The following is a 115,343-nucleotide window of genomic DNA, read 5'->3' on the forward strand; positions in this document are numbered from 1 at the left end:
GAGATCAACGTCCACCACGAGGCGGCCTAGTAGCCGACCTGGTTCTTGGTGAGACCATGTTCCTCCTGTGCGAGCTTGCTCGCTTCTGCGCGTGGTGTGGTCAGGTGTGTGTATTGACGTTGTCCAGCATCCGATTCGCCAATAAAGCGCCCAGCTCGATCAGTTGCTGAATGCCAAGGGCAACATGGCGTCGCGAGCCTTTCAGGTCGAAGGCAAGGTCGCTGACCATGGCATCGGCTGAGGCCAAAGTTTCGCTGAGGTTGGCCAGCAGGCTTTCGGTGTCGACACCGTCCACGACGGTGAACAGTTGACCTGAGGGTTTTTTCTTTTTGGATTGAGGTTTGGGGTCGAGATAGTGATCGATGGCGCGCTTGGCGGCTTCATCGAGTTCTTGGGGATCGTTTTCGGGGGGATTGGGTGTGGCTTTGAACATGATGTAGCTCCTTTTACGTAGTGGAACTGCCATCTCCCGTTTCCAGGCGAGAGGGTGGCAGCTATGCACGGGCTGGAAAACCGAGTTAAAAGGCAAACCCGGTAGACTCGAAAGTCTCCCGCGCACAGCCGCCATAACGCGGAACTGAACGCTCAAAGCGCCGCAGTATCTCACGGGACTCGCTGATATGCCTTTTACTCATCGGGTTTCCAGGCCCGGCCGCTGAATTTGCAGCGACGGGAAAAGACTAGCGACAGCCCTTCCCACCCGGCAACCGCCAGAGCTCGTCGGAAAAATCTGCTGCAGCCCGGAGGATTGTCCGACCATTCCCACAATCCTGGTCGGCTGTCAGGCCGCCATCGCGAGCAAGCTCGCTCCCACACAGGTTTTGGGTCGTTTATAAGATCCGTGTCCACCGCCGATCCCTGTGGGAGCCGAGCTTGCTCGCGATAGCGGTGGGTCTGCTTGCATCAATGCTGAATGTGCCGCCGTCTTCGCGAGCAGGCTCGCTCCCACAATGGGATAGGAGTACGACCGGAAGAGCTAGGTCGGCTATCAGGCCGCCTCGCGAGCAAGCTTTGCTCCCACAGGTCCTGCTCAAACAGATCTGAGGGGTGTACGACCGGAAGAGCCAGGTCGGCTACTAGGCCGCCTCGGCGTGGACGTTGATCTCGGGCGCCCCGTTAACCACGATGGCCGAACGCAGGCATTGTGGAGTGGGCATCCCGGCATGGATGCCGGGATAGCCGCGCTGGGCCATGGATGGCCCTTCGCGGCGGGCCCACGGAGCAATGCCGGAGTGAGGGCACACCGAGCCTAAGCGAGGTGCCAAGTGGTGGGGCAGAAGCGCTTTGGTTACTTTCGCGCTTTTCGAAAGTGACCCGCCGTCAGGGCGGAACCCTAAGCAGCCGTTACCGCAGAAATGGATATGTACTCAATCAAGCCTTCGCGAGCAGGCTCGCTCCCACAATAAACAGGATCGAACTCAGTACCCGTTGGAGCCATAGTCCGGGGTAAACGCAAACCCAACCACCCGCTCAACCCCCGTCTCCAACCGCCCATCCGGCAAAAGCCTCAACCACCGATACCCCGGCGCCTGCGAGCCCACCGCAAAATCCTCACTCCCCGGCTCAAACTGAATACAAGTCGAAGGCGAAGCCAACAAACGAACCCCCTCGCGCATCCGGTCAACCTCCTGATGCACATGCCCCCACAACACCGCCCGCACCTGGGGAAACCGATCCAGCACCGCAAACAACGCCTCAGGATTACGCAACCCGATCGGCTCCATCCACACACACCCAATCGACACAGGATGATGATGCAGACACACCAGATGATGCCGCTCCGGCGCCTCACTCAAGGCATTGGCCAACAGAATCAACTGTTCCTCGGCCAAAAACCCCGGCACCGAACCAGGCACGGCAGAATCGAGCATCGTCACGCGCCAGTTGCCAATGTCCACAACCGGATCGAGCAACCTGCTCTTGACCGCCGCCTCAAGCATCACCTGCGGCTCATCATGGTTACCCGGAATCCACCGCGCCGGCGCATCGATTCGCGCAGTCAATTGCCGAAACGCCGCGTAGGACTCCAGCGTGCCGTCCTGGGACAGATCCCCGGTGGCGAGCATCAGGTCAATGTCCGGCTGCTGCTTGAGCACCAGATCAATGACCGCTCGCAAACTGTCACGGGTATTCATGCCCAGCAACGAAGCATCGGCCTCGGCGAACAAATGGCTGTCGGACAGTTGGACCAATAACGCCGCATCGGCAGTGGTCAAGCTGGATACGCTCGGCAAATCGCTCTCTCCCAGGCGCAATCACGCCGTTGCATGAAGCCGCAATTATGCTGGGGGATGATCGAAAGGGGAAACCCGCGAACCGGAACCGGTTCACAACTACCGAACGACTTCGAACTCGTGGCCCAGCGCCAGGCAATGACTCAGCCACTCACCCAGGAACAGATTCAACTGGGCCTTTTCATCCGGCTGGTGCATTGACGCATTGGGATAAGGATAGATGCCGCGAAAGCGTCGCGCATGTTCGGCGCTGACGACTTCGGCCATGCGCGCATCGTGATAGACCTGAACTTCCAGCTGCGGCACCGGCAGCCAGGGCAGGCTGTGCTCCTGGCGCACTTGCAGCGTGGTGGTGTAGGGACAGGCCTGCAGCACTTCCAGGGCCAACACGCCCAGCATCTGGTCGCCGTGGGTCACGGCGATGCGCCGAGGCGCCGGGTCGTTGCGCATGTCTGGCAACAGGCGCATCAGGCGGGCGTAGTTGGCCTCGCAGGCGGCCTGCAACCCCACCAGATCGACGCGATAGCGATCGCGCAGCTTGTTCAGGACCATAGCCCCCTCACTTCCTCGCGATTCAAGGCCAGCCATTGCAGGGCGATGATGCTCGGTGCATTGCAGATTTGTCCGTCGCGCACAGCTTGCAGGGCATCTTCGAAAGACCAGACTTTGACGCGGATATCTTCCGCCTCTTCCGCCAGGCCATGGAGCCCGCCCGCCCCCTTGCTGTCGCAACGCCCCAGGTACAAATGAACGAATTCATCGCTGCCGCCCGGAGATGGAAAATACTTGGTCATCGGCCAAAGCGCAGCGAAGGCAAGCCCAGCTTCCTCCTGCGCTTCACGATGAGCAACTTCTTCCGGTTGCTCGTCCTTGTCGATCAGGCCGGCCACCAGTTCCACCAGCCAGGGATTGCCGGTCTTGCCCATGGCGCCGACGCGAAACTGCTCGATGAGCACCACTTCATCGCGCTGCGGGTCGTAAGGCAGCACGCACACCGCGTCATGGCGCACGAACAATTCACGGCTGATTTCACGGCTCATGCCACCGGCAAACAACTCATGGCGCAGATGCACACGGTCGAGCTTGTAGAAACCCTGGAAGCAGCTCTCGCGCTTGACGATTTCCACGGCGTTCGGTGTGGCGTTGGCGAAATCGGTCATGACAATCCTCGTGTGCAGTGGATCAATACGAGGTTCCAACCTCGGCTTCGCGCCATCCTAACGCGCCCGTACCCTTTGATGCAGCCCCTTTCCACTCATCGGGATGGACGGCAGAAGGTGAAAGAACTCTAATGAGCTTAGTGGCGAACTGATTGTCCTGCTGGCAGTCGAAGCGGGTAACTTTTCGCCTTTCCCTGTTCCATGAAGGACGCCCATGTCGCTTTTCAAAACTGCCTCCGTGGCCGCCATTGCCCTGACCCTGGGCGCTTGCCAAAGCCTGTTCCAACCCAATTATCGCGCACCGCTGGAAACCACCCGTGACGCGTCGGAACAGCTGCAACAAGGTTGCGCCAGTGCCGACTGCCCGTTGGTGAACATCGATACCCTGCACTTTCCCACCGAGCCAGCCCTGGACGGCATCGTTGAAAAACGCCTGCTGCAAATGACCCGCACCACCCCGGACGCCCCGGCGGCGCCGACGCTTGCCGCCTATCGCGAGCAGTTCCTGCGCAACGCCGCCCCCCGCAACAGCAGCTATTTGCAGGCCAAGGTACGTGAGCAACATGACGGCCTGGTGATCATCGAATTGTCCAGCTACCTGGACACCGGCGGCGCTCACGGCACGCCGGGTCGCGGCTTCATCAACTATTCGCGCCAGCAACACAAGGTGCTGACGCTGTCGGACATGCTGCTGCCGGGCCAGGAAGAAGCGTTCTGGAAAGCCGCCCAGGTCGCCCACAACAGTTGGCTGATCAGCACCAAGCTGGATCAGGAACCCGAGTTCCTGAAACAGTGGTCCTTCCAGAAAACCCCACACGTGGCGCTGACCTACGGCGGGGTGATCCTCAAGTACGAAGTGAGCACCATCGCGCCGTACGCCCTGGGCCACATCGAATTGAAGATCGCTTACCCACGCCTCAATGGCATCCTCAAGCCCGAGCTGTTCCCCGGCCGTAGCTGAAAGCCCGGCCCAGCAACAGTTGCAGCAACCCTGCCAGAATCAGCGAAGGCAGGGTTGCGCCGATGTCCGGATAGAAGTTGGCCAGCAGGTGATAAGTGCTCACCCCACCCAACCAGGCCAACAGGGCCGGCCAGCGCAACGCGGCTGACACCACTTGGCTGCTGCGTTTGCGCAGGATGAAGTGGTCCACCAGCACCACGCCGAACAGCGGCGCGAACACCGAGCCGATCAGCAACAGGAAGTTCTGGTACTGCGCCAACGGTGCGAAGCAGGCGATCAAGGTGCAGAGCACGCCAATCGCCAAGGCCAGGTGCTCGACCTTCAGCCCCGACAACATGCCACTGGAAACCGCCGCCGAGTGGATGTCGGCGAAGGCGTTTTCCGACTCGTCCAGCAGAATCAGCAGCAGCGGAATGCCCAGCCCGGCGCCCGCCAAGGCCAGTAGCAACGCGTTGACTTCGCCGCTCGGCGCGAACGCCAGGGTGTAGGCCACGCCCAGGCTCATCAGCCAGAAGTTACCGATGAAGAATCCCACGGCAGTCCCGCCGAAGACATTCTTGGCGCGCTTGCCGAAACGCGAGTAGTCAGCGATCAGCGGCAGCCAGGACAGCGGCATCGCAATGGCGATATCGAATCCCACCGCCAACGGCATCGAGCCGTCGCCCGCCTGGGCCCACAGCGCGACCAGATCAGCCTTGGCGAACAGGTTCCAGGTCAGCCAGATACACGCCGCCAGCAGCAGCCAGATACCCCACTTGCGCAGGACCTTGCGCACGAACGTCAACGGCCCGCTGACCGCGAGCAGGGTCGCCAGGGCACCGAAGAACAGTGTCCACAGCAGAGGGTTGGAGCCCAGGCTGCCTTCGCTGAAGGCTCGAGCACCGAGCAGGCTGGCGGCATCACGCATGACGATGATTTCGAACGAGCCCCAGCCGATCAGTTGCAGCAGGTTCAACACCGCCGGCACGCTCGCGCCCTTGCCGCCGAGGCTGAGCTTGAGGGCCGCCATGGCCGACAGGCCGGTGTCGCTGCCGATAACGCCGACGGCCGCCAGCAGCAGGACGCCCACCAGCGTGCCAAGGAAAATCGCCAGCAACGAGCCACTCAAGCCCAGGCCCGGCGCGAGCAAGGCACCGACCTGCAAGACCATCAGGCCGATGCCCAGGGAGAACCACAGGGAAAACAGATCGCGAGCGCCGAAGACGCGCTTGTCCAGGGGGACGGCGGTGTCTGGGGAGTAGGTGCTGGGTTGGATGTTCAAGGGTTGTTATCTCAGAGGGATATTTGTTGTTCTGATGATTGCTTTCGCGAGCAAGCCCGCTCCCACAGGGGGCCTGCTGCGTACACAAATCTTGTGAACAACAGAAACCCACTGTGGGAGCGAGCTTGCTCGCGATGGGGGCGGTGAAAACACCGCCACCCTCAGCTCAAATCAGACTTTCTTGTAAAGCTGACTACCTTCCTTCTTGAACCGCTCTGCCTGCTCCGCCAGGCCCTGGGCAACGTCCACGTCCACCGCCTCGATGCGTTGGTTGGCCGCGTACTCGCGCACTTCCTGGGTGATTTTCATCGAGCAGAATTTCGGCCCGCACATCGAGCAGAAATGCGCGACCTTGGCCGAGTCCTTCGGCAGGGTTTCGTCGTGGTACGAGCGGGCGGTGTCCGGGTCCAGACCGAGGTTGAACTGGTCCTCCCAACGGAACTCGAAACGCGCCTTGCTCAAGGCGTTGTCACGGATCTGCGCGCCCGGGTGGCCCTTGGCAAGGTCGGCAGCGTGGGCGGCGATCTTGTAGGTGATGATCCCGGTCTTCACGTCATCCTTGTTCGGCAAGCCGAGGTGTTCCTTCGGCGTGACGTAGCAGAGCATGGCGCAACCGAACCAGCCGATCATCGCCGCACCGATACCGGAGGTAATGTGGTCGTAACCCGGCGCGATGTCGGTGGTCAGTGGGCCGAGGGTGTAGAACGGCGCCTCGTCGCAGCACTCGAGCTGCTTGTCCATGTTCTCTTTGATCAGTTGCATCGGCACGTGGCCGGGGCCTTCGATCATGCATTGCACGTCGTGCTTCCAGGCGATCTTGGTCAGCTCGCCGAGGGTTTCCAGCTCACCGAACTGCGCTTCGTCGTTGGCGTCGGCAATCGAGCCCGGACGCAGGCCATCACCCAGCGAGAAGCTGACGTCGTAGGCCTTCATGATTTCGCAGATGTCTTCGAAATGGGTGTAGAGGAAGTTCTCTTTGTGGTGCGCCAGGCACCACTTGGCCATGATCGAACCGCCACGGCTGACGATACCGGTGACGCGCTTGGCGGTCATCGGCACATAGCGCAGCAACACGCCGGCGTGGATGGTGAAGTAGTCGACGCCCTGCTCGGCCTGTTCGATCAGCGTGTCACGGAACAGCTCCCAGGTCAGGTCTTCAGCCACGCCGCCGACTTTTTCCAGGGCCTGGTAGATCGGCACGGTGCCGATCGGCACTGGCGAGTTGCGGATGATCCACTCGCGGGTTTCATGGATGTGCTTGCCGGTGGACAGGTCCATGACCGTGTCCGAACCCCAGCGGATGCCCCAGGTCAGCTTCGCCACTTCTTCTTCGATGGACGAACCCAGCGCACTGTTGCCGATGTTGCCGTTGATCTTCACCAGGAAGTTACGACCGATGATCATCGGTTCCAGTTCGGTGTGGTTGATGTTGGCCGGGATGATCGCGCGACCACGGGCGATTTCGTCACGCACGAATTCCGGGGTGATGACTTTCGGCACGCTGGCGCCGAAGCTGTGGCCGGCGTGTTGCTGGTCCAGCAGGCCAGCGGCGCGGGCGACTTCCAGCTTCATGTTTTCGCGGATGGCGACGTATTCCATCTCGGCGGTGATGATGCCTTTGCGCGCGTAGTGCATCTGGCTGACGTTGGCACCCGGCTTGGCGCGACGCGGGTTGTTCACATGGGCAAAGCGCAGCTTGGTCAGCTCGGGATCAGCCAGGCGTTCCTGGCCGAAGTTGGAGCTCAGGCCGGCAAGACGCTCGGTGTCGCCACGGGCCTCGATCCACGGCGAGCGCACGTCGGCCAGGCCCTGGCGCACGTCGATAACCACGTTCGGATCGGTGTACGGGCCCGAGGTGTCGTACACCACCACCGGCGCGTTGATTTCGCCGCCGAAGTCGGTGGGGGTCACGTCGAGGCTGATTTCGCGCATGGGCACGCGGATATCCGGGCGGCTGCCCTGGACATAGATTTTTTGCGAGCGGGTAAAGGGCTGAACCGATTGCTCATCGACCTTGGCCGAATCACTGAGGTTGATCGCGTTTTTTGATTTTGTCGTCATCACGGGCTCTCCAGACACACATCCAGGCAGTGGATTTTTGTCGGAGCGAACCTGTAACGAATGGACGCGTCCCTGCACGAAAGTGCGGACGCTGTGCTTGCTGCTCGAGTGCGTTCAATGGTCGAACGACATCCCGGACGAAGCACAAGAGGACTCGCCGGGTGACGAGAAATCTTGTTCCCTACGCAGGCGCTAACCTGATCAGGTTCAACGGGATCCGAAATTATTCGATCTCAGCCTCATAGCAAGGCACCCCGACAAGAACCCGGCCAGTCTAGACACAACCACGAGAGAACGCCATCGTCAGGGCAAAAGGCGTGATGAATGGCGCATATACAGGATTGTTGCCGCGCGCAGGCGCAACTACACTCGCTACGCCGCGCGCCACTTATGCGCACTCATTTGCGAACTAGGGATAGCCTCATGCTGCGCAAACTTTCACTGGCCCTGGCCGTGTCTTGTGCGTCCAACGCAATGGCCTGGGCCGCCGAAGCGCCCTTGACCACCAAAACCGACCTGGTGAGCGTGTATCAGGAAGCGGTGGACAACAACGCCGACCTGGCCGCTGCCCGCGCCCAGTATGGCGCCCAGAAGGAAGTGGTGCCCCAGGCTCGCGCCGGGTTGTTGCCCAACCTTTCGGCCGGCGCCGATCTGAACAACACGCGTACCGAGCTTGACCAGCCGGCGATGACCGCCAACCGCAGTTCCACGGTTTACCAGGCGACGCTGTCCCAGCCGATTTTCCGCGCCGACCGCTGGTTCCAGCTCCAGGCGGCGAAGTCCGTCGACGAACAAGCGTCGCTGCAACTGTCGGCCACTGAACAGAACATGATCCTGCAAAGCGCCGAGAGCTACTTCAACGTGCTGCGCAGCCAGGACAACCTGGCCTCGACCAAGGCCGAGGAAGCCGCGTTCAAGCGCCAACTCGACCAGTCCAACGAACGCTTCGACGTAGGCCTGTCGGACAAGACCGACGTGCTGCAATCCCAGGCAAGCTACGACACAGCACGGGCCAACCGGATCCTCGCCCAGCGCCAGGTCGAAGACGCCTTCGAAGCCTTGATCACCCTGACCAACCGCCAGTACAACTCGCTTCAGGGCATCGTCCACACCTTGCCGATCCTGCCGCCGACGCCGAACGATGCCAAGGCCTGGGTCGACACGGCGGCCAAGCAGAACCTGAACCTGCTGGCCAGCAACTACGCCGTCGATGCCGCCGAGGACACCCTGCGCCAACGCAAGGCTGGCCATGCACCGACCCTCGACGCGATAGCCCAGTATAGAAAAGGCGACAACGACGGCCTCGGTTTCACCAACCCGAGCCCCACCGGCCAGCGTTATGGCGGCGATGCCGAGCAGCGCACCATCGGCCTGCAACTGAGCATCCCGATCTACAGCGGCGGGCTGACCAGCTCCCAGGTGCGCGAGTCCTACTCGCAGCTCACCCAGACCGAACAGCAACGCGAAGGCCTGCGCCGCCAGGTGGTGGAAAACACCCGTAACCTGCACCGCGCGGTAAACACCGACGTGGAGCAGGTCCAGGCCCGGCGCCAGTCGATCATCTCCAACCAGAGCGCGGTGGAAGCCACGGAAATCGGCTACCAGGTGGGCACCCGCAACATCGTCGATGTGCTCGACGCCCAGCGTCAGCTGTACACCTCGGTGCGCAACTACAACAACGCCCGCTACGACTACATCCTCGACAACCTGCGCCTCAAGCAGGCGGCCGGGACGTTGAGCCCGGCGGACCTGCAAGACCTGTCACGCTACCTCAAGCCCGACTACAACCCCGACCGCGACTTCCTGCCGCCGGACCTGGCCCAGGCAGCAGCGGAGCAATTGCGCTCGCGGCCGGCGCAGTAGTGCACCGATCGCACTAGCAACGAGTCATTTTTGTGGTGGGGCGGCTTACCTGTGGCGAGGGAGCTTGCTCCCGCTGGCCTGCGAAGCAGGCCCAAACCAGTCACCGCGTTCTGTCAGCCAGAACTGCAGTGCCGATTTTACGGCTGCTTCGCAGCCGAGCGGGAGCAAGCTCCCTCGCCACAAAAGCTCACCCCATCAACCGCCCCAACCCCTCCAGCAACCGCTGCAACGCGCCCTGATTGGTGCGCATCACCGCAAGCCCCGCTTCGGCCATGCGCTGGGCATCGCGGGGCAGTTCGAACAGACGCTGCACCGCCAGGGCCAGGCTTTCGGCATCGTCCACTTCCGCCAGCGCACCGGCAGCGCGCAGTTGCGCGGCGATTTCGAGGAAGTTGAACAGATGCGGCCCACTGAGGACCGGTTTCGCCAGCGCCGCCGGCTCGAGCAGATTGTGCCCACCGTTGGGCACCAGGCTGCCACCGACAAACGCACTGTCGGCCAACGCGTAGAGAAACAGCAGTTCACCCATGGTGTCACCGAGCAACACCGACGTCTGAGCGGTGACCGGTTGTGCGCTGGAGCGCCGGGCGGTGGCAAAGCCTTCGCTTTCGCACAACTGGCGTACTGAATCGAAACGCTCAGGATGACGCGGCACCAGAATCAGCAACGCATCGGGATAGCTGTCGAGCAACCGACGATGGGCGGCCAACACCACTTCATCCTCGCCCTCATGAGTACTGGCGGCGATCCACACCGGGCGCTCGGTAGCCTGCCACTGGCGACGCAAGGCACTGGCGTCTTCGAGCAGTTGCGGGTCGATGGTCAGGTCGAACTTGATCGAGCCGGTGACCTCGACGGTTTCCGCCCGGGCGCCCAACTGGCGAAAACGCTCGGCTTCGGCTTCGGTCTGCACGGCGAACAGGCTCATCTCGGCGAGCATCGGCCGAGTGAGCTTGGGAAAGCGTGCATAACCCCGTGCCGAACGCTCAGACAGCCGCGCGTTGGCCAGGGCCACGGGAATGCCGCGCTTGGCACACTGGTGAATGTGGTTGGGCCACAGCTCGGTTTCCATGATCACCGCCAGGGACGGGCGAACCCGGTCGAGAAAACGCTTGGCGGCGCAAGGCAAGTCGTAAGGCAAATAGCAATGCTGGATGCGCGGCTCGCTGGCGAACAACGCCCGGATCCGCTCCGAACCGGTGGGCGTCATGCACGTGACGGTGATCGGCAGCTGTGGATAACGTTGCAGCAAGGCGCGGATCATCGGCGCGGCGGCGATGCTCTCGCCCACCGACACCGCGTGGACCCAGATGCCCCCCGGCACCATGACCGGCAGCCCCCAGGAGAACCGCTCGCCAATGCGCCGGGCATAAGCCGGCGCCTTGCGGGCCCGCAACCACAGCCGAATCGCTACCAGTGGCAGCCCCAGGTAAAACAACGCGCTATAGAGAGTTCTGTTCATGGCGGCGGAGTTTATCGGTTTTTCAGCCAATCGCCTGCAACTGCACGGCAAAACGTTCCGCCAGCCAACGGGCGGCCGGGCCCAGGGGTTCGTCGCGGCGCCAGACCAGTTCCACCACCAGGGCTGGCGGGGTCCATTCGCTGCTGAGCTCGACCATGTCGCCCAGGTACGCCGGGTATTGCACCACATGCCGAGGCAACCAGGCCCAGCCCAGGCCACTCCTCAGCCATTCGGCCAGCACATAGAAACTGTCAGCCCGCCAGACTTGCGGGCTGGCCTGCTCACTGCCGGGATAGACACTGGACTGGGTCGCCATCAACAACTGGCGGTGCCGGGCCATTTCCCGGCAGGTCACATAACCATGGTTCGCCAGCGGGTGACCCCTGCCGCACACCGTGACCATCTCGACGCTGCCCAGCACCCGGCGCTCCAGCGCCTCGGGGATCTGGTCGTGATAGAACAGCAAGCCGAGGTCGGCGCGGCGCTCCACCAGTTTGCGCGCCACATCGCCTTGGGCGGCGCTGGCCAGTTGCACTTCGAGGGTGGGAAATTGCTCGGCCAGGGCCGCCAGGCTGTCGATGACCGGTTGATAAGGCATGGCTTCGTCCTGGGCCAGGCGCAGCGACGCTTCCTGTCCACGCATCAGGGCCAGGGCCCGGCCATTGAGGCGCTCGCACTGGCGCAGCACTTCCCTGGCTTCTTCGAGCAGGGCTTCGCCCGCGTCGGTGAGCCTGGGCTGCCGGCCGCTGCTGCGCTCGAACAGGCTCACCCCCAAGTCGTCCTCCAGCAAGGCAATCGCGCTGCTGATGGCCGATTGGGCCTTGCGCTGATCCCGGGCCACGGCCGAAAACGAACGTTTCTCGGCGACCCCGACAAACAGCCGCAATTGCTCCAGGTTCCACTGCACGTTCATGGCTCAACCTATCTCTGTTACAGATAGGTAATGACTTTACCGCATCTGAGCCATCTCTAGAATGGCCCCATCGAAAGACGCAACCGTCGAAGAGGAACTGTCTATGAACGCCTACTACTACCTGGCCATCGCCATCTGCGCCGAAGTCATCGCCACCGTTTCGATGAAAGCGATCAAGGGCCTGAGCACACCTCTGCCTTTGCTGCTGGTCGTCGTCGGCTACGCCACCGCGTTCTGGATGCTGACGTTGGTGGTGCGCACCGTACCGGTGGGCGTGGCCTATGCGGTCTGGGCCGGGCTAGGGATCGTCATGGTCAGCGTGGCGGCGCTGTTCATCTACGGGCAGAAACTGGACGTGCCGGCGATGCTGGGGATGGCGTTGATTGTTCTCGGGGTTGTCGTGATCCAACTCTTTTCCAAGACTGCAGGACACTGAAAACCCACTGATCATCCAAGCTGAAATACATTTTCATTGAGCTGGAATGCACTTGTGGCGAGGGAGCTTGCTCCCGCTTGGGTGCGAAGCGCCCACTAGAAACGGGACCGCTTCGCACTCCAGCGGGAGCAAGCTCCCTCGCCACAAAAGCTTTTCTCGCAAGCTGCCGACGTTGATCGCCAACAAATTCCCTCCGCATCGAGTCTGTATACTGCGCCCTCGTCTTGAACACTGAGGTCGCTCATGTCATCCGTTATTTCCACCGACATTCTGATTGTCGGCGCAGGCGTTGCCGGTCTCTGGCTGAATGCACGCCTGCGTCGCCAGGGTTTTTCGACCGTGCTGGTGGAAAGCGCCAGCCTCGGCGGCGGGCAGAGTGTCAAATCCCAGGGCATTATCCATGGCGGCGCCAAGTACGCCCTGCACGGTGCCCTGACCGGAGCCTCGGAAGCCATCGCCGACATGCCGCGCCGCTGGCGCGAAGCCCTGAAAGGTGAAGGTGAGCTGGACCTGTCCGGCGTGCGCATGCTGTCCGACGCCCATTACCTCTGGTCCCCCGGCACCCTGGCCGGCAACCTCACCAGTTTCTTTGCCAGCAAGGCCGTGCGCGGGCGGGTCGACCAGGTCAAGGGCGACCAGTTGCCGCTGGCCCTGCAAGACAAGCGCTTCAAGGGCAAGGTCTATCGCCTGGCCGAGCTGGTGGTGGACGTGCCGAGCGTGATCGCGCGCCTGGCGGAACTGGCCGGCGACAGCTTGCTGGCCGGGCAGCACATCGAACCGCTGCGCGAAGGTGGCGAGCTGATCGGACTCAAGGTCGATGGCCGCGAGATTCGTGCCCAGCGCATTGTCCTCAGCGCCGGGGGCGGCACCGCCGACCTGCTCAGCGCCTTGGGCCTGGACCAGCCAGCCATGCAGCGCCGGCCGCTGCACATGGTCCTGGTCAAGGGCCCCAGCCTCAAGCCGCTCTACGCCCATTGCCTGGGCGGCGGACCGAAGCCGCGCGTCACCGTGACCACTCATCCGGCGGCCGATGGCCAATGGGTCTGGTACGTGGGTGGCGATCTGGCCGAAGGCGATGGCGTGACCCGCGAGCCTGCCGCGCAGATCGCCGCCGCTCAGAAAGAACTCGGCCAATTGTTGCCTTGGGTCGACCTGAGCACCGCGCAATGGGCCACGCTGCGGGTTGACCGCGCCGAACCGTTGCAGTCGGGCCTGACCCGCCCGGATAACGCCTTCCTCGCCGAGCAGGATCGCCTGCTGGTGGGCTGGCCGACCAAACTGGCCCTGGCCCCGGACTTCGCCGATCGGGTGGTCAATGCCCTGCAACGCGATGGCATCCAGCCAAGTCACCCGGCCCCACTGCCAGACCTGCCGAAGCCGCCCATGGGCGTCCCTGCCTGGGAGCAACTGCTGCCATGAGCCAACCGACCCTGCATGACCTCTATCGCCCCCTGGGCCATGACGGCCCGCGGGTCTCCCCCCTGGGCCTGGGCACCGTCAAGCTCGGTCGCGACCAAGGCGTCAAATACCCCAACGGCTTTCGGATCCCCGATGACGACGAAGCGCGCATGTTGCTCAAACTGGCGCGCGACCTGGGTATCAACCTGATCGACACCGCGCCGGCCTATGGCCGCAGCGAAGAGCGCCTCGGCCCGCTGCTGCGCGGCCAACGCCAGGACTGGGTGATTGTCAGCAAGGTCGGCGAAGAGTTCAGCGACGGCCAGTCACGCCACGACTTCAGCGCCGCCCATACCCGATTTTCGGTGGAACGCAGCCTCAAGCGCCTGGAAACCGACTATATCGACCTGGTCCTGGTACATTCGGATGGCAATGACCTGGCGATCCTCAACGACAGCGAGGTCTACCCAACCCTGGCGGTGCTCAAGCGCGAGGGCAAGATCGGCGGCTTCGGTTTTTCCGGCAAGACCGTCGACGGTGGCCTGAAAGCCTTGGAGCAAGGCGATTGTGCGATGGTCACCTACAATCTGAACGAACGAAACGAAAAGGCGGTCATTGACTACGCCAGCGAGCACGGCAAAGCGATCCTGGTGAAGAAGGCCCTGGCCAGCGGCCACGTCTGCCTGAGCCCCGGGGTAGACCCGGTTCGCGCCAGCTTCGAACTGTTGTTTGAGCATCCTGGGGTCGCCAGTGCTATTGTCGGCACCATCAATCCGCTGCACCTCGCCCATAACGTCGCGACCGTCGCCAAGGTCCTGCGTAAAAACTGACGCCGCCCTACGCGGCCTTAAGGAAGGAGCCGACATGCCGCGTACGCTCATCAGAAAGAACCCGAGTAACTTCAAGACCCTGCCCCTGTTCGTCGAAGCGACCCCCGAAGGCCTGACTTACCAGAGTGTCGGGATGCCGCTAAATTTCGCCCAGACCTTGCAGCGCCGCCGGCCTGTAGCCGTGGCCGATGCCGAGCGCTTTTCCCTGGAGTTGGCGAACCTGGGCGTCTCGGTGCGCCTGACCCTGCATTGGCAGAACCGCGATTATTGGGTACTGGTGCGCCAACGTCGGCAGGATCGTGGCGATGTGGTGCTCAAGCTGATATCCGGCTACGTCCCGGCCCACGAACTGAATCTGCCTCTGCTCACCGCCATCAGCGAAATTGCCGAGGAATGCCTGCTGGAAACCCCAGAAGGCTGGCTTGGCGGGCGTTTCAACGACACCTGGCTGCCAGCCCCCTACGCCACAGCCCTGCATTACCGCGAAGCCTTGCCGTTCCGGCTGACGCCACTGTCGGGCTCGGCACGCCCGGTGCGCAGCGCCAACCTGCAACTGATCGAGCGACCACGGGCCTACGTGCACCTGCCGACGGCATCGCTGCAACTGATCTATGACTTGCGCCTGGATGTGCCCAAGGAAGCCAAGTCCCTGAGTTTGTTTCACGTCGATGAGCGCTTGGAAGGCGACCAGTTGGTGGCGCGCCTGGACCGCAAGCGACCCGACCTGTACCTGATGCCGCTGCAGGATGGGCAGCCCTTGCCCGAGCTGTACACATTGAAAAAGGATCAGTTGTACCCGGCCAGCACCCGGGGGCTGTACCTGGCGGAGAGTTTCGCCCGGCAGGACGGCTGGCTGGTGCGCGACGAGCGGATTCGTTGGAAAGACTGGCTGCGCCAGCAAGGGCTGACGCCGCCGGGCAAGGAGTCAGGCCTGACCCGACTCAAGGGCAAGGCCCGGCAATTGCTCAAGAAGATCGTCCCGCGCAAGGTGGCTCGTTAGGAACCACGCCACTCAGAACGCTTTTGTGGCGAGGGAGCTTGCTCCCGCTTGGGTGCGCAGCGCCCACTAGAACTGGGACCGCTTCGCGCTCCAGCGGGAGCAAGCTCCCTCGCCACAAAAAGCAAGCTGGCTGCAGTACACAGGCTCAGTTATTGCGGATCTTTTCCACAATCGCCGTCGTCGAGCTGTTTTCCACCAGCCCCAACACCTTCACGGTGCCGCCGTAGGCCGTGACGATGTCCGCGCCCACGACCTGATCGATCCCGTAGTCACCGCCCTTGACCAGCACATCCGGCTTGACCTGGCGCAGCAGGTTTTCCGGCGTGCCCTCGCTGAAGCTGATCACCCAGTCCACCGCGCCCAGGCCAGCCAGGACCGCCATGCGCCGATCGACACTGTTGATCGGGCGACCCGGGCCTTTGAGACGGCTTACGGACGCATCGTCGTTGACCGCGACGATCAGGCGATCGCCTTGGGCCCTGGCCTGCTCGAGGTAGGTCACGTGGCCGGCGTGCAGGATGTCGAAACAACCGTTGGTGAAAACGATTCTTTCGTTGTGGGCACGGGCATCGTCCACGGCCAGCAGCAGTTGTTCCAGGCCCAGCACTCCACGCTCGGAGCCTTCCTCGCGCTGGATGGCGCGGCGCAGCTCGGGAGCGCTGATGGCGGCCGTACCGAGCTTGCCGACGACAATGCCCGCCGCCAGGTTCGCCAGGGCGACCGCATGGGGCAATTCCTCGCCGGCAGCGATCGCCGCGGCCAGGGTGGAAATCACCGTGTCGCCGGCACCCGTCACGTCGAACACTTCACGGGCACGGGCCGGCAGGTGCAACGCCGGGTGATCGGGCCGCAGCAGGGTCATGCCATGCTCACCACGGGTCACCAGCAAGGCGCCGAGGTCGAGGTCTTGCATCAGCTGCGCGCCCTTGCTCACCAGTTCGTGCTCATCGACGCAACCGCCGACGATGGTTTCGAACTCGCTGAGGTTCGGCGTGATCAGGCTGGCGCCACGGTAGATGGAAAAATCCTTGCCCTTGGGGTCGGCCAGAACCGGAATGCCACGGGCACGGGCGGCCTGGATCAGCGCCTGGTGGTTTTTCAACGCGCCTTTGCCGTAGTCCGACAACACCAGGACCTTGATGCCTTCGAGCAGGCTGTCGACCTCGGCACCGAGGGCCAAGGGATCGGTGGCGAAAGGTTCTTCGAAGTCGATGCGCAGCAGTTGCTGATGACGGCTCATGACCCGCAGCTTGACGATGGTCGGCTGGTGCGCGATGCGCTGGAATATCGCCCGCACGCCCGCGCCCTTGAGGCTGTTGGTCAGGCTGTCGGCAGCCTCGTCGTCGCCGGTCACGCCCACCAGGGAGGCCGGCGCGCCGAGGGCGGCGATGTTCAGGGCAACGTTGGCGGCACCACCGGGGCGATCCTCGATGTGCTCGACCTTGACCACCGGTACCGGGGCCTCAGGGGAAATCCGTGAGGTACCGCCATGCCAGTAGCGGTCGAGCATGACATCGCCGACCACCAATACAGGGGCTTGATCGAATCGCGGCATGGACAACTTCATGGAGCATCCCACATACAAAATGAACAGGGCGGGGATATTAGCACAGGGTTGGCGAAGGCCTATCCATGGCTGCAACGCGATGCCAGGACATGCGCTCGATCAGATTTGCAGCAACGCCGATATCCGCACACAAGCCTGGGCCAGCCCCACCTCGCTGGTATTGATCTCGCAGTCCGGCGCAAGCGGCGCCTCGTAGGGACTGTCGAGACCAGTGAAGTTCTTGATCCGTCCGGCACGGGCTTCACGGTACAAGCCCTTGGGGTCACGCTGGGCACAGACATCGAAAGGGGTACTCACATAAACCTCCACGAAGGTGCCCTCGGGGAACAACTGTCGGGCCGCTTCCCGGTCAGCGCGAAACGGTGAGATGGCCGCAACGATCACAATCAGGCCGGCGTCGACCATCAAGCGCGCCACCTCGGCAATGCGACGGATATTTTCCTTGCGGGCCTCGGCATCCATGCCCAGCCCCCGGCACAACCCCTGGCGCAGGTTGTCGCCGTCAAGCAGGGCCGTGTGCAGGCCCATCTGGTTGAGCTGCACTTCCAGGGCATTGGCCAGCGTCGACTTGCCCGCCCCCGACAGCCCGGTCAGCCAGATGCAGCGTGGACGCTGGGCTTTGATGGCTGCCCGATCCTGGGGTGTGAGCGCCTGCGCACCAGGACGGATCTGCACCTGTTGCATCGATACCTTTGACGTTTCATTCATAACCAAGCATCTCGTAGTCACGTTGGTACACCCGCCGTACCAGCCGACGGGTCCGTACCGAGCAGATTTCCCTTACCGGCACCGCAGCGCGCTGCCGGGTGTGGTTCACATGGGGCAACGTCGCAACCAATCCCAGATGCTCGCACACCCGCTGATAGTCCCGGTCCAGGCATTCCTGATAACCGATGAAGTCCATCGCCAGATGGCCGAGGGAATCGGTGAGGAAATCTGTCTGGGCAGCGAAATGCAATTGCCGGGTGATGTTCTCCGGGTGCAGCCAGCGCGCGACGAAATCATCGAAATCGCGGTATTGGCCAACCAGTTTCTGAGCCGCATGATCGCGTGGCCCCAACGTGTTGCCCCGCAGGAAAGCATAGGCCGAATATGCACGTTCCAGCGGATCACGGACAAAGGCAAACTTGAAACTGGCGGCGTACTGCTGCGCGAACTGCTCTTCGTACCAATACAGCGGCAGGTGGCCCGGGGTGTAGCCATCGAAAAGCCCCACGCAAATACTGCTACCGGCGCATTTGGGAACATGGATGAACAGGCAGCCGCGCTGGGCGAAAGCTTCGGGAAAACGGCAATTGGCCGACATCGATTTGTTCACGACCTGCCGATCGACAACCGACAGGCGCCCCAACAGAAAGGAGCGCTGCGACTTGGGCAGTAGTTTCCACAGATAGCGTTGCAACATGCACGTCCCCGCGCGAGAGGGATGGCCCCCTCGATGACTGAAGTTGGTCCAGGAAAATCCTGTGGCCAGACCTTAGCAGTCACGGGTCGCAGATTTATTGTGGGTTGGTCAAGGCAGGTAAGGATTTCGATACAAACCCTGTGGGGCGGGGCCTGGTCGCGATGACAGCGGCACATTCAACATCAACGGCCCAGGCCCAGGCCCGCCGCTATCGTCGGAACGCCGCCCGGAGCAAGCTCGCTCCCACATTGGCAGGGAGGCGCACACAACGTCTGTGTCCGACGCCAGACCTGTGGGAGCGAGCTTGCTCGCGATGGCACCGGCACATTCAAGATCACCGGCCCAGGCACACCGCTATCACAACCTGGCGTCCGAACTCAGGCGATATTCTGGGCAGGGGTGTCCAGCCCCATGGCGTGAAGACGCGCGTAGTAGCCATTTTGCGCCAAGAGTTCGCCGTGGGTACCCCGCTCGACGATACGGCCCTGGTCCATCACCAGGATCATGTCGGCTTTTTCGATGGTCGACAGACGGTGGGCAATGACCAGGGTCGTACGACCTTTCATGACCTGGTCCAGCGCGGCCTGGATATGCCGTTCGGACTCGGTGTCCAGCGCCGAGGTAGCCTCGTCGAGGATCAGCAGCGGCGCATTCTTCAACAACGCCCTGGCAATGGCCAGGCGCTGACGCTGGCCGCCGGACAGCAGCACGCCGTTTTCGCCCACCTCGGTGTCCAGGCCATTGGGCAACTGCTCAATGAAGTCCATGGCATAGGCATCCCGCGCCGCCTTTTCAATGTCGGCCCGTGGCGCACCGGCCAGGTCGCCATAGGCGATATTATTGGCCACCGTGTCATTGAACAGCGTGACATGCTGGGTCACCTGGGCGACATGACGACGCAGGTTACGCAGTCGGTAGTCTTCGATTTCCACGTCGTCGAGCAGGATCTGGCCGACCTCATGGTGATAGAAGCGCGGGATAAGGCTCGCCAGGGTCGACTTGCCACTTCCCGAACGGCCCACCAGTGCAATCATCTGTCCGGGTGCCGCGGTGAAGCTGATGTCCTTGAGCACCTCGCGGTCAGCGCCGGGGTAGGTAAAGCTCAGGTTGCGTACGTCGAGACGACCGCTGACCCGCTCCTGCTCGACCGTCCCCCTGTCGACCTCCGGCTCGACATCCAGTTGCTCGAAGATGCTCTCGGCACCGGCCACACCTTTCTGGATGGTGGAGCTGACTTCCGAGAGTTGCCGAATCGGCTTGGGCAGCAGGCCGGCAGCGGTGATGTAGGCCACCAGGTCACCGGCCGTCGCGTCGCCGCGCAGGAAGAGCACCAGGAACATCAGGGCCGCCATGGCGGTGTAGATCACCAGTTGCAGCATCGGCGTATAGACCGCGCCGGTACGCGTCATGCGCAATTGCTTGTCGGTATTGCCCTGGCTGGCGTTGGTAAAGCGCTGCTCTTCATAGGCCTCGCCGCCGAAGCTGCGCACCACGCGGTAGCCCTGGATGGTCTCGGAAGCAACGTGGGTCACGTCACCCATGGCCACCTGGATCTTTTTGCTCTGTTTGCGGAATTTCTTGCTGGTGCTGCTGACCATTACCGCGATCAGCGGCAGGATCGCCAACATCACCAGGGTCAGCTTCCAGTTCATCCACACCAGGTAGGCGAAGAGGAAGACCACGGAGAGACCTTCGCGGATCACCACCTTGATGGCATCGGTGGCGGCACCGGTGACCATGGTCACGTTGAAGGTGATCCGGGAAATCAGGTGGCCGGAATTGTGGGTGTCGAAATAGCGATTGGGCAGCACCAGCAACTTCTTGAACAACTCGACCCGCAGGTCGTGCACCAGCCCCAGGGAAACCTTGGCCAGGTAATAGTTGCCCAGGAACGACCCCAGGCCCTGCCAGGCAGCGATCAGGATGATCAGCAGCGGCACCGCCATCAGCAGTTTCAAGTCCTTGAGGTACGGCACGGTGGGAAAGAGCACCGCATCGGGGTTGCTCAAGCCGTCGACGAAATATTTGAGAATCCCGGCCAGCATGGGCTGGGTCGAAGCAAATATCACGAAACCCACGATACTCAGCAGGAAAATGCCCGCGTAGGGTTTGACGTATCCCAGCAACCGAAAATAGATCTTCAGGCTGGAATCCTGTTCCGCTTTGGGCGGTGCGTCACTCATCGTCGGGCTCACTGGTTAGGAAGAACGCGGAATTTTATCACAGCCACCGGAATTGGCCCGCGCCCAGGTCAAAACGCCGGCCAGGCCAATCGGCAACCAGGTAATGAACCATTCGGCGCGGGGGGTTCCGGTCAGGCTAGCGGCGTCGAACTGCATCGCCAGGAACGAAAACACCCACATACCGAGCACGCCCCGGCCCAATAGGCTGTCCCGGGCACACCAGGCTTCGCGCAACACGGCGAACCAGACGATGCACCACAACAACAACCCCGGCAGCCCGAGCTGGATGGTGACGTGGCTGAACAGATTGTGGGCATGATCGAACGTGCGGCCGTGACTGGTAATCCGGTAGTCGGCCGCCACGCCAAGGCCGCCCCACGGGCGCTCGGCAATCATGTGCAGGCTCGACATGAAAATCTCGGGACGATAGGAAGCACCCCGCGCCATGACCAGCGGCTCGAGCAGCCAGAAGGTCAGCATCGCCAGCACCAGGGCCGTAGCGGCGATAATCCGGGCACGCTGGTCCCGACAGTAAATTGGCATAGCCAGTACGCTGAGCAGCAGAGCCAGTGCGGCGCCGCGACTCTGACTCCCCACCACGAAGACCGCCAACAGTCCCAACGCTAACGTCCAAAGCGCTTGTAACCCGATATGACGCGGTATCCAGTGCAGCATCCAGATCGCCGCCAATCCGATCACATAGCCACCGAGGATCGGATGGGACAACTCCCCCAACCCTCCCAGGCGTGCAGTCCAGCGACGGTTCTCGATCCCGTAAAAATGAACGATGGCCATCAAGGCCGTCAGCGCAAGCCCCAGGCCGCCCCATTGCATGATACGAATCACGCGTTCGGGTTTGCCATCGGCAAAGATCGGGAAAAACAACAGGAAGGCCAGGATGTAGAGCAATCGCTTGGCTTCGCGGGCAGGCTCTGCCACTTCGGCCCAGGCCAGTGATACCAAGGCCCAGGCCATCAACGCCAACAACGCCGTGTAAATCACGCGTTGGGCACGCCACAACTCCACAAGGCGATGACGGGCCGGCCAGGCGAAGATGATCACCGGCAGCCAGACAAATGCAACCAACCCCTGTTGATAAATCTTGTTGGTCGGTGCCAAGGCTATCGCCAGCAAGAACCATAACAAGCCAAAGGCCATCCAGCCCTGCGCCCAACGTGTTGCCTGCATCTAACGCTCCTAAACGGTATACCAGCCAAACCGGCATGGTGAAAACGAAAACTTTTGGGCATCATGGCCCGCCACGGCACCGGTTCTTTCAACAAGGTTTTCCTACGATGCAATCCTCACGGCTTCCCCAAGCCGCTTTGAATCAATTGATTGAAGGCGCCAGCATTCTGGAGGCCGACAGCTACGGCCCAAAAGTCTATCTGCTGCAGGATGGGAATATCCTCAAGCTGTTTCGCCGCAAGCGGCTTTTTTCTTCGGCCCTGTTAAGGCCATATTCAATACGCTTCATCAATAATGCGGCCCGCCTGCAGAAGCTCGGTGTACCGACCCTCGAAGTGCTGGCCTTCTACAAATTGCAAAAACCCGGCATGACCGCCGTACTGTATAGACCGCTTCCCGGAAAAACCCTGCGTCAATTATCGAATCAGGAAAATTTCAGCTGGCAGCATACCCTTCCTGCGCTGGTCGAGTTGATCCGCAGCCTGCACGCCAGCGGTATTTATTTCCGCTCACTGCACCTGGGCAACATCGTCGTCACACCTGAAAATAAACTTGGGTTGATCGATGTGGCCGACATGCGCTTCCTGCGCTCACCGTTGCCACGCTACCTGGCACGCCGAAACTTGCAGCATTTCGCTCGTTATATTGCCCGGGAGAACCTGAACGGGAGCTTTCCGATGCAGGCTTTGGAAAACGCCCTACTGGCGGCCTGAGATCAACTCCCGGGCAGTCTGGCTAAAGCTCGACCAGGCCTCGTCAGGCGCCAGCGCCCGGTACTGGGCCGCAGCGACCGTACCGACCGGAGCCTGTGCCGCCCGTTCGATCGCCTCGCTCCAGCCCTCTTCGTCGTTGAGTGGAGCGTACCAGCCAGTGTCGCCCAACTGCTCACGAAAGACCGCAAGCTCACTGGCCAGCACCGGGACGCCAGCCAGGACAGCCTCCTGGAGGATCAGCCCGAGGCCCTCGTCCAGGGACGGGATCAGCACCCAATCAAACGCCCTGTAGAACGTCGCGACATCTTCCAGATGCCCGGTCAGCAAGACCTTGTCGACCAGGTCAGGCTGGGCAATCCGCGCTTGCAGCGCCTCGCGCCGCGGCCCCTCGCCGACAATCACCAGGCGCCAGTCGGGATGATTGGCCGCCGCCCGGCCAAACGCCTCCAGCAGACTGGCGAACCCCTTGCTGTCCACCAACCGTCCTACGGCGCCAAAGACCCGCGCCTCGGTGCCAGGCAATCCCAAACGGGCACGTGCCTCTTCGCGAGGCAACAGTGCAGATTGGAAGGCCGCCGGATCGAACGCACTCCGCAGCGCCGTTACCTGGATGCCCAACTCGTCCTGGAGTGACATCGCCAGGGTCTGGGAGACCGCTGCCAGGGTCAGGCGTGAAGCAGGGAAGTCGCGCAATAGTTCACGACCCGCGGGATTGAGCCGGGTCGCCCCATGGAAAATCACCACCACACGAATTTGCGGCAGATCCTTGAGGACCGGCAACAAGGTGCGGGCCACGCCGACCCCATCAAGCAACACCACACGCGCATCGCTATCGAGAAGCGCCCGACGGAAACGGCTGTGCATCAAGGGCCTGAGCAGACGCCAGACATGTCGGCCCTTGAGCCGGGCGGAGGTCATATTCCACTCGAGCGCCGTCCCGACATCAACCCGACAGGCAGCCGCCGACCCCTGCAAGAGCCATGTCTTGACAGGCATCGCTGGCTCCATCCGCGAGAGAATCTGATTATGAACCTTGTGTACCGAAGCGAATGGCGAACCGCCCGCCCACATGACATTGATAACGCTCATCGAGCAGCAAACCTTTTATCGCGGACCAGGATCCGTGCTTGGCGGCATTCAATAGTTGATAAGCCAGCCAATGCAGACTCCGAGCAAGAAAACCAAGGACAACTTGACCTGCTCGCGGCGCTTGCGACGGGCCTTGCGCTGGCGCTCCACGGGCACTTCCACATGAACCCCGAATCCGGTGTGCAAAACAGCATCCCCTTCGAGCGTGACCGCCGTCAAGTTCAACTGGGCATAGCGAAGTGACAAGGCTTTTTCACCGCCAAAACCGGCAAAGGGGGCGCAAAGCCGATACTCCTTCAACCGTCGCAGGCCAGGATTGAGAGAAAAGCTTTGCCATTCGGGCTTGTCTGAAATCAATGGATAACACGGCACGCCGCCAATGACTTCACGCTCGCCCAAGCGAATGTAAGGACTGTGTACGCACAAATCGTAGACATAGTTGCGCAACCACACCTGAAGAACATCTGGTCGCTGCTCCAGGATCGTGCGCGAATCTTCCACGAAGTCTGGGCGATAGAACTCCCAGTCATCCTCGCAGTGAAAGACATAAGGTGTCTTGACGTGCCCGTACGCCAGATCGATCGAGGCCAGCTGTCCCAGCTTCGGCCGATTGACGAAGGCCGTCGTGCGGTCCTTCCAGTGAGCGGGAATGACGGCATGTACGCCTTCATCACCGGCATCTTCGGTAATGAAGACTTCACGAATCGGCGCGGTATTGAAACGGTCGAAACTCTCCAAAGTCCGCTTGAGCAGATCGAGCCGGCCACAACTGGTTACCACCAGGGTAATGTCACTATCGTCGGAAAACTGCACTGAAATACCATCTAGTCAAACGCCATCCATGTCTCGGATGACTGAACGGTTCCTGTCAAACGCCCAGCTTCAGGCGCAATGTCTCTAGCAGACTCAACGGCGCTCGAGGCCGCAGGGGTGGCTCCAGTGCTTCAACGATTTTCTGCCCGATGCGCGCGAAACTGAACTGTTCCAGCGCCAGCTCCTGGCCGTTATGCGCAACATTGCGCGCCAGCTCGGGGTCGGCGCGCAGCCGGGAAAGCTTTTCCTGGAGTTGCGGGATGTCACGATACAACACCACGTTGTGCATGTCCTGCAACCCCAATGCACGCGCCTCGTCGATGCCCTGATCAAACGCCAACAGCACACAGCCGCAGGCCATGGCTTCGAAATTCTTGATCATGAATTCGCCCATGCCCACGTCGGCACTGACGAAAAAACGGATACGGTTAAGAGTCTCGCAATATTCTTCGCCGGACTTGGTCCGGGTCACGACCAGCGGCTCAACGCGTCCCAGCTCATCCAACAGCGCCTTGCGACCGCTGTAGGCAACACTGTTGGTGCTGCCAACGAAGGCCAACTCGATGTCCCGCTCACGACCCTGATCCTGCAATAACGACTGATCGTAGCCCTTGGGCACGAAAACCGCATCGAACCCTTCGCCGCGCAGACGTTCGGTCACCATGAAGCCGGAACTGATCACCCGCACCCACGGCAGGCGACGGTAATGCGCGCTGAACTTGCCGGTGTATTTGCATGGAATGTAATTCTGGTAGGCATCGTGCTCGAGGATCACCAGGTTGGGGATCGTGCGGATGAAGCCGGCCTGGCGGACCTCCTGCTTGAAGCGCAGGAAAAATACTATCCGGTCATAACGCGAGACGTCCACATGGCGGCGGAAATATCCCCGCAGGTTGCGTTGTTCCTTGCTGTCGAGCCAGCGCAAGTCGCACTCGCAATGAGCGGCCACGCCTTCGTAGAGTCGGTCCAGGATGGCCCGCTGTTCTTTCTGCACCAGAAATAGAACTTTCATCGTCTTCCTTGCGGCACCGAACGACTAGATAAAATAACCGGAGGCCTGTTTGCGTCGTAGCGCAAACAAGTCCCGCCTTGGACCGTTACAGCCGCCAGAACAGTTCATGGCGACGCACAGCCTTGCGAAAAAATTCGTTCTCGCCATACAACGAGCCGGCACGCCCGGCCAGCAGGCGCTGAATGCCCCGGCGCAGGCGACGTTTGAACGGTGCGCGCGGTTGCAGATCATGCATCATGCCCAACGCCATGGCCTTGTCGCGCTGCCCGGGTAACGCCAGCGGCAGGCTGACAGGATGCATTGGCAGGACCGGCTCGAAACACGGCGGCAACGCAATGCCCGCGCCTGCATCCCCCATGGGCCAACGGTCATTGTCATGCAGGTGATTGGCGTAGCCCAACAGCGTGGTCGGCTGCCATTCCAGGCCTTCGAGGGCTTGCAGGACAGCATGATGGGCGCAGAGATGATCGGGGTGCGGATCCAGGGTCGGGTGCGGTAACACAATGACCTCGGGACGCGCCTTGAGCAGCAGTTCGCGCAGGTCTGCCAGCAGGTTGTTCCAGGTCGGCGCACCGTCGGCATCACCCGGCAGGGCGAACGGGTTCAACTGGCGGAACAGTCGGGTATCGCTCAGGTCAGCCTCGCGAGAGCCATGGGGCTGGCTCGGCGCGGCTTGCATGGCTGCCAGTTGCAGGCAGAAGTATCCCAACTGCACACAGTGCGCCTCAGGCACCCCGGCCCAACGCGGTACGGCGATGCTGTCCCAGGCGCGCAAACGGCCCTTGAGCCGCGCAGCCTCGACGCGGTCCAAGCCCATCTGTTGGTAATGTTCGGCTTCGATTTCACCGGCGGTCAGCGTCACGATCCAGGCTTCGTCAGCCTGGCTGTACAGGCCGTAGGCGGCCAGCTCAGCATCGTCGGCATGGGGAGCGATGACCATCACCCGCTGGCGCTGCACTTGCGGCGGCGTGAAGGACCATAGTGTCGGCTCGCCCAGTAAACGGCAATGGCGCCCGCGCAGGCGCAGCTCCCCCTGGGACAACGCCGGGCCCTGCTCGCTGAGGTTGAGATAGCGCAGGCCGTTGACCCCGCGTTCGAAAGTTTGCTGGTCTCTTTCACCGCCCAACAATTCGACGACCGGGTCGACGAAGCGTCCCAGCCAGGTGCTCTTGATCCGCAACGCGAGAATCAGTGTCGCGCCATCATCGAGAATCACGCCATCGTCGAGTCGCAGCCGCCCGGCATTGAGGTGCACCTTGGGTTGCTGGGTGAACGGCGGGAAGCTGTACTGGTAATCATCCTTGGGCGAATAGAACAGATGATCGGCGAACCACGCCTCATGGGCGATCCAACCCGGCACCGCCAGCACCAGGGGCAGCCACCAGGCCACTGCCACACCCAGCAAGACCAGCGCGACGAGGCCCAGCAGCAGCCCCACGCGCTTGTTGCGGCGGTGGCGCCTGAGCAACTGTTGCTTGCGACTCATCGGCAGGTTCATACGGTAAACACCGGCACGGGGTTGCACCAACGATCCTTGTATTCCCGGTCCGCCCGGCCGAACGAAAAACGCAACGGCTTGCCGGCGGCACGGGCATGTTCCCAGGCACTTTGGGTGTTGAGAAAGCTCAACACGCTGCCGGGGCTGAATTCGCGAGTCTGTGGGTCGACGCCACCGTTGATGTACTCGACGCTGATCCACTCGGGCGCTTCGACGCGATACACCAGTTGGATGGCAATCGGCGCATCGTTGAGGAAGATCACCGAACCGATCAGCCATTCGCGCAGCAGCTCGATCACCTCGCCCATGCGTTCGGCACCAGTGGCCGCAAAGCCCCAGCGACGCAGGAACAGGTCGCAGTAGATCGAGGCCAGCTCGGCGCTGGAAAACTCGCCGACCGGCCGTACCACCCCGCCCGCCTCTTCCAGCAAGCGCAACTCACGGCGCTGGTTGTAGCGAAACTTCTTGGACAGTTCTTCCGGCGTGCGGGCCATGGCCAGTTGTTCCTGCTGCAACTTCAAGCCACTGAAGCGCCCCTCGTTGAGGGCCGACAGGTAGCGTCCACGATGACGCAACGGTGCTTGTGCATCGGGCGCTGCCGGCAGAATCAGTTCGGCATTGCCCAGGTCGAACAGCCCCTTCTTGCCGCTGCGCTTGAGCACGTCTTTGGACAACGCCAGGTCGCGGCCCCAGGTCGGTATGGCCGCCTTGATCTCGCCACCCTGCTCGAACGCCAGATAACGCACGGCAATCCCGGCCAGGGCCGCCAGGCGCTCGACCACCAGGGGATGGGTCGCCACACTGCCGCCAAAACGCTGCCAGGCCTGGGCATAGATCGACGCGTCTACGGCTGTCCAGCCGCGCTCGCGCCAGCCTTGGAATCGGTTGAGCATCAGACCCTCGGCGCCAGTTCGGTGACTTGGGGCAAACGCCAGAATGCCTCGCGTACGGCGCGATCCGAGAAACGTTCGCGCAAGCGGTCGAGCATCAGCTCGGCGCATTGACGACGCTGCAGCTCGTCCATCGCCGCCAGGTGTTGCAGTCCTTGGGCCATGTGCTCGGCGTCGCCCAACGGAAACAGGATGCCAACGCCTTCGACCACTTCCTTGGCCCCCCCGCAAGCAGTGGCCAGCAACGGTACACCGGCGGCCATGGCTTCGAGTAGCACCATGCCAAACGGCTCATGGTCGGAACTCAGGGCAAACACATCAAACGCGCGAAAATAACGGCGCGCCTCGGGCACCTGGCCGAGCAACAGCACGCGATCGGCAATTCCCAGCTCCAGCGCCAACGCCCGAAGCTCCTGCTCCAGGCGGCCCTTGCCGAGAATCGCCAGTTGGCTATTGGCCGGCAGATACGCCAGCGCCGCAGCAAAACCGCGCAACAACGTGGCCTGATCCTTGTCCGGGTGCAGACGACCGACATTGCCGACAATCCAGGCGTGCGCATCCAGCCCCAGGGTCTGCCGTGCCTCCTCGCGGGAGACCAGGCTGGCCTGCGTGGCATCGAGGTCAATGCGGTTGTAAAGGGTCTGGATCCGCGTGGCCGGCCATTTCGGCAGGCAGCGGCGCATGTCGTCACGCACCGCATCGGAAACCCCGAGCAGGCTCAGGCGCTTGCGAAAAAACTGCGCGAACAACTGACGGGTGCGCCGTTGGTAGTCACCGAAGGCATGATGCACGCCGATCACCGGCAAGCGGGTGCCCAGCAGGGCGATGTAGATCGGCTTGAAGCGATGGGCAATGCAGAAACTGAAGTTGCGCGAGGCGGCGATCTTGCGCAGGTCGCCGATGGCGCCCAGCTTCAGGCCACGAATGGCGCTGGAGCTGTATTCCATGAACAGCACCTCGTCCGAGGCACAAGCGGCGGCGACTTGCGCATCCGCCGCCCCGGTGAGAAACACCGTGGTCACGCGATAGCCAGTGCCCGCGAACAGGCTGGCGTATTGACGGGCGCAGTCCAGGAACGGCCCGTCATAACCGTGGCAGAACTGCAGCACATGTCGCTCAGCCGAGCGTGTCATAAGCGTCCACGCCGTCTTTGACCACCAGGATGTCTTCCATGATCAGGTACTGCAGATCGGAACCGAAGAACATGTTCAGCGCGTCGGTCGGCGAGCAGATCATCGGTTCGCCGCGACGGTTGAGCGAGGTGTTCAGCGACACGCCGTTACCGGTCAGGACTTCCAGGGCCTTCATCATGTCGTAGTAGCGCGGGTTGTATTCACGCTTGAGCACCTGGGCCCGGGACGTGCCGTCTTCATGGACGACTTCCGGCACGCGGGTTTTCCATTCTTCGGCCACTTCGAAGGTGAAGGTCATGAACGGCGCCGGGTGATCGACCTTGATCATCTGCGGCGCAACGGTGTCGAGCATCGATGGGCAGAAAGGCCTCCAGCGTTCGCGGAACTTGATCTGTTCGTTGATCCGATCGGCCACGCCGCTGGCGCTGGGGCAACCGATGATCGAACGACCGCCCAAGGCTCGCGGGCCAAACTCCATGCGCCCCTGGAACCAGGCCACCGGGTTGCCGTCGACCATGATCTTGGCGATGCGCTCGGGGGTGTTGTCGATCTTGCGCCACACAGGCTTGCTCGGATGACGGGCGCACGCGGCGATCACGTCTTCGTTGCTGTAGGCCGGGCCGAGATAGACGTGTTCCATCTTCTCTACCGGCACGCCACGGGCGTGGGACACATAAGCCGCCGCACCTACCGCAGTACCGGCGTCACCGGAAGCCGGTTGCACGAACAGCTCCTTGACGTCGTCGCGGGCGATGATCTTCTGGTTCAACTTGACGTTCAACGCGCAGCCGCCGGCGAAGGCCAGCTTACCGGTTTCCTTGAGCACGTCACCCAGGTAGTGGTCGATCATTTGCAGCGCGAGCTTCTCGAACAGCGCCTGCATGCTCGCCGCGTAGTGAATGTACGGTTCGTCGGCGATGTCGCCTTCACGTTTCGGGCCGAGCCATTCGATCAGCTTCGGCGAGAAGTAGAAGCCCTTGCCCTTCTCTTTATAGCGGCGCAGGCCGATCACGTTGGCGTAGTCGGTGTTGATCACCAGTTCGCCGTTTTCGAACGAAGCCAGGCGCGAGAAATCGTATTTGCTGGCATCGCCGTAAGGCGCCATGCCCATGACCTTGAACTCGCCGTCGAGCATTTCAAAACCGAGGAACTCGGTGATCGCGCCGTACAGTCCACCCAGGGAGTCCGGGTCGAAGAACTCCTTGATCTTGTGGATCTTGCCGTTTTCGCCATAGCCGAAGAAGGTCGTGGCGTATTCGCCCTTGCCGTCGATGCCCAGGATTGCGGTTTTTTCCTGGAAGCCCGAGCAATGATAGGCGCTGGAGGCGTGGGCCAAGTGGTGCTCGACCGGCTCGATCTTGATCTTTTTCGGATCGAAGCCCAGTTGTTCCAGGCACCAGACGATCTTGCGGCGATAGCGCTTGTAGCGACGATTGCCCATCAGGATCGCGTCGAGGGCGCGGTCCGGGGCGTACCAGTAACGCTTGGCGTAATGCCAGCGCGCCTCGCCGAACAGGCTGATCGGAGCGAAGGGGATCGCCACCACATCGACGTCGGAAGGCTTGATGCCGGCCTGCTCCAGGCAGAACTTCGCCGATTCGTAGGGCATGCGGTTCTTTGCATGTTTATCGCGTACGAAGCGCTCTTCCTCGGCCGCCGCGATCAGCTTGCCGTCAATGTACAGCGCGGCGGAAGGATCATGGCTAAGGGCGCCGGACAGGCCAAGAATCGTCAATGCCACAGGGGTCTAGCCTCTTATGTCTGCATACGGGCGACAAGCGCCTCGAAAAATTGATGTGCCGCGCGCCAGGGGTGCGGGGCAGCTAAAGGGCGGGATTATAGCTTAAAAGCGGCCTTAAGCCTCTAGCGGTGAGTGGCGGGCTTGTGGGTCTGCCACCCGGGCGCTCATTGACAGTCCCAGAAGCGGAACGCGGAGCGTCCCTGGCGGCATTCCCACGCGGGAGCGTGGGAACGATCTCAGGCCGATACCTCAGCTACCCTGGGCACCCGCTCATCAATCACCCGATACAGCGCACTGCCCTGCGGCCAATTGCGCATGAACCGCGCGCGATCCCGGGCGTAGGCCTGAGCGAAGCCGGCATGGGTGCGGTGTTGGCACATCGAGTCGAGGTCGATCAGCGCCCAGCGGTCGTGCTGCCAGAACAGGTTGTGGCCCTTGAAGTCGCCGTGGCTGATGCGCTCGCGAATCAGGTCGGCGAACAGCTGATCCAGTGCCAGCAACTCAGCCTCGGGGGCATCACCGTTTTGCACGTAAGGGCCGAAGCGCTCGATGATGTCCGGCCCCGCCAGGTGTTCGGTGACCAGGTAAGCGCCGCGGCGCAGCCACAGGAAACGCTTTTCCAGCAAGGCCAAGGGCTTGGGCGTGGCGATGCCGAGGAAGGCCAGGCGATGGCCTTCGCGCCAGGAGTGCCAGGCGCGGCTCGGGCGCCAGAAGCGCTTGAGCCAATGGGCGAAGCTCTTGATGTTGTAGCGCTTGATCACCAAGGTGCGACCATTCACTTCGACTTTGCCGACACTGGCCGCGCCGCCGGTCTTGTACAGGTGGCCCTGGTCGAGCAACGCATCGGCCTGCTCCAGCACCGGCGTCATGGCGGCTTCTTCATCACGACGGATCGCCCGCAGCCCGAACGGCCCGCGCTGCACGCTGAACAGACTGCACTCACGCCCGACTTTCGCGAGGAAATCCTTCAGACGCCAGGCCTGCACCTTGTCGATCTGTTTTTGCAGCGCCTCCATGGGCAGCGCGTGTTCGGCGTTGCCCAGCAGGTAATGCACCAACAACTCTTCATTGAACGGCTGGAGGGCTTTGGGAAGCTGGGCGAAAAACACCCCCAGGTTCTCCAGGACCTTCTGCCGCGACAACGGTTGCCCCGGGGTTTCGGCGCGAATGCCGGCACCGTCGATCAAGTAGAGCTTGCCATCGTGGCGTAGCAGATTGTCCAGGTGCAGGTCTTCCTGCCACAGGCCTTTGCCATGCAGTTGCGCGATGGCGCCGAGGGCTTCGGCCAGCACCGCCGTCTGTTCGTCGGCCAGCAAGGGCAAGCTTTCGACCTGTTTCCAGGCATCGCCCAGGCTCTCGGCGCCTTCGAGCAATTCGAACAACAACCAGCCGCCTTCTCCCTCTTTCAGGCCATCGGCCAGCAACAGCGGCGTGGTCAACCCTTGCTCAGCCAGCAAGCGCACGCCTTGCAATTCCCGCTGAAAATGCCGTGCGGCCTTGCTGCCCACCAACAATTTGGCCAGCACCGGCCGACCACGCCAGACACCGGCGCCGACATAACGCTGCCCCGGCAACACCCGCAACAGCGAAAGCAGCTGCAACTTCGCCGGGCCGGCGGCATCGGCCAGTTCCAGACTCAGGGGCAGGCTGGGGCTGCGGCCGGCATTCTTCAATTCGGACAAATGCATCAACGGGCTTCCTTGTGGGTGCGCCGGGCGGTCAGGCGGGTCATCCAGCGGTCGACCAGCCCACTGTCGAGCGGCTGGTCCAGATAACTGGACAGCAACTGGCGTACATCGGCATCACTCCAGACCGAGGCGCGACGCAGCAAAGGCTCCAAATCCTTGACCCGATCACGCTGGCCAAACAAGAGCGGCCGGGTCTTTTCCAGGTCGATCAATTGCGCCTGATAGCCGTCGGCAGTGGCTTGCAGAAAGATGTGTTTTGGATAGAAGCAACCGTGCACCTGATGCATGCCGTGCAGGCGCCGCGCCAACTGACCACAGGCATCAAGGATGGTAGTGCGCTGCGCCGCCGTCAGGCTCGGCCAGCGCTGCAAGAGTGAGTCCAGGTCGTCCCAGCCGTCCAGGGCACGGGTCAGCAGGATCGCTCGCACTTCCCTGTCCACCTTGCGCTGACCATAGAACACCGCTTGCAGGGCCGGAATCCCCAACTGCCGATAACGGCTGATGTTGCGAAACTCTCGGGAAAAACTCGGCTCGCCGAAGGGATGGGACCAGGTTCGGGTCAGGTAATTGCTCTGGCGCTTGAGGTAATAACCCTGCCCTTCCAGCTCCAGCCGGAATACGCTGCTCCAGCCGTCGCCCGAGGTATTGGGTTCGTCCACCGCGTCCAGTTGCCGAGCCCACAAGGCCTCGAAGCTGTCCAGGCCATGACGTTGCAACAACGCCCGGTCTTCAGCGGCCAGAAAATCAGTCATTCACGCCCCTCGAAAAATCTCACCACGTGACGGATGCGCTTCTTGTCGCACGCATCAAGCCGGTCGCACTGGCGGTACTGCAGGTAAAAACGCAGGCGTTGCGTGGCCGACAAATGGTATTTGGCAACTTTATCCAGGCACGCCAGATCCTTGGTAATGCGGTACTTGAGCCAGAAACCGCGCCAGAAGTCCCCGTTCGGACAGTCGATCAGAAACAGTCGCGAGCGGTCGTCGATCAACAGGTTTCGCCACTTCAGGTCGTTATGGGTGAACCGGTGGTCGTGCATGGTCCGCGTGTAGCCGGCCAGTTGCCGACTCACGCTATCGACCCAGGCACGGTCGGCCAGCCTCGGATCGCGACGCTCGGCCAGGGCCGAGAGGTCTTCGGTGTGCGGCAGTTCGCGGGTGATCATCGCGCCACGGGCATAGGTCGCGCCGTTTCGCTCCAGGCCCCAGCCCACGACTTCGGCGGTGGGGATGCCCCATTTGGTGAAGCGCTTGAGGTTCTGCCATTCGGACTTGACCCGCGGCTTGCCCAGGTAGCGCCGCAAGCCTTTGCCGGCCCCGACGTAGCGCTTGACGTAGTAATTCACGCCGTTGCGCTGCACCCGGATCACCTCTGACAACGGATCACGGGTCAAGCGCTCCCCTTGCAACGCGAACACCGCCTCGAGGCTGCCAAAATCCTCCGCCAGCTCGGCGTAGGCCGGTTCCAGATTCCAACCCGACATCAGAGTGCGTCCCCGTATCGCTGCTTGCGGGCATACAGCTTGTTGGCCTTGCCTTCGAGCCAGGCCAGCAGCGACGCCTCTTCGGCGAGGATCCGCCGCAGCGGCTGCTGGAAATAGCCCTTGAGGAAACGCAGCTTGTCGCGCTGGGTCAGGCCAATGTCCAGCGCCGAGAAATACAGCGCCGCCAGGTCCTTGTTGCGCCAGCGAGTGGTGATGGCTGGGCGGGTCTGGGCGCGGTGCAGGTCGATCACCGAAAGCTTGAAATCCCCAGGCGTTACCGGCTTGTCGGTGTGCAGCAGGAAGTGGCAGATGTAGCAGTCACGATGATTGACCCCGGCGCGGTGCATCATGCCGGTCATACGCGCCACTTCGGCGATCAGGGCACGCTTGAGTGTCGGTTGCGGCGGCTGCTTGACCCAATCGATGCTGAAGTCTTCGAGGCTGACGGTCGGCGCCAGCTCTTCGGTGACGATGAACGAATGCTGGTCGGCCGGATTGCTGCCTTTCTCGCCATACGCAACGGCGGTCATGGTCGGCACCCCGACTTCCTGCAAACGCTGGATTGCCTTCCACTCCTGACCCGCGCCCAGTACCGGCAGCTTGGCGGTCAGCAGGTTCTTGAAGATCTCGCCCCAACCAATGCCGCGGTGGATCTTCACAAAAAAACCGCGACCGTCCACCTCCGTGCGCAAGGTGCGCCGGGCTTCCAGTTCGCGATAGACCTCGCCCTTGAGCGCCTCGACCTCGGCGAACGCATCGCGCCCGGCCCAAAGGCTCTTGAACGGTTCGGCCAGCATCAACTTCATTGTGCGTGCTCCGCCAATATCACATCGGCCGCGTGCTGCGGCATGCTGTAGAGGTCGGCCGTCTCGGCGAAGGCCAGACCGTTGCGGCTCCAGGTCGCCCGGGCATCGGCATCGTTCAACATGCGCCCCAGGTATTCGGTGAGCTGTGCTTGTTCGAACGGCTCGTCCAGCACCAGGCCACTGTCGGCCTCGGCGATGTAATGGGCGTACCCACACACCGCGCTGACCAGTACCGGCAACCCGGCCACCAGCGCTTCGAGCAGTACGGTGCCGGTGTTCTCGTTGTACGCCGGATGGATCAACAGGTCGGCGCCCAGCAGGAAACGGGGGATGTCGCTGCGGCCCTTGAGGAACCGCACATTATCACCGAGCCCCAGTGCGGCGCTCTGCAGTTGGAATACCTTGGGGTCGTCCTGGCCGATTACAAACAACCGGGTGCGTTTTCGCAATTCGGTTGGCAGCGCGGCCAGGGCCTTGAGACTGCGATCCACGCCCTTGGTCTTGAACCCGGAGCCGATCTGCACCAGCAGCAGGTCGTCATCGGCCAGCTCGAATTCGGCCCGGAACGCCGCCCGGATCTCGTCGGCGTCGGCGGGCCGACGGCGGTCCTGGGCGATGCCTGGCGGCAGCAGGTGAAAGCGCTCCAGCGGCGTGCCGTAATGCTTGATGAACAGTGGCTGCTGGACTTCGGAGATCATCAGCACATCGGTCTTGGCGTCCTTGGCGAACACTGCCCGCTCGTACTCGGCGAAATGCCGGTAGCGGCCCCAGCGCCGGTACAGCGAATTGCGCAGGTTCTGCGCCTTGTCTTCGAAGCAGCCGTCGGCGGCGTAGTACACGTCCAGGCCGGGCATTTTGTTGAAGCCGATCAAACGGTCCACCGGGCGCTTGGCCAGGTCGGCCTCCATCCACGCGCTGAGCTTTTCGTTGCGGCGATGATTGAACAGCGCCTTGACCGGCGCCACCAGCACTTCGAAGCCGGGCGGCACATCACCTTCCCAGATCAGCGTGTAGACACGGATCTGGTGACCGCGTCGCTGGCACTCCAGGGCGATGCGCATGAAGTCACGCTGCAGGCCACCGAAGGGGAAGTACTTATAAAGGACAAAAGCCAATTGCATCAGCGCGGCTCCTCAGCCAATAACGTGCTCAGGTGGCTGGCAACACGCTCGGGGTTCAGACGCGTGAAGCACAGGGGCTGCTCGCGTTTCAGGTCAAACCGCCGGGCATCTTCGGCGGTCGGCGGGTAAGTGCAGTGTTTCTGCATGCATGGCGCACAAGGAAAATCACTGGCGAGGTGAATCTGGCCCTTGCCGTAGGCGCCGGTCAGCACCGGATTAGTGGGGCCGAGCAGAGAAATCGTCGGCACGTCCAGGGCCGCGGCCAGATGACCGAGGCCGGTGTCCACGGCCACGCAGGCCTGGGCCCCGGCGAGCACCTTGCCCATGCCGCCGAGGTTCAGCTTCGGCAGCACCAAAGCATTGCGCAGCCCGCTGGCGATGCGTTCGGCCCGAGCCTTCTCGGCCGGGTTGCCCCACGGCAGTTTGACGACCACGCCGAACTGCCCCATGCGCTCGGTGAGCTGGCGCCAGTAAAGTTCGGGCCAATGCTTGGACTCCCAGGTCGTGCCGTGCAGGAACACCACGTAGGGGTAAGGGCGTGGTAATTCCACCAATCGGTCGATGTCGAGGCCATAGCTGCCCTGGGTCTGCGGCAAATCATAGCCCAGCGCCAGGGCGAACAACTGGCGCACGCGCTCGACCGCATGCTGACCGCGAGCCACCGCCAGGCGCCGGGAATAAAAGCGCGCCGCCAGGGGCTCACGGGCCGAATTCTTATCCAGACCGGCCACCGGGGCCTTGACGTAACGGGTCAGCCAGGCGCTTTTCAACAGCCCCTGGGCGTCGATCACCAGGTCGTACTTTGCGGCGCGCACGCCCTGCTTGAAGCGTCGCCATTCGCCACTCTTGATGGTTTGCCAGAGGTTCTTGCGCCAGCGACGGATCGCTACCGGAATAACCTTGCCCACAGCCGGGTGCCAGGTAGGGATTTCGGCGAAACCCTCTTCCACCACCCAATCGAACTTGATGCCCGGAATCGCCCGCGCCGCATCGGTCAGCGCCGGCAGGGTGTGGACCACATCCCCCAGCGAAGAGGTCTTGATCAGCAATACCCGCAAGTTACCGGACCTCCACGGGTGTGCCCTGCAGACGCTCAAGGGCCTCGTTCACCGACGACGGCATGAGCTGGCGCAGGCAATTGTAATGACCGAAGCGACAGGTGCGGTCGAAGCACGGACTGCACTCGATGCCCAGGCGCACGACTTCGACCTTGTCGGCCAGCGGTGGCGTGAAGCCCGGCGAGGTGGAACCGTAGACCGCCACCAACGGGCGGTTCAGGGCTGCGGCCACGTGCATCAGGCCCGAGTCATTGGAGACCACCGAGTCGGCGCAGGACAGCAGGTCGATGGCCTCGGCCAGGGAAGTGTCGCCACTGAGGTTCACCGACTCTTCCCGAAGCCCCGGGATCAACCGCGAGCGGATGTCTTCACCCACCGGGTGATCTTTTTTCGAGCCGAACAGCCAGACTTGCCAGCCTTCGCGAATCTTCGCCTCGGCAACCTGGGCGTAATGCTCCGCCGGCCAGCGCTTGGATTCGCCGAACTCGGCCCCCGGACACAGGGCCAGCACCGGACGATCCAGGCTCAGGCCGAACTTGGCCAGCGCCGCTTCACGGGTCACCGGATCGATCTGCAGGCTCGGCCGTGGATAGGGTTTGAGCAACTCGGTCCCAGGCTCGTAGGCCAGGGCCATGAAGCGCTCGATCATCAACGGGTAGCGGTCTTTATCCAGGGCACGCACATCGTTGAGCAGGCCGTAGCGAAACTCGCCACGCCAGCCGGTGCGCTTGGGGATGCCGGCGAAAAACGGCACCAGCGCCGACTTCAACGAATTGGGCAACAGGATCGCCTGATCGTACTGACCGGCCAGGGATTTGCCGATGCGCCGACGGGTCGCCAGCTCCAGCACGCCGTGGCCGAGCGGGAAGCTCAAGGCCTTGCGTACCTCGGGCATGCGCTCAAGGATCGGCCGACTCCACTCGGGGGCCAGGACGTCGATTTCGCACTGCGGATGACGCTGTTTCAGGCACTGGAACAGTGTCTGCGCCATCACCATGTCACCGACCCAACTGGGCCCAACGATCAGAATATTCATGAGCTTTCCAAAAACGATACGGGGAGGCCTACGCCTCCCCGCCTCGAGAATCACTGTGGCTTAGGTCGCTGCCTGTTGCCCTAATCTACAACACCCCACCCATCAACGGTGGGAGCGAGCTGTGTGGGAGCAAAGCTTGCTCGCGATCCAGGCGCTGCGGTCCTCAAGAGACCGCGGCGTTTTCATCGCGGGCAAGCCTTGCTCCCACACAGCTCGCTCCCACATTTAAATCTTCAGCTCAGGCCCAACTCCCGCCAGATCCGCAGTACCTGCTGGCGCTCGTCCACGAACTGATCACCTGCGATCACCCCGGCATCTTTCTGCAAGGCCTGGCGGTGAGCGGCGGAGCGGTAGGCCTTGTAGGCTTCGCGCAACAGCGTGGCGTCCTCGGCCGGCATCAGCCCGACCTCCTGCAACCCGTCCAGGATGCGGATGTTATCGGTGTAGCGCACCAGCGACGGGTGTTCCTCGGACCACGCCAAGGCCGCGTATTGCACCATAAATTCAATATCGACGATACCTCCGGCATCCTGCTTGAGGTCGAAGGGCGCCGAGGCCTCGAAGGCATTCGGTGCGGTCCCGGCGGCGGTGGCCTTGCTGCCAAGGTTGTCGCGCATCTTGGCGCGCATCTCGCTGACTTCCTGGCGCAGCGTCGGCAAGTCCCGCTTGCGTCCCAGCACCTGGGCGCGGACTTTCTCGAACGCCTGGCCCACGTCCTGGCTACCCACCAGCACACGGGCCCGCACCAGCGCCTGATGCTCCCAGGTCCAGGCTTCGTTCTCCTGGTAACGGGCAAACGCCCCGAGTGAACTGACCAGCAACCCCGACGCCCCGGACGGGCGCAGGCGCATATCCACTTCATACAACTGCCCGGAGTTGGTCTGGGCAGTCAGCAGGTGAATGATCCGCTGGCCGAGCCGGGTGAAGAACTGTGCACCATCGATGGGTTTCGGGCCGTCGGTTTCCGCCTGCGGGTCGCCATCATGAATGAACACCAGGTCCAGGTCGGAACCATGCCCCAACTCCAGGCCGCCGACTTTCCCATAACCGACAATAATGAAGCCCGGATCACACAGGCTGCCATCGGTGCGCAATGGCACGCCGTGCTTGGCGGTCGTCTGGCGCCAGGCCAGGGCCAGCACCTGTTCGAGAATCGCCTCGGCCAGCCAGGTCAGGTAATCGCTGACTTTCATCAGCGGCAGGCTGCCGGCGATTTCCGAAGCGGCCACCCGCAGGCGGTGCGCCAGCTTGAAATGCCGCAGCGCCTCCATTTGTTGTTCCAGGTCATCCTCGGGGATGCGCGTCAGGCGCTCACGCAACTCCGCCGCCAACTCCGGCGCCAAGGGCGGCTTGAACAGCCGGCCCTCGTTGAGCAACTCATCGAGCAGCAAGGGGAAACGGGTGATTTGCTCAGCAATCCACGGGCTCGCCGCGCACAACGTCAGCAAACGACGCAGGGCGCCGGGGTTTTCCGTCAACAGCACCAGGTAGGCCGAACGGCGGGCTACCGCCTCGACCAAGGGCAGCACCCGCTCCAGCACCAGGTCTGGATCGGCATGTTCCACGGCCTGGGCCAGCAGGCGTGGAATGAAGGCATCCAGACGCTCGCGTCCCAGGCGCTGCATGGCGCGCAGTTGCGGGCTACCGCGCAGGGCGGCCAAGGCCTTGAGGGCTTTGGGCGCATCGACGAAGCCGCCCTCTTCCAACTGCCGACACGCCGCCTCTTCATCCTGGCTGTCTTCCCACAACGGCAACCATTCGCCGCCCACCACCACTTCGCTTTCGCCGCCCTCTTCTTCATCCGGGTCGGCGATGACCTGGCCGAAATGCCAGGCCACACGCCCGCGCCAATACATCAATCGCTCATGAAAGGCCGACCAGTCGGCAAAACCCAGCATGAACGCAATGCGCGCCTGATCCTGCGGGCTATCCGGGAGCATCTGGGTCTGGCGGTCGGCGATGGCCTGGATCGCATGTTCGGTATAACGCAGGAACTCATAGCCCTGGCGCAGCTCATCGATCACCTTGCCCGGCAGGTACCCCTGACCCTCCAGGGTGCCCAGCACTTTAAGCAGCGGGCGCTGCTGCAAGCTCAAGTCGCGACCGCCATGGATCAGCTGGAACGCCTGGGCAATGAACTCCACCTCGCGAATGCCGCCCGAGCCCAGCTTGATGTTGTCGGCCATGCCCTTGCGCCGCACCTCCTGCTGGATCAGTTGCTTCATCGTGCGCAGCGCTTCGATGGCGGAAAAATCCAGGTAACGGCGATAGACGAACGGGCGCAGCATGTCGAGCAACTGCGCACCGGCCACTTGGTCACCCGCCACTACGCGCGCCTTGATCATGGCGTAGCGCTCCCAGTCGCGGCCCTGGTCCTGGTAATACTGCTCCAGGGCATTGAAGCTCAGCACCAGCGCACCGGCCGAGCCGTAGGGACGCAGGCGCATATCGACGCGGAACACGAAGCCGTCGACGGTCATCGGGTCCAGGGCCTTGATCAGGCGCTGGCCGACGCGGATGAAAAATTCCTGGTTATCCAGCGGTCGCTTGACGCCCACGGTTTCGCCACCCTCGGGGTAGGCGAAGATCAAGTCGATGTCCGACGACAGGTTCAGCTCCACGGCGCCCAGCTTGCCCATGCCCAGGATGACCATCTGCTGCGGCTCGCCGCTGCGTCGTCCGGTGGGTACGCCGAATTGCTGGCTGAGGCGCTGGTACAACCATTGATAGGCCTGGTCGATGCAGGTGTCGGCCATGTCCGAGAGGTCGCGGCAGGTCTGGACCAGGTCGGCCTGGCGGGTCAGGTCGCGCCAGATGATCCGTACCTGCTGGCGGGTGCGCTGGCGGCGCAGGACGCGGCCCAGTTCTTCTTCAGTCTCGGCGGCCTGCACGGCGGCCCCGATCTGCGCGCACATTTCACCGGGCGCCAGGCTGCGGTCCAGTTCGCCGCTGCGCACCAGCTCCAGCAGCATCACCGGGTCACGGACGCTCTGTTCGATGACAAAGTCGCTGGCGGCGGCAATACGGTTGAACGCCTCCCAACGCTGCGGGGTCCAGGCCGACAGCCCGTGGTCGTCGTCGAACAAGGCGACCACCGCACGGAACGACTGCTCGGCACGACTGACCAATGACTGGAGAATCGCCGGTACCGTTTCCGGTATTGGGGCAAGCGAGGGCAGGCTCATGGTCTATCCTTGATCGGCGCGGGAGAGGCTGGATGTAGTGTTTTTTCAAAAGACACTACCTGATCGACTGTCGAACAAAGATGATAAATAGCTGAAAATCTGATTTTATTGGCAGCCGGCATCAAGTTTTTACCTGTACGAGTTGGCTAAAGACCAACAGTAACGATTATTCTCACAACGAAACGAGGGGCCAGAAGCCGCTCATGTGTAGTTTTACTACTCGTCTATACATTCGAAAGGCTGAAACGGCCGACGATTTGTAGTAAAACTACACGCCGCCGAAACAACCTTCGGCAATCCAAGAATTTATATCGTCTGCCCACAAGGCCAGTCGCAAACTCAGGCAACCGATTCTGGTAGCCTTTCCGCCCTGGAGCAAGCCATGCAAGACCTCGATCCCGTCGAAACCCAGGAATGGCTGGACGCCCTGGAATCGGTTCTCGACAAAGAAGGCGAAGACCGTGCTCACTATCTGATGACCCGTATGGGCGAACTCGCAACCCGCAGCGGTTCGCAATTGCCTTACGCCATCACCACGCCGTACCGCAACACAATCCCCGTCACCCACGAAGCACGCATGCCTGGCGACCTGTTCATGGAACGCCGCATTCGCTCGTTGGTACGCTGGAACGCGATGGCCATGGTGATGCGTACGAACCTGAAAGATTCTGACCTGGGCGGTCACATCTCCAGCTTCGCCTCCAGCGCAACCCTGTACGACATCGGCTTCAACTACTTCTTCCAGGCCCCGACCGACGAACACGGCGGTGACCTGATCTACTTCCAGGGCCACACCTCCCCGGGTGTCTACGCCCGTGCGTTCATGGAAGGCCGCATCACCGAAGAGCAGATGAACAACTTCCGCCAGGAAGTGGACGGTCAGGGCCTGTCGTCCTACCCGCACCCTTGGCTGATGCCCGACTTCTGGCAGTTCCCGACTGTATCCATGGGCCTGGGCCCGATCCAGGCGATCTACCAGGCACGTTTCATGAAGTACCTGGAAGCCCGTGGCTTCATCCCGGAAGGCAAGCAGAAAGTCTGGTGCTTCCTGGGCGATGGCGAGTGCGACGAGCCGGAATCCCTCGGTGCGATCTCCCTGGCCGGCCGCGAGAAGCTCGACAACCTGATCTTCGTCATCAACTGCAACCTGCAGCGCCTCGACGGCCCGGTTCGCGGCAACGGCAAGATCATCCAGGAGCTCGAAGGCGTATTCCGCGGTGCCCAGTGGAACGTGACCAAAGTCATCTGGGGCCGTTTCTGGGACCCACTGCTGGCCAAGGACGTCGACGGTATCCTGCAACGTCGCATGGACGAAGTCATCGACGGCGAGTACCAGAACTACAAGGCCAAAGACGGCGCGTTCGTGCGTGAACACTTCTTCAACACGCCTGAACTCAAGGCAATGGTTGCAGACCTGTCCGACGACGAGATCTGGAAACTCAACCGTGGCGGCCACGACCCGTACAAGGTCTACGCGGCGTACCACGAAGCGGTCAACCACAAAGAACAACCCACCGTCATCCTGGCCAAGACCATCAAGGGTTATGGCACCGGTGCCGGCGAAGCGAAGAACACTGCGCACAACACCAAGAAAGTCGATGTCGACAGCTTGAAGTTGTTCCGTGATCGTTTCGACATTCCGGTCAAAGACGACGAACTGGAGAACCTGCCGTTCTTCAAGCCAGAGCCAAACAGCGCCGAAGCCCGCTACCTGAGCGAGCGCCGCACTGCACTGGGCGGTTTCGTGCCGCAGCGCCGCGCGCAAAGCTTCAGCGTGCCGACCCCATCGCTGGATACCCTCAAGGCTATCCTCGACGGCTCGGGCGACCGTGAAATCTCCACCACCATGGCCTTCGTGCGGATCCTCGCGCAACTGGTCAAGGACAAGGAAATCGGTCCACGCATCGTCCCGATCATTCCGGACGAAGCCCGTACCTTCGGTATGGAAGGCATGTTCCGTCAGTTGGGCATCTACTCCTCCGTCGGCCAGCTCTACGAGCCAGTCGATAAAGACCAGGTGATGTTCTACAAGGAAGACAAGAAAGGCCAGATCCTCGAAGAAGGCATCAACGAAGCAGGCGCCATGAGCTCCTTCATCGCTGCCGGCACTTCGTACTCCAGCCACAACCAGCCGATGCTGCCGTTCTACATCTTCTACTCGATGTTCGGCTTCCAGCGTATCGGCGACCTGGCCTGGGCCGCTGGCGACAGCCGCACCCGTGGCTTCCTGATCGGCGGCACCGCTGGCCGGACCACACTGAACGGCGAAGGCCTGCAACACGAAGACGGTCACAGCCACATTCTGGCTGCCACCATCCCGAACTGCCGCACCTTTGATCCAACCTACGGCTACGAGCTGGCGGTGATCATCCAGGACGGCATGAAGAAGATGACCGAAGAGCAACAGGACGTCTTCTACTACATCACCGTGATGAACGAGTCCTACCAGCAGCCAGCCATGCCGGCCGGCGCCGAGGAAGGCATCATCAAGGGCATGTACCTGCTCGAAGAAGACACCCGCGAAGCGGCGCACCACGTCCAGTTGATGGGCTCCGGCACCATCCTGCGCGAAGTGCGTGAGGCAGCGAAGATCCTGCGTGAAGAATTCAACGTCGGCGCCGACGTCTGGAGTGTCACCAGCTTCAACGAACTGCGTCGCGACGGCTTGGCCGTAGAACGCAGCAACCGCCTGCACCCTGGCCAGAAGCCAAAGCTGAGCTACGTCGAAGAATGCCTGAACGGCCGCAAAGGTCCGGTCATCGCCTCTACCGACTACATGAAGCTGTTCGCCGAGCAGATCCGCCAGTGGGTTCCTTCCAAGGAATTCAAAGTGCTGGGCACCGACGGTTTCGGCCGTAGCGACAGCCGCAAGAAACTGCGTCACTTCTTCGAAGTCGACCGTAAGTTCGTTGTGTTGGCAGCCCTGGAAGCCCTGGCTGACCGTGGCGATATCGAACCCAAGGTGGTGGCCGAGGCCATCGTCAAGTTCGGCATCGATCCAGAAAAACGCAACCCACTGGACTGCTGAGGAGAATTTTCGTGAGCGAACTCATTCGCGTACCTGACATCGGCAGCGGTGAAGGTGAAGTAATTGAACTGTTTGTGAAGGTCGGCGACCGTATCGAAGCCGACCAGAGCATCCTGACGCTTGAATCGGACAAGGCCAGCATGGAAGTGCCTGCGCCGAAGGCCGGTGTCATCAAGAGCTTGAAAGTGAAGCTGGGCGACCGCCTGAAAGAAGGCGACGAACTGCTGGAGCTGGAAGTCGAAGGCGCCGCTGCGGCGCCTGAAGCGGCGGCCCCTGCTGCTGCCCCGGCGGCGGCTGAAAAGCCTGCCGCTGCACCGGCTGCTGCGGCAGCTCCCGCTCCGGCTGCTGCGCCTGCCGCTGCCACGGTCCAGGACATTCATGTCCCGGACATCGGTTCGTCGGGCAAGGCCAAGATCATCGAAGTGCTGGTCAAGGTGGGCGACACCGTCGAAGCCGACCAGTCGCTGATCACCCTGGAATCCGACAAGGCCAGCATGGAGATCCCATCGCCGGCTGCCGGCGTGGTGGAAAGCATCGCGGTCAAGCTGGAAGATGAAGTGGGCACAGGCGATTTCATCCTCAAGCTGAAAGTAGCCGGTGCCGCCGCACCTGCCGCGCCCGCCCAAGCCGCTGCGCCTGCCGCCAAAACTGAAGCCGCTCCGGCCCCGGCAGCCGCGCCTGCCGCGCCTGCCGCCAAGGCCGAGGCTGCCCCAGCCCCGGTCGCCGCGCCTGCGCCAAGCGGTGCCAAGGTGCACGCCGGCCCTGCGGTGCGTCAGCTGGCCCGTGAATTCGGTGTCGAGCTGTCCGCCGTCGGCCCAAGCGGCCCTCACGGTCGCGTGCTCAAAGAAGACGTGCAAGCCTACGTCAAGGCCATGATGCAGAAGGCCAAGAACGCACCGGCCGAAGGCGCCACTGGCGGCGCGGGCATTCCGCCAATCCCGGCGGTGGACTTCAGTCGCTTCGGCGAAACCGAAGAAGTGGCCATGACTCGCCTGATGCAGATCGGCGCGTCGAGCCTGCACCGCAGCTGGCTGAACATTCCGCACGTGACTCAGTTCGACCAGGCCGACATCACCGAGCTGGAAGCTTTCCGCGTCGCGCAGAAAGCCGTGGCGGAAAAGGCCGGCGTGAAGCTGACCGTACTGCCTCTGCTGCTCAAGGCTTGTGCACACCTGCTCAAGGAACTGCCGGACTTCAACGCCTCCCTGGCCCCAAGCGGCAAGGCTGTGATCCGCAAGAAATACGTGCACATCGGCTTTGCCGTCGACACCCCGGAAGGCCTGCTGGTGCCGGTCATCCGCAACGTCGACCAGAAGAGCCTGCTGCAACTGGCTGCCGAAGCCGCTGCCCTGGCCGAAAAAGCCCGGAACAAGAAGCTCACCGCCGACGACATGCAAGGCGCCTGCTTCACCATTTCCAGCCTCGGCCACATTGGCGGTACCGGCTTCACGCCGATCGTCAACGCGCCGGAAGTGGCGATCCTGGGTGTTTCCAAGGCCACCATCCAGCCTGTCTGGGACGGTAAAGCCTTCCAGCCGAAGCTGATGTTGCCACTGTCGCTGTCCTACGATCACCGTGTGATCAACGGCGCCGCCGCTGCACGCTTCACCAAGCGCTTGAGCGACCTGCTGGGCGACATCCGCACCATCCTGCTGTAACACCGGGCGGCCCTCCCTTGCGGAGGGTCATTCGGCGCACTGTTTTCCGAGCGCCACGCTCGTACCTCAACCCCGCCCGTTTGGCGGGGCTTTTTTTTGCCTGGAATTCAAGCCAGACAGCCTGGATGTTGGATGTGCCGGCCTCATCGCGAGCAAGCTCGCCCCCACAATGGACTTGTGGTGTTCCTGTGGGAGCGAGCTTGCTCGCGATGGCGGAAGGTCAGGCGACGCGGCAACTTTCCTACCACACAAGTTTTAAATGACTACACCCCCTGTTAGTCATTACCCACAACCTGCGCCCCCTTCCCTATCGATATTTATGGCGCGCCGGGCTTTAGCATCAAGACCGCCAAGGCAACTTGATGTTTGCCCCCACTACTGAAACGTCGAATGGATTCGAATATGTTCAAACCTACCGTTGGCCCCATTGTCGGCCACACGACAACGGATCACGCCCGGATATTCCTGCGCGGCGATCGCGGCAACAACCGGGTATTCGCCGGCATTCGCCACCGGTGCCAAGGCGATACACACTGGTCGAAAGGGGACTTTGTCCACCTGAAGGCCTACCGCGACATGTCCGATGTCATCGTGTTGAAAGGCCTTCAACCCGACACCGCCTACGAATACCAGGCCGGCTGGTTCAGCCCCCTGGGCCCGACCCATACCGTGGAAACCGTCCAGGCACTGCCGCTGCAATGGCCCAGGAACACCTACTGCTTACGCACCCCGGCCAGCAAAACCGATGCGCCATGCGCTTATATCGTGGGCTCTTGCCGCTACTTGCGAATCGCCGCCGGCACCCCGTTGCTACCGGGGCTTGGGGACCGCACCTTTGCCGGCATCAACCGCATCGTGGCGCAGGCCGACCCACCGATCAGCGCAGTATTGATGACCGGCGATCAGGTTTACCTGGATGACCTGAATGTCATCGGACCGGACCGAACCTATCAGAACATCCTTTTCAGATACCGGTCGGTATTTACCCAGCCGCATATCCGGAAACTGATGTCTGGCACCCCTACCTACATGATCCTTGACGACCATGAGATCGAAGACAACTGGCCCGCCAGGAAAACCGGAAACGACGATGTTCTATACGCCAATGCCATGGGCGCTTATGGGCTTTATCAGGCCAGCCACGGGCCCGCCCATGAACTGTCGAGCGACGGAACATTAAACAAGTCGTTAATGCGCTACTGGTACACCTTCACCCACGGCGATATCCATTGGTTCGTCACCGACAGCCGGACGCAACGCAACCTGTCGGCGGACGATCGGCGCATTCTCGACGAGGAACAGGAACAGTCCCTGCTCCAATGGCTTATCAACAGCACCGCCCGGGTCAAACTCGTCGTGACCAGCGTCATGTTCTTCCCTGACAGCAAGCACAATGACGGCGACGCCTGGCAGGCCTTCCCGGAGCAACGCCTGCGCCTGCTGGAAACCATACGCCACCATCGGATCAAAAACGTGGTTTTCATCTCGGGCGATGTCCACGGCTCCATGACCAGCCGCCTGCGTCACAGCGAGGATCCTGATTTCGAGGTCAACACCGTGGTTTCCTCGCCGTTCTACAACAGCAAATTGCTGCCTTTTGCAAAAGCCTCGGATTTTATTTTCCACAGGCCGATGGCCCGCACCCAAAGTGGTGAGTACCGCTATGAACTGACCAGCAAAGTGGTGAGTCAGGACAACTTCGCCCACCTGCATGTCACGGCGCAGAGCCTTCAAGTCACCTTCCACGACCGGGACGGCAAGCCCTTGCAGACGGTCGATATCCCGCTGCGATGACCGCCCATGCCCTCTGATCGATCGGCGACTGGAGAAATCCCCTCGTCGGCCGATAAAAGGTTTATAGCACTTGGCCTTCATCTCTCTTGTCAGCCAGTGCCGCAATGATGCAACCTTGCGCCAATCCGTAATAACGAGGGCGTCAGCCCGGCGCGATCAGCATTTTCGAAGCGAGTTTCCCCATGAAAAGCCAACCCGATGCCGCCAGCCGTATGGCGGCCGAGGTAGTGACGCAGTTACCGGTGCCCTCGCGGCTCGGTATGCTGCGTTTCGAACGGCTGAATGAAGCAAGCTGGGCGCTGTTGTTCCTCGATCCCAACTGCGAGCGATACTTCGGCCTGCCGGCGGTAGAGCTGTGCTCGCTGGTCAGTGCGCCCTACGCCAGCTTGATGGAGCCAGAAGCACGCTATCAGTTGCACGACGCCATCCAGCAACAATTGGCCCAGGCCACGCATTACCAGATTCGCTACACGCTCCACACCGCCAAGGGCCCGATGAACGTGCTGGAGACGGGTGAAGCCTATAAGCAACACAATCGTCATCTGCTGCGCGGTTACCTGCTGGAGGTGGACAATTTGCTGCAAGGCGAACCCTCCATGCCAGCCCTGGACCTGGAAACCCAGAATTCACGCCTGCAGATCGCCCTGGAACTGAACCAGCGCGCCCAACAAGAGCAGCTCCAGCACCTGGACCGGGTACGCGCCCAACAGGACCTGATCCTGCTACTGACCCGCCAACGCTACAGTGCCAACAACTCCCTGCTCGAAGCGGCCGAACTCATCACCCGCAGCGCCTGCAACATCTACCAGATCGACTGCGCCAGCCTCTGGAATCTGGACGACGGCAAACTGGTGCCGATTTCCGCCTACAACCGCGCTGCCCAGGAATACTTCCTGCCGGCGGTGATCGACGCCAGCGAGTTTCCCGACTACATGGAGGCGCTGCAGACCTGCCGCGCCATTGACGCCCACAATGCGATGCGCGACCCGCGCACTCGGGAAATGGCCGAAAGCCTGCGCGCCCGTGACGTCAATGCCGTTCTCGACGCCAGCGTGCGTATCGACGGCCAGGTGGTGGGCGTGCTGTGCCTGGAGCAAGTGGGCGTCACCCGCGCCTGGCAGTCGGATGAAATCGCCTTTGCCGGCGAGCTGGCGGACCAGTTCGCCCAAGTCATCAACAACCACAACCGCCGCACTGCCACCAGCGCCCTGCACTTGTTCCAGCGCGCCGTGGAGCAGAGTGCCAACGCGTTCCTGCTGGTCAATTGCGACGGTGTGGTGGAGTACGTCAACCCGAGCTTCACCGCGATCACCCAGTACACCACCGAGGAAGTCCACGGCCAACGCCTCTCGGAACTGCCAGCCCTGGAGAACCTCAGCGAACTGCTGTTCGACGCGCCATCGGCACTGGCCCAAAGCAACAGTTGGCAGGGTGAGTTCAAGAGTCGGCGCAAGAACCTGGAGCCCTACTGGGGCCAGTTGTCGATTTCCAAGGTCTACGGCGATAACCGCGAGCTGACCCATTACATCGGCATCTACGAAGACATCACCCAGACCAAGCTGGCCCAGCAGCGCATCGAGCGCCTGGCCTACACCGACAACCTGACCAATCTGGGCAACCGCCCGGCGTTCATTCGCAACCTCGATGAACGCTTCGCCCGGGACAGTGATTCGCCCATCAGCCTGCTGCTGGTGGACATCGATAACTTCAAGCGCATCAACGACAGCCTCGGCCACCAGACTGGTGACAAACTGCTGATCAGCCTGGCCCGGCGCCTGCGCAACAGCTTGAGCCCCAGCGGCAGCCTGGCGCGCTTCGCCAGTAACGAGTTCGCTGTGCTGCTGGATGATACTGGCCTGGAAGCCGGGCAGCAGATCGCCAGCCAATTGCTGATGACCCTCGACAAACCCATGTTCGTCGATAACCAACTGATCAGCGTGACCGGCTCCGTGGGCCTGGCCTGCGCCCCGCTGCATGGCCGCGATCCACAGACCCTGATGCGCAACGCCGGCCTCGCCCTGCACAAGGCCAAGGCCAACGGCAAGCACCAGGTCCAGGTGTTCACCGAGGCGCTGAATGCCGAGGCCAGTTACAAGCTGTTCGTGGAAAACAACCTGCGTCGCGCCTTGACCCAGAACGAACTGGACGTGTTCTACCAACCCAAGTTGTGCCTGCGCAGCGGCCGTCTGCTGGGCATGGAGGCGTTGCTGCGCTGGAATCATCCGGAAAAGGGCATGATCCGCCCGGACCAATTCATCAGCGTGGCCGAAGAAACCGGCCTGATCATCCCCATCGGCAAATGGATTGCCCGCCAGGCTTGCCGGATGAGCAAACAGCTGACCGCGGCCGGCCTGGGCAACCTGCAAGTGGCGATCAACCTGTCGCCCAAGCAGTTTTCCGACCCGGACCTGGTCGCCTCCATCGCCAGTATCCTCAAGGAGGAACAACTGCCGGCCCGGTTGCTGGAACTGGAGCTGACCGAAGGCCTGTTGCTGGAAGCCACCGAAGACACCCATTTGCAGCTCGACCAGCTCAAGCGCCTTGGACTGACCCTGGCCATGGACGACTTCGGCACCGGTTATTCATCCCTCAGTTACCTGAAAAAATTCCCGATCGACATCATCAAGATCGATCGCAGCTTCATCCATGAGATCCCGGACAACCAGGACGACATGGAAATCACCTCGGCGGTGATTGCCATGGCCCACAACCTGAAACTCAAGGTCGTGGCCGAAGGCATCGAAACCGCCCAGCAACTGGCGTTCCTGCGGCGTCACCGTTGCGACGTCGGCCAGGGCTACCTGTTTGACCGACCGATCCCCGGCGCCGAGCTGGTCGAAAAGCTCAAGCGCTACCCGCGCGGGCCTCTGGTCTGACAGCCGCGTATAGCTTGCGGCGGCTTTTCTGAGGCACACTGACTGTCTATTTCGCTCAACTCAATCTGACTGAGAGGACTGATGATGGTCTTGCGCTCGGAAATCCTGGTGAACAAAAACGTGCTCCCTACTAAAGAACAAGCCCTGCCTGGCCGTGAAACCCCGATGAGCGTGCCGGAAAAACACTTCGTCCTCGACGCGCCGCTGCTGGGCCCGTTTGCCATGGACGTGGATTTCGCGATCTTCGGCCTCGGCTGCTTCTGGGGCGCAGAGCGCAAGTTCTGGCAGCGCGAAGGCGTGGTCAGTACGGCGGTGGGTTACGCCGGCGGCTTCACGCCGAACCCGACGTATGAAGAAGTCTGTTCGGGTCTGACCGGCCACAGTGAAGTGGTACTGGTGGTCTATGAGCCGGCAAAAGTCAGCTACGAGCAGCTTTTGAAAATGTTCTGGGAACTGCACAACCCGACCCAGGGCATGCGCCAGGGGAATGACATCGGCACCCAGTACCGTTCAGTGATCTATGCCACCAACCCCGCTCAACTGGCGGCGGCCAAACACAGCGAGCAAGTGTTCCAGGCCGAGTTGACCAAGGCCGGCAAAGGCACCATCACGACCGAAATCGAAGAAGCGCCGACGCTCTACTTCGCAGAGGCCTACCACCAGCAGTACCTGGCGAAGAATCCTGAAGGCTATTGCGGGATTGGCGGTACGGGCGTGACCTGCCCGATCTGACTGTCGGGCCCCAGATCCAGTGTGGGAGCTGAGCTTGTGGGAGCAAGGCTTGCCCGCGATGCGGCGGCACATTCAACATCAATGCAGCTGAACCACCGTCATCGCGAGCAAGCTTGGCTCCCACAGGGACCTGTGGCAGTTGCAGTTCCGTGAACACTCCGCACCTCCGGTGGGAGCGAGCCTGCTCGCGATAGCGCCCTTCCAGGCGCCAGCAAAACTCAGCTCTCAGCGATCAACCAATCCATCTGCCACCCGCCCTGGGTCTGCCCCAGCTTTTTCGACAGCCATGGCAGCAGCTCACGCAACTCCTCCTCCAGCCCCCACGGCGGGTTGGCAATCGCCAGGCCGGAGCCGTTCAGGCTGTTGGGCGTCGCCAGTGGATGCACCAGCAGTTCCACCCGCAACAGCTTCGGCGCGCCCGTGCCGGCCAGGTCCTGGTAGAAGCGGCGCAACATCCGCTGGTCCTTTACCGGATACCAGATCGCGGCCACCGTCTGGCGCATCCGGCCAATGGCCTCCTTGAGGGAGGCGGCGCAGCGCTGCATCTCGTCAAGCTGCTCGAAGGGCGGGTCGATCAGCATCAGGGCACGCTTCTCTGCCACCGGCAGCAGTGCCCGCGGCACATGCCAGCCCTCACCCAGGTGCACCGCCACGCGACGGTCGCCTTTCATGTTGTCCTTGAGCAACACGCCGTCTTCAGGGTGTTTCTCATTGAGCAGCACACGGTCCTGGGAGCGGGTCAGGCGCCGCGCCAGCTCCGGCGAGCCCGGGTAGTAGCGCAACTGGCCGTCCGGGTTCATTTCGTGCAGCACCTTCATGTAATCGGCGGTCAACGGCGGCAGATCGCTCTCGCCCCACAACCGCGCAATGCCTTCCAGGTACTCACCGGTACGGTTGGCCTGGTCACCCTGCAGGTCGTACAGCCCGATGCCCGCGTGGGTATCGAGATAGGCGAAGGGCTGCTCCTTGCGCGACATCAGCGCGATGAGGCGGGTCAAGGTCAGGTGTTTGAACACGTCGGCGTGATTGCCGGCGTGGAAGGCGTGGCGATAATTCATGGCGGCTCCTGCGAAGGGCGACGAGTTTACCTCGAAGCGCGTCGGACGTCAGGGGTTCGCAGCCCGGCGGACAGGCCACCATCAGCCCAGCTCTCGCAGCAAATACACCTGCAATGGCACCTTTTGCACCTCAACCGGCTCCGATCGCTCAAGAAAGTGGGCAATCTTGCAGCGCAAGATGCTGCGATCGACCCGCTCGGACACATACGGATGCTCCTCGCCCAGCCAAGCGAGCAAGTTATCCAACAGACAGTCCGTTGGGCCCTCGGCCATTGCGTCCAATAGTGCGACGGGCACTTGCCACCAGGGAAAAGCCTGGGCCGGCCGCTGGGCATTTCCCACGACCTCAAGGGATTGCCCATTGATCAGGCAGCGCTTGATGACCGGCAAGAGTTGCCCGGCCTCCACCGCCGTCGATTGCAGGATCGGCCGCACAAAGCGCCCATCCCAAAAACGCAGGAAGACCGGCTTGCCACCGGGCAACAGCACCTGCGTGAGCCCTCGCAAGTGTTCGGCGAGGGTTTCCTGGCTCACACACGAAACCGCCAGCCACCCCCAATCGAGGGAGTCGCTGGCGGCTACCCAATCAAGAAACCCACTGTCTGCGCTGACCAGCCCTACATAGGGCATGACCGCTTCCCACTCGGCGTAGGGCGTGTCGGCCCAGATCGGGCTGGCTGCCGAGCTCATCGAACGCCGCCAGGCCGACAACGCCCCGGCGCTACTGGCATTGCTGAAAATGGCGAAAAGTTGCTCGGAGGCCTGTAAGGGGTGTTCCTCAAGCCAGGCGCGGGGAGATTGATCGCTGTTCATGCACGCCCCCGGACATCGACAGGTTTGTGAACGACCGGCGGCGCTGCACAGGCGCCATTCCTGCAACGCTCACACTCCTCACAGAACGGTGCCGAGCTTTGGAAACTGAGGCGTTGTGCAACGGAAAGAGCAAGTGCCTCTGCAGCGACCAGCTTCTCGGCACTGCCCGCAGAGCCCGATGCCGCACTCATGGCCGTCATCCGCGCCCCTCCAAGTTCGATCGGCACGCTGCTGTAAATCCCACCGGCGCCGATGTTGATCCAGTGGCCGCCGGCCTGGAGGGTCAGACTGGCACCCGCTTCCAATACCACTTGCTGGCCGGCGCTGACATGAAACTGCTGGCTGGCGTTCAGGACCTGGCTGGTGACACGAATATGCCGCTCGCCGCTCACCAGCAGATGGTCGTCCTGCCGCACTTCTGCCCGGCGCCGACCGTGGGTCAGGCGCTGCTCATCGGCCTTGAGCTCGTGCCGTGCCGTACCGGCGACAACGATGCTGCGCTCGTGATCGACCTGCACTCGCTGGTCATGCAGCACATGCTGGGTCCAGTTGCGCTGGGCCCGCAGGTAGATCTCTTCGGCGCCCTTGCGATCCTCGATGCGCAATTCGTTGTAGCCTCCCCCGCCCGGGCTGCTCTGGCTGCGCAACAGGCTGCGAGTCTTGTCTGCCGGCAGGTCCAGCGGCACCGGGTTGGCGCCATTGGGCAGACACCCCACCACCAATGGCTTGTCCACGTCACCATCGATGAACCCCACCAGGACTTCCATACCGACCCGGGGAATCATCACTGCGCCATAGTGATCGTGAGCCCAACCGGAGGCCACTCGCAGCCAGCAACTGGAGTGCTCGTCGCGTTGACCGTCGCGATCCCAGACCAGTTGCACCTTGACCCGTCCGAATTCATCGCAATGGATCTCGCTGTCGACCGGCCCGGTCACCACCGCCGACTGATAACCATGGGCACGGGGCTTTTCGTGATGCAAAGGTGGCCGAAAGAACACGTCCCATGGCGTGGCAAGAAAGGTATTTTTGTAGCCCTGGAATTCATCCGGGCCAGCGCTGGCTGTTTCTTCCAGCACCTGCGGTTGACGGCCATGATGACCGATATGCGTCAGGAGCCAGAGATCATTCCACGGCTCTCGGGGATGTTCCTTGATCCGCATGAAATGTCCGCTGACGAAGGCGCGTTCATCACTGCCGCCCTCCGCCACGCGGTGGTCGGCGCCATGGCGCTCAAGGGCGCGCCGGGTCAGATGCTTGCCGTCGTCACGGGCGCAGAATCCGCCGGGATAGTGATAGTCCTCGAGCATCGGGCTCTGCCGATTGTCGAGGTGGGTTTGCAGTAACAAACCGGGCTTGCGGAAGTCGTAATCGCGCAACGTCACGGCAGTGGTACGGGTCTGGAGCCGCACCGCCAGGCGCTTGATGGCCGGCTCGTCGGCGGCCATGCCGCTGTCTGGCAGGTACAGTGTCGATTCGGGCAGGCGGGGAAACACCGTCTGGTCGTCACCGAACACCAGCAGATGGCCGTCAGGGCTGTGCCTGAAGTGATAGTGGATACCGACTTCGGCGCAAATCCGCTCGATGAAGGCCAGGTCGCTTTCGCCATACTGCACACAATATTCACGCTCGGGGTATTGCCCGCCAAGCGCGAACTGGCAGGCATCCGCCAGGATCCCGTGTTCCTTCAACACCCGGGCGACGATATCGGGCACGCTCAGGTGCTGGAAAATACGCTGGTTGATGCGATGACGCAGGTAGGCCAGGCGGGGCACCAGGCTGACCTGGTAAAGGGTCAGGCGCTTGCCCGAATCCCCCTGGGCCACGCTATAGACCTGGCCGTGTATGCCGCCGCCCCAGTCGTCGAACCCCAGGAATGCCTGGCGATGCAGAAGCTCTTCCAGTGCCAGGTCGGACCGTTCGCTGACCAGTTCCAGGTCGAAGCGATAGGGCTGGCTGATGGCTTCCTTGCCTTTGAACTCAAGCACCTTGAGTTCATTCGGCCCGCTGTCGAGCGTCAGCGTGAAACGCGATGAGTTGGCAGGCGGGAACATCCGATGTGCCTCTGCGAAATGGAGGCGGGCGATTCTGCACGAGCGATAGGGGGAGTGCATGGGAGGTCAGAAAAAACAGATTTGCCCTACATCCAAGAAGCTAAAAGCTGCAAAACGTGATGCATTTTCCGATAGACATTTGAGGTATCGCGACCAACCGCAACCGTCCTACGTATGAATCAGCCGCTTCTTGCAAGGTCACCGATTTCTGGGCTGTGGTGGGCGTGATAACGTGCCTTGGTCGCAAAAAAGCAAAGGACGCACGGCATGACGACACGTTACGCAAAAATCGCAATGACCCTGGCGCTCGCCGCATTCGCCTTCCTGACCGTGTTCAATAACGTCACGGACTACAGCTCCAACTTCAATTTCGTCCATCACGTACTTAGCATGGATACCACCTTTCCCGACAATGCCGCCCGGTATCGGGCCATCGATCAACCGTGGATGTGGCACGGGGCCTATTGGCTGATTATCCTCGGCGAAGCGATGACGGCAGGGTTGCTGGGCTACGGCGCACTGGAACTGTGGCTGGCACGCCAGGCCGAGGCCGCGGTTTTCGCCCGCGCCAAGCGCTGGGCCGTTGCCGGCCTGACGGTGGGTTTCTTCGTCTGGTTCTTTGGTTTCATGGTGGTCGGCGGCGAATGGTTCCTGATGTGGCAATCAGAAATCTGGAACGGCCAGGACGCTGCGTTCAGGTTCTATATGGCGATTTTGGGCGTGCTGATCTTTCTCAACCAGCCTGATGCCAACCCGGACTGACGCCCATGAAAAAACGGCCCGCCTCCATTGGAGACGGGCCGTTTTTCATGCAAACCCTCCTGCGAGCCATCGAGGCCTCGCTGAAGGCCTTACTGGTTCAGACGGAAATCTTTCTCGGCTGCTTCGAAGCGCTGCAGCATACCCGCGGTAGGCGCGCCCATCTTGCTGACAATGTAGATGGCCAGGCTGGCGAAGATGAAGCCCGGGATGATTTCGTACAGGCCCAGCAGCTCGAAGTGCTTCCAGACGATCACGGTGATCGCACCCACCAGGATGCCGGCGAGCGCGCCATTGCGGGTCATGTTCTTCCAGATCACGGAGATCAGGACAACCGGGCCGAAGGCGGCACCGAAACCGGCCCAGGCGTAGCTCACCAGGCCCAGTACACGGTTTTCCGGGTTGGCAGCCAGGGCGATGGCGACCAAGGCCACCAGCAGCACCATGGCACGGCCGACCCAGACCAGTTCCAGCTGGGAAGCGCCCTTGCGCAGGAAGGTCTTGTAGAAGTCTTCGGTCAGGGCACTGGAGCACACCAGCAACTGGCAGCTCAGGGTACTCATCACCGCCGCCAGGATGGCCGACAGCAGCACACCCGCGACCCATGGGTTGAACAGCAGTTTTGCCAGTTCAATGAACACACGCTCAGGGTTCTCGGTCACGGGACCGGCCACGTCAGGGTGCGCCGAGAAGTAAGCGATACCGAAGAAGCCCACAGCCACGGTGCCGCCCAGGCACAGGATCATCCAGGCCATGGAGATGCGACGCGCCTTGGCGATCGACTTGACCGAATCCGCCGCCATGAAGCGCGCCAGGATGTGCGGTTGGCCGAAGTAGCCCAAGCCCCAGCCCATCAGCGAGATCACGCCGATGAAGGTAGTGTTTTTCAGCATGTCGAAGGACGAAGGGTCTTTCGCTTCGATGGCCAGGAACGTGGTGTCCACACCACCGGTGGCCAGCAGCACGATGATCGGCGTAAGGATCAGCGCGAAGATCATCAGGGTGGCTTGCACGGTGTCGGTCCAGCTCACGGCCAGGAAACCACCGACGAAGGTGTAGGCGATGGTCGCCGCAGCACCGGCCCACAGCGCGGTCTCGTAGGACATGCCGAAGGTGCTTTCGAACAGACGGGCGCCGGCCACAATGCCGGAAGCGCAGTAGATGGTGAAGAACACCAGGATGACCACCGCCGAGATGATCCGCAGCAGGCCGCTCTTGTCTTCGAAACGGCTGGAGAAGTAGTCCGGCAGCGTCAGTGCGTCACCGTTGTGCTCGGTCTGCACCCGCAGGCGACCGGCCACGAACAGCCAGTTGAGATAGGCACCGACGATCAGGCCGATGGCGATCCAGCTTTCCGACAGGCCGGACATGTAGATGGCACCCGGCAACCCCATCAACAACCAGCCGCTCATGTCCGAAGCACCGGCGGACAATGCCGTTACCACGCTGCCCAGGCTGCGACCGCCCAGGATGTAATCGGAAAGGTTGTTGGTGGAGCGGTAAGCCATCAGACCGATCAGGACCATGGCTGCGATATAGATCACGAAAGTGATCAAGGTGGGATTACTAACACTCATGAGTTACGCCCTGGCTTTGTTTTTATGTAGCGGTGGCAGTTGAAAGCGTCGACAACACGGACGTTATAGCGACGATTTGCAGTCCCGCGAATTTATGACTGATGTTTCCCCAGGAAAGCCATCAGCCGATGCCCCTCGACGTTGAAGTCGGTTGCACCTTGGCCGCGAATGCTATTCAACAAATCAAATAAGGTGCAACCAGTTTCGTTCGAATAAGTTGCACCTGATCGGTTTTATCGCAAAATCTGTGTTTTTTGCTCCCTTTTAGTGCAGTTTCCGGCACTCAGCTAGAAGCTAAAGCACTAAGCCGGTGCATGATCAACCGGGCAACATTTGCTTCCGGATGAGCTGCCTGTCATTTCGAGAAAAAAAGGGTTGCACCCGGTTGCACCTCAATCATCCCGCAGCTAATCTTGCCGCCAGCTGATGCCACGCAATACGTGGTAAACATGAGGATAAAAATATGGCTACCACCACCCTTGGGGTCAAACTCGACGACCCGACCCGCGAACGCCTCAAGGCGGCCGCAACCTCGATTGATCGCACGCCGCACTGGCTGATCAAGCAGGCAATTTTCAATTACCTGGAAAAACTCGAGGGTGGTGCAACCCTGACCGAGCTGAACGGTTCACCTCGCATCGACAGCGATGATGCCGGCGATGTGCAGGTCGACCATGCTCACCAATGCTTCCTCGAATTTGCCGAGAGCATCCTGCCGCAGTCGGTCCTGCGCGCCTCCATCACCGCCGCTTACCGTCGCCCTGAGCCGGAAGTGGTGCCGATGCTGATCGAGCAGGCCCGCCTGCCGGCGCAAATGGCCGAAGCCACCAACAAGTTGGCCGCCTCCATAGCGGAAAAGCTGCGCAACCAGAAAAGTGCCGGCGGCCGTGCCGGTATCGTTCAAGGTTTGCTGCAGGAATTTTCCCTGTCGTCCCAGGAAGGCGTGGCCCTGATGTGCCTGGCGGAGGCGCTGCTGCGCATCCCGGACAAAGGCACCCGTGACGCGCTGATCCGCGACAAGATCAGCACCGGTAACTGGCAGCCACATTTGGGCAACAGCCCGTCGCTGTTCGTCAACGCCGCCACTTGGGGCCTGCTGCTGACCGGCAAGCTGGTCGCCACCCATAACGAAGCGGGCCTGACCTCTTCCCTGAGCCGCATCATCGGCAAGAGCGGCGAGCCGATGATCCGCAAGGGCGTCGACATGGCCATGCGCCTGATGGGCGAACAGTTCGTCACCGGCGAAACCATCGCCGAGGCCCTGGCCAACGCGAGCAAGTTCGAAGCCAAGGGCTTCCGCTATTCCTACGACATGCTGGGTGAAGCCGCGCTCACCGAACATGACGCCCAGAAGTACCTGGCCTCGTACGAACAAGCCATCCATTCGATCGGCAAAGCCTCCCACGGTCGTGGGATTTATGAAGGCCCGGGCATTTCCATCAAGCTCTCGGCCCTGCACCCGCGCTACAGCCGCGCCCAGTACGAGCGCGTCATGGACGAGCTGTACCCGCGCCTGCTGTCGCTGACCCTGCTGGCCAAGCAATACGACATCGGCCTGAACATCGACGCCGAAGAGGCCGACCGTCTCGAACTGTCGCTGGATCTGCTGGAGCGCCTGTGCTTCGAGCCGCAACTGACCGGCTGGAACGGCATCGGTTTCGTGATCCAGGCCTACCAGAAGCGTTGCCCGTATGTGATCGACTACGTCATCGACCTGGCCCGCCGTAGCCGCCACCGGTTGATGATTCGTCTGGTAAAAGGTGCGTACTGGGACAGCGAGATCAAGCGCGCCCAGGTCGAAGGCCTGGAAGGCTATCCGGTCTATACCCGCAAGGTGTACACCGACGTGTCCTACATCGCTTGCGCCCGCAAGCTGCTGTCGGTGCCGGAAGTCATCTACCCGCAGTTCGCCACGCACAACGCCCATACCCTGGCAGCCATCTACCACATCGCCGGTCAGAACTATTACCCGGGCCAGTACGAATTCCAGTGCCTGCACGGCATGGGTGAACCGCTGTACGAACAGGTTGTAGGCAAGGTTTCCGAAGGCAAGCTGAACCGTCCGTGCCGTGTGTACGCACCGGTCGGCACCCACGAAACTCTGCTGGCGTACCTGGTACGTCGCCTGCTGGAAAACGGCGCGAACACTTCGTTCGTCAACCGTATCGCCGACCAGTCCATCTCGATTCAGGAGCTGGTGGCCGATCCAGTGGCCAGCATCGAGCAAATGGCGACGCTGGAAGGCGGTTTCGGCCTGCCGCACCCGCGCATCCCACTGCCGCGCGACCTGTATGGCAGCGACCGCGCCAACTCCAGCGGCATCGACCTGGCCAACGAACATCGTTTGGCGTCGCTGTCCTGCGCCCTGCTTGCCACTGCCCATAACGATTGGAAAGCCGTGCCGATGCTCGGTTGCGCTGCCAGCGAAGAAACCCCGGCCCCCGTACTGAACCCGTCCGATCACCGCGACGTGGTCGGCCATGTACAGGAAGCCACCGTCGCCGACGTCGACAACGCCATCCAGTGCGCCCTCAATGCCGCACCGATCTGGCAAGCCACGCCGCCAGCCGAGCGCGCCGCGATCCTCGAACGTGCCGCCGACCTGATGGAAGGCGAGATCCAGCCGCTGATGGGCCTGCTGGCCCGCGAAGCCGGCAAGACCTTCGCCAACGCCATTGCTGAAGTGCGTGAAGCCGTGGATTTCCTGCGCTACTACGCGGTGCAGGCGCGCAACGATTTCACCAACGATGCCCACCGCCCACTGGGTCCGGTGGTCTGCATCAGCCCGTGGAACTTCCCGCTGGCGATTTTCAGCGGCCAGGTCGCCGCTGCCCTGGCCGCCGGCAACCCGGTATTGGCCAAACCCGCCGAGCAGACGCCATTGGTGGCTGCCCAGGCTGTGCGCCTGATGCTCGAAGCCGGCATTCCGGAAGGCGTGCTGCAACTGCTGCCGGGGCGCGGCGAAACCGTCGGTGCCCGCCTGGTGGGTGACGATCGGGTCAAAGGCGTAATGTTCACCGGCTCCACCGAAGTCGCTCGCCTGCTGCAACGCAACATCGCCGGCCGCCTGGACAACCAGGGTCGTCCGATCCCACTGATCGCCGAAACCGGCGGCCAGAACGCCATGATCGTCGACTCCTCGGCGCTGACCGAACAAGTAGTCATCGACGTGGTGTCGTCGGCCTTCGACAGTGCCGGCCAGCGTTGCTCGGCCCTGCGGGTCCTGTGCCTGCAGGAAGATTCCGCCGACCGCGTCATCGAAATGCTCAAGGGCGCCATGGCCGAATCGCGCCTCGGCAACCCTGAGCGTCTGTCCGTGGACATCGGCCCGGTGATCGACGCCGAAGCCAAGGCCGGCATCGAGAAACACATCCAGGCCATGCGCGACAAAGGTCGCACCGTGTACCAGATGGCAATCGCCGACAGCGACGAGTGCAAGCGCGGCACCTTTGTCATGCCAACCCTGATCGAGCTGGAAAGCTTCGATGAACTGCAACGCGAGATCTTCGGTCCGGTGTTGCACGTGGTGCGCTACAAGCGCAAGGAACTGGATCAGTTGATCAACCAGATCAACGCTTCCGGCTACGGCCTGACCCTGGGTGTGCACACGCGCATCGACGAGACCATCGCCAAGGTCATCGACAATGTGCATGCCGGCAACGTCTACGTGAACCGCAACATTGTCGGCGCCGTGGTCGGTGTGCAGCCGTTTGGTGGCGAAGGCCTGTCGGGCACCGGTCCCAAGGCCGGTGGCCCGCTGTACCTGTACCGCCTGCTGTCGACCCGTCCTACCGATGCGATCCAGCAATCCTTCGTCCGTGGCGATGCCCTGGTGGCGCCGGACCTGCGTTTGCGCGAGGCCATGGGTAAACCGCTGGCCGCGCTGCAAGCCTGGGCCGACAGCCAGAAGCTCGCCGAACTGAGTACCGTGTGCGTGCAATTCGCAGCCCAGTCGCAAAGCGGTATTACCCGGACCCTGACCGGCCCGACCGGCGAGCGCAACAGCTACGCCATCCTGCCGCGCGAGCACGTGTTGTGCCTGGCCGACGTGGAAGGCGACCTGCTGACGCAACTGGCGGCCGTACTGGCCGTGGGCGGCTCGGCCGTGTGGCCGGAAACCGACACCAGCAAGGCCTTGTTCGCACGCTTGCCGAAAGACCTGCAGGCGCGCATCCAGCGGGTGGCCGACTGGAGCAAGGACGAAGTGCTGTTCGACGCGGTCCTGCATCACGGCGATTCAGACCAGCTGCGCGGTGTTTGCCAGCAGGTAGCCAAGCGCGCCGGCGCCATCGTCGGGGTCCATGGCCTGTCCCAGGGCGAAACCAGCGTGGCGCTGGAGCGCCTGGTGATCGAGCGAGCCTTGAGCGTCAACACCGCGGCCGCGGGGGGTAACGCCAGCTTGATGACTATCGGCTAAACCGCTGTAAACCAGGCACCCGCAATGGGTGCCTGGTAGTAGGAAATCCCTGTGGGAGCGAACTTTGTGGGAGCAAAGCTTGCTCGCGATCCAGGCGCCGCGGTTCTCAGAGACCGCGGCGTTTTCATCGCGGGCAAGCCTTGCTCCCACAAAGCCTGATCCCACAGAGTTCGCTCCCACATTGGGATTAGTGTCGCCCTCACCTCTGCATCACTGTCATCAATCATCCTGTTCAGCCTTTATCAGTACGCCTAGACTCGGCCCATCCCAAGAAAAGGTAGGCCGCCATGTCCGAGACGCTGCTCAGTTCCCGCAATCTGGCTTTCGAGCTGTATGAAGTCCTCGATGCCGAGGGCCTGACCCAGCGCGACCGGTTTGCCGAGCACAATCGCGAAACCTTCGACGCCGCCATCGATACGGCCCGCAGCATCGCCGAGAAATTTTTCGCGCCCCACAACCGCAAGAACGATGAAAACGAACCGCGCTACGAGAACGGCGAGGCAATTCTGATTCCCGAGGTGAAACCGGCGGTGGACGCCTTCCTCGAGGCGGGCTTTCTCAATGCCGCACGCAGCTTCGAGGCGGGCGGCATGCAACTGCCGACGTTGCTGTCCCAGGCCTGCTTCGCGCACTTCCAGTCGGCCAACGCCGCTTCGACCTCTTATCCGTTCCTGACCATGGGCGCGGCGAACCTGATCGAGAGCTTCGGCAGCGAGGAGCAGAAGCAACGCTTCCTGCAACCGATGATCGACGGTCGTTTCTTCGGCACCATGGCCCTGACGGAGCCCCATGCAGGCTCTTCGCTGTCGGATATTCGTACGCGCGCGGAGCCTGCGTCCGACGGCACCTATCGACTCAAAGGCAACAAGATCTTCATTTCTGGCGGCGATCATCCGTTGTCGGAAAACATCGTGCACATGGTCCTGGCGAAATTGCCGGACGCGCCGCCGGGCGTGAAAGGCATTTCGCTGTTTATCGTGCCCAAGTTCCTGGTCAACGACGACGGCAGCCTCGGCCCGCGTAACGACGTGCTGCTGGCCGGGCTGTTTCACAAGATGGGCTGGCGTGGCACCACCTCCACCGCGCTGAACTTCGGCGACAACGGCGAATGTGTCGGTTACCTCGTAGGCAAACCGCACCACGGTCTGAGCTACATGTTCCAGATGATGAACGAGGCGCGGATCGGCGTCGGCATGGGCGCGGTGATGCTCGGTTACGCCGGCTACCTGTATTCCCTGGAATACGCCCGCGAACGCCCGCAGGGCCGGGTGCCCGACAGCAAGGATCCGACCACTGCCCCCGTGGCGATCATCCAGCACGCCGATGTGCGCCGCATGCTGCTGACCCAGAAGGCCTACGTTGAAGGTTCGTTTGACCTGGGCCTGTACGCGGCGCGCTTGTTCGACGACACCACCACCCTGGACAGCGAAGCCGAGCGCCGGCGCGCCCATGAACTGCTGGACCTGCTGACCCCCATCGTTAAGTCGTGGCCCTCGGAGTTCTGCCTGAAAGCCAACGAACTGGCGATCCAGATTCTCGGTGGCCACGGCTACACCCGCGAATACCCGGTGGAGCAGTATTACCGCGACAACCGCCTGAACCCGATCCATGAAGGCACCCACGGCATCCAGTCCCTGGACCTGCTGGGGCGAAAACTGGCGCAGAACGGCGGTGCCGGGCTCAAACAATTGATCCGGCTGGTGGCCGACACCACCGAACGCGCCCAGGCGCACGCATCACTGACACCGTTACGCCAGCCGCTGGAAGCGCTGGTGGCGCGCCTGCAAACCGTCACCCTCGGCCTGCTGACGGACCTGGGCCAAGGCAAGGTCAACACCAGCCTCGCCAACTCGGCGCTGTACCTGAAGGTGTTTGGGCACATGGTGATCGGCTGGCGCTGGCTGGAACAGGCGATTCGTGCCGAGGAAGGCCTGGCCAAGGGGAATACCGCAGACAGCGACTTCTATAAAGGCAAGCTGCAAGCGGCGCGCTACTTCTTGACCTGGGAAGTGCCGGGTTGCCATCATGAGCTGGCGATTCTTGAGGCGCGGGATGATACGTGCCTGGGGATGCGGGATGAGTGGTTCTGAGCCGGGTCATGCAGCGGGGCTGAATCTCATCGCGAGCAGGCTCGCTCCCACAAGGGGTTTCAAGTGGACATAACATCTGCGTTCACCACCGATCCACTGTGGGAGCGAGCTTGCTCGCGATAGCGGTGTTTCAGCCAACACACAGGTAACTGTGCTGACGCTATCGCGAGCAAGCTCGCTCCCACACAAGCCCCACAGTCACCGTTCGCTAACGGTTTCAGGCCTGCTGAATGGTCTTGGCAATCACATCGACCGTGGCGCTGACTTGCTCTTGGTAACGGTCGAGTTCCGCTTGATGTTGCTTCTGCATTTCCATCTGCTGCGAACACAGGTTCATGGCCGCCAATACCAACAGGCGATCACCGATCAGCGTCGGGTATTTCCTTTTCGTGTCGGCCAGTGCGGCCTTGAGCATGGCAGCGGCGTCCAACAGGGCCTGTTCCTGCCCGGTCGGCGCTTTGATTGAATAGTCTTCTCCCAGGATCGAGATGACTGTCACCCCATCGGCGCCGTGCTTCATGCGCTGACAGGCCCGGCGCTGGCGCGCTCGATCAAGGCCTGGATGCGGGCGGCGGTGGTGCCGTGCAGTTCTTCCTGTTCCATCAGGCTCAGTTGCAGGCTTTCGTTTTCATCCTTGACCTTGGCAAGCTCCGCGCCCAGGGTTTCGTTCAGGCCGGTGAGGTGACGGTTCTGTTGCACCAGGTCATTGACCAGTTGCTCCAGCTGGCTGAGGGATGTTTCCAACATATTGATTTCCAGGCTTTTTCATGGGGCGCGTACGATAAAGAAAAGTCACTGCCAATGCCACGCTTTACGGGGTGGCAGGGCTTTCCGGCGAGTTTTAGAGACTGCGAATGGAGAATCTGGTTCCGACCCTTCGTCGCGCCGCAGCCGTTGCTCTGTGACAAAAGCACGCATGTCACTCAAGACTTTAGTCGTATGACCGATAAGTCAGGGAACAGCAGTCACAGCCCCGCACGGATGCGCCTCCTTCCGGTACTTTCCATGTCCCTACGTAATATGAACATCGCGCCGCGGGCGTTCCTGGGGTTTGCCCTGATCGGCGCCCTGATGCTCGCCCTTGGGGTATTTGCCCTGACCCAGATGAGCACCATCCGCGCATCCGGCAAAAGCATCGCCGAGAACAGTGTGCCCAGCATCAAGGCCCTGGATGAGTTCACCCAGCTCACCCTGCGTTTGCGGGTGCTGTCCTATCGCTTGCTGACCAACCGCGAACCGGACATCCAGCAGAAAACCCACGATCTGTTCGAACAACGCAACCAGCAGATCCGCGCCGCCCAGACGGCCTATGAAAAGCTGATCAGCTCTGCGGAAGAACGGGCCGCCTACGATCAATACGTGCAACTGCTGGGGCAATATCGCCAGCTCGAAGAGCGGATGAAAACCCTGTCGCGCAACAATCAGATCGAAGATCTGCGGGCTCTGCTCAACACCGAACTGTTGAGCAACTCCGAAGCCGTGAACGCGGTACTCGGCCGCCTGCTGGAGATCAATAACCAACAAGCCGACGCTTTCAGTCGGGGCGCAGAGCAACAGTATTCAAAAGCCTTCAATCTGGTCATCACGTTGCTGGTCATCGCCACCGCCCTGACCCTGCTGTTCGCCTGGCTGCTGACCAACAGCATCACCAAGCCGATTGCCAACGCGCTGGATGCGGCCGAAGAAATCGCCAAGGGCAACCTGACCCGCCCGATTGTCGTCGATGGCAGCGACGAAGCCGGTCGACTGCTGCGGGCGATGTCGACCATGCAGGAAAAACTGCGCGACACCTTGCAGCGGATCTCCGGTTCAGCCACGCAACTGGCCTCCGCCGCCGAAGAACTCAACAGTGTCACCGACGAGAGCGCTCGCGGCCTGACGCAGCAGAACAACGAAATCGAACAGGCCGCCACCGCGGTCAACGAGATGACCAGCGCCGTGGAAGAAGTCGCGCGCAATGCGGTCAGCACCTCCGAAGCATCGAAAAACGCCACCACCTCCGCAGGCGATGGCCGCGACCTGGTGCAGGAAACCGTCAGCGCCATCGAACGCATGAGCGCCGATGTGCAAAGCACTGCCGCCTTGATCGGCAACCTGGCCAATGAGTCCCGTGACATCGGCAAGGTGCTGGACGTTATTCGCGGCCTGGCCGACCAGACCAACCTGCTGGCGCTGAACGCCGCCATCGAAGCCGCCCGCGCCGGTGAGGCCGGCCGTGGTTTTGCCGTGGTCGCCGACGAAGTACGCGCCCTGGCGCACCGCACCCAGCAGTCGACCAGCGAGATCGAGCGCATGATCGGCAGCATCCAGAGCGGCACCGAACACGCCGTGGATTCGATGCGCAACAGCACCGAACGCGCGGAGTCGACGCTGAACATCGCTCGCGGTGCCGGCATGTCCCTGGACACGATCAACACGGCCATTGTCGAGATCAACGAACGCAACCTGGTGATCGCCAGCGCCGCCGAAGAACAGGCCCAGGTCGCCCGTGAAGTGGACCGCAACCTGGTGAACATTCGCGACCTGTCGGTGCAGTCGGCCACCGGCGCCAACCAGACCAGTGCCGCCAGCGCGGAACTGTCACGACTGGCCGTGGACCTCAACAGCATGGTTGGGCGGTTCAGCCTTTAATCCACGCAGCTGTTGATTGTTCACAGACAGTGAGCAATCAACAATCCAGCTTCTGTGGCGAGGGAGCTTGCTCCCGCTGGGTCGCGCAGCGGCTCCGTCCTTAAAAGCGACGACTGCTTCGCAGCCGAGCGGGAGCAAGCTCCCTCGCCACAAGGGCTGCGCCCAGAACCTCGATCTCCCAACCTTTTTTGACAGCATCACATTTCAACAGGTTAGAATCGCTGGCACGCAGACTGCATGGTCAGTCTGTGCCCGCCCCTCAGTATTCCCGGAGTAACGCCTTTGACTGCAACGACCATCAACAGCCTGTTCTTGATCGGCGCGTTGCTGGTAGGTGCGAGCATCCTGGTGAGTTCTCTTTCGTCCCGCCTGGGCATTCCGATCCTGGTGATCATCCTGGCCGTGGGCATGGTGGCCGGTGTCGACGGCGCCGGTATTCTTTTCGACAATTACGCAACGGCCTACCTGGTCGGCAACCTCGCATTGGCGGTCATTCTGTTGGACGGCGGCTTGCGCACGCGGGTGTCGAGCTTTCGCGTGGCGCTGTGGCCGGCGTTGTCGCTGGCCACGGTCGGGGTGTTGATCACCACCGGGCTGACCGGCCTGGCGGCGGCGTGGTTGTTCAACCTGAACCTGATGCAAGGTCTGCTGATCGGTGCCATCGTCGGCTCCACCGACGCCGCCGCGGTGTTCTCGCTGCTGGGTGGCAAGGGCTTGAACGAACGGGTCAGCGCCACCCTCGAGATCGAATCCGGCAGCAACGACCCCATGGCGGTATTCCTCACCGTCACCCTGATCGGCATGCTCGCCAGTGGCGAAACCGGCTTGCACTGGAGCCTGCTGGGGCATCTGATGCGCGAGTTCGGTATCGGCGCGGTGATTGGCCTGGGCGGTGGCTGGCTGATGCTGCAATTGGTCAATCGCATCAACCTGGCCAACGGCCTGTACCCGATCCTGGTCATCAGCGGCGGCCTGGCCGTGTTCGCCCTGACCAACGCCTTGCACGGCAGTGGCTTCCTCGCGGTGTACCTGTGCGGCCTGGTGATCGGCAACCGTCCGGTGCGCAGCCGCCACGGTATCTTGCACATGCTCGATGGCATGGCCTGGCTGGCGCAGATCGGGATGTTCCTGGTGCTGGGGCTGCTGGTCACGCCCCACGACCTGTTGCCCATCGCCCTGCCCGCTCTGGGCCTGGCGTTGTGGATGATCCTGTTTGCCCGCCCGCTGTCGGTCATGGTCGGCCTGTTGCCGTTCAAGGCGTTCCACGGTCGCGAAAAAGCTTTTATCTCCTGGGTCGGCCTGCGCGGCGCGGTGCCGATCATCCTCGCGGTGTTCCCGTTGATGGCCGGGCTGCCCCACGCCCAGCTCTATTTCAACCTGGCGTTCTTTATCGTGCTGGTCTCGCTGCTGGTGCAGGGCACGAGCCTGCCATGGGTCGCCAAATTGCTGCATGTGACCGTCCCGCCCGAGCCGCTGCCGATTTCCCGGGCGGCGCTGGAAGTCCACGTCACCAGTGAGTGGGAGTTGTTCATCTATCGCCTGGGCGCGGAAAAATGGTGCATCGGCTCACCCCTGCGGGACCTGAAAATGCCGGACGGCACACGCATCGCCGCCCTGTTTCGGGGCCAGCAACTGCTCCATCCGTCGGGTAGTACCGTGCTGGAAGTCGATGATTTGCTGTGTGTTATCGGCCACGAACACAACTTGCCGGCCCTTGGAAAACTGTTCAGCCAGGCGCCACAACGGGGCCTGGATTTGCGCTTCTTCGGCGACTTCGTACTCGAAGGAGACGCCCAGCTGGCCGCGGTTGCGGCGCTGTACGGGTTGAAGCTGGACGGCATCGATCCGGACATGTCCCTGGGGCGGTTCATTGCCCAGAAAGTCGGCGGTGCGCCAGTGGTCGGCGACCAGGTGGATTGGAACAACACCCTATGGACCGTCGCGGCCATGGACGGGAACAAGATCGGCAAAGTGGGCGTCAGATTCCCCGAAGGAAGTCGCCCGGGTCCCGGCTTGTTCCTCTAAACTGCTCCCACTCTCACTTGCTTGACCGGTCTCTATGCCTACCCTGCGCTCCTTTTTTGCCATCGCCCTGCTGGGCCTGAGTCTCTCCGTCTGCACACTGCAAGCCGCTGATCTTCCCGCCAGCGCTTCGGTGCAAGCCAGCCTGGACAAGATCGCCGACCGCAAACTGCCGGAAGCCGAGCAGAAAGCCCTGCAAACCTTGTTGCAGAACACTCTGACCCAGCTCAACAACAAGGCCGACTACGAACAGAAGCTGCAGGCGCTCAAGCAGCAACTGGCGACCGCGCCCAAGCAGAACATCGAGAACCAGCGCGAGCTGGCGCGGCTCAAGGGCACCACGGTGGTGCCGGTGGCGCAACGCTATGCCAACCTGCCGATTCCCCAACTCGAGCAAATGCTCTCGGATCGCTCCACCCAGCAGGGTGATCTGCAAAAAGCCCTGGCCGACGCCAACAGCCTGATCATCACCGCCCAAACCCGCCCCGAGCGCGCCCAGGCGGAAATTTCCAGCAGCCAGACCCGCATCCAGCAGATCAACACCATCCTCAAGGCTGGCCGAGACGCCGGCAAGACCTTGAGCGCCGAGCAGCGCGACCAGCTCAACGCCGAGCTGGCGGCGCTCAATGCGCTGATTCCGCTGCGTCGCCAGGAGCTGGCCGGCAACAGCCAACTGCAGGACCTGGGCAACGGTCAGCACGATTTGCTGATGGAAAAAATCGCCCGCACGGAGCAGGAAATCCAGGAGCTGCAAAACCTGATCAACCAGAAGCGCCTGGCCCAGTCCCAGGAAACGGTGACCCAGCAATCCATCGAAGCCCAGAAGGCCGGTGGCAGCAGCTTGCTGGCGACCGAAAGCGCGGCCAACCTGAAGCTTTCCGACTACCTGCTCAAAAGCACCGACCGCCTCAACGAGGTCACCCAGCAGAACTTGCAGACCAAGCAACTGCTGGACAGCGTCACCCAGACCGACGCCGCCCTGGACGAGCAGATCAGCGTGCTCAAGGGCAGCCTGCTGCTCTCCAAGATCCTCTACAAGCAGCGCCAGACCTTGCCGCGCTTGAAGCTGGACCAGAACCTGGCCGACCAGATCGCCGACATCCGCCTGTACCAGTTCGAAGTCAGCCAACAACGTGAGCTGCTGAACAATCCCAGCACCTATGTCGACAACCTGCTGGCCTCCCAGCCATCGGAACAAGCCACGCCGCAACTGCGCAAGACCTTGCTGGAACTGGCCCTGACCCGCGTCGACCTGCTGGAACGCCTGAACCGCGAGTTGAGTGCGGTACTCAACGAATCCATCACCTTGCAGCTCAACCAGAAGCAACTGCTCAGCACCGCCCAGAACCTGCGGGCGACCCTCGAAGAGCAGATGTTCTGGATTCCCAGCAACAAGCCGCTGGATTTCGAATGGATGCGTGCGGTGCCGGTGCGCCTGGAAAAGCAGATCGACTCACTGCCCTGGGCTTCGAGTCTCAGTGAGCTGGCCGATGGCCTGACCCAGCGGCCACTGCTGTTCCTGCCCCTGGCGCTGCTGATCGGGGCGCTGCTGTGGCGGCGCAAGAATCTCTATGCTCGCCTGAACAAGGTTCACCAGGACGTCGGTCACTTCAAGCGCGACAGCCAGTGGCACACCCCCCAGGCGATCCTGATCAATATCCTCCTGGCGATGCCGGTGGCCCTGGCACTGACCCTCTGCGGCTACGCCTTGCAGATCGACGCCCGCGGCCAGAACGCCAACCTCGGTGCGGCGCTGCTGCAGATCGGCCAGGCCTGGCTGGTGTTCTACACCGCCTACCGGGTGTTGGCACCAGGCGGTGTGGCCGAGTTGCATTTCCGCTGGGAGAAACCCCAGGTCGAATTCCTCCAGGGCTGGATCCGCCGGCTCGGGCTGGTGGTGCTGGCGTTGGTGGCGGTGGTGGCCGTGGCCGAGTTGCAACCCTCGACCCTGGCCGATGACGTGCTCGGCATGCCGGTGGTGCTGACCTGCTACGCGCTGATGGCGTGGTTGCTCAGCCGTCTGCTGCTGAGCAGCCCGACCCACAAGAACACGTCGCTGTTCCGCAAGGCGGTCGGGGTGCTGTTCACCGCGCTACCGATCGCGCTGTTCGTGGCGGTCTGCTTCGGCTACTACTACACCGCGCTGAAACTCAGCGACCGCTTGATCAACACCCTGTACCTGCTGATGTTCTGGCTGGTGATCGAAGCCACCTTCGTCCGCGGCCTGTCGGTCGCGGCGCGGCGCCTGGCCTACCAGCGTGCCCTGGCCAAGCGCCAGGCCGCCAAGGAAGCCGGCGACGGCGAAACGGTGGTCGAGGAACCGACCCTGGACATCGAGAAGGTCAACGAGCAGTCCCTGCGCCTGATCCGCCTGGCGTTGCTGGGCGGTTTCATCGCCGCGCTGTACTGGGTCTGGTCGGATCTGATCAGCGTGTTCTCGTACCTGGACAACATCACCCTCTACGAATACACCAGCGGCACCGGCGCCAACATGAGCATGGTGCCCATCAGCATTGGCGACATGCTCGGGGCGCTGATCATCATCGGCATCACCTTCGCCCTGGCGCGCAACCTGCCGGGCCTGCTGGAAGTGTTCGTGCTGTCGAAACTGAACCTGGCCCAGGGCAGTGCCTATGCCACCACCACGCTGCTGTCCTATGTGATCGCAGGCTTCGGTTTCGTCACCACCCTGTCCACCCTGGGCGTGAGCTGGGACAAACTGCAATGGCTGGTGGCCGCGCTGTCGGTGGGCCTGGGCTTCGGCATGCAGGAGATCTTCGCCAACTTCATCTCCGGCATCATGATCCTGTTCGAGCGCCCGGTGCGCATCGGCGACACCATCACCATCGGCAACCTGTCGGGCACGGTCAGCAAGATCCGCATTCGGGCGACCACCATCACCGACTTCGACCGCAAGGACATCATCGTCCCGAACAAGACCTTCATCACCGGGCAACTGATCAACTGGTCGCTGACCGACACCGTCACCCGGGTGACCCTGAAACTGGGCGTGGACTACGGCTCGGACCTGGATCGGGTGCGCGAACTGCTGCTCAAGGCCGCCCGCGAGAACCCACGGGTGTTGAAGGAGCCGGAACCGATCGTGTACTTCCTGAACTTCGGTGAAAGTACCCTCGACCATGAGCTGCGCATGCATGTACGCGACCTCGGCGACCGTAACCCGGTGCTGGACGAGATCAACCGGTTCATCAACCGTGAGTTCAAGAAGGAGCACATCAACATCTCCTTCCGGCAGATGGAAATCTATCTGAAGAACCTTCAGGGCCAGGAGTACAAGTTGGTGCCCGCCGAGCCCGAGCACAAAACCCTCGGCCCCGTACCCTCGGCCGTAGCCAGCATCAAACCGGTGCCCGAGCCGCCGCAAGACACACTCGACTGATGCGCGCTGCCTGAAGGCGGCGCGCCGGAGACGGCCATGAAAACGCTGGAAACCTTGACCTTCGATAACCGTTTCGCCCGCCTGGGCGACGGTTTATCGACCCACGTGCTGCCCGAGCCCATCGACAATCCACGGCTGGTCGTCGCCAGCCCGGCGGCCATGGCGCTGCTGGACCTGGACCCGGCCGAAGCCCAGGCACCGCTGTTTGCCGAGATTTTCGGCGGTCATAAGCTGTGGGCTGAAACCGAGCCCCGGGCGATGGTGTATTCGGGGCATCAGTTCGGTCACTACAACCCGCAATTGGGCGATGGCCGTGGGTTGCTGCTGGGCGAGGTCTACAACGAGGCCGGCGAGCATTGGGACCTGCACCTCAAGGGCGCTGGCCAGACACCGTTCTCACGGATGGGCGACGGGCGCGCGGTGCTGCGCTCCTCGATCCGCGAATTCCTCGCCTCCGAAGCCCTGCATGCCCTGGGCATCCCCTCCACCCGCGCCTTGTGCGTGATCGGCTCGGACACCCCGGTGTGGCGCGAAAAGCAGGAGCGCGCCGCCATGGTGCTGCGCCTGGCGCCCAGCCACGTGCGCTTCGGGCATTTCGAATATTTCTACTACACCAAGAAACCCGAGCTGCAGGCGGTCCTCGCCGAGCATGTGTTGAACCTGCATTTTGCCGAGTGCCGTGAGCAGCCGGAGCCGTACCTGGCGATGTTCCGCGAAATCGTCGAGCGCAACGCCGAGCTGATTGCCAAATGGCAGGCCTACGGTTTCTGTCACGGCGTGATGAACACCGACAACATGTCGATCCTGGGCATCACCTTCGACTTCGGGCCGTTCGCCTTCCTCGACGACTTCGACGCCAACTTCATCTGCAACCACTCCGATGACCAGGGCCGCTACTCATTCAGCAACCAGGTGCCCATCGGCCAGTGGAACCTCAGCGCCCTGGCCCAGGCCCTGACGCCGTTCATCAGCGTCGAAGCCCTGCGTGAGACCCTTGGCCTGTACTTGCCGCTGTACCAAGCCCACTACCTGGACCTGATGCGCCGCCGTCTCGGCCTGACCTGCGCCGAGGAAGATGACCAGAAGTTACTGGAGCGTCTGCTGCAATTGATGCAGAACAGCGGCGTCGACTACAGCCTGTTCTTCCGCCGACTGGGCGACCAGGCGCCCGAGCAAGCCGTCGCCACCCTTCGCGATGACTTCGTCGACCTCAAGGGCTTCGACGCCTGGGGCGAACTCTACGTAGCCCGCGTCAACCGCGAAGGCCCCGTCGACCAAGACCAACGCCGCGCCCGCATGCACGCTGTCAACCCGCTGTACGTGCTGCGCAACTACCTGGCGCAGAAAGCCATCGACGCTGCCGAATCCGGCGACTACGAAGAAGTTCGCCGCCTGCACACCGTGCTGAGCAAGCCGTTCGAAGAACAACCAGGCATGGACAGCTATGCGCAACGTCCGCCGGAGTGGGGCAAGCACCTGGAGATCAGTTGCTCGTCGTAACCCTCCCTTGCCGCAGGTTCGGGGTTGCCTGGGAAAAAGTCATCGCGAGCAAGCTCGCTCCCACAGGGGTTGGGTGTTGCCGCAAATATCGCGATCACACAGCCACCCTTGTGGGAGCGAGCTTGCTCGCGATGGCGATCTTCAATTCACCACATGAAGCCAATCCACTCCCCTTGACGATCACCGCGTTTATTTCGATGTAGGACCATTCAGGAGCAGGCTACGCCGCCTTGCGCCATTGCCTACAACTACGCCAGAATCCGCCGGCTTGTGCGCCTGGGGGTCGGGCTTTATCGTTTTCCCCGTCGCTGAAAATCAGCGATCGGGTTTAGCGATCCGACTCAACACAGACGCAACAATGCCCAGTCTCGATTGCAGTCTTTTACGTCTGCAACTCGCTTAATGGTGGCTGTGCGTGGGAGACCTTCTGGTCTACCCGGGGCTTCTGTGACCCGGATCGCTAACCTGCGTACAGCCGCCACCTTTACTTGTTTAGCGATAGGTCGTGGTGGCTCAACCAATCACGGAGATTCACCATGTTCAAAGCAACCCCCAATCCGCCCGATACCGATCCAGGCCAACTGTTCGCCGTCGTCAACGCCGTCGACACCGAAACCCTGCTCGCCAACCTCAGCGAAAACCTGGCCTCGGCCAACGCCATGGTCAGTGACCTGGCGTTCGACTTGGAAGGCCCCAAGCGGCACATTGCCCTGGGCATTCAGCAGTTGATCGAACTGAGCAGCTTTTTGGCGAACCGGGCACTGGACAACGTCGACCCACGCCAGTCGACATAGCGCCTCCCCCTGTGGCGCGGGAGCAAGCTCCCTCGCCGCAGTTAGTGCGCCGCGCCAAGCCATCAAATAAAGGTCTCAACCGATACGCCGAAGCGCTCCGCCAACCAGCGGATCTGCCTTAAATTGAGCTGGCGCTTGCCGCTCAATATCTCCGATACCACCGACTGGGCGCCTATGCCCGGCAAATCGCTCTGGCTCAAACCGTGTTCGCGCATCAGATAACGAAGCGCCTCAACACCAGTGGCCTTGGGCATCGGCCGGTGTTGATGATCCCAGGCCTCGATCCATTCACCGATGATGTCCACCAGGCTCATCAGCGGATGGGCTTCTTCTTCGCCAACCAACTCCAACAATTCATCGAGCGCTGCAACCAACCGGTCGTAATCCTCTCCGCTCCTGGGCTTACGCAGCAGGGGCGACACAAACTCCCAATGGGCGGCGACTTGTTCTATTAGGGGACTCATCTTTTTTCTCATCGCATTTTGCTATGGATGAGCTAACCACAGATTGGATCTATCGTAAATTGCGATAACCTCGGCAAGAGAGATTACGCAGCTTTTGTGGCGAGGGAGCTTGCTCCCGCTGGGCTGCGCAGCAGCCCCAAATGGGCCAACGCGTTCTTCCGGGTAAACTGCGTCTACCGGTTTTACGACGGCTTCGCCGCCGAGCGGGAGCAAGCTCCCTCGCCACGGATTCAGGATGTCTGGACGAGAGTCATCGCGAGCAAGCTAGCTCCCACAGGGGCGGGCTGTTGTCGCAAATATCGCGATCACACAGCCCCCATGTGGGAGCGAGCTTGAATTCATCGCCGCCTGCTCACCCAACCTTATCGTTCCCCTGCTCAGGCGTCTCGATCCCCGGCTCTGCCTCTTCAACCCCCTTCTCCTTGGGTTTGGCCGCTGGCTTTTCCTCGGGATAGCCGGGCATGCCGCGGGCGTCTTCAGGGGTAAGTTCGTCCCGGTCATGGCGGCGGTCGGTGGCGTAGGACGGGGCGGCGTTGGGGTCTTCGTCGCGGCCGGCGGTGCCGAGGACGAAGCCGTCATCGTTGGGGTTGTCCACTGTTTGGGGAGTGGCTGGGTCTTGAGGATGGCTCATGGGACCTCCTGAGTCTGCAAACAGATACTTGGTGTCTTTTTGAGGCCGTGACACCTTTTCAGTGCGGCGCACCTGATGAATGGCAGCCTTGAGTGCAAGCTCCACAATGGGATTGGAGTACGAGAGGGAGAGCCAGGCCGGCTATCAGGCCGCCTCGCGATGGACGTTGATCTCGCCGCCCCGTTAACCACGCTGGCCGAACGCAGGCATTGTGGAGTGGGCAACCCGGCATGGATGCCGGGTTAGCCGCGCTGGGCCATGGATGGCCCTTCGCGGCGGGCCCACGGAACAATGCCGGAGTGAGGGCACACCGAGCCTAGGCGAGGTGCCAAGTGGTGGGGCATGAGCGCTTTGGTTACTTTCGACTGGGCCGGCTTCCGGGCTTTTCGAAAGTGACCCGCTGTAAGAGCGGAACCCTAAGTGGCCGTTACCGCAGAAATGGATATGTACCCGGTCACCCCCCCCCGACCAACTATCAGGCCACCATCGCAAGCAAGCCCACACAAGGGAAATACACTGGCATGGCTGCCTCCACGCTACGCCATATCACTGTGGCTGAACTCCTCGGCCAGAAAGTCAATCAACGTACGCACCGACGGCAGCAACCCGCGTCGTGAAGCAAAGATCGCATGGACGATCCCGCACTTGGGCGTCCAGCCCGGCACCAGTTCCACCAATCGGCCGGCCGCTATGTCTTCGCGCACCACCACGGTGGGCAGGTGGGCGATGCCAATGCCGGCCAGCACGGCGTGACGCAGGGCCAGCAGGTCGTCGGTGACCATGCGCGGTTCATGGCGGATCAGCGCACGGGTGCCGTCCGGACCGAACAATTCCCACTGGTACTCACGCTGCGCCGCCCCCCAGTGCACGCTGGGCAAGCCGTTGAGGTCTGCCGGGGAGGCCGGTGAAGACAAGCGCTCCAGGAACGCCGGGCTGCCCACCAGGCACTGGGTGCTGTTGCTCAGCACTTTCATGACCATGTCGGTGTTTTCCAGCGGCGGAAAGCGCACCCGCAAGGCGATATCGAACCCTTCATGGATCAGGTCCACCCGGCGGTTGGTGCTCTCGATGAACAACTCCACCCGCGGGTACTTGAGCATGTAGCGGGTCAGCATCGGCCCGACCCAGCTGTTGAGCAGCGCCGTCGGGCAACTGATGCGTACCAGCCCCTGGGGCTCGGAGCGGTTGCGTTCGATCACTTCCGCCGCGCTCTCGGCTTCGACCCGCATCGCCAGGCAGCGCTGGTAATAGGCCTGGCCGATCTCCGTTAACGTGCAGTGGCGGCTGGTGCGATGGAGCAAGCGTACCCCGAGCCGATCTTCCAACTGAGCGATACGCCGGCTGAGCTTGGACTTTGGCATGTCCAGCGCCCGACCCGCAGCGGCGAACCCACGGTGCTCGACCACCTGGGTGAAGTAGTAAAGCGTGTTGAGGTCTTCGATGATCGTTCTCCAAATAGAACGCTAAGGCGAATTTTTGCAGTCTAGCGCATCAAAGGTGCCAGTTTTAATCTACACCCATCGAAACGCAACACGGATTGAAGCCGGGGCGCTTCGACCGGATGAGTCACTGATCAATCGCTACACCGCCATTAAAAACCTTAACCACGCCGAAACCTTCGGCAACCAAAACTTAATGAGGGCTACGCCATGACCACTTCCTACAACCGTCTCGACAAAGATAACGCCGCCGTTCTGCTGGTCGATCACCAAGCCGGCCTGCTGTCCCTGGTACGCGACATCGACCCGGACCGCTTCAAGAACAACGTGCTGGCCCTGGCTGACCTGGCGAAGTACTTCCAACTGCCGACCATCCTCACCACCAGCTTCGAAACCGGCCCCAACGGCCCGTTGATGCCCGAGCTCAAGAGCCTGTTCCCGGACGCGCCGTACATCGCTCGCCCTGGCCAGATCAATGCCTGGGACAACGAAGATTTCGTCAAGGCGATCAAGGCCACCGGCAAGAAGCAACTGATCATCGCTGGCGTGGTGACTGAAGTCTGCGTGGCCTTCCCGGCACTGTCGGCCCTGGCCGAAGGCTTCGAAGTGTTCGTGGTCACCGATGCGTCCGGCACGTTCAACGAGCTGACCCGTCAATCGGCCTGGGACCGCATGTCATCCTCCGGTGCGCAGCTGATGACCTGGTTCGGCCTGGCTTGTGAACTGCACCGCGACTGGCGCAACGACGTGGAAGGGCTGGCGACCTTGTTCTCCAACCACATCCCGGACTACCGCAACCTGATGACCAGCTATAACACGCTGACCAACGCTAAATAACAGCCACACCGATTTACCCCTGTGGGAGCGAGCTTGCTCCGGGCGGCGATCCGACGATAGCGGTCTGACAGTCGATGCAATATTGACTGATACACCGCCATCGCGAGCAAGCCCGCTCCCACAAGTTTTTGTGGTGGTTTCTATATAGTGTTCAATCTGTGCCAATGATTTTCTGGAGACTGATCTGATGCTGATCCCCTGCCCCCATTGCAACGGGCTCAATCGCATACCCGCCGAACGCCTGGGCGACCAGCCCAAGTGCGGGCGCTGCAAGGCCCAGGTGTTATTGAGCAAACCGTTCGAACTCAAACAAGGCGACTACGCCAGCCAGATCAAGGGTGACCTGCCGTTGCTGGTGGATGTATGGGCCGATTGGTGTGGGCCGTGCAAGTCCTTCGCGCCCGTGTTCGAACAAGCCGCCGCGCAGCTGGCGGGCAAATGCCGGTTGGCCAAGCTAGACAGCGAGGCCAACCAGCAACTGTCGGCGCAGTTGGGCATTCGCTCGATTCCCAGCCTGATTCTGTTCAAGGACGGCAGGGAAGTGGCGCGCCAGAGTGGGGCGCTGCCGTTGCCGCAGTTGATGGGGTGGTTGCGCAGTCAGGGGATTTGAAGCCATGAGATAACTGTGGGAGCGGGCTTTGTGGGAGCAAAGCTTGCTCGCGATCCAGGCGCTGCGGTCCTCAAGAGACCGCGGCGTTTTCATCGCGGGCAAGCCTTGCTCCCACACGGTTGCTCCCACATGGGTTTTGCACAGGTCAGATTCAGGCGCTTTCCAGCAGGCTATGCAACTCCATGAACTGCAAGGTCAGCTTGTGCCGTGGGTCGAGGTGGATCAGCGGCAGGCTGGCCTGGTGGGATTCGCGCATGCGCACCGAACTGCTCAGGTACACCGGCAATACCGGCAGCCCTTCGGCGATCAGTTCGTCGAGAATCTGCTGTGGCAGGCTGGCCCGGGCCTGGAACTGGTTGACCACGATGCCTTCGACTTCCAGGCCTTCGTTATGGTCGTCCTTGAGCTCTTCGATTTCCGCCAGCAGGCCATACAGCGCCTGTCGGGAGAAGCTGTCGCAGTCGAAGGGGATCAGCACTCGATCGGCGGCGATCAATGCTGAAACCGCATAGAAATTCAGTGCGGGCGGGGTATCCAGGTAAATCCGGTCGTAATCTTCCTCCAGCTCTTCGAGCAGTTTGCGCAGCTTGTTGATCTTGTGCTTGGCCTCAAGCTTGGGCTGCAGATCCGTCAGCTCCGCCGTGGCGGTGATCACGTGCAGGTTGTCGAACGGCGTTTCGTAGATATCCACCTTGTTCTTTTTCGAGAACGGCCCGGACGACAGGGTTTGCTTGAAGAAGTCAGCAATGCCCATGGGAATGTCATCGCCGGTCAAGCCAGTCAGGTATTGAGTGGAGTTGGCCTGGGCATCCAGGTCCACCAACAGCGTGCGATAGCCTTCGCTGGCGCTGACTGCCGCCAGATTGCAGGCGATGCTGGATTTGCCCACGCCACCTTTCTGATTGAACACCACACGCCGCATGTCAAAACCTCCGTGTATCAAAGATTCCCGAGTGTAGTAGGCAGCGACACCGCTTAGCTACCTTCTGCGTAGAAGGACTACAGCAACAGTGGCTTTTCCAACGATTCAGGCGTCAATTCGACCAGACAATGACAGAAACAACCGACAGACAGGCTCGTGCTGATAGCGACAATGGTCCCAGCCTGGCATTGAGCGGACCAACTCGTACATTTCGCTGAGCAAAATGTAACCAGTATTTGCTACAAGCCAACCGCACCGGGATAATGCGCGCCACTTGGGTCGCAAGGCCATGCAGGGTTGGACGCGGGTCAAACCACTGAACCGTGACAATAAAAGCCCGCAGGGGTGGGGTGAAGTTTGTGATCAATTTCAATATCGCCCAATGGCGCGCGTGGGCCCCTGGGCTCGAAAGCGTGGACGATTGGCAGGCATGGAGCCGACAGCCGGTCGTATTGCCGCCCAGCGATGCCGCCCCTGACGTATCGTTCCTGCCGGCCATGCAGCGCCGGCGCCTCAGCCGCTTGGCGCGAATGGCCTTCAGTGTCGGCTGGCCACTGGCCGAGGGCCGGCCGGACCTACCGTTGGTCTTTATTTCCCGCCACGGCGAAACCCCGCGCACTTTTGAGATTCTCAAGGACCTGGCAGCCGACCAGCCTTTGTCGCCGACCCAATTCAGCCTGTCGGTGCACAACGCGGTAATTGGCCTGTGGTCGATCATGCGCGGCGAAACCAGCGAAATGACCGCCCTGGCCGCTGCCGGCGACGGGTTGGAACACGGCGTGCTGGAGGCCGCCGCGCTGTTGAATGAAGGATCGCCTGCGGTGTTGCTGGTGATCACCGAAGAACAGCCTCCGCAAGTCTATGCACCGTGGGTCGATGACGTGCCGTTTCCCTATGCCATGGGCCTACTGCTAACCCCGGGCGACGACTGGCAACTGGACCTGGGCGCACAGTCCGGCCAATCGCCGGGCAGCGACTGGCCCCATGCCCTGGATCTATTGCGTACGCTGCTGGACGACAAAACCACCTGCCAACATGCCTGGAAGAATCGTGTATGGACCTGGCAACGCAACCGGTGACCGGTAAACATCGCGACGCCTATTACTGGCGCCTGGTCGCGACCGCTGCAAGCTTCGCCCTGTTCGGGCTGGGCGGGCTGTGCCTGCGTTTGCTGGTGTTCCCGTTGCTGGCCTGGTGGCCCGGCGATGCCCAGGCCCACCGCCAAAGGGCGCGCCGCACGGTCGGGCGGTTGTTCTGGTTCTTTATTCGGTTCATGGCCCGTACCGGCGTGCTCACCTACCAGATCGACGGCGCCGAACGGCTCGGGCGCCCCGGGCAGATGATCATTGCCAACCACCCGTCGCTGATCGACGTGGTGTTCCTGATCGGGCTGGTGCGCGACGCCAACTGCGTGGTCAAGCAAAGCCTCTGGGACAACCCCTTTACCCGGGGCCCACTGCGTTCGACCCAATACATCAGCAACGACGGCAGCATGGACATGCTCGATGCCGCCAGCGACGCCTTGCAAGAGGGTCAGACGCTGATCGTATTCCCCGAAGGGACGCGCACCCAGCCAGGCCAGGTGCCAGCCTTTCATCGGGGGGCTGCGGCCATCGCCCTGCGGGGTGCGAAAATCCTCACACCCGTCACGATCAAGGTCTGCCCCACGACCCTGACCAAGGCTGAACCCTGGTATCGCATCCCCCGACGCCGCGTGCACTTCAGTTTCCACGTCGGGGCCGATATAGACCCACAGGCGTTCGCCGCGCTCGGCCCGCCACCCCAGGCTTCGCGCAGGCTCAACGATTTTTTGCATCACTATTACATCAAGGAGCTCGCCGAAGATGAGCGATCTGCACCGTGACATCAAACAGCTGATCATCGACGCCCTCGGCCTGGAGGACATCGGCATCGACGATATCGGTGACCACCAGACCCTGTTCGGCGAAGGCCTGGGCCTGGACTCGGTGGATGCCCTGGAGCTCGGCCTGGCGATCCAGAAGGAGTACGGCATCAAGATAGACGCCGACGCCAAGGACACCCGTAACCATTTCAGCAATGTGGCAAGCCTTGCGGCCTTCGTCACTGCAAAACGCCCCTGAGACCGGATCATGCAAACTCGTGACGATATTTTCCACACCCTGCGCGATGCTCTGGTCGAGCTTTTCGAGCTGGACCCTGAGCGTGTGACGCTGGAATCGAACCTGTACCAGGACCTGGAAATCGACAGCATCGACGCGGTCGACCTGATCGACCATATCAAGCGTCAGACCGGCAAGAAAATCGCCGCCGAAGAATTCAAGTCGGTGCGCACCGTCAATGACGTGGTCGAGGCGGTTTATCGACTGGTCCAACCGGCCGCATGACCCGGCTGATTGGCCTCGGCCTGCTGCTGGCGGGCCTGCTCTACCCCTTTGCGGTGTATTTCGGCATGGAGCACTTCGCCCCGTGGCAGTTCGGGCTGCTGCTGGGCAGCCTGTGGCTGGCCCGGGCGTTGCTTGGCAAAGACGGGCCCGGCAACCGCTGGATGGCGGCCACGGCAATCGTGTTTTGCATATTGCTCGCGCTGTTCGACAGCCCGCTCCTGCTGCGCTGGTACCCGGTGCTGATCAGCGCGTTCATGCTCGGGCTGTTCGTGCTGAGCCTGAAATACGGCCCGCCGATGATCGAACGCCTGGCCCGCCTGCGCGAACCGCAGCTGCCGGCCAAGGCGGTGGTGTATACGCGTCAGGTCACGGTGGCCTGGAGTGTGTTTTTCCTATGTAACGGTTTGCTCGCCGCCGCCCTGACCCTCTGGGCGCCGCTGAGCTGGTGGATGTTGTACACCGGCCTGATTTCCTACGGATTGATGGGGCTGCTGTTTGCCATTGAATGGCTCATACGACAACGGGTAAGAGGCCGCCCATGAATTGGATAACACTTGAGCAGATGCTGCTCAAGGCTCAGCCGGAACGCGCCGTTGCGGTCGATCCGGCGCTGAATCACTCGCAACTGCGGGACGCGGCATTGCGCCTGGCGGCTGGCCTGCACGCTCGGGGCGTGCGGCATGTGGCGGTGCACCTGGAAGATGCCGCCGACCTGGCCGTCGCCCTGCTGGGTGCCTGGCGCGCCGGGGTCCGGGTCCTGCTTCCCGCCGACCTGCAAGCGCAGACACGCCAGCGCTGGGCGGCGGACGTGGACCTGTGGCTGACCGACCAGCCCGGCGATACACATCCCGGCGACCTGCAACAAGCGCCGATGGACGCCGCCGAACTGGACCTCGATCACTGCTGGCTGAGCCTGTGCACCTCCGGCTCCAGCGGCGAGCCCAAGCGCATCGAGAAAACCCTGCGCCAGTTGAGTAACGAGGTCCAGGCCCTGGAGCACCTGTGGGGCGCCGACCTGGGCCCGGCCTGCATGATCGGCAGCGTTGCTACCCAGCACATCTACGGGTTGCTGTTCCGGGTGCTGTGGCCGCTGTGCGCCGGGCGTACCTTCGTGCGTCGGCAATTGGCCTTCCCCGAAGACCTGCAACGTGCCAGCCGTGAGCAACCGGCCTTCGCCTGGGTCGCCAGCCCAGCGCTGCTCAAGCGCATGGGCGACAACCTCGATTGGCCGGCCTTGAGCTGCGTGCGCCGGGTGTTCTCCTCTGGCGGCGCCTTGCCCGCCGAGGCAGCGCAAAGCTTGCAGCAGCGCCTGGGGCAATGGCCGACGGAAATTTTCGGCAGTTCGGAAACCGGCGGCATCGCCTGGCGTCAGGGTAGCGGATTGTGGCAACCCTTTGCCGACGTCGAACTGAGCCAGGACAGCGACGGCGCCTTGCTGATCGCCTCGCCCTATCTGCCGACCGGGCATGTGGAACACACCGCCGACGCGGCACGAATCGCCGAAGATGGGCGCTTTGAGTTGCTCGGGCGACTGGACCGTATCGTCAAGCTCGAAGAAAAACGCATCTCCCTGCCGATGCTCGAACAAGCGCTGGTGGCCCACGACTGGGTCAGCGAAGCGCGGCTGGGGGTGGTGCAGGAGAATCGCGCCTCCCTCGGCGCGCTGCTGGTGCTGAGCGACGCTGGCCTGCGAGCCTTGCGCAACCAGGGCCGGCGCGCCGTCACCGAGGGCCTGCGCCGGCACCTGAGCGAACATTGCGAAACCCTCGCCCTGCCACGGCGCTGGCGCTGGTTGCGGCAGTTGCCGCTCAACGCCCAGGGCAAGCTGCCCCAGGCCGAGGTCGAGGCGCTGCTGATGGCGCCACGCCCCAAGGCTCCCGAAGTGTTGGAACACGTCGAAACCGACGGTGAGTGGAGCCTGCAACTGATCGTACCGCCAGACCTGGCGTACTTCAGCGGCCACTTCCCCACCGCGCCGGTACTGCCGGGCGTGGTGCAGGTCGATTGGGCCTTGAGCCTTGGCCGGCAATTGCTGGACCTGCCGCCCCGGTTCGTCGGTATGGAAGTGCTGAAATTCCAGCAACTGGTTCGGCCCGGCGATGAAATCCAACTGCACCTGCGCTTCGACCACGAGCGCGGCAAGCTGTACTTCGCCTACCGCAATGACACGGCGGCCTGCTCCAGTGGGCGGATTGTGTTGGGGGAAAACAATGCCTAGGCATCTGCACAGATCACTGTGGCGAGGGAGCTTGCTCCCGCAGGGCTGCGAAGCAGCCCCTGGTTTTTCAAGAGCGAGTGCTCCGCACTCGAGCGGGAGCAAGCTCCCTCGCCACAAAATGCTCCTTGGCCGCCGAGACATGCCGCATGCATAACCCCTGCGCCGTCATCCCGGTCTACAACCACGAAACCGCCATCCCGGCGGTGGTCCAGGCGTTGCTCGCCAACGGCCTGCCCTGCGTGCTGGTGGATGATGCCAGCAGCCCGGCGTGTGCCGCCGTGCTCGATCGGCTGGCCGAGGGCGATCAGGTCCATCTGGTCAGGCTGGCCGTCAACCAGGGCAAGGGCGGCGCGGTGATGACCGGCTTGCGGGAAGCGGCGCGCCTGGGCTTCAGCCACGCCTTGCAGGTGGACGCCGACGGGCAGCACGATCTTGGCGACGTGAAGACGTTCATCGAGCAATCCCGTGCCCACCCGGACGCAGTGATCTGTGGTTATCCGCGCTACGACGCCAGCGTGCCGAAAGGTCGCCTGTACGCGCGCTACCTGACCCACGTGATGGTCTGGATCAACAGCCTGTCCTTGCAAATCCGCGACTCCATGTGCGGCTTTCGGGTCTATCCCTTGGCACCGACCCTGGCGCTGATCGACTCGGCCAATATCGGCAAGCGGATGGATTTCGATTCGGACATCCTCGTGCGCCTGTCCTGGCGCAATCAGCCGATGCACTGGCTGCACACGCGGGTCCATTACCCCCAGGACGGGGTCTCGCACTTTCGCCTGTTCCACGACAACGTGCTGATTTCCAGCATGCACACCCGGTTGTTCTTCGGCATGCTCGTGCGCTTTCCCCTGATTCTCTGGCGACGGTGGCGGGCATGAACCTTCAGGAAGACAAGCAGCATTGGGCCGACCGCCAGGAGCGCGGCAGTTTCTGGCTGATGAAACTCACCGCGCTCGCCGCCAAGGTGCTCGGTCGGCGTTTACTGACCCCGGTGCTGTACGGCATCGTCCTGTACTTCTTCATTTTCGGCCGCAGCGCTCGCCAGGCCGCCTGGCAATACCAGCAGCGCCTGGCCGACTGGAGCGCACGTCCCGAGCTGCGCCCGACCCGCTGGCGGGTGTTCGGGCAATTCATGGCCTTTGCCGACTCCCTGCTGGACAAGCTCGACGTCTGGAACGGCAAGCTGAGCATCGACCAGATCGAAATCGTCGACCCGGCGCTGCTGCGCAATCATCTGCGCGATGCCCGCGGGCAAATGCTGGTGGGCGCGCACCTGGGCAATCTGGAGATGTGCCGGGCCCTGGCCGAGCTGGGCGAGAAAGTCACCATGAACGTGCTGGTGCACACCAAGCACGCCGAGCAGTTCAACCGCCTGCTGGGCGAAGCCGGTGCCACGCACTTGCGGCTGATCCAGGTCAGCGAGCTGGACCCGGTGATCATGTTGCAGTTGAGCGAGCGCCTGGAGCGCGGCGAGTGGCTGGCGATTGCCGGCGACCGCGTACCGCTGCACGGCGGGCGCAGCGTGACCGTGGACTTCATGGGGCTTGCGGCCGCATTCCCCCAGGGCCCCTGGCTGTTGGCCGGCCTGCTGAAATGCCCGGTCAACCTGCTGATGTGCCTCAAGCACGAGGGACGCTATCGCGTCACCCTCGAACCCTTCGCCGATGCCGTGGTGTGGAAACGCAACGACCGCGAGCAAGTGATCGCCCACTGGGCTGGCCGCTACGCCGAGCGCCTGGCGCAATACTGCCTCCAGGCCCCCCAACAGTGGTTCAACTTTTACCCTTTCTGGAAGACCGATGACGATGCCCACTCTTGAGCCGGTAACCTTCGGCGAACGCCCCTTGCGCATCGAAGATGTGCTGGCCCTGGCCAACCGTCAGGCACCGACGCAGTTGCAGGATGACCCGGCGTTCCGCCAGCGCATCGCCAAGGGTGCGCAATTCCTCGATTCCCTGCTGGACAAGGAAGGCGTTATCTACGGCGTGACCACCGGTTACGGCGACTCTTGCGTAGTGGCCGTGCCGTTGCACCACGTCGAGGCCCTGCCGCGTCATCTGTACACGTTCCACGGCTGCGGCCTGGGCAAGCTGCTCGACGCCCAGGCCACCCGTGCGGTGCTGGCGGCGCGTTTGCAGTCGCTGTGCCACGGCGTGTCGGGGGTGCGGGTGGAGCTGCTGGAACGCCTGCAGGCCTTTCTCGAACACGACATCCTGCCGCTGATCCCGGAAGAAGGCTCGGTGGGCGCCAGCGGCGACCTGACGCCGCTGTCCTACGTCGCCGCCACGCTGTCCGGCGAACGGGAAGTGATGTTCCGTGGCGAACGGCGCCTGGCCGCTGATGTGCACCGCGAACTGGGCTGGGCCCCATTGGTGCTGCGGCCCAAGGAAGCCCTGGCGCTGATGAACGGCACCGCCGTGATGACCGGCCTGGCCTGCCTGGCCTTCGCCCGCGCCGACTACCTGCTGCAACTGGCGACCCGCATCACCGCGCTGAACGTCGTCGCCCTGCAAGGCAACCCGGAACACTTCGACGAACGCCTGTTCGCCGCCAAGCCACACCCGGGACAAATGCAAGTCGCCGCATGGCTGCGCAAGGACCTGGCCATCGACGCGCCGACCGCGCCGCTGCATCGCCTGCAGGATCGCTATTCCCTGCGCTGCGCGCCCCATGTGCTTGGGGTACTGGCCGACAGCCTGGGCTGGCTGCGCGCGTTCATCGAAACCGAACTCAACAGCGCCAACGACAACCCGATCATCGACGCCGAAGCCGAGCGCGTGCTGCACGGTGGACATTTCTACGGTGGGCATATCGCCTTCGCCATGGACAGCCTGAAGAACCTGGTGGCCAACGTCGCCGACCTGCTGGATCGCCAGCTCGCGCTGCTGGTGGACGAGCGCTACAACCATGGCCTGCCCAGCAACCTGTCCGGCGCCAGCGCCGAGCGGGCGATGCTCAACCATGGCTTCAAGGCCGTGCAGATCGGCACCAGTGCCTGGACCGCCGAAGCCCTGAAAAACACCATGCCGGCCAGCGTGTTCTCGCGCTCCACCGAGTGCCACAACCAGGACAAGGTAAGCATGGGCACCATCGCCGCCCGGGACGCGATCCGCGTACTGGAGCTGACCGAACAAGTCGCCGCCGCCACCTTGCTGGCCGCCAACCAAGGCGTGTGGCTGCGCAGCCGTGCCGAAGACGCGCGCCCACTGCCGCCGGCGCTGGCCGCCATGCACGAGCAACTGGCCGAGGATTTCCCCCCTGTGATCGAAGACCGCGCCCTGGAAGGCGAACTGCGCCTGTGCCTGCAACGCATCGCCGAGCAACACTGGAGGCTGCATGCGTAGCCAAGGCGTTTTGCACGTTGACACACACATCGTGGTGCCGTTCTTCGATGTCGATTCGATGAACGTGGTCTGGCACGGCCACTACGTCAAATACCTGGAAGTGGCCCGCTGTGCCTTGCTCGACCTGATCGGCCACAACTACAACGACATGCTCGAATCCGGCCATGCGTGGCCGATCATCGACCTGCAACTGCGCTACGTGCGCAGCGCCGTGTTCGGCCAGGCCCTGACCGTGCGCGCGAGCCTGGTGGAGTGGGAAAACCGGCTGAAGATCAATTACCTGATCAGCGACGCAGCCACGGGCGAGCGCTTGACCCGTGCCAGTTCGGTGCAAGTGGCCGTGGACCTCGCCAGTCGCGAAATGCTGCTGGCCTCGCCCCGGGTCTTTGTTCAAGCCGTGGAAAGGAAACTGCCATGAAGCGCCTGGTTATCTGGCTGTTGCTGTGCTGCCTGGCGCCCGCTGCCCAAGCGTTCGACTTGCAACAACTGAGCGACCAACTGGCCCGCCCGGAGGTGATCCACGGGCAGTTCATCCAGGAAAAACACCTGCGCGCCCTGCCCCAGCCCCTCACCAGCAAGGGGCGCTTCGTGCTGGCGAAAAACCACGGCCTGCTGTGGCTGCTGCAAACCCCGCTGCAACAGGACTACCGCATCACCACCCAGGGCATCGCCCGACGAGACGGCAGCACCTGGCAGATGTTGCCGAACAAGAGCGCCGGCGCCGAACAGAACCGACTGTTCCTGGCGGTATTGCAGGGTGACAGCACAGGTCTGCAGCGGGATTTCGAACTGAGCCTGTCGGGTGAGCCACAACAATGGAAGCTCACCCTGACCCCGCGCTCGGTGCTGCTCAAACAGGTTTTCAACCAGATCAACATCGACGGCGGCGAACTGGTACAGCGCATCGAACTGCTGGAAACCCAAGGCGACAGTACCGTGCTGCGCATGCAAGACAGCACGAGCACGCAGCCTTTGAGCGAAGCGGAGCAACATGACTTTGCCGAGTGAACGGATGCTGCCCCGGCTGTTCCTGATCCTGCTGCTGGCGGTGCTCGCGCTCGCCGGTTGGCAATGGCGTAACGGCGCGCCGCTGTCGGCCAATCTCATGGAGCTGGTGCCGGGTACGTCGCCCGATGCCCTGGAGCTGATCGCCGAACAACGCATGCAGGAGCCGCTCAATCGCGAGGTGCTGGTGCTGGTCGGTCACACCGATCGCCAGCAAGCCATCACCCTGGCGCAAACCCTGGGCGAGCAATGGCAGGCCAGCGGCCTGTTCGACAAGGTCCAGTGGACGTTGCAGGCCGACTTGCCGGCGCTGCGCAGGCAATTGCTCGACGGGCGACTGGCGATGCTCTCGGCGGCGGACCGGCAGCAATTGATCGAGCAACCCGAGGCGTTCATCCAACAGCGGGTGCAGGCCCTGTTCGACCCATTCAGCGGCTTCAGCCTGGTGCCGAACCAGGACGACTGGCTGGGCCTGACCGGGCGCATCCAGAACAGCCAGCCACAACGCGGCGCGATAAAATTCGACATCGGCAGCGGTGCGTTGGTCGCCGATGCCGACGGTAAAAGCTGGGTGATGCTGCGGGCCCGCGCCCAAGGCAACGCCTTCGACATGAACCTGCCGCTGCAAGTGGCCGAGCTGCTGCAACACAGCCGCGACCAGGCGGCCCAAGCCCAAGGGCAACTGCTAGCGGCCAGCGGCCTACTGTACGCCGCCAGCGGCCAGCAACAGGCGTCGCGGGAAATCACCTGGGTCGGCGGAGGCGCGACCGTCGGCATCTTGTTGCTGCTGTTGCTGGCCTTCCGGCGCCTGCGCGTGTGGCTGGCGTTCGTGCCGGTGCTGGTAGGCATGCTGTTCGGCGCGGTGGCCTGCGTGGCCTTGTTCGGGCGCATGCATGTGATGACCCTGGTACTGGGTTCCAGCCTGATCGGCGTCGCGGTGGACTACCCGTTGCACTATCTGTCCAAGAGCTGGAGCCTAAAGCCATGGCGCAGTTGGCCGGCCTTGCGCCTGACCCTGCCGGGGCTGAGCCTGAGCCTGGCGACCACCTGCATCGGCTACCTGGCCCTGGCCTGGACGCCGTTCCCGGCCCTGACCCAGATCGCGATCTTTTCCGCCGCCGGGCTGGTGGGCGCCTACTTGACTGCCGTCTGCCTGCTGCCAGCGTTGCTCAAGGGTGCCGACTTGCGTCCGGCCCAGTGGCCGCTGCGGCTGTGCGAATGCCTGCTCCAGACCCGCCAAGCGCTGTTGGCGCGGGTACCCACGCCAGTGCTGCTGGTGGTGCTGCTGAGCTTTTGCGCAGGCGGCCTCTGGCACCTGACCACGAAAAACGACATCCGCCAGTGGATCGGCACGCCCCAGCACCTCACCGACGAGGCCCGCGACATCGCACGCATCACCGGTTTCCAGCCCACCAGCCAGTTCTTCCTGATCCGCGCCGACGACCAGGCACAACTGCTGGAGCGCCAGACCGCCCTCAATGAGCGGCTGGACCAGTTGATCGGCCTGGAAAAACTCCAGGGCTACCTGTCGCTGAACCAACTGGTCAGCCCGCCCGCCGAACAGCAGAAAGTACGTGAGGCCCTGGCCCGGTTGCCGGGCTTCTGGCAACCGCTGCTGGACCTGGGCGTGCCGGTCGCCGCGCTGCAAGCGGAGCTGGCGCAACTACAGGCCCTGCCGGTGACCGACATTGACGCCGCGCTGGCAGGTCCGTTGGCCGAGCCGTATCGCACACTCTGGCTCGGACCAACAGCGCAAGGCGTCGCGGCGGTGGTCAGCTTGCAAGGGTTGAACGATGCGGCGCTGCGGCGGGTTCAGGCGGTGGATTTGCCGGGCGTACAACTGGTGGATCGCCTGGGCGACCTGAACCGGGTCTTCGCCGCCACGCAGGTCAGCGCCGCCGAGTTGAAACTGGCCTCCTGCGTGTTGATTGTGCTGGTGCTGGTCTGGCCGTTTGGCGTCGGCGGCGCCTTGCGCATCGTGGCCCTGCCGCTGCTGGCCGCGCTGTGCAGCCTGGCGAGCCTCGGCTGGCTGGGGCAGCCATTGACCTTGTTCAGCCTGTTCGGCCTGTTGCTGGTGACGGCCATCGGTGTCGATTACGCGATCCTGATGCGCGAGCAGATCGGCGGTGCCGCCGTGAGCCTGCTGGGCACGTTGCTGGCGGCGGTCACCACCTGGCTGTCGTTCGGCCTGCTGGCGCTGTCCAGCACCCCGGCGGTGAGCAACTTCGGCCTGGCAGTAAGCCTGGGGCTGGCCTTCAGCTTCATACTGGCGCCGTGGGTCGGACATCAGGCCCACGCGGCAGCGGTCGCGGAGCCCGCCCCATGATGATCCTACTGTTCTGGCTCATGGCCCTGGGGCTATTCGCAGTCGCGACCCACATAGGCCGTCGCTTCGGGTTGATCCCGATTGTCAGCCAGTTGTTGCTGGCGACGTTCGGCCTGCCGCTGCTGATGTATTTCTGGATCGAGCCGGACTGGCAGCTCAGCGGCGCGCAACTGGTGTCGCCAGTGTGGCTGAAGAACCTCTACAGCTTCGCGTTTGCGCTGTTGCTGGGGCACATCCTCAGCGACGTGATCGACCTGCGCCTGGACCACCAGAGCGTGAAAATCGCCCTGCCAAGCTTCGTCGTTCCGTTCGCCTGCGGTCTGGCGACAGCGTTCTGGCTGCTGCCGCCCCAGCCCTGGATCAGCTCCCTGGCGGTGGGACTGCTGTTTGCGATCACGGCGATCCCGGTGCTGTATCTGTACCTGCGTCACATCGATTACCCGCCCGCCGCCACCCGGCGACTGGTGCAAACGGCGATCCTGATCGACCTGGCCTGCTGGAGCCTGTTCGGCCTGGCCCAGGGCAGCCTCCACCTGGGCAGCCTGTTGCTGCCGTTAATCGGCGCCTGCGTGCCGCTGCTGTTGCGCCTGTTTGGCCTGCGCCAGCCGTTGCTGTACAGCGGTGTGTTTTTTGCCTTGCTGGTGGTGGCCGAACACTACCGGCTCAATGCACTGATCGTCGGCATCGGCTATCTGCTGTGCATGGCCGCGCTCAAAGTACCCTTGAGGCTGCCGCTCAATGCTGCCTGGATGCAGGATTTACAGACGTACCTGGCGATCCCGCTGATCCTCACGTTCGGCATTGTGCAGATCGACGTCCACAGCGCCATGAACAGCCTCGACTGGGTGCAATTGGCCGCGTTGCTGCTGTTGCCCATTGCCAGCAAACTGCTGGGCAACTGGCTGGGACTGGGGTGGGCCACCGCATCATTCGCCGGCGCCAGTCGCTGGCGCGAAAGTGTCCTGCTGAACATTCGCGGCTTGAGTGAAATCGTCTTCCTCAACCTGCTCTTGCAACAACAACTCATCAGCCCGGCGTTGTATTTCACGCTGATGCTGATGGGGCTGATCGCCACATTGCTGCCGGCCGTGGCCGGTTTCCACCGTATCCCCTCGCTTGCCGTCCCGGCCAGGAGCTCCCGTGCCAACAGTTGAAACGGAACGTCGACAGGTCGTCATCATCGGCGCAGGCCCTTCCGGCGCCATCGCCGCCGCGCTGCTCAAGCGCAAGGGCCACGATGTGCTGGTCATCGAGCGCCAGCATTTCCCCCGGTTCTCCATCGGTGAGAGCCTGCTGTCCCATTGCCTGGATTTCGTCGAAGAAGCCGGCATGCTCGACGCGGTGAATGCCGCCGGGTTCCAGCGCAAGAACGGCGCCGCGTTTGCCTGGGGCGAGCGCTACAGTGCCTTCGATTTCGGCGACACCTTCAGCAACGGCAAGCCCACGACCTTCCAGGTGCAACGCGCCGACTTCGACAAGTTGCTGGCCGACCAGGCCGCCCTGCAAGGCGTGGAGATCCGCTACGGCCAAGCAATCACCAACGCCGATTTCACTCTCGCCAAACCACAACTGGGCGTGCAGCGCGAAGACGGCAGCGAGTACTGCGTCGAAGCCGATTTCGTGCTCGATGCCAGCGGCTATGGCCGAGTCCTGCCGCGCCTGCTGGACCTTGAGGCGCCGTCGAATTTCCCGGTGCGCCAGGCGGTGTTCACGCACATCGAAGATCGCATCGACGCCTCGGCTTTTGATCGGGACAAGATCCTCATCACCACCCACCCGAGCAAACGCGACGTGTGGTTCTGGACCATTCCATTCAGCGACGGGCGCTGCTCGGTGGGTGTAGTTGCAGCGGCGGAACATTTCGCCGGCCGCACCGACGACCTCGATGCCTGCCTGCGCGGTTTCATCGATGAAACCCCAAGCCTGGCCGGCGTGCTGCAGAACGCCGTGTGGGACACCCCGGCGCGGACCATCGGCGGCTACTCGGCCAACGTCAAGACCCTGCACGGCCAAGGCTTCGCCCTGCTGGGCAACGCTGCGGAATTCCTCGACCCGGTGTTCTCCTCCGGCGTGACCATTGCCATGCGCTCGGCGAGCATGGCCGCCGACGTGCTCCACCGTCAGTTGCAAGGTGAACCCGTGGATTGGCAAAGCGAGTTTGCCGTGCCGCTCAAGCGCGGCGTCGACACCTTCCGCTGCTATGTCGAGGGCTGGTACGCCGGCACCTTCCAGGACGTGATTTTCTACACCGAAGGCTCGGACGACATCCGCCGCATGATCAGCTCGATCCTGGCCGGCTACGCCTGGGATCAGCGCAATCCGTTTGTCAGCGAACCCAAGCGGCGCCTGCGCATGCTCTCGGAAATCTGCGCGAGCCCGACGCCATGAGTCAGCAACCATGAGCTACCTGAGCGACAACTACGTCGAAGAAACCCGCTTCGGTTTCTGGTTCCTGCGCAGCCACACCTGGCAGCACCATGTGTTGCGCGTGGCGATCAACGACCTGCGCAGCCTGTTCAGCACCCCGCTGCCGAGCAACCCGGTGCTGCTGGACGCCGGCTGCGGCCAGGGCAAATCATTCCAGTACCTGCGCCAGGTGTTCGCGCCACACCACCTGATCGGCGTGGATGCCGACCCCCACAGCCTGGACCTGAGCCGGGAGGAGGCCACGCGCCAGGGCATGACCGTGGAGCTGATTGGCAGCGACTGCGCGACATTGGCTGTGCCCGATGCCAGCGTCGACCTGCTGTTCTGCCACCAGACGTTCCATCACTTGGTGGAACAGGAAAACGCCCTCGCCGAGTTCTACCGCGTACTCAAGCCCGGCGGTTATTTGATGTTCGCCGAATCCACCGAAGCCTATATCGACACCTGGGTGATTCGCTGGCTGTTCCGGCATCCCATGCACGTGCAGAAAAGTGCCGCGCAATACCTGGAGATGATCCGCGGGCAGGGTTTCCAGTTCGAAGCCTGCAACGTGTCCTATCCGTATCTGTGGTGGAGCCGCGCCAAGGACTTCGGCTTGCTGGAGCGTTTTGGCCTGCGCCGGGCCAAACCGTTCGGCGAGCGAGAGGAAACCCTGGTCAATGTGGTGGCGCGCAAGCCCGTCGAAGGGGCCATCGGATGATTCGTGCCCTGCTTATCGGCTGCCTGTTGCTGCTCAGTGCCTGCGCCAGCCATGCGCCACTGCCCGAGCGCACACCAACCCTGGCCTTGCCGATGCAACTGCACATAGAACGGACATTGGCCGGCCAACGCCAGGATTGGCTGCTGGTGATCCAGCGCGAAGACGCCGGCATCCGTTGGTCGATGATGGACCCGCTGGGCATTCCCGTGGCCCGCCAGCGCCTGGTTGCAGGCCAGTGGCAAGCCGACGGTCTGCTGCCGCCCAATGCCGAGGCCCGGGAGTTGTTCGCCGCGCTGTTGTTCGCCCTGACCCCCGAAGCCGAACTGCCCGGCAACTACCCGGCCGCTCGGCAACAGGCGTCGCAACGGACCCTCGATAGTCGCTGGCAGGTGCGCTACACGCAGCCGCTGGATTTTGAAATGAGCCTGCCCCAAGGCCCCCGCTACCGCATCACACCGTTGACCGAGAACGCCCCATGACCGCCTATTTGAATGCCCTCGGGGTGATCTGTGCCCTGGGCCGCGACAAGCACACCGTCGCGCGCAACCTGTTTGCCGGCGACTGCTCGGGCGTGCGTATCAAGGACGGCTGGGTCGCCGAACGTGCGTTGCCGGTTGACGCGGTGCCGGGTGAACTCGCCCCCATTCCCCCAACCCTGTTGGCGCACCGCAGCCGCAACAATCAACTGCTGTTGGAAGCCGGGCTGCAGATTCGCGCCGAGATCGACCAGGCCATCCAGGCCTACGGTCGCGCCCGCATCGGTATCGTGTTGGGCACCAGCACTTCGGGGATCGATGAGGCCAGCCAGGGCATTGCCCATTACCTGCGCGAGCAACACTTCCCCGACGGCTACGACTACCAGCAACAGGAACTCAGCGCGCCGGCCAACTTTCTTTCCGACTGGCTCGGCCTGAGCGGCCCCTCCTACGTGATTTCCACGGCCTGCACCTCCAGCGCCCGCGCCTTGATGAGCGCCCGGCGCCTGCTGGACCTGGGCCTGTGCGACGCCGTGCTGTGCGGTGGCGTGGACAGCCTGTGCAAACTGACCCTCAACGGTTTTTCCGCACTGGAAGCGGTGTCGAACGAACGCTGCAATCCGTTTTCGGTGAACCGCAGCGGCATCAACATTGGCGAAGCAGCCGTGCTGTTCCTCATGAGCAAGACGCCGGGCGAAGGAACATCGATTGCCTTGCTCGGCGACGGTGCCAGTTCCGATGCCCACCATATTTCCGCACCTGAACCCAGCGGTCGCGGCGCCCGCCAGGCCATGGAAAAAGCCCTGCGTTGCGCCGGCCTCGAGGCCAGCCAGATCGACTACCTGAACCTGCACGGCACCGCCACGCAACACAACGACGCCATGGAAAGCCAGGCGGTGGCCGGGCTGTTTCCGGCGGGCGTGCCCTGCTCGTCCACCAAGCCCATGACCGGCCATACCCTCGGCGCGGCCGGGGCACTGGAAGCGGCGTTCTGCTGGCTGGCCCTGAGCGCAGAGAATATCGCCCTGGCCCTGCCGCCGCATGTCTGGGACGGCCAGGCCGATCCGGCCCTGCCGGCGCTGGACTGGGTCACCGCCGGCACCCACCTGAACCCGGCCACCCCGCGTCGCCTGATGAGCAATTCATTTGCATTCGGCGGCAACAACGTCAGCCTGATTATCGGAGACGCCCCATGATTGACTGGCCGCTCGCCGAACTGCTGCCCCATGCCGGCGACATGATCCTCATCGACCGGATCCTGTCGTTCGATGACGAACAGATCCATACCCACGCCACCGTCAAGCCCGGCGGTTTGTTCAGCCGCGACGATGGCGCGCTGCCGGCCTGGGTCGGCATCGAGCTGATGGCCCAAAGCGTCGCCGCCTTTGCCGGTTGCCATGCACGCCAACGGGGTGATGCCGTGGCCCTGGGCTTTTTGCTCGGCACCCGCAAGTTCGAATGCAACGTCGAGTGTTTTCCAGCCGGCGTCGAGCTGACCATCCACGGCGTGCGCTCCCTGGAAGACGACAACGGCATGGGCGTGTTCGAATGCCACATCCACGCCCCCGGCATTCATGCCACGGCCCGGCTCAACGTATTCCGTCCGCCCCAGGCCGCCCATTACCTTCATGAACCGTCCGCAACAGGAAACCCGTCATGACTGAATCCGTACTGGTCACCGGCTCCAGCCGTGGCATCGGCCGCGCCATCGCCCTGCGCCTGGCCCAGGCCGGGCACGACATCGTGCTGCACTGCCGCAGTGGCCGCGCCGAGGCCGAGACGGTCCAGGCGCAAATCCAGGCCCTGGGCCGCAACGCCCGGGTGCTGCAATTCGACGTGGCCGACCGTGCCGCGTGCAAGGCCATCCTCGAAGCCGACGTCGAAACCCACGGTGCCTATTACGGCGTGGTGCTCAACGCCGGCCTGACCCGCGATGGTGCTTTCCCGGCCCTGAGCGAAGACGACTGGGATGTGGTGATGCGCACCAACCTCGACGGTTTCTACAACGTGCTGCATCCGGTGATGATGCCGATGATCCGTCGTCGCGCCGCCGGGCGGATCGTCTGCATCACCTCGGTTTCCGGGCTGATCGGCAATCGCGGCCAGGTCAACTACAGCGCCTCGAAGGCCGGTTTGATCGGCGCGGCCAAGGCGTTGGCAATCGAGCTGGGCAAGCGCAAGATCACCGTCAATTGCGTCGCGCCAGGCTTGATCGACACTGCCATGCTCGATGAAAACGTACCCGTGGAAGAACTGATGAAAATGATCCCCGCCCAACGCATGGGCACCGCGGAAGAAGTGGCGGGTGCGGTGAATTTCCTGATGTCTGCCGAAGCCGGCTACATCACCCGGCAGGTCCTGGCCGTCAACGGAGGCTTGTGCTGATGAAGCGCGTCGTCGTCACCGGCATGGCCGGCATCACCTCCATAGGCAGCGACTGGGAGACCATCGCCGCCAACTTCGCCGCCAACCGCAGCGGCATCCGGCGCATGGATGAGTGGGACCGTTTCACCGAACTGAACACCCGCCTGGCCGGCCCCATCGACGACTTCCAGGTCCCGGCCCACTGGACCCGCAAGCAACTGCGCAGCATGGGCCGCGTTTCGCGCCTGGCGGTGGGCGCGGCGGAACAGGCCCTGGCCGACGCCGGCCTGCTGGGCGACGAGTCGATCAAGGACGGGCGCATGGGCGTGTCCTGCGGTTCGTCCACCGGCAGCACCGACGAGATCAAGGCCTTTGGCAACATGCTGCTCAACAGCGTGGCCGAAGGGCTGAACGCCAACTCCTACGTGCGGATGATGCCCCACACCACGGCGGCCAACATCAGCATCTTCTTCGGCCTGACCGGACGCCTGATCCCCACCTCCAGCGCCTGCACCAGCGGCAGCCATGGCATCGGCTACGCCTACGAAGCCATCAAGTTCGGGCGCCTGCCGTTGATGCTCGCCGGTGGCGCTGAAGAACTGTGCCCGACCGAAGCGATGGTCTTCGATGCGCTCTACGCCACCAGCCTGAAAAACGATGCGCCGCAAACCAGCCCGCGCCCCTACGACAAGGACCGCGACGGTTTGGTGATCGGTGAAGGCGCCGGCATGCTCGTGCTTGAAGAACTGGAACACGCCCTGGCCCGTGGCGCACGGATCCATGCCGAGATCGTCGGCTTTGGCAGCAACGCCGACGGCCAGCACGCCACCCGCCCCGAACTGCTCACCATGCGCCGGGCCATGGAACTGGCCCTGGAAGATGCCGGCCTCGAACCCTCGGCCATCGGCTACGTCAACGGCCACGGCACCGCCACCGAACAGGGCGACATTGCCGAAACCCTGGCCACCAGCAGCCTGTTCGGCGAACACATGCCCATCAGCTCACAGAAGAGTTTCCTCGGCCACACCCTGGGTGCCTGCGGGGCGCTGGAGTCCTGGTTCAGCATCGAAATGATGAACCGCGACCTCTACGTGCACACCTTCAACCTCGATGAGGTTGATCCCCAATGCGGCAAGCTCGATTACCTGCGTAACGAGTTCAGGTCGATGAGCAACGAATACGTGATGAACAACAACTTCGCCTTTGGTGGGGTCAACACCTCGCTGATTTTCCGCCGCTGGCACTGAATCGGATTCAAAACCCTGTTACCCCCGTCAAGGAGACCCTGATGTCGTTGAAGAGAATCGCCGTGACCGCCGTCCTGTTGCTCAGCAGCCTGCCAAGCCTCAGTCAGGCCCGTGATACCACGCTGTTCCTGCCGTTCGATAAAGTCGTCGCCGAAGCCATCCGCACCGGCAAGATCGACGGCAGCGTGAAGTTCTACCTGGCCGGAAACAAACCGGCCGGCAACGTCACCGTGGTCAGCCCAGGAGCGGTGACCAACAAGAAAACCAACGCCTTCAACAAATCCGATGAAGTAGCCTGCGAATGGGTCCTGCAATCAGCCCTGATCAGCCTGCACGAGGCGGCCAAGAACGCCGGTGCCAACGCCGTCACTAACATCGTCAGCTTCTACAAGCGCAACGAACGCAAGGATCCCACCACCTACGAATGCCACGCCGGCGCGATCATGGCCGGCGTCGCGTTGAAAGGGGATTTGGCGAAGGTGCAATAAAAAAGCACCTTTTGAAGTCCCCGCTGGGGTGTAGGAGCTGTCGAGTGCAACGAGGCTGCGATCTTTCCCCAGACACTTGAGTCCCAAGCGAAAGATCAAAAGATCGTCCGAACGCGGCCCGAGCCTTCGGCAGCTCCTACAGGGTTCGATAGCGGTGGGTCAGTGTCGGCGATGTTGGCTGTGCCGCCGTCATCGCGAGCAGGCTCGCTCCCACAGGGTCGTTAAGCCAGTTGAGCGGCTCGGCTGGCTTGCGGTGCGGGGTCTGCATTTTTGTAGGTGATCCAGAATACCGAGGGGATCAGTCGCGCCTTGCAGGGGCAGGTACTGTGGCTATCCAGGGTGCCAGCCATATGCCTGCCATGGCTGACCATGTGCCCGATACCGCCCCTGATCTGATAGGTGTTCCCGTCCTTTCCACAAGAGACGCGGTCACCTTCGCGGGCATGCTGCAGGCCAAACATGTTCACCTTGCCATCGCCATCCAGCACTTTCCCACCGCAAGTGGTCTTGTCGCCCAGACCGATGAAGTAACCCTCGTTCATTGGATATTCTCCTTCATCGCATTCGAGTGCAGGCGATGAACCTCCGCCAACCTAAGCGCAGGCAAAAAATCCTCCGCCATCGGCACACCCTCCCGCACGATGATCATGAAACGCCTCTGAAGCGTATTGATGATCTCGTCGCCATTGCTCAGGCGACTGCCGACCAATGCAATGTTGCTATTGTTTTTCCCTGCGCCAGTGATGATCCGTGCCGTGCTGCCATCGGCATACACCACCTCATCACCCTTCTGCGCGGCCCGTACCTTCCAGCCGTTATCCAAGGTGAACGTCAACGACGATGACACTTGCTGGATCGTTCCGCCGCCACGCGTCTGGCTGCCCTCGGTGGCCACTCGGTAAATAGCGATGGGAGGATGGGCTTCGACAAACGCCTTTTGTCGATTAATCCATGCCACGACTTCTTCGCTGTAACCGTCGAGTTGCTGTTGCTCCAAGTACAAGTCGTCCAAATGGAGGAGGTATTCAGCAGAGACTTCGTTGGTGTATGGGGACAGCAAGGGTTCATTCATTACTAAGGCTCCTGTTCAAGGGACGTTATCCGTTGGCCTTTGGACTGCCTTTCTCCTTACCTCTGGGCAAGAACGCTAAGCCGGACGAACATCAGAGCAATGAATAAGACGTTGCAGCGCTAGCAAGTCGCAATCCCGGCAGCACGGTATTAAGAACGAACAGGAAATTTCGGAAAAGAAAATGCGCGCTTTCCTACAGCCGAGAGGAATCTGACAGTCCAATTCTGTTTTGCCGTTTGTCGGAACTGTCATCTTCGACAGTATCGGTGGGGTTCCGGATCCCATCAGGCTTTAACCACTTGAAAAAGCGCCTTTCCATTTTCAGATGTTTAAACCCGGTTTCAAAAATGGATAAAAAATTGATGAATACGATCGCCTGGTCAGGCGTCACGGCCGTTTCTGCTCAACGCCATGCCACAACGCCTTCTGTAGAACAAGGCGGCATTGTTGTGGACGGTGTGCTATTTACCCGCGCCTATGCTTACGTGAACGGAATTCGCCTTCACTATCTGATGGGCGGTGATGGTGAACACCCGGTGTTGTTGGTGCATGGGTTTCCGGGAAGCTGGCGCAGTTGGGGAGAGTTGGTGGGGCCATTGGTGCGTGCGGGTTTTACACCGATCGTTCCTGATTATCGCGGTGCTGGCGAAACTGATATTTCAACAAGTGGCTATGACAAAAAAAGCATGGCGCATGATTTACACGAACTGATAACCCTCCTGAACATCAAGCAGGTCGATATTATTGGCCACGACATGGGCTTGATCATTGCCTATGCCTACGGCGCTCTTTACCCGGATGAAACCAGGCACATCATCTTGATGGATGGATTCATTCCTGGCATTCCTGGGTGGGAAACCGCTTACAACGGTGATCTTGAAGTGGGCATGGCAAGTAAATGGCACTTTCGCTTTTTTGGTAACACGGCCCTGGCCATGATCCAGAGGCAGGAGAAAACCTACCTGGACATGTTTTTTGATGATTTTGTATTCGAGGGCAACGATACGGTACCTGATGAGGTGCGCCAGGCGCTGGTGGAGGATTACTCCCGACCTGGGCGCATGGAGGCGGCATTCAAACTTTATTCCGCCTGGGTAGAGCATGACGCGAATGACAATCTGGCATTTGCCCAGAATAAGTTGACGGTCCCGCTGCTCACCATCGGTGGGGACCATTCGAGAGGTAAAACCTTGGCCGAACAGGCCTTGCACATTGCTACGCAACCGCACTCATTAACACTGATCAATACCGGACATTGGCTGTTGGAAGAACAACCGCAGGCTACCCGCGACGCGATCCTGACCTTCTTGCACAATAAACAGTAAGTCAAATTCGCTTTGTTGCAGGCGCTCGTACAGCCCCTCCCTTTTATATGTGCGGTATCTATCTACCACCCTATCGTCGCTTGCCTTCAATAGGTTGTTCTTCCGAAAATCTCTCAGGAAGAGCACATGCAGGAAGATACCGCCCCCATACTGTCTTTCAACCTTCCCCAGGCCGATAGCGCCACTGACCCCAGTGCCTCACTGATAAGCCGGCTCACGACCTCGCAGCAGCACATGATCTGCTTGAACAGTGCCGTTCCCTGGCCCTCGACGGCCACGAGACAGCATCTGGACTACTGGTTCAAAAGAACCTTCCCCGCCTTGGCGGGCACCATGGACGTCGAAACGTTGTCGGTGTGCACGCTGCAAGAGGAGCCCATCCCCCCATCGGAACGCGTCCCCAACGGGCCGATGTCCCGGCGGACAGTGAAAGACATCGTTTTCCTCGAGACCCTTTTCTGGCGCGCCGTTGCCGGTCAGATGAATACCCGTGAGTTTTTCCTCGAGATCGACAACCTTGAGGTTGTCGTGACGAAAGACAACATCACCCAAGTACCCGGCGCCCTGAACAGTCGTGAAGCAAAGGAAGAAATCAAACGCCTGCTGAATACCACGCCAACGTCGTATGAACGGCTGCTGGCGCAGGTACTGGACGACTTCTGGAATAAACCGGCCGACTTCACCCGGGGCCGCAACGTCGGTGACTGGCTGGCGGAAGAACTGGGTACGCAACTGCGGGTACAAGCGGATCTTCATTTGCTGGATACAACGCTGAGCCAGGCAATGCACAAGGCAGTGACAGACCATCTGGCGGCGCAGCCCACCAGACCCGGGGTTTTCAGCCTGAGCCTCACTCCCCAAGGTTGGGGATTCAGCCTGCCGGTGCCGGGTGCCGTCGTGCTGACACGGCCCGACCATACCGATCATTCGGCGGACGCTGTGCTGTACCGTCCGGGTCATCCACTGGCGGTGCATGGCAGCCTGACCGAACTGAAGGCCAGCCTGAAGGAGGACGATAACGTCAAGGACCGGTTGGACACCGTGCCAATCCCAGGGAGTTTCCTTGTTCATTTGGTCAGCGATTTACGGGCGGTGCAGAAAGCAACCGTGAGCAATACCTTGTTGAACGGCCCGACCGAGGAAGAGGAAATCGCCGCCTGGGTGAGCAGGCTGGATGCCGCGGCGGACATCGGCGATAAGCTGGACCTGGCAGGCGCCATGGACGAGCGCGAGCTGCGGCTGAACCTGAAGAACTTGAATGACTGGCTGCACGACCTCCCCCACATCACTGGTGATGACCGCCTGGCATGGTGGAGGGCGGCGCAGGCTCTGCACAGCAGTCTGGTCGATACACCGCCCCCGGCGGACCCGGTGACGCTGGCCACCGCGCAGGCACTTCGGGAGCGGACCCGCCGCCTGCTCGCCGGCTTCATCGGGGAGAAATACCCGCCGGCGGACCCTGAAGACGTGTCGCTGAGTATCAGAAAAGAACTGATCGACCCGCATGCGCCAACGGGCACGTCGCCGTTCGGCTCCGGGGTTTCGCAAGGTGACGTGAGAGGCGTCATGGACGACCGTCGCTCCATGACCGAGTGGGCGATGTCCAACCTGACCCAGGACGAACGCAACGCCGCTCAGCCTACCGTCGTCGGGCCGCTGAGCTTTGCGCAGATTGTAGAGACCATCGAGCGGGCGAACATCGGCACCCGGCTGGCGGCCGATGTGCAGCTCGCCGCCCGCAAATCACAGGCGCAATGGATGGCCCTGAAAGCGCAACAGATCCGGGCCCAGGCGTGGACGGCCCATATTTCGGGCGACCTGAGGCACGACAAGGACAATACCGGACTGAACCTGGTGCTCGCAGCGTTGGACAGTCCGGCACCGGATCGGCGCGCCAAGGTCAACGGGCACGACGTGGTGGTCCGTCAACTGCAGTGGGGCAACAGCGTGCTGAAGTCGATACTGGCGTTTGGGGTGAAGACTGTGTCGAGCCGCCCCTCGCTGACGCTGTACACGCCGGGAGCACCGGATGGCAAGGTGTTCAGGGATGTGGATGCAGCCAGCGGCCGAACGTTGGAAAGCACCCTGGCGCAGACGCTCACTGCCACGCCACAAATGACCCGCTGGCTCATTTCGCAGCTGCCGCTGCTGGAGCAGGCCGTACAGCTTGCCAGCATGGTGCCAGCCTCGGAAAAGCTGGCCTTCGAGGAGAAGATAAGGCAAGTCACGCAGTCTGCTTTCGTCTGGGCGAGGGCCAGGGCACAGAACGACTTTGCGACACAAATATCCTCGCCCGTAGTTGAAGGGAACTTGCTCCAAGCACTATATGAAACGCAAATAACCCACGCGATGAAAACGGCAGACATGTTGACGGTGACCAACGCCGAACGCGACAGCACAGCCGCGCGGGAGGGGCGCAGAAACGCCGTCATGCTGTTGACCGGGGCGATGTCGATGGCGCCTGCGGGCCGACTGGGCGGGATACTGGGACGCGCGATCCTGCCGACGATGGCCGCAGGGGCGGCAGTGGCGGCAATCGATGTCGAAGGCGGTCACTTCAGCCAGTGGACACGTGACTTTATCAGCGGGCTGGGTGAGGTCATCGCCGAAGCCGGGCAGGACTTGATCATGGCCCGCGCAAGGCGTCATCAGGCACGCCCGGCACTCTCGTCCCTGCCCCGCATGCCAGATCCGGAGTTGGAGCCTTTTCACCTCAGGGGCTTTGACAGCAAGGGGTTGATCCCCGAAGGCCGCAATCGGTACAGGGACACCAGAGGGCAGGGTTATCTGAGCATAGGAAAGGACTTCTACAAATCGGCGATTCAGGGAGGCGAACGGATTATCTACGCGCCTAACAACCGTACGAACCAGCGGACGGTGACCTGGAGAAATGGCGGATGGCAGGTTGAAGCGCAAAACCGGTTGTTGGGTGGCGGGGCATTACAGAGCCTGCTCGGTCGATCCCCAGAGACCCCGCAACAGAAGCGATGCAACATATTGCTGGAAAGTGCTTTGGCAGACCAACGCAGGCCCTCCGTTGAGTTGGTCAACACCGTAAAAAATCTTGTTGATTCAATGCCTGATGAGCTGGTTGTACGAATACTTCATGAGAGCATGGAGGATGTTGGCATGCGAGACTTGGATTCTTATCGCGCACAAATAACCTCCCTCTATCAAACCCACGTAGTTCCACATGCAAACCTGAGACACAAGATCAACATATGGATGCACGTCGACACTGCAACCAAAGTCATCGAATCGAGAGCCGATGGCTTCAGCCTTACAGCCACCCAACAAATACTGATATTCGACAAGATAGAAATACTTGGCCCGAAGCTGTTCAATCACAGAGGTGAGTTCAATACGGCCATCACCATACTGCCCGATAACGTTACCGGTGCCGTATTTCTTGCGATCACCCCAGAACGAGGAAAAAAGCGCAACGCCGTCCATAAAATAGCAGATGCCCACACCGAAATACTGGACGTCGCTCAAGCCAAGATCCTTGACCAGCTGGAGCCTCTATTCCCGGGAAGTGGCCCGGATGTAGAGGCTGCCAAGAGAAGATACGTTAACGCCCCCGAACGCCAGGACGAATACAAAATAAAATTCATCAATGCCTTCAGTACGGAAATGCGCCGCAGAAACCGACTCGGGCTACTGACAGAAATCAGGCAACATGAAATCCCTTACATCATCGCCAACAAAGGCAAGTCGCAGCGCAGAATGATGGTTGTGACCGAAGAGGAAATTACAAAATTCACCAGAAACTTATCCAGCTATGACGCGTTCGACATCGAGGTCGTGACACAGGCCCGGACAAACAGAGTGACGGGCACCCGACCTCCAACCACACCACCTGCTTCAGCGGTTCCGTCGCCTGCGACCGACAAGTTCACGGTTGATACCAGCCCACTGGCGGACACGCAAATGTCCTACGATAACTTCCCTGAAACAGCCAGAGCGAAAGTGGTGGAGATCATGGATGACATTCGTGCCGGCAGGGTGACAACCAAGAGAATCAATCAGTATTACTGGTACGACATGGCTCGACTGGTTCCAGGTGGTGGCCGAGGATTGTGGCGCGCCGCATTCGAACGCCAGGGCGATACATGGACACTCCAGGGTTTTTATAATTATCACGTAAACAAACCGGCAACCGTCTGGGGGGATTGAGCCCGCTCCCACAGGCGTTTTTTCGCTTAACCCGCTACTCGGTACTGCCAGTCAACAACGCCACAAACGCCTTCGCCATCGGCGAACGCTGGTCCTTGCGCTGTACCAGCCACACCGCCGACACCGCCGCCGGATCGAGCAACGGTCGATAGACCACCCCATCGATACGCATGCGCTGGTAAGACGCCGGTAGTACCGAAACACCCAGCCCCGCCGCCACCAAACCGATGATGGTCATGGCCTCACCGGCTTCCTGGGCGAAGTGCGGGCTGAAGCCGGCGTCGCGGGCCAGGTTCAGAAGTTGGGCATAGAGGCCGCTGCCGTAGCTGCGGGGGAAGAACACGAACGGCTCCTGGGCCAAGGCCGAGAGGAACAGGCCGTCTTCATTGCCTTGGGCCAGGGGGTGCTTGGCACTGAGCACGGCTACCAGCGGTTCGCGGCTGAGTTCGATTTCCGCCAGGGAGTCAGGCAATGGCAACGGTCGCATGATGCCCACCTCGATCTCTTCATCCACCAGTGCATCGGCCACTTGGGTACTGCTCATTTCCCGCAGGTTCAGGTGCACCGCCGGGAAGCGTTGCCGGAATGAAAAAATCGCCTGGGGGATGGTGGAATTGAACGGCGCCGAGGAGGTGAAGCCGATTTTCAGCTCACCCAACTCCCCCAGTTGGGCGCGGCGGGCGACGTCGGCGGCTTTGTCGACCTGGACCAATACCCGTCGCGCCTCTTCAAGGAACAACCGTCCGGCCTCGCTCAATTCGACCCGACGATTGGTACGCTCGAACAGCCGCGCGCCAATCTCCTGCTCCAGCGCCTGGATCTGCTGGCTCAAGGGCGGCTGGGAGATGCCCAGGGCCAGCGCGGCACGGCCGAAATGCAGTTCTTCGGCAACGGCGATGAAGTAACGCAGGTGACGCAATTCCATGGGCTATCCAATAGGTCGTAAAACGTCTTAAACAGGTCGAACAATATATTGGATAGAATCATTAGCCGGCTATATGCTTTTTTCATTGCCTGCCTGATCGTGCCCTTGCGAGGTCCACCGTGAAAACTGCTGTCGCTCCACTGGCCCATGAAATCCCACCGCGTGCGCAGGATGACGTCGTCGCCGAACTCAAGGACATCTACATAGAGAAAGGCACGCCACTGTTCATGCGCACGGTACTGGCGCTGTTCTGTGGTGGCTTTGCGACCTTTGCCCTGCTGTATTGCGTGCAACCGATGATGCCGCTGTTGTCCAAGGAATTTTCCATCAACGCGGCGCAGAGCAGCCTGATCCTGTCGGTAGCGACCGGCCTGCTCGCCATCGGCCTGTTGATCACCGGCCCGATTTCCGACCGCATCGGGCGCAAGCCGGTGATGGTCGCGGCGCTGTTCGCCGCCTCGGTGTGCACGATTGCCAGCGCCATGATGCCGACCTGGCAGGGTGTATTGCTGCTGCGCGCCTTGGTGGGGCTGTCGTTGAGTGGATTGGCAGCCGTTGCGATGACGTATTTGAGCGAGGAAATTCATCCCAAGCACATCGGCCTGGCGATGGGGCTGTACATCGCCGGCAACGCCATCGGCGGCATGTGCGGACGCCTGATCACCGGGGTCTTGATCGACTTTGTCAGTTGGCACACGGCGATGCTGGTGATTGGCGGTCTGGCGCTGATCGCGGCGGCGGTGTTCTGGAGAATCCTCCCCGAGTCACGTAACTTCCGTCCCCGTTCGCTGCACCCGCGCAGCCTGCTGGACGGCTTCACCATGCACTTTCGCGACGCCGGGTTGCCGCTGCTGTTTCTCGAAGCCTTCGTGTTGATGGGCGCGTTCGTGACGCTGTTCAACTACATCGGCTACCGCCTGCTGGCCGAGCCTTATCACTTGGACCAGGCCTTTGTCGGGTTGCTGTCGGTGGTGTACCTGTCGGGCATCTACAGCTCGGCAAAAATCGGCGCACTGGCGGACAGACTCGGCCGGCGCAAAATGCTCTGGGCAACCATTGCGCTGATGCTGGCCGGCCTCGCGCTGACCATGGCCACCCCGCTGTGGCTGGTCGTGCTGGGCATGCTGGTGTTCACCTTCGGTTTCTTCGGCGCCCACTCGGTCGCCAGCAGTTGGATCGGCCGCCGCGCCCTCAAGGCCAAGGGCCAGGCTTCGTCACTTTATCTGTTCAGCTATTACGCCGGATCCAGCGTTGCAGGTACGGCCGGCGGCGTGGCCTGGCACCTGGGCGGGTGGAACGGTGTCGGCTTGTTCATCGGTGGTTTGCTGGTGATTGCGTTGTGGGTGGCGGTGAAGCTGGCGAAATTGCCGTTGCTGCCAGGGAATGTGCAGGTTTAAGCCATCACGACTTCACGACCCAAGCCAGGGACAGCGTGGACACTTTGTGGCGAGGGAGCTTGCTCCCGCTGGGTGGCGCAGCCGCCCCAAAAGCCAGACGCCGCGGTGCAACTGGTAAATCCTGCCGACCGGTTTGCGTCTGCTGCGCAGCCGAGCGGGAGCAAGCTCCCTCGCCACAAGAGCCCATGCGCCTGGCCAAAATTGTTGTGTGCTCGGTCGGTCATTGACGCAAAACCACCCGCGCACCCAGCACACCATTCTCAGCTTCCAGCGTGAGCGATTGCAGCACCGCCCCCTCCCGCTCTTGTTGATCCAACCAACCAAGCAACGAATTGGCCTCGCCACTGACGACAAGCCGCAACGATTCGCCGTCGACCTCCATTTCCGCTATTTCCAATCCCGCCGCTGTCGCACCCTCGTTGACGCGCACCGACAAGGGCCGCGCGGCGGCAGTCGCATCCCGGGTGGGTTCGGCGCGCTGGATCCGGGCCATCAGTTCGGCCTGTTGGCGATGCTGTCGTTCGGCAACCTCCAGCCGTTGCCGAGTCGGTTGCCAAATCGAAGTGTAGGCCAGCGCCACCAGCACCAGCCCGGCAAGCCCCAGCAACAGCCCTTGCTCACGGCGCGATGTTCTCCCCCAGGCCTGTTTCAAAGCCAACCATCCCTTGACGTTCATCAACTGTTCTCCAGCGTGAGAATGGCCTGCACGCGATTGTTCTGTTTGCTCGCGCTGCCCAGGGTGACGGGCAATCCGTTCTGCTGCCCGCGTTCACGCAGTTGTTCCAGTTCGACGAAGCTGTTGGCCGTCAGTTGGATCTTCCAGCCTTCGCCTTCACGAAAATCGATACGCTGCACCTCGACGTTACTGGCGCCAATGACCTGCTCGGTCAGACGGGCCAGACGCGCGACCTGGGTGTCCTGACTCTGTCCGCGACGACTCTGCAATGCCTGGAACTGCGCCGCCAGGTCGACGATCCGCTCCTGCCCGGGATACAACGACCTGAAGCGCTGTTCGCTTTGGGCATAGAGAAGCCGGGTTTCGCTTTCAAGAAAACGTAGGCGGGCGTCACTAAAGGCCCAGGTGAGCACCAACGTGCCCAGCACAGCCGCCGAAGCGCCACGCCATGGCAGCGGTTGGCGGCGCCGACGAAACTCGCCCTGCAACAGGTCGATGGGCTGTCCGCCAGCGCTCAACAGCCACTCATCGATACCCTGGCGATCACGTTCCTCATCCAGCCAGTGGATATCTTCAGGCAGGCCGGGTTTGAGCGTCGCCAAGCCTCGGGCCGACAACGACAGACGCGCCGACAGCCCTGCGCCCAAGAGCCAGCGCCCGAACCAGCGCACGCCAAACGCCTGGTCATCGGCAAGCAGATCGGCATCGACATGCACCGCACGCACCTCAATGCCTTGTGCCGCCAGCAACGCCAGCAATGCCTGGAACCGGGCTCGCTCCGTCACCATCATCGGATAGCGGTGCAGACGGTCGCGCGGGCCGATGCTGATGTGCAGCGCCTCCAGGTTTTCACTCAGTTGCTCTTCGACGGCGAATGCCAGGGCCTGGGGTTTGGGCTGGCGTCGAGAGGGCCACGGATCGCTGCGCAACCAGCTGCACATTTCCATCGGCAAAAGCACGTCGACGAGCCGTCCGTTCAATTCGCGTGCCGCTTCGTGCAGGGGCAGGCGACGACGCTCGCCGGTTGGCGACCACACGCAGCATGGCCAGTTGGCGCAAGGCGCGCCCAGGCCTTCAGCCGTCAGGTAAAGCCAGGTTTTCATCAAGGAAGCTCGCTGGGGCTCAAGGGTAGGAAACGACGCTGACGAACAGTCCAGCGCCCGCTAACAGAATCACGCTCGATATCCGAGGCCAGGCGTAGACGGCTGTCGGCATGGATCACGCTCACGGTGATTCGGAACCAGCGACTGCCCACCCCCAGCCCGTGGCTGTTGAGGCCCAGCCCGGACAACAACGGGTCATGGGTGAAGGCCTGCACGCTGGCATATGGCGCGTGGCGACGCTGGTTGACCAACGCCTGGGCGGGCCCGGCTTCCATACCATCGAGGGTCATCAGCACGCGCTGCGGGGCGGTATTGATGTTCAGCCGCGCGTCTTTGGGCAGCAACGCCACCCACGGCTCCAGGCGTCGCAATGTCTGGCCGTCGATGCCCGGCAGCAGGCGCAGTTGACTCAACTCCTGCACCGGCCCGACCTGGGGCAACGACAGCGGCGGCAGATCCAGCAAGGCCAGCAAGCGGGTCCAGCGGCCGAGGGTGACCTGATCGATTTGCCCCAGGGCCAGCAGCGCGTTGAGATTCAAGCGCCCGGACAAATCCTCGATATCGATGTGAAGCTTGGCGTCTTCCATTTCGTAGACAGGCTCAAGCCGAGCCCAACCCTGGCTCAGGTCAACGGGCCCGGATGGCGTGATCGCGCTGCCTTCCAATACCGTCAGCGCCCAGGCTTCACCCGCCAGCCCCAATTGACGCAACTGGACCTGTTGCAACTGCTGCGCGCTGCTGTGCAACAACAGGCGATGACTGCGCAACAGGCCACCGATCAGCAGCAATGCCAGGCTCAGCACCAGCAGCACGCTGATCAGCGCCACGCCTTGTTGTCGCTTCATGGCAACGCTCCCGGCAACAGCAGCACTCGACGGACCTGTTCGAAACGCCCCACCGACACGATCAACTCCAACGCCAGCGGCGCAATGTCGCCCGCGGTTTCGCTGTGCCAGCCACGTTGCCGGTCGAACACCCGCCAGCTCAAACCGTGTACGTCGTCGAGCAGCTTCTGCTGCTGCACAAGGGACGTGCCTTCGCCGACACCGTCGCGCCACAACGCTGCGCCCTCGAGCCGATAGCTCACCGTCCGCCGTTCGCTGCGTGGCTGGTCCAGTGGATTGCGCCAATGGCTGCGCTGCAGTTGCAAACGCCCCGGCGCGAGCACGACCGAACCGGCAACCGCCTGCCACACATCCCGCTCGATCACGCCGACGGCACGCTGCAAGGCCCGGATGTCGCGCTCATGCTGACCGGCTCCCTGCTGGGTCCGCACGACGCCATCGAACAACCGCCAACTGGCCAGGCCGAGCAAGGCAAAAATGCCGATGGCGATGACCAGCTCCAACAAAGTGAAGCCCGACTGCTTATTCATCACGGCTGCGGATCCATCCGGTGGTGCGATGCACGACGCTCGCGTTGTCGACACGGCTGACCTGGATCTCGACCTGCAGCAGGCGCCCATCAGCAGCCGGGGCGACACGCTGTTGCAAGACCCAGTCGCGGCGATCCAGGAGGCGGCTCAGACGCTGTTGCCCTGGTGGCGTAGCGGCTTGCAGGCGCAGTTCGCTCAACTGATTGTCCGCCAGCCAGGCGCCGAACAGACGGTCCTCAAGCCCGGCGCTTTGCTTGAGCACGAACTGACTGGCCGAGAGCACGGCGGCCGCCAGCGTCGCGAAAATCGCCAGGGCGATCATGACTTCCAACAGCGTGAAGCCGCGGCAACCGGCAGCCGGCCTGCGAGGGTTAATCATCGATGAACGGCTCCGCCAGGCCATCGCTCGACACCCGGGAAATCGTCTGCCCGGCGACGTTGATGAGCAGCCTGAACGGGCTGATCTCGTCACTGCTGAGCATCAGCAACTGCGGTGGGCCTTGAACATCATCGAGCCTGAGGACATGACCGTCCTGCTCCAACCCGAGCGTCAGCCCCTCAGGCAATCGATGCAACGCCGACACCGCCGTCCAGCCCTGGGCTTCGAGGCGCAACGCCTGGTAGCTGCGAGGCTGCACGCGCACACCGTATTCCTGCCCGTCCAATACCGCCCGCTCGCGCAACTGCTGGACCACACGCACGAAGTCTTGAGCTTGCTGCCGGGCCTCACGTATCGGGCTCGAACCCGTGGCGAAGCTGACCATGCCTGCCAAAATCCCGATCAAGACGATGACGACCATCAGTTCCAGCAAGGTGAAGCCCCGGCAATGACGACCCATGTTCACTCGACCCAATTGCCGATGTCAGCCGCCATGCCTTCGCCGCCCGACACGCCATCGGCGCCCAGGGAGTAGAGGTCATAGCTGCCATCGAGGGATTTGTGCCCAGGGTTGAGGTACTGATAGGGCGTGCCCCAGGGGTCGATCGGCAGGCTTTTCAGATAGCCCTGGGGGTTCCAGTTCCTTGCCGCAGGCGTACCGGACGGGCGTTTGCTCAGCGCCTCCAGGCCTTGTTGGGTCGATGGGTACTGGAAGTTGTCGAGGCGGTACATTTCCAGGGCCGTGGCGATCGCCTGGATATCGGTGCGGGCGGCCGTGACCTTGGCCTGGTCGGGTCGGCTCATGAACTGCGGCACCACGATGGCGCCCAGCACGCCAATGATGACCACCACCACCATGATTTCAATCAGGGTGAAGCCGCGTTGAGGGCGTGCAGGTTGCTTGCTTTGGAGTTTCATCGGTCAATTCACCAATTGGTTGAGGCTCAGGATCGGTAGGAGGATGGCCATGACGATCAGCAGCACGACGCAGCCCATCAGCACCAACATGGCCGGTTCGAACAGGCTCACCACCAGCGCGATACGCGCCGCGAGGCTGGCTTCCTGTTGTTCGGCGGCCCGGGCCAGCATGCTGTCGAGCTCGCCGGCCCGTTCGCCGCTGGCGATCATGTGCAGCATCAGCGGCGGGATATCGCCGCCCTGCTCAAGGCCGCGGGTCAGGGTCCCGCCTTCGCGAACCGAACGGGCGACGTCGGCCATGCGGGCGCGAATCGTCAGGTTGCCGATCACCTGCGCGGCGATGTGCAAGGCATCCACTAAAGGCACGGCGCTTTTGCTCAGGATCGCCAGGGTGCTGGCGAATCGGGCCGCCTCCATCGCCCGCAGCACTTCACTCAACACCGGCAGCCGCAGCAACACACGGTGCCAGCGCAGGCGCCACGCCGGTTGGCGCAGGCTCCAACGCCATAGCCCGAGCAGCCCGGCCAGCGCACCGAGCAGCAGCAGGCCATAGCGGCGCAAGCCATCGCTCACGGCGATCAGCGCCTGGGTCAGCCAGGGCAACGGCTGGCCGCTGTCGATGAAAATCTTCACCACATCCGGCACCACGTAACCCAGCAGGAAGCCAACAATCGCGACACAGGCCAGCATCAGGATCAGCGGGTACACCAACGCCAGTTGAATGCGCTGGCGTGACGCCTGGCGCGCCTGGGTGTAGCTCGCCAGCTGTTCCAACACTTGCCCCAGGTGCCCGGATTGCTCGCCTGCCGCGACCGTGGCGCAGAACAGCTCGGGGAACGCCTGGGGAAAGGCCCTCAGTGCCGTCGCCAACGCATGGCCTTCCATCACCCGGCTGCGCACCGCCGCCAGCAGGTGGGTGACGCGGCGCTTCTGGCTCTGTTGCGCCACCGCTCCCAGGGACTCTTCGAGGGGCAGGCCGGCCTGGATCAAGGTGGACAGCTGCAATGTCAGCAACGCCAGATCTGCCGGGCTCAAACGCGCCCCGGCATGTCGCCCGCCCAAGGCTCGCGGTTCCTTGGCTTCAGCCAGTTCGCTGGGCAGCAAGCCGCGCTCGCGCAGCAACTGGCGAGCATGGCGCGGGCCATCGGCTTCCACGCGGCCCTTGCAACGTCGGCCCTGGGCGTCTTCGGCCCGATAGTCGAAGGTCGGCACGGCGCTAATCCTCCTGGGTGATGCGCAGCAGTTCATCGACGCTGGTCAGGCCTTCCAGCACCCGCTGGCGGCCGTCCTGAAACAGGCTGCGGGAGGTCTTGCGCGCCTCGGCGGCCAGCGCCTGCTCGGTGGCGCCCTGATGAATCAGTTGCGACAGGGCGGCGCTGACATTCACCAGCTCATAGATACCGAAGCGTCCGCGATAACCCTTCTGGCAGTGCTCGCAGCCCTGGGCCCTGAACAACCGGGGTGCGGCGTCGGCGTCGAGGCCCAGACGCCGACAGGTGGCGGTGTCGGCCACATAGGCCGTCTTGCAGGACGGGCACAAGCGGCGCAACAAGCGCTGGGCGACGATGCCGGCCAGGGACGACGCCAGCAGATAGGCATCCACGCCCATGTCCACCAGCCGCGTGACCGCGCCGACGGCGGTGTTGGTGTGCAGTGTCGAGAGCACCAGGTGCCCGGTCAGCGACGCCTGGACGGCGATTTCGGCGGTCTCGCGGTCACGTATTTCGCCGACCATCACCACGTCCGGGTCCTGGCGCAAAATGGCCCGCAGACCACGGGCAAAGGTCATGTCGACTTTCGGATTGACCGGCATCTGGCCAATGCCCGGCAGGTGATATTCGATGGGGTCTTCGACGGTGAGGATGTTGCGGCTCTGGTCGTTGATACTGCTCAGCGCCGCGTACAGGCTGGTGGTTTTCCCCGACCCCGTGGGCCCGGTGACCAACACGATGCCGTGGGGCTTGCCGAGCAACTGCCGCAGGCCGGCCAGGGTGTCGTCGGGCAGGCCCAGGCGCTGCAGCTCCAGGCGCCCGGCCTGCTTGTCGAGCAGGCGCAACACCACGCGCTCGCCATGGGCCGAAGGCAGGGTCGAGACCCGCACATCGACTTCGTGCCCGGCCAGGCGCAAGGCCATTCGACCGTCCTGGGGCACGCGTTTCTCGGCGATGTCCAGGCGCGCCATGACCTTGATTCGCGACACCAGCAGACTCGCCAGTTCCCGACGCGGACGGAGCATTTCCCGCAACTGACCGTCGATGCGCATGCGCACCGACAGGTACTGCTCGAACGTTTCCAGGTGCACGTCCGACGCGTGTTCGCGGACGGCCTCGCTGAGCAAGGCATTGATCAGCCGGATGATCGGCGCATCGCCCTGCTGCTCCAGCAGGTCGGTGGTCTGCGGCATTTGGTCGGCCAGGCTGAGCAGGTCCAGTTCCTCGTCCAGGCCTTGGGCGACCTGTTCGGCGGCGCTCTGGCCCTGGCGATAGACGCTGGCCAGGCGCGCGGCGAACGGCGCCGGTTCCAGCACCAGGATAGGCAAATCCCGACCGCACAGGCGCTGCACTTCTGCCACGGCGGTCAGGGGTGTATCGCGGCGCATGACCAGGCTCAAGGTCGACCCCTCGCCTTCCAGCAGCACCCCCAGGCGCCTGGCGAAACCAAAGGGCAACTGCTCGCTCACAGGTCACCGGAGCGCTGTGGGCGCGGGGCGGCCGCCGGCGCTTGCGGGGAGGATTCGAACACCTGGCGAGCGTCCCTGGGCAGCAGCAGTGAATTGTTTTTCCGCGAGCCCGGCTTGCTCAGGTCCCGGAGCGCGTCATAACGCTGGCGGCTCACCTCGGCGAGGTCTTCGTTGCTGCGCACGATGGTCGGGCGCAGGAACACCATCAGGTTGCTTTTGGTCTGGGTGTCACGGTTCCAGCGAAACAGCGCGCCCAGGTACGGAATACTGCGCAGCAACGGCACACCGCTTTGCTGGGTGCGGACACTGTCGCGGATCAGGCCGCCGATCACGATGATCTCGCCATCGTCCGCCAGGATCGTGCTCTTCAAGGCCCGTTTGTTGGTGATCAGGTCAGAGGAGTCCACACCGGAGACCGACGGCGCGATGTCCGAAACTTCCTGCTCGACTTCAAGGCGCAAGGTCGAGCCTTCGTTGATGTACGGCTTGACCTTGAGGCTGATGCCGACGTCCTTGCGTTCCACGGTGGTGAACGGATTGTCCGCACCGTTACCGCTGGTGGCGTAGGAGCCGGTCTTGAACGGGACGTTCTGGCCCACGATGATTTCCGCTTCCTGATTATCCAGGGTCAGCAGGCTGGGTGTGGACAGCAGGTTGCTGTGGGTATTGCTCGCCAGCGCCGAGATCAGCGCACTGAAGCGGTCGCCGCCCAGCCGCAGGATCGCGCCTTCCGGTCCTTTATCCAGTTCGCTGAGGTTCAGGTTGCCGATGATCGGGATGTCGGTTCCCGGGAAGTTGATGAACCCGGTCGCGCTGCCTCTGTCGAGGCCCCACTGCACGCCCAAGGCTTCGGTAATGTCCCCGGAAACCTCCACGATGGCCGCGTGGATAAGTACCTGGGCCCGAGGTTGATCCAGTTCACGGACGATGTTTTCGATGATGCGGACCTGGGCCGGATCGGCGATCAACACCAGGGCATTCTGGCTTTCATCGGCCTTGATCATGAACGGGCGGGTGGCGGCACTGTCCCGCTGGCCGGCCAGGGTCGGCGTGGTTTTT

98 protein-coding genes, 1 pseudogene and 1 riboswitch (1 of these 100 cut by a window edge) are annotated in these 115,343 nt (G+C 62.2%); of the genes and pseudogenes, 47 read left to right on the plus strand and 52 right to left on the minus strand.

Annotated elements, in window-relative coordinates; genetic code table 11:
* Window positions 1–100: 100 nt before the first annotated feature.
* From Q7F16_RS19420 to Q7F16_RS19440, 5 genes are all read right to left on the minus strand, one after another.
* Complete coding sequence (locus tag Q7F16_RS19420; protein ID WP_409556702.1) at window positions 101–433, minus strand: DUF6124 family protein; 333 nt, start codon at window positions 431–433, stop codon at window positions 101–103.
* Between the two features lie 643 nt (window positions 434–1,076).
* Window positions 1,077–1,265, minus strand: a complete 189-nt coding sequence (locus Q7F16_RS19425; RefSeq protein ID WP_172436091.1) for a nucleoid-structuring protein H-NS — start codon at window positions 1,263–1,265, stop codon at window positions 1,077–1,079.
* A 153-nt stretch (window positions 1,266–1,418) separates the two neighbouring features.
* Window positions 1,419–2,234 (minus strand): 3',5'-cyclic-AMP phosphodiesterase, encoded by an 816-nt coding sequence (gene cpdA, locus Q7F16_RS19430; RefSeq protein ID WP_409556701.1) that lies wholly within the window; start codon window positions 2,232–2,234, stop codon window positions 1,419–1,421.
* A 99-nt stretch (window positions 2,235–2,333) separates the two neighbouring features.
* A complete protein-coding gene (locus Q7F16_RS19435) occupies window positions 2,334–2,786 on the minus strand; it encodes a DUF1249 domain-containing protein (RefSeq protein WP_014336275.1) in 453 nt (150 codons plus the stop codon).
* Entirely contained in the window at window positions 2,777–3,394 is a 618-nt protein-coding gene (locus tag Q7F16_RS19440) for an NUDIX domain-containing protein (protein WP_046065568.1), read from the minus strand. The genes Q7F16_RS19435 and Q7F16_RS19440 overlap by 10 nt, the downstream gene beginning before the upstream one ends.
* A gap of 214 nt (window positions 3,395–3,608) precedes the next feature.
* Between Q7F16_RS19440 and Q7F16_RS19445 the strand changes: the two genes are divergently transcribed.
* Window positions 3,609–4,355: a DUF3298 domain-containing protein gene (locus Q7F16_RS19445; protein WP_018614134.1), complete on the plus strand. Its 747-nt coding sequence runs from the start codon at window positions 3,609–3,611 to the stop codon at window positions 4,353–4,355.
* Here Q7F16_RS19445 and cytX read toward each other — a convergent pair.
* Together cytX and thiC are read right to left on the minus strand one after the other, a co-directional pair.
* Window positions 4,324–5,616 carry a putative hydroxymethylpyrimidine transporter CytX gene (cytX, locus tag Q7F16_RS19450; RefSeq protein WP_095962263.1) on the minus strand — a complete coding sequence of 431 codons (1,293 nt, stop codon included), beginning with the start codon at window positions 5,614–5,616 and terminating at the stop codon, window positions 4,324–4,326. The genes Q7F16_RS19445 and cytX overlap by 32 nt on opposite strands.
* Before the next feature lie 171 nt (window positions 5,617–5,787).
* On the minus strand, window positions 5,788–7,677 hold the full coding sequence (gene thiC, locus Q7F16_RS19455) for a phosphomethylpyrimidine synthase ThiC (RefSeq protein WP_046065570.1): 1,890 nt from the start codon (window positions 7,675–7,677) through the stop codon (window positions 5,788–5,790).
* A gap of 161 nt (window positions 7,678–7,838) precedes the next feature.
* Window positions 7,839–7,944, minus strand: a riboswitch (TPP riboswitch).
* Between the two features lie 156 nt (window positions 7,945–8,100).
* Here thiC and Q7F16_RS19460 point away from each other — a divergent pair.
* The gene (locus Q7F16_RS19460; RefSeq protein ID WP_079301627.1) at window positions 8,101–9,540 is read left to right on the plus strand and encodes a TolC family outer membrane protein; all 1,440 of its coding nucleotides are present in this window, start codon (window positions 8,101–8,103) and stop codon (window positions 9,538–9,540) included.
* Between the two features lie 187 nt (window positions 9,541–9,727).
* Here Q7F16_RS19460 and waaA read toward each other — a convergent pair whose 3' ends face one another.
* Both waaA and Q7F16_RS19470 read right to left on the minus strand, forming a co-directional pair.
* Window positions 9,728–11,002 (minus strand): lipid IV(A) 3-deoxy-D-manno-octulosonic acid transferase, encoded by a 1,275-nt coding sequence (waaA, locus tag Q7F16_RS19465; protein ID WP_409556700.1) that lies wholly within the window; start codon window positions 11,000–11,002, stop codon window positions 9,728–9,730.
* 22 nt (window positions 11,003–11,024) lie between these two features.
* Window positions 11,025–11,915 (minus strand): LysR family transcriptional regulator, encoded by an 891-nt coding sequence (locus Q7F16_RS19470; RefSeq protein ID WP_095962265.1) that lies wholly within the window; start codon window positions 11,913–11,915, stop codon window positions 11,025–11,027.
* 103 nt (window positions 11,916–12,018) lie between these two features.
* Here Q7F16_RS19470 and Q7F16_RS19475 point away from each other — a divergent pair, with 103 nt between their 5' ends.
* The 4 genes from Q7F16_RS19475 to Q7F16_RS19490 all read left to right on the plus strand — a co-directional run bounded on the left by Q7F16_RS19475 (window position 12,019) and on the right by Q7F16_RS19490 (window position 15,579).
* Entirely contained in the window at window positions 12,019–12,351 is a 333-nt protein-coding gene (locus Q7F16_RS19475; RefSeq protein ID WP_079301624.1) for a DMT family transporter, read from the plus strand.
* Between the two features lie 243 nt (window positions 12,352–12,594).
* Window positions 12,595–13,770 (plus strand): NAD(P)/FAD-dependent oxidoreductase, encoded by a 1,176-nt coding sequence (locus tag Q7F16_RS19480; RefSeq protein WP_409556699.1) that lies wholly within the window; start codon window positions 12,595–12,597, stop codon window positions 13,768–13,770.
* Entirely contained in the window at window positions 13,767–14,579 is an 813-nt protein-coding gene (locus Q7F16_RS19485; protein WP_046065679.1) for an aldo/keto reductase, read from the plus strand. Before Q7F16_RS19480 ends, Q7F16_RS19485 begins: the two co-directional genes overlap by 4 nt.
* Before the next feature lie 34 nt (window positions 14,580–14,613).
* Complete coding sequence (locus Q7F16_RS19490) at window positions 14,614–15,579, plus strand: hypothetical protein (protein ID WP_014336264.1); 966 nt, start codon at window positions 14,614–14,616, stop codon at window positions 15,577–15,579.
* A gap of 145 nt (window positions 15,580–15,724) precedes the next feature.
* Here the strand turns inward: Q7F16_RS19490 and hldE are convergent, their stop codons facing one another.
* The 5 genes from hldE to Q7F16_RS19515 form a co-directional block, all read right to left on the minus strand.
* Window positions 15,725–17,146 (minus strand): bifunctional D-glycero-beta-D-manno-heptose-7-phosphate kinase/D-glycero-beta-D-manno-heptose 1-phosphate adenylyltransferase HldE, encoded by a 1,422-nt coding sequence (gene hldE / locus Q7F16_RS19495; protein ID WP_041475688.1) that lies wholly within the window; start codon window positions 17,144–17,146, stop codon window positions 15,725–15,727.
* A 99-nt stretch (window positions 17,147–17,245) separates the two neighbouring features.
* Window positions 17,246–17,854 carry an adenylyl-sulfate kinase gene (gene cysC, locus Q7F16_RS19500; RefSeq protein WP_046065681.1) on the minus strand — a complete coding sequence of 203 codons (609 nt, stop codon included), beginning with the start codon at window positions 17,852–17,854 and terminating at the stop codon, window positions 17,246–17,248.
* Window positions 17,847–18,551, minus strand: coding sequence for a sulfotransferase family 2 domain-containing protein (locus tag Q7F16_RS19505; protein ID WP_409556698.1), 705 nt, complete (start codon window positions 18,549–18,551; stop codon window positions 17,847–17,849). Before Q7F16_RS19505 ends, cysC begins: the two co-directional genes overlap by 8 nt.
* Before the next feature lie 377 nt (window positions 18,552–18,928).
* Window positions 18,929–20,734: a lipid A export permease/ATP-binding protein MsbA gene (gene msbA, locus Q7F16_RS19510; protein ID WP_014336260.1), complete on the minus strand. Its 1,806-nt coding sequence runs from the start codon at window positions 20,732–20,734 to the stop codon at window positions 18,929–18,931.
* A 15-nt stretch (window positions 20,735–20,749) separates the two neighbouring features.
* Window positions 20,750–21,922, minus strand: a complete 1,173-nt coding sequence (locus tag Q7F16_RS19515) for an O-antigen ligase family protein (protein WP_409556697.1) — start codon at window positions 21,920–21,922, stop codon at window positions 20,750–20,752.
* A 107-nt stretch (window positions 21,923–22,029) separates the two neighbouring features.
* On the opposite strand from Q7F16_RS19515, the gene Q7F16_RS19520 reads away from it, so the two are divergent.
* Window positions 22,030–22,635 (plus strand): toluene tolerance protein, encoded by a 606-nt coding sequence (locus tag Q7F16_RS19520; protein ID WP_409556696.1) that lies wholly within the window; start codon window positions 22,030–22,032, stop codon window positions 22,633–22,635.
* On the opposite strand, the gene Q7F16_RS19525 is transcribed toward Q7F16_RS19520, so the two are convergent.
* The 15 genes from Q7F16_RS19525 to glnE all read right to left on the minus strand — a co-directional run bounded on the left by Q7F16_RS19525 (window position 22,621) and on the right by glnE (window position 41,188).
* Window positions 22,621–23,724 carry a glycosyltransferase gene (locus tag Q7F16_RS19525; RefSeq protein ID WP_409556695.1) on the minus strand — a complete coding sequence of 368 codons (1,104 nt, stop codon included), beginning with the start codon at window positions 23,722–23,724 and terminating at the stop codon, window positions 22,621–22,623. The genes Q7F16_RS19520 and Q7F16_RS19525 overlap by 15 nt on opposite strands.
* A gap of 48 nt (window positions 23,725–23,772) precedes the next feature.
* A complete protein-coding gene (locus Q7F16_RS19530; RefSeq protein ID WP_046065687.1) occupies window positions 23,773–24,537 on the minus strand; it encodes a hypothetical protein in 765 nt (254 codons plus the stop codon).
* A gap of 55 nt (window positions 24,538–24,592) precedes the next feature.
* Complete coding sequence (locus tag Q7F16_RS19535) at window positions 24,593–25,549, minus strand: glycosyltransferase family protein (RefSeq protein ID WP_409556694.1); 957 nt, start codon at window positions 25,547–25,549, stop codon at window positions 24,593–24,595.
* 85 nt (window positions 25,550–25,634) lie between these two features.
* Window positions 25,635–27,035 carry a PIG-L deacetylase family protein gene (locus tag Q7F16_RS19540; RefSeq protein WP_409556749.1) on the minus strand — a complete coding sequence of 467 codons (1,401 nt, stop codon included), beginning with the start codon at window positions 27,033–27,035 and terminating at the stop codon, window positions 25,635–25,637.
* Between the two features lie 8 nt (window positions 27,036–27,043).
* Window positions 27,044–27,940, minus strand: coding sequence for an antimicrobial resistance protein Mig-14 (locus tag Q7F16_RS19545; protein ID WP_046065689.1), 897 nt, complete (start codon window positions 27,938–27,940; stop codon window positions 27,044–27,046).
* Complete coding sequence (locus tag Q7F16_RS19550; protein ID WP_046065690.1) at window positions 27,940–29,070, minus strand: glycosyltransferase; 1,131 nt, start codon at window positions 29,068–29,070, stop codon at window positions 27,940–27,942. Before Q7F16_RS19550 ends, Q7F16_RS19545 begins: the two co-directional genes overlap by 1 nt.
* Window positions 29,054–30,811 (minus strand): carbamoyltransferase family protein, encoded by a 1,758-nt coding sequence (locus tag Q7F16_RS19555; protein WP_014336251.1) that lies wholly within the window; start codon window positions 30,809–30,811, stop codon window positions 29,054–29,056. Before Q7F16_RS19555 ends, Q7F16_RS19550 begins: the two co-directional genes overlap by 17 nt.
* Window positions 30,812–31,047: 236 nt before the next feature.
* Window positions 31,048–32,499, minus strand: a complete 1,452-nt coding sequence (locus Q7F16_RS19560) for a lipopolysaccharide kinase InaA family protein (protein WP_409556693.1) — start codon at window positions 32,497–32,499, stop codon at window positions 31,048–31,050.
* Window positions 32,499–33,251, minus strand: a complete 753-nt coding sequence (locus Q7F16_RS19565; RefSeq protein ID WP_046065692.1) for a lipopolysaccharide kinase InaA family protein — start codon at window positions 33,249–33,251, stop codon at window positions 32,499–32,501. The genes Q7F16_RS19560 and Q7F16_RS19565 overlap by 1 nt, the downstream gene beginning before the upstream one ends.
* Window positions 33,248–33,982 (minus strand): lipopolysaccharide kinase InaA family protein, encoded by a 735-nt coding sequence (locus tag Q7F16_RS19570; protein WP_046065693.1) that lies wholly within the window; start codon window positions 33,980–33,982, stop codon window positions 33,248–33,250. The genes Q7F16_RS19565 and Q7F16_RS19570 overlap by 4 nt, the downstream gene beginning before the upstream one ends.
* Window positions 33,982–34,788 (minus strand): lipopolysaccharide core heptose(I) kinase RfaP, encoded by an 807-nt coding sequence (rfaP, locus tag Q7F16_RS19575; protein WP_409556692.1) that lies wholly within the window; start codon window positions 34,786–34,788, stop codon window positions 33,982–33,984. The genes Q7F16_RS19570 and rfaP overlap by 1 nt, the downstream gene beginning before the upstream one ends.
* The gene (locus Q7F16_RS19580) at window positions 34,785–35,909 is read right to left on the minus strand and encodes a glycosyltransferase family 4 protein (protein WP_409556691.1); all 1,125 of its coding nucleotides are present in this window, start codon (window positions 35,907–35,909) and stop codon (window positions 34,785–34,787) included. The genes rfaP and Q7F16_RS19580 overlap by 4 nt, the downstream gene beginning before the upstream one ends.
* Window positions 35,909–36,967 carry a lipopolysaccharide heptosyltransferase I gene (waaC, locus tag Q7F16_RS19585; RefSeq protein WP_409556690.1) on the minus strand — a complete coding sequence of 353 codons (1,059 nt, stop codon included), beginning with the start codon at window positions 36,965–36,967 and terminating at the stop codon, window positions 35,909–35,911. Before waaC ends, Q7F16_RS19580 begins: the two co-directional genes overlap by 1 nt.
* A 1-nt stretch (window position 36,968) precedes the next feature.
* Window positions 36,969–38,003 (minus strand): lipopolysaccharide heptosyltransferase II, encoded by a 1,035-nt coding sequence (gene waaF / locus Q7F16_RS19590; protein WP_409556689.1) that lies wholly within the window; start codon window positions 38,001–38,003, stop codon window positions 36,969–36,971.
* A gap of 233 nt (window positions 38,004–38,236) precedes the next feature.
* Complete coding sequence (glnE, locus tag Q7F16_RS19595) at window positions 38,237–41,188, minus strand: bifunctional [glutamate--ammonia ligase]-adenylyl-L-tyrosine phosphorylase/[glutamate--ammonia-ligase] adenylyltransferase (RefSeq protein WP_409556688.1); 2,952 nt, start codon at window positions 41,186–41,188, stop codon at window positions 38,237–38,239.
* A gap of 382 nt (window positions 41,189–41,570) precedes the next feature.
* Between glnE and aceE the strand changes: the two genes are divergently transcribed.
* The 5 genes from aceE (at window position 41,571) to msrA (ending at window position 51,276) form a co-directional block, all read left to right on the plus strand.
* Entirely contained in the window at window positions 41,571–44,216 is a 2,646-nt protein-coding gene (gene aceE / locus Q7F16_RS19600; RefSeq protein WP_014336242.1) for a pyruvate dehydrogenase (acetyl-transferring), homodimeric type, read from the plus strand.
* Window positions 44,217–44,227: 11 nt separating this feature from the next.
* Window positions 44,228–45,874, plus strand: coding sequence for a dihydrolipoyllysine-residue acetyltransferase (gene aceF, locus Q7F16_RS19605; RefSeq protein WP_079301607.1), 1,647 nt, complete (start codon window positions 44,228–44,230; stop codon window positions 45,872–45,874).
* Between the two features lie 402 nt (window positions 45,875–46,276).
* Window positions 46,277–47,668 (plus strand): alkaline phosphatase D family protein, encoded by a 1,392-nt coding sequence (locus Q7F16_RS19610; RefSeq protein ID WP_409556687.1) that lies wholly within the window; start codon window positions 46,277–46,279, stop codon window positions 47,666–47,668.
* A gap of 182 nt (window positions 47,669–47,850) precedes the next feature.
* Window positions 47,851–50,544 carry a putative bifunctional diguanylate cyclase/phosphodiesterase gene (locus tag Q7F16_RS19615; protein WP_409556686.1) on the plus strand — a complete coding sequence of 898 codons (2,694 nt, stop codon included), beginning with the start codon at window positions 47,851–47,853 and terminating at the stop codon, window positions 50,542–50,544.
* Window positions 50,545–50,628: 84 nt separating this feature from the next.
* Window positions 50,629–51,276: a peptide-methionine (S)-S-oxide reductase MsrA gene (msrA, locus tag Q7F16_RS19620; RefSeq protein ID WP_046065711.1), complete on the plus strand. Its 648-nt coding sequence runs from the start codon at window positions 50,629–50,631 to the stop codon at window positions 51,274–51,276.
* Window positions 51,277–51,494: 218 nt separating this feature from the next.
* Here the strand turns inward: msrA and Q7F16_RS19625 are convergent, their stop codons facing one another.
* The 3 genes from Q7F16_RS19625 to Q7F16_RS19635 all read right to left on the minus strand — a co-directional run bounded on the left by Q7F16_RS19625 (window position 51,495) and on the right by Q7F16_RS19635 (window position 55,201).
* Window positions 51,495–52,334, minus strand: coding sequence for a 23S rRNA (adenine(2030)-N(6))-methyltransferase RlmJ (locus Q7F16_RS19625; protein ID WP_003197086.1), 840 nt, complete (start codon window positions 52,332–52,334; stop codon window positions 51,495–51,497).
* Between the two features lie 81 nt (window positions 52,335–52,415).
* Entirely contained in the window at window positions 52,416–53,147 is a 732-nt protein-coding gene (locus Q7F16_RS19630; protein ID WP_409556685.1) for a DUF4123 domain-containing protein, read from the minus strand.
* Entirely contained in the window at window positions 53,144–55,201 is a 2,058-nt protein-coding gene (locus Q7F16_RS19635) for a type VI secretion system Vgr family protein (protein WP_409556684.1), read from the minus strand. The genes Q7F16_RS19630 and Q7F16_RS19635 overlap by 4 nt, the downstream gene beginning before the upstream one ends.
* Before the next feature lie 267 nt (window positions 55,202–55,468).
* Between Q7F16_RS19635 and Q7F16_RS19640 the strand changes: the two genes are divergently transcribed.
* Window positions 55,469–55,963 carry a DUF2165 family protein gene (locus Q7F16_RS19640; RefSeq protein ID WP_409556683.1) on the plus strand — a complete coding sequence of 165 codons (495 nt, stop codon included), beginning with the start codon at window positions 55,469–55,471 and terminating at the stop codon, window positions 55,961–55,963.
* A gap of 89 nt (window positions 55,964–56,052) precedes the next feature.
* Here Q7F16_RS19640 and putP read toward each other — a convergent pair whose 3' ends face one another.
* Window positions 56,053–57,537, minus strand: a complete 1,485-nt coding sequence (gene putP, locus Q7F16_RS19645) for a sodium/proline symporter PutP (RefSeq protein ID WP_046065705.1) — start codon at window positions 57,535–57,537, stop codon at window positions 56,053–56,055.
* Between the two features lie 463 nt (window positions 57,538–58,000).
* On the opposite strand from putP, the gene putA reads away from it, so the two are divergent.
* Both putA and Q7F16_RS19655 read left to right on the plus strand, forming a co-directional pair.
* Window positions 58,001–61,954 (plus strand): trifunctional transcriptional regulator/proline dehydrogenase/L-glutamate gamma-semialdehyde dehydrogenase, encoded by a 3,954-nt coding sequence (gene putA, locus Q7F16_RS19650; RefSeq protein WP_409556682.1) that lies wholly within the window; start codon window positions 58,001–58,003, stop codon window positions 61,952–61,954.
* Window positions 61,955–62,241: 287 nt separating this feature from the next.
* Window positions 62,242–64,044 carry an acyl-CoA dehydrogenase gene (locus Q7F16_RS19655; protein ID WP_409556681.1) on the plus strand — a complete coding sequence of 601 codons (1,803 nt, stop codon included), beginning with the start codon at window positions 62,242–62,244 and terminating at the stop codon, window positions 64,042–64,044.
* Between the two features lie 217 nt (window positions 64,045–64,261).
* On the opposite strand, the gene Q7F16_RS19660 is transcribed toward Q7F16_RS19655, so the two are convergent.
* The gene (locus Q7F16_RS19660) at window positions 64,262–64,564 is read right to left on the minus strand and encodes a cell division protein ZapA (protein ID WP_018601295.1); all 303 of its coding nucleotides are present in this window, start codon (window positions 64,562–64,564) and stop codon (window positions 64,262–64,264) included.
* Entirely contained in the window at window positions 64,561–64,791 is a 231-nt protein-coding gene (locus Q7F16_RS19665; RefSeq protein WP_003197071.1) for a hypothetical protein, read from the minus strand. The genes Q7F16_RS19660 and Q7F16_RS19665 overlap by 4 nt, the downstream gene beginning before the upstream one ends.
* A gap of 273 nt (window positions 64,792–65,064) precedes the next feature.
* Here Q7F16_RS19665 and Q7F16_RS19670 point away from each other — a divergent pair.
* The 6 genes and pseudogenes from Q7F16_RS19670 to Q7F16_RS19695 all read left to right on the plus strand — a co-directional run.
* Window positions 65,065–65,772 (plus strand): annotated as a pseudogene (locus Q7F16_RS19670) (MCP four helix bundle domain-containing protein); the annotation flags it as partial.
* A 198-nt stretch (window positions 65,773–65,970) separates the two neighbouring features.
* Complete coding sequence (locus tag Q7F16_RS19675; RefSeq protein ID WP_412177603.1) at window positions 65,971–66,675, plus strand: methyl-accepting chemotaxis protein; 705 nt, start codon at window positions 65,971–65,973, stop codon at window positions 66,673–66,675.
* A gap of 282 nt (window positions 66,676–66,957) precedes the next feature.
* On the plus strand, window positions 66,958–68,700 hold the full coding sequence (locus Q7F16_RS19680; protein ID WP_079301596.1) for a potassium/proton antiporter: 1,743 nt from the start codon (window positions 66,958–66,960) through the stop codon (window positions 68,698–68,700).
* Between the two features lie 34 nt (window positions 68,701–68,734).
* Complete coding sequence (mscK, locus tag Q7F16_RS19685; RefSeq protein WP_409556680.1) at window positions 68,735–72,097, plus strand: mechanosensitive channel MscK; 3,363 nt, start codon at window positions 68,735–68,737, stop codon at window positions 72,095–72,097.
* A 36-nt stretch (window positions 72,098–72,133) separates the two neighbouring features.
* Window positions 72,134–73,597, plus strand: a complete 1,464-nt coding sequence (gene selO / locus Q7F16_RS19690; protein ID WP_409556679.1) for a protein adenylyltransferase SelO — start codon at window positions 72,134–72,136, stop codon at window positions 73,595–73,597.
* Window positions 73,598–74,133: 536 nt separating this feature from the next.
* Entirely contained in the window at window positions 74,134–74,391 is a 258-nt protein-coding gene (locus tag Q7F16_RS19695) for a DUF6124 family protein (RefSeq protein WP_409556678.1), read from the plus strand.
* Window positions 74,392–74,453: 62 nt separating this feature from the next.
* Here Q7F16_RS19695 and Q7F16_RS19700 read toward each other — a convergent pair whose 3' ends face one another.
* The 3 genes from Q7F16_RS19700 to Q7F16_RS19710 form a co-directional block, all read right to left on the minus strand.
* Window positions 74,454–74,855: a helix-turn-helix domain-containing protein gene (locus tag Q7F16_RS19700; protein ID WP_409556747.1), complete on the minus strand. Its 402-nt coding sequence runs from the start codon at window positions 74,853–74,855 to the stop codon at window positions 74,454–74,456.
* Window positions 74,856–75,207: 352 nt separating this feature from the next.
* Entirely contained in the window at window positions 75,208–75,486 is a 279-nt protein-coding gene (locus Q7F16_RS19705) for a hypothetical protein (RefSeq protein ID WP_409556677.1), read from the minus strand.
* 536 nt (window positions 75,487–76,022) lie between these two features.
* On the minus strand, window positions 76,023–76,928 hold the full coding sequence (locus Q7F16_RS19710) for a LysR family transcriptional regulator (protein WP_409556746.1): 906 nt from the start codon (window positions 76,926–76,928) through the stop codon (window positions 76,023–76,025).
* Between the two features lie 207 nt (window positions 76,929–77,135).
* Here Q7F16_RS19710 and ycaC point away from each other — a divergent pair, with 207 nt between their 5' ends.
* Together ycaC and trxC are read left to right on the plus strand one after the other, a co-directional pair.
* Window positions 77,136–77,762, plus strand: a complete 627-nt coding sequence (gene ycaC, locus Q7F16_RS19715) for an isochorismate family cysteine hydrolase YcaC (protein WP_014336221.1) — start codon at window positions 77,136–77,138, stop codon at window positions 77,760–77,762.
* Window positions 77,763–77,949: 187 nt separating this feature from the next.
* On the plus strand, window positions 77,950–78,372 hold the full coding sequence (gene trxC / locus Q7F16_RS19720; RefSeq protein WP_046065108.1) for a thioredoxin TrxC: 423 nt from the start codon (window positions 77,950–77,952) through the stop codon (window positions 78,370–78,372).
* A gap of 151 nt (window positions 78,373–78,523) precedes the next feature.
* Here trxC and Q7F16_RS19725 read toward each other — a convergent pair whose 3' ends face one another.
* Window positions 78,524–79,294 carry a ParA family protein gene (locus tag Q7F16_RS19725; RefSeq protein WP_003197050.1) on the minus strand — a complete coding sequence of 257 codons (771 nt, stop codon included), beginning with the start codon at window positions 79,292–79,294 and terminating at the stop codon, window positions 78,524–78,526.
* A 359-nt stretch (window positions 79,295–79,653) separates the two neighbouring features.
* Between Q7F16_RS19725 and Q7F16_RS19730 the strand changes: the two genes are divergently transcribed.
* The 21 genes from Q7F16_RS19730 (at window position 79,654) to Q7F16_RS19830 (ending at window position 98,258) form a co-directional block, all read left to right on the plus strand.
* Window positions 79,654–80,373, plus strand: a complete 720-nt coding sequence (locus tag Q7F16_RS19730; protein WP_046065117.1) for a beta-ketoacyl synthase chain length factor — start codon at window positions 79,654–79,656, stop codon at window positions 80,371–80,373.
* Window positions 80,349–81,158, plus strand: a complete 810-nt coding sequence (locus Q7F16_RS19735) for a lysophospholipid acyltransferase family protein (RefSeq protein WP_046065107.1) — start codon at window positions 80,349–80,351, stop codon at window positions 81,156–81,158. Before Q7F16_RS19730 ends, Q7F16_RS19735 begins: the two co-directional genes overlap by 25 nt.
* A complete protein-coding gene (locus Q7F16_RS19740; protein ID WP_014336216.1) occupies window positions 81,139–81,396 on the plus strand; it encodes a phosphopantetheine-binding protein in 258 nt (85 codons plus the stop codon). Before Q7F16_RS19735 ends, Q7F16_RS19740 begins: the two co-directional genes overlap by 20 nt.
* A 9-nt stretch (window positions 81,397–81,405) precedes the next feature.
* The gene (locus Q7F16_RS19745) at window positions 81,406–81,660 is read left to right on the plus strand and encodes an acyl carrier protein (protein ID WP_003197040.1); all 255 of its coding nucleotides are present in this window, start codon (window positions 81,406–81,408) and stop codon (window positions 81,658–81,660) included.
* Window positions 81,657–82,202 (plus strand): membrane protein, encoded by a 546-nt coding sequence (locus Q7F16_RS19750; protein ID WP_046065105.1) that lies wholly within the window; start codon window positions 81,657–81,659, stop codon window positions 82,200–82,202. The genes Q7F16_RS19745 and Q7F16_RS19750 overlap by 4 nt, the downstream gene beginning before the upstream one ends.
* Window positions 82,199–83,878: an AMP-binding protein gene (locus Q7F16_RS19755; protein WP_409556676.1), complete on the plus strand. Its 1,680-nt coding sequence runs from the start codon at window positions 82,199–82,201 to the stop codon at window positions 83,876–83,878. Before Q7F16_RS19750 ends, Q7F16_RS19755 begins: the two co-directional genes overlap by 4 nt.
* A 146-nt stretch (window positions 83,879–84,024) precedes the next feature.
* Complete coding sequence (locus Q7F16_RS19760) at window positions 84,025–84,759, plus strand: glycosyltransferase family 2 protein (RefSeq protein ID WP_046065103.1); 735 nt, start codon at window positions 84,025–84,027, stop codon at window positions 84,757–84,759.
* On the plus strand, window positions 84,756–85,700 hold the full coding sequence (locus tag Q7F16_RS19765) for an LpxL/LpxP family acyltransferase (RefSeq protein WP_014336212.1): 945 nt from the start codon (window positions 84,756–84,758) through the stop codon (window positions 85,698–85,700). Before Q7F16_RS19760 ends, Q7F16_RS19765 begins: the two co-directional genes overlap by 4 nt.
* Complete coding sequence (locus Q7F16_RS19770) at window positions 85,681–87,225, plus strand: HAL/PAL/TAL family ammonia-lyase (RefSeq protein WP_046065102.1); 1,545 nt, start codon at window positions 85,681–85,683, stop codon at window positions 87,223–87,225. The genes Q7F16_RS19765 and Q7F16_RS19770 overlap by 20 nt, the downstream gene beginning before the upstream one ends.
* On the plus strand, window positions 87,218–87,643 hold the full coding sequence (locus Q7F16_RS19775) for an acyl-CoA thioesterase (protein ID WP_014336210.1): 426 nt from the start codon (window positions 87,218–87,220) through the stop codon (window positions 87,641–87,643). The genes Q7F16_RS19770 and Q7F16_RS19775 overlap by 8 nt, the downstream gene beginning before the upstream one ends.
* Complete coding sequence (locus Q7F16_RS19780; protein ID WP_014336209.1) at window positions 87,640–88,233, plus strand: LolA family protein; 594 nt, start codon at window positions 87,640–87,642, stop codon at window positions 88,231–88,233. The genes Q7F16_RS19775 and Q7F16_RS19780 overlap by 4 nt, the downstream gene beginning before the upstream one ends.
* Window positions 88,217–90,556: an MMPL family transporter gene (locus Q7F16_RS19785; RefSeq protein ID WP_409556675.1), complete on the plus strand. Its 2,340-nt coding sequence runs from the start codon at window positions 88,217–88,219 to the stop codon at window positions 90,554–90,556. The genes Q7F16_RS19780 and Q7F16_RS19785 overlap by 17 nt, the downstream gene beginning before the upstream one ends.
* The gene (locus tag Q7F16_RS19790) at window positions 90,553–91,710 is read left to right on the plus strand and encodes a sodium:proton antiporter (protein WP_409556674.1); all 1,158 of its coding nucleotides are present in this window, start codon (window positions 90,553–90,555) and stop codon (window positions 91,708–91,710) included. Before Q7F16_RS19785 ends, Q7F16_RS19790 begins: the two co-directional genes overlap by 4 nt.
* Window positions 91,697–92,944 (plus strand): NAD(P)/FAD-dependent oxidoreductase, encoded by a 1,248-nt coding sequence (locus Q7F16_RS19795; protein WP_014336206.1) that lies wholly within the window; start codon window positions 91,697–91,699, stop codon window positions 92,942–92,944. Before Q7F16_RS19790 ends, Q7F16_RS19795 begins: the two co-directional genes overlap by 14 nt.
* A 10-nt stretch (window positions 92,945–92,954) precedes the next feature.
* Window positions 92,955–93,683: a class I SAM-dependent methyltransferase gene (locus Q7F16_RS19800; RefSeq protein WP_409556673.1), complete on the plus strand. Its 729-nt coding sequence runs from the start codon at window positions 92,955–92,957 to the stop codon at window positions 93,681–93,683.
* Entirely contained in the window at window positions 93,680–94,162 is a 483-nt protein-coding gene (locus Q7F16_RS19805; RefSeq protein ID WP_046065096.1) for a DUF3261 domain-containing protein, read from the plus strand. The genes Q7F16_RS19800 and Q7F16_RS19805 overlap by 4 nt, the downstream gene beginning before the upstream one ends.
* Complete coding sequence (locus tag Q7F16_RS19810; protein ID WP_409556672.1) at window positions 94,159–95,355, plus strand: beta-ketoacyl-[acyl-carrier-protein] synthase family protein; 1,197 nt, start codon at window positions 94,159–94,161, stop codon at window positions 95,353–95,355. The genes Q7F16_RS19805 and Q7F16_RS19810 overlap by 4 nt, the downstream gene beginning before the upstream one ends.
* Window positions 95,352–95,819, plus strand: a complete 468-nt coding sequence (locus tag Q7F16_RS19815; RefSeq protein WP_014336202.1) for an ApeP family dehydratase — start codon at window positions 95,352–95,354, stop codon at window positions 95,817–95,819. Before Q7F16_RS19810 ends, Q7F16_RS19815 begins: the two co-directional genes overlap by 4 nt.
* The gene (gene fabG, locus Q7F16_RS19820) at window positions 95,816–96,544 is read left to right on the plus strand and encodes a 3-oxoacyl-ACP reductase FabG (RefSeq protein ID WP_014336201.1); all 729 of its coding nucleotides are present in this window, start codon (window positions 95,816–95,818) and stop codon (window positions 96,542–96,544) included. Before Q7F16_RS19815 ends, fabG begins: the two co-directional genes overlap by 4 nt.
* Window positions 96,544–97,770 carry a beta-ketoacyl-ACP synthase gene (locus tag Q7F16_RS19825; protein ID WP_053185254.1) on the plus strand — a complete coding sequence of 409 codons (1,227 nt, stop codon included), beginning with the start codon at window positions 96,544–96,546 and terminating at the stop codon, window positions 97,768–97,770. The genes fabG and Q7F16_RS19825 overlap by 1 nt, the downstream gene beginning before the upstream one ends.
* Before the next feature lie 41 nt (window positions 97,771–97,811).
* Complete coding sequence (locus Q7F16_RS19830; RefSeq protein WP_409556671.1) at window positions 97,812–98,258, plus strand: excinuclease; 447 nt, start codon at window positions 97,812–97,814, stop codon at window positions 98,256–98,258.
* 221 nt (window positions 98,259–98,479) lie between these two features.
* On the opposite strand, the gene Q7F16_RS19835 is transcribed toward Q7F16_RS19830, so the two are convergent.
* Together Q7F16_RS19835 and Q7F16_RS19840 are read right to left on the minus strand one after the other, a co-directional pair.
* Window positions 98,480–98,800 carry a PAAR domain-containing protein gene (locus Q7F16_RS19835; protein ID WP_079301580.1) on the minus strand — a complete coding sequence of 107 codons (321 nt, stop codon included), beginning with the start codon at window positions 98,798–98,800 and terminating at the stop codon, window positions 98,480–98,482.
* Window positions 98,797–99,330, minus strand: coding sequence for a PAAR domain-containing protein (locus Q7F16_RS19840; RefSeq protein ID WP_079301579.1), 534 nt, complete (start codon window positions 99,328–99,330; stop codon window positions 98,797–98,799). Before Q7F16_RS19840 ends, Q7F16_RS19835 begins: the two co-directional genes overlap by 4 nt.
* Window positions 99,331–99,629: 299 nt before the next feature.
* On the opposite strand from Q7F16_RS19840, the gene Q7F16_RS19845 reads away from it, so the two are divergent.
* Window positions 99,630–100,655: an alpha/beta fold hydrolase gene (locus tag Q7F16_RS19845; protein WP_235867846.1), complete on the plus strand. Its 1,026-nt coding sequence runs from the start codon at window positions 99,630–99,632 to the stop codon at window positions 100,653–100,655.
* A gap of 126 nt (window positions 100,656–100,781) precedes the next feature.
* Window positions 100,782–104,831 (plus strand): dermonecrotic toxin domain-containing protein, encoded by a 4,050-nt coding sequence (locus Q7F16_RS19850; protein ID WP_409556670.1) that lies wholly within the window; start codon window positions 100,782–100,784, stop codon window positions 104,829–104,831.
* A gap of 34 nt (window positions 104,832–104,865) precedes the next feature.
* Here the strand turns inward: Q7F16_RS19850 and Q7F16_RS19855 are convergent, their stop codons facing one another.
* Entirely contained in the window at window positions 104,866–105,756 is an 891-nt protein-coding gene (locus tag Q7F16_RS19855; RefSeq protein WP_014336187.1) for a LysR family transcriptional regulator, read from the minus strand.
* Between the two features lie 140 nt (window positions 105,757–105,896).
* On the opposite strand from Q7F16_RS19855, the gene Q7F16_RS19860 reads away from it, so the two are divergent.
* Complete coding sequence (locus Q7F16_RS19860) at window positions 105,897–107,153, plus strand: MFS transporter (RefSeq protein ID WP_373419638.1); 1,257 nt, start codon at window positions 105,897–105,899, stop codon at window positions 107,151–107,153.
* A gap of 220 nt (window positions 107,154–107,373) precedes the next feature.
* On the opposite strand, the gene gspM is transcribed toward Q7F16_RS19860, so the two are convergent.
* The 10 genes in view from gspM to gspD are tightly spaced (at most 4 nt apart) and all read right to left on the minus strand, a layout consistent with a single transcriptional unit that may run on beyond the window.
* Window positions 107,374–107,829, minus strand: a complete 456-nt coding sequence (gene gspM / locus Q7F16_RS19865) for a type II secretion system protein GspM (protein ID WP_409556745.1) — start codon at window positions 107,827–107,829, stop codon at window positions 107,374–107,376.
* Window positions 107,829–108,932, minus strand: coding sequence for a type II secretion system protein GspL (gene gspL, locus Q7F16_RS19870; protein ID WP_095974320.1), 1,104 nt, complete (start codon window positions 108,930–108,932; stop codon window positions 107,829–107,831). Before gspL ends, gspM begins: the two co-directional genes overlap by 1 nt.
* Entirely contained in the window at window positions 108,932–109,777 is an 846-nt protein-coding gene (locus Q7F16_RS19875; protein WP_409556669.1) for a type II secretion system protein GspK, read from the minus strand. The genes gspL and Q7F16_RS19875 overlap by 1 nt, the downstream gene beginning before the upstream one ends.
* Complete coding sequence (gene gspJ, locus Q7F16_RS19880) at window positions 109,774–110,307, minus strand: type II secretion system minor pseudopilin GspJ (protein ID WP_409556668.1); 534 nt, start codon at window positions 110,305–110,307, stop codon at window positions 109,774–109,776. Before gspJ ends, Q7F16_RS19875 begins: the two co-directional genes overlap by 4 nt.
* The gene (gene gspI / locus Q7F16_RS19885) at window positions 110,300–110,686 is read right to left on the minus strand and encodes a type II secretion system minor pseudopilin GspI (protein WP_186651205.1); all 387 of its coding nucleotides are present in this window, start codon (window positions 110,684–110,686) and stop codon (window positions 110,300–110,302) included. Before gspI ends, gspJ begins: the two co-directional genes overlap by 8 nt.
* Window positions 110,679–111,146 (minus strand): type II secretion system minor pseudopilin GspH, encoded by a 468-nt coding sequence (gene gspH, locus Q7F16_RS19890; RefSeq protein WP_409556667.1) that lies wholly within the window; start codon window positions 111,144–111,146, stop codon window positions 110,679–110,681. The genes gspI and gspH overlap by 8 nt, the downstream gene beginning before the upstream one ends.
* Window positions 111,147–111,148: 2 nt before the next feature.
* Entirely contained in the window at window positions 111,149–111,604 is a 456-nt protein-coding gene (gspG, locus tag Q7F16_RS19895; RefSeq protein WP_409556666.1) for a type II secretion system major pseudopilin GspG, read from the minus strand.
* A 3-nt stretch (window positions 111,605–111,607) separates the two neighbouring features.
* On the minus strand, window positions 111,608–112,816 hold the full coding sequence (gspF, locus tag Q7F16_RS19900) for a type II secretion system inner membrane protein GspF (RefSeq protein ID WP_409556665.1): 1,209 nt from the start codon (window positions 112,814–112,816) through the stop codon (window positions 111,608–111,610).
* A gap of 4 nt (window positions 112,817–112,820) precedes the next feature.
* Complete coding sequence (gene gspE, locus Q7F16_RS19905; RefSeq protein WP_409556664.1) at window positions 112,821–114,284, minus strand: type II secretion system ATPase GspE; 1,464 nt, start codon at window positions 114,282–114,284, stop codon at window positions 112,821–112,823.
* A protein-coding gene (gene gspD / locus Q7F16_RS19910; RefSeq protein ID WP_409556663.1) for a type II secretion system secretin GspD crosses the window boundary here: on the minus strand, window positions 114,281–115,343 show its 3' portion. The gene runs 866 nt beyond the window's last position; 1,063 of the gene's 1,929 nt are visible here — the last part of the coding sequence; the start codon falls outside the window, past its right edge; its stop codon occupies window positions 114,281–114,283. The genes gspE and gspD overlap by 4 nt, the downstream gene beginning before the upstream one ends.

The sequence above is a fragment of the Pseudomonas sp. Lb2C2 genome (genome assembly GCF_052112205.1).
Taxonomy (GTDB): Bacteria; Pseudomonadota; Gammaproteobacteria; order Pseudomonadales; family Pseudomonadaceae; genus Aquipseudomonas; species Aquipseudomonas kilonensis.

What these genes read in the sequence shown, in the direction of transcription:
- Q7F16_RS19775 (WP_014336210.1), top strand. Translation starts at nt 87,218, where the DNA reads ATGCGTAGCCAAGGCGTTTTGCACGTTGACACACACATCGTGGTGCCG.
- Q7F16_RS19805 (WP_046065096.1), top strand. Translation starts at nt 93,680, where the DNA reads ATGATTCGTGCCCTGCTTATCGGCTGCCTGTTGCTGCTCAGTGCCTGC.
- Q7F16_RS19810 (WP_409556672.1), top strand. Translation starts at nt 94,159, where the DNA reads ATGACCGCCTATTTGAATGCCCTCGGGGTGATCTGTGCCCTGGGCCGC.
- Q7F16_RS19770 (WP_046065102.1), top strand. Translation starts at nt 85,681, where the DNA reads ATGACGATGCCCACTCTTGAGCCGGTAACCTTCGGCGAACGCCCCTTG.
- Q7F16_RS19515 (WP_409556697.1), bottom strand. Translation starts at nt 21,922, where the DNA reads ATGCAGGCAACACGTTGGGCGCAGGGCTGGATGGCCTTTGGCTTGTTA.
- Q7F16_RS19435 (WP_014336275.1), bottom strand. Translation starts at nt 2,786, where the DNA reads ATGGTCCTGAACAAGCTGCGCGATCGCTATCGCGTCGATCTGGTGGGG.
- Q7F16_RS19760 (WP_046065103.1), top strand. Translation starts at nt 84,025, where the DNA reads ATGCATAACCCCTGCGCCGTCATCCCGGTCTACAACCACGAAACCGCC.
- Q7F16_RS19470 (WP_095962265.1), bottom strand. Translation starts at nt 11,915, where the DNA reads ATGAACGTGCAGTGGAACCTGGAGCAATTGCGGCTGTTTGTCGGGGTC.
- msbA (WP_014336260.1), bottom strand. Translation starts at nt 20,734, where the DNA reads ATGAGTGACGCACCGCCCAAAGCGGAACAGGATTCCAGCCTGAAGATC.
- cysC (WP_046065681.1), bottom strand. Translation starts at nt 17,854, where the DNA reads ATGAATGAAACGTCAAAGGTATCGATGCAACAGGTGCAGATCCGTCCT.
- Q7F16_RS19560 (WP_409556693.1), bottom strand. Translation starts at nt 32,499, where the DNA reads ATGCATTTGTCCGAATTGAAGAATGCCGGCCGCAGCCCCAGCCTGCCC.
- Q7F16_RS19840 (WP_079301579.1), bottom strand. Translation starts at nt 99,330, where the DNA reads ATGAATGAACCCTTGCTGTCCCCATACACCAACGAAGTCTCTGCTGAA.
- Q7F16_RS19535 (WP_409556694.1), bottom strand. Translation starts at nt 25,549, where the DNA reads ATGAAAGTTCTATTTCTGGTGCAGAAAGAACAGCGGGCCATCCTGGAC.
- selO (WP_409556679.1), top strand. Translation starts at nt 72,134, where the DNA reads ATGAAAACGCTGGAAACCTTGACCTTCGATAACCGTTTCGCCCGCCTG.
- Q7F16_RS19420 (WP_409556702.1), bottom strand. Translation starts at nt 433, where the DNA reads ATGTTCAAAGCCACACCCAATCCCCCCGAAAACGATCCCCAAGAACTC.
- rfaP (WP_409556692.1), bottom strand. Translation starts at nt 34,788, where the DNA reads ATGAAGTTGATGCTGGCCGAACCGTTCAAGAGCCTTTGGGCCGGGCGC.
- Q7F16_RS19790 (WP_409556674.1), top strand. Translation starts at nt 90,553, where the DNA reads ATGATGATCCTACTGTTCTGGCTCATGGCCCTGGGGCTATTCGCAGTC.
- putP (WP_046065705.1), bottom strand. Translation starts at nt 57,537, where the DNA reads ATGAGTGTTAGTAATCCCACCTTGATCACTTTCGTGATCTATATCGCA.
- Q7F16_RS19610 (WP_409556687.1), top strand. Translation starts at nt 46,277, where the DNA reads ATGTTCAAACCTACCGTTGGCCCCATTGTCGGCCACACGACAACGGAT.
- Q7F16_RS19745 (WP_003197040.1), top strand. Translation starts at nt 81,406, where the DNA reads ATGCAAACTCGTGACGATATTTTCCACACCCTGCGCGATGCTCTGGTC.
- Q7F16_RS19875 (WP_409556669.1), bottom strand. Translation starts at nt 109,777, where the DNA reads ATGAAGCGACAACAAGGCGTGGCGCTGATCAGCGTGCTGCTGGTGCTG.
- Q7F16_RS19445 (WP_018614134.1), top strand. Translation starts at nt 3,609, where the DNA reads ATGTCGCTTTTCAAAACTGCCTCCGTGGCCGCCATTGCCCTGACCCTG.
- Q7F16_RS19725 (WP_003197050.1), bottom strand. Translation starts at nt 79,294, where the DNA reads ATGCGGCGTGTGGTGTTCAATCAGAAAGGTGGCGTGGGCAAATCCAGC.
- Q7F16_RS19485 (WP_046065679.1), top strand. Translation starts at nt 13,767, where the DNA reads ATGAGCCAACCGACCCTGCATGACCTCTATCGCCCCCTGGGCCATGAC.
- Q7F16_RS19700 (WP_409556747.1), bottom strand. Translation starts at nt 74,855, where the DNA reads ATGAGTCCCCTAATAGAACAAGTCGCCGCCCATTGGGAGTTTGTGTCG.
- Q7F16_RS19475 (WP_079301624.1), top strand. Translation starts at nt 12,019, where the DNA reads ATGAACGCCTACTACTACCTGGCCATCGCCATCTGCGCCGAAGTCATC.
- Q7F16_RS19520 (WP_409556696.1), top strand. Translation starts at nt 22,030, where the DNA reads ATGCAATCCTCACGGCTTCCCCAAGCCGCTTTGAATCAATTGATTGAA.
- Q7F16_RS19490 (WP_014336264.1), top strand. Translation starts at nt 14,614, where the DNA reads ATGCCGCGTACGCTCATCAGAAAGAACCCGAGTAACTTCAAGACCCTG.
- waaF (WP_409556689.1), bottom strand. Translation starts at nt 38,003, where the DNA reads ATGAATATTCTGATCGTTGGGCCCAGTTGGGTCGGTGACATGGTGATG.
- Q7F16_RS19750 (WP_046065105.1), top strand. Translation starts at nt 81,657, where the DNA reads ATGACCCGGCTGATTGGCCTCGGCCTGCTGCTGGCGGGCCTGCTCTAC.
- Q7F16_RS19660 (WP_018601295.1), bottom strand. Translation starts at nt 64,564, where the DNA reads ATGAAGCACGGCGCCGATGGGGTGACAGTCATCTCGATCCTGGGAGAA.
- Q7F16_RS19630 (WP_409556685.1), bottom strand. Translation starts at nt 53,147, where the DNA reads ATGAACAGCGATCAATCTCCCCGCGCCTGGCTTGAGGAACACCCCTTA.
- Q7F16_RS19640 (WP_409556683.1), top strand. Translation starts at nt 55,469, where the DNA reads ATGACGACACGTTACGCAAAAATCGCAATGACCCTGGCGCTCGCCGCA.
- trxC (WP_046065108.1), top strand. Translation starts at nt 77,950, where the DNA reads ATGCTGATCCCCTGCCCCCATTGCAACGGGCTCAATCGCATACCCGCC.
- waaA (WP_409556700.1), bottom strand. Translation starts at nt 11,002, where the DNA reads ATGAACAGAACTCTCTATAGCGCGTTGTTTTACCTGGGGCTGCCACTG.
- Q7F16_RS19540 (WP_409556749.1), bottom strand. Translation starts at nt 27,035, where the DNA reads ATGAGTCGCAAGCAACAGTTGCTCAGGCGCCACCGCCGCAACAAGCGC.
- Q7F16_RS19665 (WP_003197071.1), bottom strand. Translation starts at nt 64,791, where the DNA reads ATGTTGGAAACATCCCTCAGCCAGCTGGAGCAACTGGTCAATGACCTG.
- Q7F16_RS19625 (WP_003197086.1), bottom strand. Translation starts at nt 52,334, where the DNA reads ATGAATTATCGCCACGCCTTCCACGCCGGCAATCACGCCGACGTGTTC.
- Q7F16_RS19565 (WP_046065692.1), bottom strand. Translation starts at nt 33,251, where the DNA reads ATGACTGATTTTCTGGCCGCTGAAGACCGGGCGTTGTTGCAACGTCAT.
- gspJ (WP_409556668.1), bottom strand. Translation starts at nt 110,307, where the DNA reads ATGAATAAGCAGTCGGGCTTCACTTTGTTGGAGCTGGTCATCGCCATC.
- aceE (WP_014336242.1), top strand. Translation starts at nt 41,571, where the DNA reads ATGCAAGACCTCGATCCCGTCGAAACCCAGGAATGGCTGGACGCCCTG.
- Q7F16_RS19705 (WP_409556677.1), bottom strand. Translation starts at nt 75,486, where the DNA reads ATGAGCCATCCTCAAGACCCAGCCACTCCCCAAACAGTGGACAACCCC.
- Q7F16_RS19755 (WP_409556676.1), top strand. Translation starts at nt 82,199, where the DNA reads ATGAATTGGATAACACTTGAGCAGATGCTGCTCAAGGCTCAGCCGGAA.
- Q7F16_RS19835 (WP_079301580.1), bottom strand. Translation starts at nt 98,800, where the DNA reads ATGAACGAGGGTTACTTCATCGGTCTGGGCGACAAGACCACTTGCGGT.
- gspI (WP_186651205.1), bottom strand. Translation starts at nt 110,686, where the DNA reads ATGATTAACCCTCGCAGGCCGGCTGCCGGTTGCCGCGGCTTCACGCTG.
- Q7F16_RS19850 (WP_409556670.1), top strand. Translation starts at nt 100,782, where the DNA reads ATGCAGGAAGATACCGCCCCCATACTGTCTTTCAACCTTCCCCAGGCC.
- ycaC (WP_014336221.1), top strand. Translation starts at nt 77,136, where the DNA reads ATGACCACTTCCTACAACCGTCTCGACAAAGATAACGCCGCCGTTCTG.
- Q7F16_RS19545 (WP_046065689.1), bottom strand. Translation starts at nt 27,940, where the DNA reads ATGCTCAACCGATTCCAAGGCTGGCGCGAGCGCGGCTGGACAGCCGTA.
- hldE (WP_041475688.1), bottom strand. Translation starts at nt 17,146, where the DNA reads ATGAAGTTGTCCATGCCGCGATTCGATCAAGCCCCTGTATTGGTGGTC.
- Q7F16_RS19550 (WP_046065690.1), bottom strand. Translation starts at nt 29,070, where the DNA reads ATGACACGCTCGGCTGAGCGACATGTGCTGCAGTTCTGCCACGGTTAT.
- fabG (WP_014336201.1), top strand. Translation starts at nt 95,816, where the DNA reads ATGACTGAATCCGTACTGGTCACCGGCTCCAGCCGTGGCATCGGCCGC.
- Q7F16_RS19785 (WP_409556675.1), top strand. Translation starts at nt 88,217, where the DNA reads ATGACTTTGCCGAGTGAACGGATGCTGCCCCGGCTGTTCCTGATCCTG.
- thiC (WP_046065570.1), bottom strand. Translation starts at nt 7,677, where the DNA reads ATGACGACAAAATCAAAAAACGCGATCAACCTCAGTGATTCGGCCAAG.
- msrA (WP_046065711.1), top strand. Translation starts at nt 50,629, where the DNA reads ATGGTCTTGCGCTCGGAAATCCTGGTGAACAAAAACGTGCTCCCTACT.
- mscK (WP_409556680.1), top strand. Translation starts at nt 68,735, where the DNA reads ATGCCTACCCTGCGCTCCTTTTTTGCCATCGCCCTGCTGGGCCTGAGT.
- Q7F16_RS19580 (WP_409556691.1), bottom strand. Translation starts at nt 35,909, where the DNA reads ATGCAATTGGCTTTTGTCCTTTATAAGTACTTCCCCTTCGGTGGCCTG.
- Q7F16_RS19570 (WP_046065693.1), bottom strand. Translation starts at nt 33,982, where the DNA reads ATGTCGGGTTGGAATCTGGAACCGGCCTACGCCGAGCTGGCGGAGGAT.
- Q7F16_RS19460 (WP_079301627.1), top strand. Translation starts at nt 8,101, where the DNA reads ATGCTGCGCAAACTTTCACTGGCCCTGGCCGTGTCTTGTGCGTCCAAC.
- Q7F16_RS19740 (WP_014336216.1), top strand. Translation starts at nt 81,139, where the DNA reads ATGAGCGATCTGCACCGTGACATCAAACAGCTGATCATCGACGCCCTC.
- Q7F16_RS19825 (WP_053185254.1), top strand. Translation starts at nt 96,544, where the DNA reads ATGAAGCGCGTCGTCGTCACCGGCATGGCCGGCATCACCTCCATAGGC.
- Q7F16_RS19440 (WP_046065568.1), bottom strand. Translation starts at nt 3,394, where the DNA reads ATGACCGATTTCGCCAACGCCACACCGAACGCCGTGGAAATCGTCAAG.
- gspM (WP_409556745.1), bottom strand. Translation starts at nt 107,829, where the DNA reads ATGAACGTCAAGGGATGGTTGGCTTTGAAACAGGCCTGGGGGAGAACA.
- glnE (WP_409556688.1), bottom strand. Translation starts at nt 41,188, where the DNA reads ATGAGCCTGCCCTCGCTTGCCCCAATACCGGAAACGGTACCGGCGATT.
- gspL (WP_095974320.1), bottom strand. Translation starts at nt 108,932, where the DNA reads ATGAAAACCTGGCTTTACCTGACGGCTGAAGGCCTGGGCGCGCCTTGC.
- Q7F16_RS19830 (WP_409556671.1), top strand. Translation starts at nt 97,812, where the DNA reads ATGTCGTTGAAGAGAATCGCCGTGACCGCCGTCCTGTTGCTCAGCAGC.
- Q7F16_RS19635 (WP_409556684.1), bottom strand. Translation starts at nt 55,201, where the DNA reads ATGTTCCCGCCTGCCAACTCATCGCGTTTCACGCTGACGCTCGACAGC.
- gspH (WP_409556667.1), bottom strand. Translation starts at nt 111,146, where the DNA reads ATGGGTCGTCATTGCCGGGGCTTCACCTTGCTGGAACTGATGGTCGTC.
- Q7F16_RS19525 (WP_409556695.1), bottom strand. Translation starts at nt 23,724, where the DNA reads ATGAGCGTTATCAATGTCATGTGGGCGGGCGGTTCGCCATTCGCTTCG.
- Q7F16_RS19695 (WP_409556678.1), top strand. Translation starts at nt 74,134, where the DNA reads ATGTTCAAAGCAACCCCCAATCCGCCCGATACCGATCCAGGCCAACTG.
- gspG (WP_409556666.1), bottom strand. Translation starts at nt 111,604, where the DNA reads ATGAAACTCCAAAGCAAGCAACCTGCACGCCCTCAACGCGGCTTCACC.
- Q7F16_RS19780 (WP_014336209.1), top strand. Translation starts at nt 87,640, where the DNA reads ATGAAGCGCCTGGTTATCTGGCTGTTGCTGTGCTGCCTGGCGCCCGCT.
- Q7F16_RS19855 (WP_014336187.1), bottom strand. Translation starts at nt 105,756, where the DNA reads ATGGAATTGCGTCACCTGCGTTACTTCATCGCCGTTGCCGAAGAACTG.
- Q7F16_RS19735 (WP_046065107.1), top strand. Translation starts at nt 80,349, where the DNA reads ATGGACCTGGCAACGCAACCGGTGACCGGTAAACATCGCGACGCCTAT.
- Q7F16_RS19675 (WP_412177603.1), top strand. Translation starts at nt 65,971, where the DNA reads ATGACCAGCGCCGTGGAAGAAGTCGCGCGCAATGCGGTCAGCACCTCC.
- Q7F16_RS19505 (WP_409556698.1), bottom strand. Translation starts at nt 18,551, where the DNA reads ATGTTGCAACGCTATCTGTGGAAACTACTGCCCAAGTCGCAGCGCTCC.
- Q7F16_RS19800 (WP_409556673.1), top strand. Translation starts at nt 92,955, where the DNA reads ATGAGCTACCTGAGCGACAACTACGTCGAAGAAACCCGCTTCGGTTTC.
- putA (WP_409556682.1), top strand. Translation starts at nt 58,001, where the DNA reads ATGGCTACCACCACCCTTGGGGTCAAACTCGACGACCCGACCCGCGAA.
- Q7F16_RS19765 (WP_014336212.1), top strand. Translation starts at nt 84,756, where the DNA reads ATGAACCTTCAGGAAGACAAGCAGCATTGGGCCGACCGCCAGGAGCGC.
- Q7F16_RS19655 (WP_409556681.1), top strand. Translation starts at nt 62,242, where the DNA reads ATGTCCGAGACGCTGCTCAGTTCCCGCAATCTGGCTTTCGAGCTGTAT.
- Q7F16_RS19480 (WP_409556699.1), top strand. Translation starts at nt 12,595, where the DNA reads ATGTCATCCGTTATTTCCACCGACATTCTGATTGTCGGCGCAGGCGTT.
- Q7F16_RS19615 (WP_409556686.1), top strand. Translation starts at nt 47,851, where the DNA reads ATGAAAAGCCAACCCGATGCCGCCAGCCGTATGGCGGCCGAGGTAGTG.
- Q7F16_RS19815 (WP_014336202.1), top strand. Translation starts at nt 95,352, where the DNA reads ATGATTGACTGGCCGCTCGCCGAACTGCTGCCCCATGCCGGCGACATG.